Consider the following 115,343-nt stretch of genomic DNA (forward strand, 5'->3'; position numbering starts at 1 on the left):
ACAGCTGGGTCATGCGGTGCTCCAGCGACACCAGGCGGTCAAACTCGACCGGCGGCGGGGTAGAGTGCGCGCGGGCCGGTGTGCTGCGTCCGCCCTGCATGTCAACACCCGTCTCATCCCGGGGCGGCGCGCGTTGGGCGGTGGGCTCTGCGACATACATGCCGGATTTGTGCCGCGCCTGCACGGCGCCCAGCGCCTCCAGGTGCCGGTAGCATCGCACCACGGTGGCCACGCTCACGCCCTGCGCCGCGGCCAGCGCGCGTACCGACGGCAGGCGCTCGCCCGGCGCATAGCGTTGCTGGGCAATGTCGCGGCGCACCAGCTGTGCAAGTTGCAGGTAACTGTGCTGCGGTACAGATGAAGATTCAGCCATCTGTACAGCATAAACCGTGGGCGCACTGTACCCGCCCGCCGGGTGGTCTGCGGGCACCATGGCCTCATGACAACGCAGCACCACCCCACCCACCCATCGCCGGTATTGGCGACCGCCTCGACCCGCGTTGCTGGCACTGTGCCCGCCACCACGGGCCCAGTCCCCGTATTGCCCGCCCCGGCGATCCCCACCAACTGGATGGCCACGGCCCACGACCTGTTTCCCGCCGTGGTGGCGGGGCTGGTGGCCGTGCTGATCTCGTATGCCGGCCCCCTGCTGCTGGTGCTGCAGGCCGCGCAAGCCGGGCACCTGACGGCGGCGCAGGTCACCTCGTGGGTATGGGCCATCTCCATCGGCGCCGGGGCGTGCGGGCTGTGGATGAGCTGGCGCCAGCGCGTGCCCGTGGTCTGCGCGTGGAACACGCCCGGCGCGGCGCTGCTGGCGAGCGCGCTGGTGGCCCTGCCCTACAGCCAGGTGATTGGCGCTTATCTGGTGGCCGCGGCGGCATTGCTGCTGATCGGCTGGACCGGCGTCTTCGACCGGTTGATGGCGCGCATCCCGCGCAGCCTGTGCGCTGCCATGCTGGCGGGCATCCTGCTGCGTTTTGGCGTGGACGCCTTTGGCGCGGCCCGCAGCACCGTGGAGGGCGCGCCCTGGCTGGTGGCCGCCATGTTTGCGGGCTACCTGCTCTTCAAGCAGCGCTCAGCCCGCTATGCCATTGCCCTCACCTTGCTGCTCGGGGTGGCCCTGTGGCAATGGCTGGGCTGGGGGCAGGTGGCGGCACAGCCCGCCGCCAGCGCCCTGGGCACATCACCCTCCGCCTGGGGGCTGGCGTTGCCGGTGTGGACCACGCCCGAATTTTCATGGACCGCCATCCTGAGCACCGCCGTACCCCTGGCAGTGCTGTGCCTTACCGGCCAACAGGTGCCCGGCGTGGCCGTGCTGCGCGCCTCGGGTTACACCGCCCACAACAACCAGCTCATCGCGGGCACGGGCCTGGCCAGCCTGCTGCTGGCGCCGTTCGGTGCCCATGGCATCAACCTCGCGGCGATCACCGCCGCCATCTGCACCGGCGAAGAAGCCCACCCGCTGCCCGAAAAGCGCTGGGTGGCCGGCGTGGCCTGCGGTGCGTTCTATCTGCTGCTGGGCAGCTTTGCAGGCGCCATCACCTACGCCTTTGCACAGCTGCCCGCTGCGCTGGTGAGCACCGTGGCCGGCCTGGCACTGCTGGGCGCCATCCAGAAAGGGCTGATCGGTGCCCTGGCCGAGCCCAGCGAGCGCGAATCCGCACTCGTCACCTTTGTGGTCACCGCCTCCAACGTGAGCCTGCTGGGCCTGGGTTCCGCCTGCTGGGGGCTGGCGCTGGGGCTGCTGACCTGGTGGGTGCTCAAGCCCCGCGCCGCCGCCGTGCCCGCCAGGGCATAAGTGGCTGCCGCCCGTGCACTGCGGCGCGGGGGATGGAGCGACGGGCTCTCAACCATCTCCCTTTGCGCAGTTCAGCATCCACTGAACGCCAAACCGATCGGTCAATTTTCCGTAGTAGTCGCCCCAAGCCTGGATGCCCAAGGGGGTTGTGACGGTCCCGCCAACCCCCAGGGCCTGAAAGAGCTTGTTCGTGGCATCCCGGTTGTCCATTGCCAGCAAGTGCGCAGAGCCCCGCATGGGTTCGGCATCATCGTTGTCCGAGGCATAAAAGAGGAGTCCTGGGCCCTGGAACTTGGCGTGCATGACCTTGCCGCGCAGGGCCTCGTTCTTGACGGGCATGCCGTCGACACCGTAGCGCAGCACCTCCACAACGTGGCCAAGACCACATTGCGCATAGAAATCGAGCGCCTCGTCGCAGGTCGTGGTGAAGAACAGATAGTTTGAGAGTTGCATGGTCGTATCCCTGAAACGCGGAGCGAGGTTGCGACACTGTCGGCCCCGCTCCGCAAATTGGCTTGGCAGCCCAGGCGCTATCAGGCCGCGGCAACCCCTGCACCGAGCTGCGCGTTGGTCAGAGCCATCCCGGCAATGCCCCAGGCCCCATCCACGGCGTGCACCACGTTGACCCAGATGCGTTCCCTGGGATGCTGCGCGAGCGACAGCTCATGAATGATGTCCGTGGCCTCCTCGACGTAGCCGACTTGCACCTCGCGGCTGGCGAAGGCGAATGAAGGGACCTTCCATTCGACGAAAACCACGGAGGCCTCCTGGGACCCGGAATACGTGTGCTCCTTCGGCACAAGGTGGATCGACCCCACGATATTGCGTTTCATCGCTTCGTTGCCCGCCAGCCCATGCCACTTGAGCATGGCATCGGACAGTCGGCTGAAGGCGACTTTTTCCTGGCCTTCGGGCAGGACGCCTTTGGTGAGGGTGAGAGTGAGTGGCATGGGTGGTTCCAGGTCAAGACAACGGCGTTGAACTCATGCCCTGCCGTGTGCAGGACATTTCAAGTAACGATCGTTATCTCATAATACATAACGATCGTTCTTTGAACAACTACAATCGTCTGCATCACACGCCAGAGGAGTTCCACGTGGTTTCAAGGTCCGAGCAAAAGGTGCGGACGCGCCAACGCATCCTGGAAGCCGCGGGGCGCGGGTTTCGCAAGGGAGGATTCGGCGGGGTCGGGGTGGATGGCCTGGCGAAGGAAGCGGGACTGACTTCGGGCGCTTTCTATGTTCATTTCGACTCCAAAGCCCACGCGTTTCGCGAATCGGTGGCGCAAGGCATGGCCGAATTGAAAGGCGGCGTGCAGTACTACCAGGCGGAGCATGGGCGCGCCTGGTGGCCTGAATTCGTGCGCTTCTACCTTCGTGCCAAGCGCACCTGCGACCTGTCGGAAAGCTGCACGCTGCAAACCATGCCACCGGAAGTCGCGCGGGCGGATGAGGCCTCCCGCGCCAGCTTTGAAGTGGCCTTGCGCGATGTGGCGCAGGCAATCATCGATGGCCCCGCCTCACCCGGCGCGCCGCGGGAGCTGGGTGCCGCCTGCGCCGCCCTGTCTTCGCTGGTGGGCGCCGTCACGCTTGCGCGGGCGGTGGGGAGTGAAGCCTTCGCGGACCAGATCGCGGCGGGGGCGGAACAGGCATTGCTCGGCGCGGCGGCCGGCCACAAGGGCCCTGGCAAAGCCCGCTGAATCCGGGGCCGGGAGGTCCGTGGCGGCGGGGCCCGGCCCCGCCACAAGATCAGTCCAGGCTAGCGCCAGACTCCTTGACGACCTTGCCCCATTTCACCGACTCGGACTGGATAAAGGCGGCAAACTGCTCGGGCGTCTCGCTGTACGTCTCGGCGCCCTGTTCGTTGATCTTCTTCTTCACCTCGGCCTGGTTCAGCACCTTGACCAGCGCGGTGTTCAGCTTGGCCAGCACCGGTGCGGGCGTGCCGGTGGGCGCGAACATGCCGAACCAGGACGTGGCCTCGTAGCCCGGCACTCCGGCTTCGGCGATGGTGGGCACGTTGGGCAACTCTGGCGAGCGCTTGGCCGTGGTCACGGCAATGGGGACCAGCTTGCCGCTGCGCACGTGCTGGATGGCCGAGGGCATGTTGTCGAACATGATGCCGATCTGGTTGCCCAGCAGGTCGGTCACAGCCGGTGCGCTGCCCTTGTAGGGCACGTGCACCATGTCCACCTTGGCCAGGCTCTTGAACAGCTCGCCCGACAGGTGGATGGAGCTGCCATTGCCCGACGAGCCGAAGTTCACCTTGCCGGGGTTGGCCTTGGCGTAGGCGATCAACTCCTTCACGCTCTTGTACGGCTGGGCCGGGTTGGCCACCAGCAGGTTGGGCACGTTGGCCACGCGCGAGAGCGGTGCGAAGTCCTTGATGGGGTCGAACGGCATTTTCTTGTACAGGCTGGCGTTGATGGCGTGCGTGCCCACCGTGCCCATGAAGAGCGTGTAGCCATCGGCCGGGGCCTTGGCCGCCAGCGCGCCACCGATGTTGCCGCCGGCACCGGCGCGGTTGTCCACGATGACCGATTGGCCCAGCTCCGTGGTCAGCGCCTGGCCGATGATGCGCGCCAGGATGTCGGTGGTGCCGCCCGCGGCAAAGGGCACGACGATGGTGACAGGCTTGGTGGGATAGGCCTGGGCCATTGCTGCGCTGCTGCCCAGCAGGCCAGCACCGGCGATAGCGGCGATGCCAGCGCAGGCAGCGGCCGACAGCGCAAAGCGGCGGGTGGTGTGGATGGAATCGGTCATGGTTTGTCTCCTTCAAGAAGGTGGATGGATGAATGAATGGATCGCTGCCACCAGTGTCACAAGTGCTACTGGGACCGCGTCTGGCCGCGCCGTGGCCTCAACCGGGTGCAGAGGCTCCGGGCGAGAACGGGGGTGCGCCCCTTGCGGGGCGGCAGGGGAGATCAGTTCAGGTTGCTAAACAGGCGCCACTCCCAGCGTGGTGCCTCCGCAAACGTACAACACCTGCCCGGTCACGAAACCGTTGTCGGGCGAGAGGAAGAACAGCGCCGCACGCGCCACGTCGTCGGGCGTGCCCATGCGGCCCACGGCAATGCTGTTCAGGATGCGCTGCGTCTGCGGCGCACCGTCGGGGTTGCTCTGGCGGAACAGTTCGGTAGCGATGGGCCCGGGGCCGATGGCGTTGACGGTGATGCCGTCGCGACCCAGCTCCATGGCCAGCGTGCGCGTCATGCCGATCATTCCGGCCTTGGTGGCCGAATACACGATGCGGTCGGCCTTGCCCAAAGCGGCGCGCGAGGACATGTTCACGATGCGGCCCTGGCCGCTGGCGCGCAGGCTGGGCAAGAACGCCTGCACCAGCAGCATGGGCGCACGCAGGTGCAGGCCCACCACATCGTCCAGCTGCGCGGTGGTGGCGGTGTCGATGGTGCCGGGGCGCGTGGCGCCGGCGTTGTTCACCAGCGCCGTAACGTTGTGTTTGGCGGCGATCTCGGCCGCGCGTTCACGGGTCGATGCTTCGTCGGTCAGGTCGCCCTGGTAGGACGTGAGCAGCGGATGGCTCCAGGTGGGCAGCACGTAGTCCAGGTTGACCACGGCGCGGCCCTGGGCCAGCACGGCCTCGGCGATGGCGCGGCCGATGCCGTTGCTGGCGCCGGTAACGACCGTGACGGGAGTGCTTTTATCAATTGCGGTCACACGCGCTCCAGGATGATGGCAATGCCCTGCCCCACGCCGATGCACATGGTGCACAGCGCGTACTGGCCAGCGTGTTCGTGCAGGCGGTTCACAGCCGTGGTCACCAGGCGCGCGCCGCTGGCACCCAGCGGGTGGCCCAGCGCAATGGCGCCGCCCCAGGCGTTGACGCGGGCGTCATCGTCCTTGATGCCGAGGGCGCGCAGCACGGCCAGGCCTTGTGCGGCAAAGGCTTCGTTGAGCTCGATCACGTCCAGGTGGTCGATGGTCAGGCCCGTCTGCGCCAGCACCTTTTGCGTGGCAGGCGTGGGGCCGAAGCCCATGATGCGCGGTGCCACGCCGGCCACCGCCATGCCCACCACGCGGGCGCGGGGCTTGAGGCCGTATTTGGCGACATTGGCTTCGTCGGCCAGCAGCAGCGCGCAGGCGCCGTCGTTCACGCCCGATGCATTGCCCGCGGTCACCGTGCCATCAGGCCGCACCACGCCCTTGAGCTTGGCCAGCGCTTCCAGGCTGGTCTCGCGCGGGTGTTCGTCCTGGCTGACGATGATGGCGTCGCCTTTTTTCTGCGGGATGTGCACCGGCACGATCTCGCGCGCCAAGTGGCCGGCCTTGATCGCCGCCACGGCATTGAGCTGGCTGGCCAGGGCCATGCGGTCTTGTGCCTCGCGCTCGATGCCGAAGTCGGTGGCCACGTTCTCGGCGGTTTCGGGCATGGAGTCGACGCCGTACTTTTCCTTCATCAACTTGTTGATGAAGCGCCAGCCGATGGTCGTGTCGTACACCGCGTTGTTGCGGCTGAAGGCGCTTTCGGCTTTGGGCATGACGAAGGGCGCACGGCTCATGCTCTCCACGCCGCCCGCGATCATCAGGCCGGCCTCGCCCGCCTTGATGGCGCGCGCTGCGGTGCCCACGGCGTCCAGGCCCGAACCGCACAGGCGGTTGATGGTGGCGCCGGGCACGTCGATGGGCAGGCCCGCCAGCAGGCTGCTCATGTGGGCCACGTTGCGGTTGTCTTCACCGGCCTGGTTGGCGCAGCCGTAGAGCACGTCGGTCACCGCGGCCCAGTCCACGCCAGGGTTGCGCTCCATCAGCGCCTTGATGGGGATGGCGCCCAGGTCGTCGGTGCGCACGCTGGAGAGCGCGCCGCCGTAGCGGCCGAAGGGGGTGCGGATGGCGTCGCAGATGAAGGCTTGGCGTTGTGGGCTCATGGTTTTGTCTCCTCGTTTGTTGGGGGGTTGGGTTCAGGCGGCTGCACGGATGGGCAGACCCACCAGTTGTTCCAGCTCAGGCAACTGCAGGCCGGGCACGGTGTCGATGAGCTGCAGCCCCGTGGGCGTGCAGGCCAGTGTGCACAGATCGGTGTAGATGCGCTTCACGCAGGCGACACCGGTGAGCGGGTAGGTGCATTGCGTCACGATCTTGCTGGCACCCTGCTTGGTGAGCAGGTCCATCATCACCCAGGTCTGCTTGGCACCGATGGCCAGGTCCATGGCGCCGCCCACGGCGGGGATGGCGCCGGGCTCGCCGGTGCTCCAGTTGGCCAGGTCGCCCGTGGCGCTGACCTGGAAGGCGCCCAGCACGCAGATGTCGAGGTGCCCGCCGCGCATCATCGCGAAGCTGTCGGCGTGGTGAAAATACGCGCCGCCGGGCAGCAGCGTCACCGGCTGCTTGCCGGCGTTGATGAGGTCGTAGTCCTCCAGCCCCGCAGCGGGCGCCGGGCCCATGCCCAGGATGCCGTTCTCGCTTTGCAGGATGACCTCGCGGCCCGCGGGAATGTGGTTGGCCACCAGAGTGGGCTGGCCGATGCCCAGGTTGACGTAGGCGCCGTCGTGGATGTCTTGCGCCACGCGTTGTGCCAGTTCTTCTTTACTACGCTTTTGATAGCTGCTCACGCCTGTTCCTTGTGCGGTAGGGGCCGATTTTTCATGCCGATTTTTTGAAGCCGCCGGCCTGTGTGGCGGTACGGTCGATCTTCACGACATGGGTCACGTAGATGCCGGGCGTGACGATGGCTTCCGGGTCCAGCGCGCCCAGTTCCACCACCTCGTGCACCGTGGCGATCGTGGTCTTGGCGGCAGTGGCCATCACCGGGCCGAAGTTGCGGGCCGACATGCGGTAGGTCAGGTTGCCCCAGCGGTCGCCCTGCTCGGCCTTGATCAGCGCCACGTCGCCGTGGATGGGGTACTCCAGCACGTAGTGCTTGCCGTTGATCTCGCGCGTCTCCTTGCCAGCGGCCAGCTCGGTGCCGTGGGCCGTGGGGCAGAAGAAGGCGCCGATGCCCGCGCCCGCAGCGCGCAGGCGCTCGGCCAGGTTGCCCTGGGGCACGAGTTCGAGTTCGAGCTTGCCGCTGCGGTACAGGTCGTCGAACACGTAGCTGTCGACCTGGCGCGGAAAGCTGCAGATGATCTTGCGCACCTGGCCGGCCTTGAGCAGCGCGGCCAGGCCCTGGTCGGCATTGCCGGCGTTGTTGTTGACCACCGTGAGGTCGCGCGCGCCCTGGGCGATCAGGCCGTCGATCAGCTCGCCGGGAATGCCCGCCGTGCCAAACCCGCCTATCAACACCGTGGCACCATCCTTCACCCCTTGAAGGGCCTGGGCCACCGACTCCGCCAGCTTGTTGATCATCGAACCGCTTTCATGATGTGCTTAACTCAAGATAGAATTTGTTCGTCTATAGAACAAATGTTCGCATAAAGAATTATAGTTGGCATACGTATGAATTCCCAAACCCCTGAAGCCAAAGACCCCAAACCGAGCGACAGCTATGTGCAGTCGTTTGCCCGCGGGCTGGAGGTGATCCGCTCGTTCAGCGCCGCCCGCCCGCAGCAGACGCTGAGCGAAGTGGCCGCGCAGACCGGCCTGACCCGCGCGGGCGCGCGCCGCATCCTGCTCACGCTGCAGACGCTGGGCTATGTGGAGACGGACGGCAAGCTCTTTCGGCTGAGCCCGCGCATCCTGGACCTGGGTTTTGCGTACCTGTCGTCGCTGCCGATCTGGAACCTGGCCGAGCCGGTGATGGAAGACCTGGTGGAGGAGGTGCGCGAGTCATCGTCGGCCGCCGTGCTCGACGGGTTGGACATCGTCTACGTGCTGCGCGTGCCTACGCACAAGATCATGCGCACCACGCTGGGCGTGGGCTCGCGCCTGCCCGCGTGCTGGACCTCGATGGGCCGCATGCTGCTGGCGGGCCTGCCGGATGACGATTTGCAGGCCCGGCTGCGGGGCCACCCCATGGACCGTTTTACCGAGCACACCACCACGGATGGGGACGCTCTTCTCGCCCACATCCGCCTGGCGCGGCAGCAGGGTTGGTGCCTGGTGAATCAGGAGCTGGAAGAGGGTTTGATATCGATTGCCGCGCCGCTGACCAACCGCACGGGGCAGACGGTGGCGGCGCTCAACATCAGCGGGCAGGCCAACCGCACGAGTGCGGCGGTGATGCAGGAAAGCTTGTTGCCTGCGCTGCTGCGCGCGGCCAAAACCATCTCACGGATGATGGGCGCGCCAAGAGGTTGAGGGTGTAGGAAAGACCGCTACCGGCAGGAGCCAGTGGTCACCCACCGCCACGACCGGCCAGTGTTCACGCTCCGCCTCGCGTTTTGCGTGTTTGAGGGCCTGAGCGCCGACTTGAATAGAGCAAGAACCGGAGCGGCAACACCATCCACTTGCCACGATGGTTGCTCCAGATGGCGGACGAGGCGCCTGCCATCGGGCAGAAGGCAGGCGCGTTGCATCAATTTTTGCGAAACCCCAGCACCAGAATCACGCCGCCAAGCACCATGGCCCCGAGGCTCATCCACTGAGGGATGTTCACGGACTCTTTTTCCTTCACCGTCAGCTCCAACGGGCCCAGTTTGGCTTGGGTCGTGTCCTTGGTAAAACTGAAGCCACCGGTCAAAAACCCGGCCAAGCCCAGCACCAACAACAGCACACCCACGATTCGCATTGCATTCATGACAGTTCTCCCAAGGCCGGGTTTTGATGACTGTGGCAAAGCGGACCCGGCTCCATGTCTTTGCGCAAGGCCAATGTAGGGGCATCCGCATGGCGCCAACGTAGGACGCCGCCCCGGCCAGATGTAGCAAGCGGTCGCGATCCGCACCCCACCACCCTGTGCACTCTGGGCCCTTCACCCGCGTGCTACCCTCACGCCCCATGTTCAGCCCCTCCCAAGCCGACGTGCGCCGATTTCTGTGCGGTGTGCATGCCAAAACCCAGAGCGGCGCCCCCATGGAAGCCATCGAAACGCTGGCCAGCCTGTGGATTGCCGAGCACCCCGAATACCACGCCGACCTGTCCGACGCCGACGCTGCCGTGGCCCGCAACTACGATGAGACACCGGGGCAGACCAACCCGTTCCTGCACCTGTCCATGCACCTGTCGATCAGCGAACAGTGCAGCATTGACCAGCCCCGCGGCATCCGCCAGGCGGTGGAATTGCTGACGGCGCGGCTCGATTCGCTGCACGACGCCCACCATGCGGCCATGGACTGCCTGGGCGAAATGCTGTGGGAGAGCCAGCGCGCAGGCCGCCCGCCCGATGGCGACGCCTACATCGCCTGCGTGCAGCGGCGCGCCACGCGGGATTGACGCCGCCCCAACAGCTGGCGCGCACCCAAAGTAAAAAGCCCGCTTGCGCGGGCTTTTTACTTGGAGTCCTTGCGGACTCTGCAAAGACGAACGATCAACGGAAGCGCGATTGCGGCACCACGTGCAGATCGCCGTCAAGGCTGCTGATGTAGCCCGACAGAGCCTTCAACTCGGCATTGGTGAACTGCTTGGCCACGCCGCCCATGATGGCGTTGCCACGGCCCACGTTGGCGTTCTTCTCGACCTTGTAGGCCTTGAGGGCCACGAAGAGATAGTCGGCGTGCTGGCCGGCGATCTTGGGGTACGAAGGATCAATGGGCTTGGCAAAGTTGTCGCCGTGGCAAGACACGCAGGCGCCCTTCTTGAGCAACTCTGCCACCTGCACACTGGGTTCACGCGATGGCTTGACGGGCAGTTCGGCACCGGTCTTGCCATGCTGTTCGTAGTAGGCCGACACATCGGCGATGTCTTTTTCAGAGAGCGAGTCGGCGATGCCACGCATCGTGGGGTGCTTGCGCTCACCCTTCTGGTAGGCCACGAGCGCAGCGGAGATGTACTTGGCGCTCTGGCCCGAGATCATGGGCACCTTGTGGATCTCAGGAAAGCTGGCCTGGTAGCCAACAATGCCGTGGCAGCCAATGCACATGGCAATCTTTTGTTTGCCGGCTTCCACGTCGCCTTTGGCTTCCTGGGCATGGGACAAGGCGGTCACGGAAGCGACAGCCAGGGCAAATAGCGTGGTCAGCGTTTTGTTCATTTTGCGCGCACAATCTCGTGGAAGTTCAGCTCTGGGCTCTGATCAACCGCCGATTATAGCCAGCGCCTGTCAAGCCCCATTCATCAACGATCCGGTGATTTCCCTCATGAAATTCCAAGGTTCCCAGAACTACGTCGCCACCCAAGACCTGATGCTTGCCGTGAACGCGGCCATCACCCTGCAACGCCCGCTGCTCATCAAGGGAGAACCCGGCACCGGCAAGACCATGCTGGCCGAGGAAGTGGCGCAGGCGCTCGACATGCCGCTGCTGCAGTGGCACATCAAGTCCACCACCAAGGCGCAGCAGGGCCTGTATGAATATGACGCCGTGAGTCGCTTGCGGGACAGCCAGCTCAATGACGGCGACAGCGCCGGGCGTGTGAAGGACATCCGCAACTACATCATCCAGGGTGTGTTGTGGCAGGCCTTCACGGCCGACCGCCCGGTCGCCCTGCTGATCGACGAGATCGACAAGGCCGACATCGAATTCCCGAACGACCTGCTGCGAGAAATCGACCGCATGGAGTTCTACTGCTACGAAACGCGCGAACTCATCAAGGCCAAGCACCGCCCGCTGGTGTTCATCACGTCGAACAACGAAAAAGAGCTGCCCGACGCGTTCCTGCGCCGCTGCTTCTTTCACTTCATCAAGTTCCCCGAAGCCGACACGATGCGCCAGATCGTCAACGTGCACTTCCCCACGCTCAAGAGTGAGTTGCTGGGCGTGGCGATGAAGACGTTTTATGACGTGCGCAACCTGCCCGGGCTGAAGAAGAAGCCATCGACCAGCGAACTGCTCGACTGGCTCAAGCTGCTGGTGGCCGAGGACATTCCGCTGACCGCACTGCAAAGCGCCGACAACAAGGTGGCCGTGCCGCCGCTGGTGGGCGCACTGCTCAAGAACGAGCAAGACGTGAGCCTGTTTGAAAAGCTGGTGTTCATGAACCAGAGGAACCGCTGAGTGAGCGACGGCAACAACGATACCCGCCAGCTGCTGGTCAACGGCTTTGCGGATGCCGTGGGCTTTGTGGGTGGTGCGCTGCTGGGCTTCTGGCTGGGCACGTTGCTCGGGTTCGACGTCTTCGCGCCTGGCTACGGCACCAGCAGCCTGATCGGTATCGCCATGGTGGGCATCGGCGGTGGCCTGGGCCTGCACGCTGCGCGGCGCTGGCAGGCCAGCCGGCAGAGTAAACCCTCCAAGGATTGACGAAGAGAAAAGACCCATGGCCTTTGTAGAACCAGTCACCCTGCGCGACCGGGGCATCCGCCTGGAGCCCCTGGCGCTGTCCCATGAACACGGCTTGGCGGCCGCTGCGGCCGACGGCGAACTGTGGAAACTGCGCATCACCTCGGTGCCCGAACCCCAGGACACCCGTGCGTACATCGAGACAGCCCTCAAGATGCGCGAAGACGGTAACCGCTTCGCCTTCGCCGTGGTCGAGGACGCCACTGGCAAGGTACTGGGCTCCACAAGCTACCACGACATTCTGCCCGCCGTGAAACGCGTGGAGATTGGCTACACCTGGTACTGCACAAGCGTGCAGCGCACCCATGTGAACACCACCTGCAAGCTGATGATGATGGGCCACGCCTTCGATACGCTGGGCTGCCACGTGGTGGGCTGGCGCACCGACAACTACAATTTTGCATCGCAGAAGGCCATTGAGCGCCTGGGCGCCCGGAAGGACGGAGTGATCCGCGGCCACGCGCTGCGCCGCGACGGCACCATCCGCGACACAGTGATGTACAGCATGCGCTCGGGCGAATGGCCGGAGGCCAAGGCACAACTGCTATATCTTTTAGAGCGTCACGCGCTTACTGAATAAGCGCTGGAGGCCAAAAACATGCTCATCGACTTCTTCTACACCCTGCGCACGGCCAAGTTGCCCGTGTCCGTGAAGGAATACCTCACCCTGCTCGAAGCCCTGCAGGCGGGTGTGGTGGGCCCCAAGTCGGATGACGCGTGGAGCCTGGACGACTTCTACAACCTCTCGCGCCTTACGCTGGTCAAGGACGAGAAGCACTACGACAAGTTCGACCGGGCCTTCGGCGCCTACTTCAAGGGCGTGGAAATGGTGGCCGACTTCACCAAGGAGATTCCCGCCGACTGGCTGCGCAAGATCCTGGAGAACGAGCTCACGCCCGAGCAGAAAGCCGCCATCGAGAAGATGGGCTGGGACGAACTGATGGAGACGCTCAAGAAGCGCCTCGAAGAACAAAAGGAACGCCACGAGGGCGGCAGCAAGTGGATCGGCACGGGCGGCACCAGCCCGTTCGGCCACGGTGGCTACAACCCGCAGGGTGTGCGCATCGGCGGCGCCGGCAAGAACAAGAGCGCCGTGAAGGTGTGGGAACAGCGCGCCTACAAGGACTACGACGACCAGCAGGAGCTGGGCACGCGCAACATCAAGGTGGCGCTGCGCCGCCTGCGCAAGTTTGCGCGCGAAGGGCACGAGCTGGAGCTGGACCTGCCCGACACCATCCGCAGCACGGCGGCCAATGCGGGCTACCTCGACATCAAGATGGTGCCCGAGCGGCACAACAACGTGAAGGTGCTGCTGCTGATGGACGTGGGCGGCACCATGGACGAACACATCCAGCGCGTGGAGGAACTGTTCAGCGCCGTGAAGACGGAATTCAAGCACCTGGAGTTCTATTACTTCCACAACTGCGTGTACGACTTCATGTGGAAGAACAACCGCCGCCGCTTTGCCGAGAAGTTCCCCACCTGGGACATCATCCGCAAGTACAACAAGGACTACAAGCTGATCTTTGTGGGCGACGCGACCATGAGCCCGTATGAGATCCTGCAGCCCGGCGGCAGCGTGGAATACAACAACGAAGAGCCGGGCGCCGAGTGGATCCAGCGCCTCACGCATGCCTTCCCCAAGTTTGCGTGGATCAACCCCGAGCCCCAAGGCGTGTGGCAGTACCGCCAGAGCATCAGCATCATCCAGCAGCTGGTGGGCAACCGCATGTACCCGCTGTCGCTCAAGGGGCTGGAAGAAACCATGCGGCTGCTGTCGAAGTAGGCGGGATGGGCACCAGCGCTTGGTAGCCCATCGCGCGGAACTGTCTGACACGGCGGGGCTGATTTTCGGTGCATAGTGGTGGTGGGCTGGTTTTGCAGCCCGCCCCCACTTTCTAAAACCACCGTTTTCCTGCCGTGCCTTTTCGCGTCCTGCGCTCTACCTCCTCTTCCTCAACGCCGGCCCCATGGCCGGCGTTGCTGCTTTTCAGCGCGCTGTGCCTGCAGGGCTGCAGCCTGCTGCCGCGCGGTGAGGACGGAGATAGCGCCGCATCGGCCGCCGCCACCCCGGCCATTGCCGAATCCGGCGCGCCCTCCTTCGCCGTGCAGGTGAATGCCCCCGCCGGCGTGCGCGAGACACTGGAGCGCCACCTGGAGCTGCAGCGCTTTCGCCACCTGCCCGACCTGCACGCCAACGAGCTGCAGCGCCTGCTGGGCGCGGCCGACGCCAATGCCCGCGAACTGCTGGGCACGATGGGCTACTTCGCGCCCACCATCACGGTGGAGCTGACCGAAACGCCCGACAGCAAGGCCGGCCCGCGCACGGTGGTGGTCACGGTGCAGCCCGGCCCGCAGACCCGCATTGCCAGCGCGGACGTCGACTTCACTGGCAACACGGACGGTATCAACACGGCGCAATCGCCAGAAGAAACCGACTCCCAGAGCGCCAGCATCCGCCAGCAGCAGCGCGTGCAGCGCAACTGGTCCCTGCAGCCCGGCCAGCCGTTCACCCAGTCTGCCTGGGACTCGGCCAAGAACGACGGCCTGCGCCAGCTGCAAGCGCGCCGCCACCCCACCGCCCGCATCGCTACCAGCCGGGCCGAGATCGACGCCGACAAGCACGAGGCCAAACTCAGCGTGACCTACGAGCCCGGCCCGCCCTATCGCTTCGGGCCACTCAGGGTGGAGGGCAGCGAGCGCTACGACCCCGACGGCGCCCGGCGCCTGGCGCGCCTGCCCACGGGCGCGGTCTACGACGAGGCCGAACTGCTCGACGCCCAACTGCGGCTGGCCAGCAGCGGCTACTACGACGCGGTGTTCCTCACGCTCGACACCGAGGGCACCGACCCGCAGACCGCGCCCGTGGTGGCCCAGGTGCGCGAGGCCAAGGTGCAAAAGCTGGTGTTCGGGCCAGGGTTCTCGACCGACAGCGGCGCGCGCCTGTCGCTGGAGCACATCCATAACCAGTTGCCCGTGATCGGCTGGCGCGCCGTGAGCAAGCTGTCGCTGGACCGTGAAACCAACCTGGCCAGCACCGAATGGACCGACCTGCCCGACAACCGGGGCTGGCGCTGGTTTGCGGGGGGGCAACTGCAGCGCGAATCCACGGGCGACTACGACGTCAACAGCGGCCGACTGCGCGCAGGCCGCAGCAAAAGCACCAAGAACATCGACCGCAACTACTTCCTGCAGTACGACTACGCCAAGAGCCAGGGCCTTGCCGCCAATGTGCAGTCGCCCTCCGACACCAGCACGGCCCTCAGCGTGAACTACGGCTGGACAGGCCGCTACTTCAACAGCCCCACCGCCCCCACGCGCGGCCACGGCATCGCCGTGGAACTGGGGCTGGGCACCACGCTGCGGCCTGAGCGCGACCCGTTTGTGCGCACCCTGGTGCGCTGGCAGTCGTTCATCCCTGCGGGCCGCGTGCAGGACGCCGTCGGTGTGGGCCGCAGCGCCCGCGTGGCCTTGCGCGCAGAGGGCGGGGCCGTGCTGGCACGCGATGGCGCGCAGATCCCGGTCACCCAGCTTTTCCTGACCGGGGGTGACACCACCGTGCGTGGCTACGGCTACCGCAGCATCGGCGCCCGCACCGACAAGGGTCAGCTCTACGGCGGCCGCTACCTGGCCGTGGGCAGCGTCGAATGGCAGCGCCCCATCGTCTACCGGGGCGCCATGACCGACTGGGAGAGCACGCTGTTCGTGGATGCTGGTGCCGTGGCCGACCGCCTGGGCGACATGGACCCGCGCGTTGGCGTGGGGGCTGGCGTGCGCTGGCGCAGCCCTGTGGGCCCCCTGCAGGCCGACCTGGCCTACGGCGTGAAAACCAAGGAGGTGCGGCTGCACCTGCGGCTCGGGTTCAGCTTCTGATGGACGCTCAACCCATGCCCCCCCACTCCCCGACACCCCGCGCCCGCTCCTCTGACTTCAGCGCAGGGGCGTCGCCCAGCCACCAGGGTGGCCCGGGCCCTTCGCCGCACCGTGGCCGCCGTGTGCTGCGTGCACTGGGCTGGCTGTTGGTGGCAGTGATTGCGCTGCTGATTGCCGCAGCCGCTGCCGTGTGGTGGTGGGCTGGCAGCAACACATCGCTGGCCCTGGCGCTGGCGCGCGCGGCGCAGTACCTGCCCGCCAACCAGCAACTGGAGAGCCGCGAGGTCACTGGGTCGCTGCGCAGCGGCGGGCGCATTGGCTGGCTGCGCTGGCGCAGCCCCGGTCTGTCCGTCGAGGTGACCGACATCCGCCTGGGCTGGCAGCTGGCCCCCTTGCTGCAACGCCGCCTGGAGCTGGGCGAAGTGCATGCCGCGCGCGTGCAGATCACGCCGCTGGCCAGCCCGGCCGGCGCAGAGCCGCCCACGCCCCTGACCCAGCTGGTGCTGCCCTTGCACATCGGTGTGCCGTTCCGCGTGGACCAGTTGCAATGGGCAGGCGCCCCGGCCGTGGAAGCCCGGGGCCTGGCCGGCGACTACCGCTTTGACGGGCAGGAGCACCGCCTGAACATCGGCAGCCTGGAGCTGGCCCAAGGCCAATACACCGCGCGGCTGACGCTGCAGGCCCAGGCCCCCATGGCGCTGAACGCCACCGTGGACGGCACGGTGCGCGCCGCCGTGCCCGGTGGCACCACCGCCATGCGGGTGGGCGCACACGCCACGCTGCAGGGCACGCTGACCACCGCGGCGGCGCAACTGCAACTGCAGGCGCGCATCAGCCCCACCACGGCCCAGGCGGAGGCCCCGCCAACGCCCTCGCCCCCTGCCAAATCCCCCTCGACCAAATCTGCAGCACCACCACCGACACCCCCCGCCGCAGAACCTATGCAGGCCGACATGCAGGCCACGCTGGCCCCGTGGTCCGCGCAGCCCCTGCAGTCGGCCCAGGCCACGTTGCGTGCCGTCAACCTGGCGGCCCTGTGGCCCCAGGCCCCGGCCACCCGGCTGCATGGCACCGTGCACGCGGGGCCCACCGGGGGGGCCGCCCCAGTGGGCAACGGTTGGGCCCTGCAGGCACAGCTGCGCAACGAACTGGCAGGCCCGTGGGACCAGGCCCGCCTGCCCATCACCGCCCTGCAAGCCGACGCGAACTACGACGGCACACGCTGGGCGGTGCCCGGCGCGACTGTGAATGCAGGCACCGGCGCAGTCACCCTGCAAGGCAGCTACAACCCCGCCACCGGCGCGCTGGAGGGCCAGGCCGAACTGCGCAACCTGCGCCCGGACGCCCTGCACACCGCGTGGGCGGCCGCCCCGCTGGCGGGCCGCGTGGGTGCGCAGATGCAGGGCGATGTAGTGCGTTTTACAGCAGACATCCGGGCCACCGGCCCCGCCGCTTCCGCGCCTGTCAAAACCACTCCCAACCGCCCCGTACTGCTGCGCATCAACACGCTGACCGCACAAGGCAGCTGGCAGCCTGCTTCGCCCACCCAGACCGGCGGCACCTTGCAGCTGGATCGCCTGCTGCTGGACGCTTTGCAAGCCCACGTCGAAGCCACCCAGCTGCGCGTTGCACCCGGCGATTTGTCGGGCCAGGGCCAGATCACGCTGACCGCGCCTGGCGCCACAGCGCGCGCACAGGGCAGCATGGCACCCCAAGCGGGTGCAGGCGACCTGCAGGTGCAATGGACCGACGTGGACCAGACCCAGCGCTGGCTGGCAACCCTGCCGCTGGTGGGCACCCGCCTGCAAGAAGCCTTGCAGGGCGCCACCGCCAAGGGCGCCGTGCAGCTGACCGCCCGGTGGAAGGGCGGCTGGCAAACACTGGCCCGGCAACTGCAAGCCGCCACCGCTACAAACGCCCATGCCAACGCCAGCCGCGCGGGCAGCACACCGCCCTCGGACAAGGCCACCTTCGAGCTGCAAGCCGCCCTCTCCACCCCGCAACTGGACCTGTCACTGCCCCCCGGCAAAGGCGCAGGCGGCGGCGCCACCGCCGTGCAACTGCGCGCCGTGAAGGCCGAACTCTCCGGCACCCTGGCGCAGGCCACGCTGGCACTGGACGGCGAAGCCCGCCTGAACGCCTCCCAGCCCCAGCAGATGCAGCGGCTGGCCCTGCAAACCCGCGCCACGGGCGGGCTGACCACATCCACGCAAGGGGCGCAGGTGCAGATCAGCGAACTGCGGCTGGTGGCGCAAGACGCTGCACGCCCCGGCCCCTGGACGCTGCAACTGGCCGATCCCTTGTCCCTCACCGCGCGCGCCGCCCCCGGCCCCGGCGCGTCGTCGGCAGCGGGCTACACCGTGCAGGCCTCGGCAGGCCAGGCCCGCCTGACCGGCCCCCTGCCCGGCACCGCTACGCTGGGGTGGCAACCCCTGCGCGTGGCCACTGGCGCGAACCCGGTGCAACTGCAGACCCAGGGCACGCTGCAGGGCCTGCCCATGGCCTGGGTCGATGCACTGGGGCTGGGGGATACCCCGGCCGCCGCTGGCCGCCCTGCCCAGCCGCTGTTTGCCCGCATGGGGCTGGCCACCAGCATCGTGCTGGACGGGCAATGGAACGTGGACAACACCCAAGGCCCCCTGCGCGCCAGCGCCAGCCTGCGCCGGGCCAGCGGCGACCTGCGCATCCTGGCGGGCGACGCCACCGCCATCACCGCCGTGCAAAGCAGCGGCCAGGGCACGGGCGCGGGCGCCACGGCGGTGATCGCCACCGAGGCCTCGGCCAACCCATCGGCCCTAGGTGCGGCATCCGGTGCAGGGGCAGGCACCGCCGCCGGTGTGCGCCAGGCCGAAATCACCGTCGAGATCGAAGGCGAGGCCCTGCGCGCCCAACTGGCCTGGGCGAGCGACCGGGCCGGCGAGGTGCAGGCCAACGTCAGCACCCGCCTCACACCCGGAGCGCCCGGCGCCCCAGCCGCTGCGGGCGCCAGCCCCTCCTCGCCCGTCAATTCTTCGCCCGCCATGTCCTCACCCTTCACCTGGGCTCCGGATGCGCCACTGGCCGGCACCCTGCGCGCGCGCCTGCCCGACGTGGGCGTGTGGTCGGCCCTGGCCCCGCCCGGCTGGCGTGTGCGCGGCACACTGGACGCCAGCGCCACGTTGTCAGGCACCCGCAATGCGCCGCGCTGGGCCGGCACGCTGGGCGCCGACGACATGGCCGTGCGCTCCGTGGTCAATGGCGTAGACCTGCAGGGCGGCCGCCTGCGTGCCACGCTGCAAGGCAATCAGCTCAGCATCACCGAGTTCCGCCTGCAGGGCGGGCGCGGCAGCGGCGCGCGCATTGCAGGCTTCAGCGGCAACCGCACGGCTGCCCCGCAGGACGGCGGCACGCTCACCGCCACCGGCCGCGTGAACTGGGGCGACAGCGCTACCGCTACCAAGGGACTGTCAGGCATCACCATGTCACTGCAAGCCGAGGCCAAGGCCCTGCAAGTGCTGGTGCGCGCCGACCGGCAGATCAGCGTGTCGGGCCAACTGCAGGCGCAGCTGCAGCAAGGCCAGATCAGCCTGCGCGGCAAGCTCACCACCGACCGCGCCACCATCATCCTGCCCGACGAAACCGCGCCCAGCCTGGGCTCGGACGTGGTCGTGCGCTCTGCCGCCAAGGACCGCGAAGACCAAGCCAAGGCCCAGGCCGCCGCCAAGGCCAGCCAGGTGGCAGCGCAGGCCGAAACCGCCAAGCCGCCCGACATTGCCATCACCCTCAACCTGGGGCGCGACTTTGCGCTGCATGGCCATGGCATCACCACGCGGCTGACAGGCGAGGTGGACATCCGCAGCAGCGCCGTGCCCGGCGCCCCGCCCCGCGTGACCGGCGAGGTCCGCACCGACGAAGGCCGCTACCGCGCCTGGGGCCAGATGCTGGACGTGGAGACGGGCCTGATCCGCTTCAACGGCCCCTACAACAACCCCTCGCTCGACATCCTGGCCCTGCGCCCCAACATCAGCGTGCGCGCGGGGGTGCAGGTCACCGGCAGCGCCCAGGCGCCGCGCGTCAAGCTGTATTCCGACCCCGAGCTGCCCGATGCCGAAAAACTCTCGTGGGTGGTCCTGGGCCGCAACGCCTCCGCCGGCGGCGCCGAAGCCGCCGTGATGCAGCAAGCCGCCCTGGCCCTGCTGGGCCGCAAGGGCGGCGGCAACACCAGCGCCAACATCGCCAGCCGCATCGGCCTGGACGAGATCGGCTTTCGCAGCGCCACCGCGGGTGAAGACGCCAGCGCCACCGCCCTCACCTTCGGCAAGCGCCTATCCAAGGATTTGTACGTGACGTACGAGCGCAGCCTGTCGGGCACGCTGGGCACGCTGTACATCTTCTACGACCTCTCCCGCCGCCTCACGCTACGCGGGCAGACCGGCGAGAAGAGTGCGGTGGACATCATCTACACGGTGAAGTACGACTGAGGCCCTGCCTCCGGGAAGGCCCCCGCACGCCACTACAATGCGCGGCTGTCTTGCCTCCTCGTAGTTCAATGGATAGAACGAGTGCCTCCTAAGCGCTAGATACAGGTTCGATTCCTGTCGAGGGGACCAGATTTATGGTCAAAATTGCCCCTAGCGCTTATTGGATAAGCGCTAGTAGCTATCAAAATAGTAGTATTCAAAGAAGCAACCCCGTGGCAGGGTCTTCGCAGTGTGTGCGGCGGGCCTGCCCGCCGACTGCCATAAGCGCATCACACACCGCAGCCACATGCTCCAAGACATAAAGAAAACCCTGTGGGCCACCGCCGACAAGCTGCGCGCCAACATGGACGCCGCCGAATACAAGCACCTGGTGCTCGGCCTCATCTTCGTCAAATACATCTCTGACACCTTTGCCGCCCACCACGCCACGCTGGTGTTGCGCCTGGCAGACCCCGACGACGAATACTTCTACGGCGATGCCGACCCCGCCGACATTGCCGCCGAGCTGGAAGACCGCGACTACTACAAAGAAGCCAACGTCTTCTGGGTGCCCGAAGCCGCCCGGTGGGAGCAACTGCGCAGCAGCGCCAAGCAGCCCGACATTGGCAAACGCATCGATGACGCGCTCACGCTGATCGAGGCCGAGAACCCCACGCTCAAAGGCATCCTGGACAAACGCTATGCCCGCGCGCAATTGCCCGACGGCAAGCTGGGCGAGCTTGTCGATCTTGTCTCCACCATCGGCTTTGGCGACACCCCCGACGTGGCCCGCGACACCCTGGGCCAGGTGTACGAATACTTTCTGGGCATGTTCGCCAGCGCCGAAGGCAAGCGCGGCGGGCAGTTCTACACCCCCGCCAGCATCGTCAAAACCCTGGTGGCCGTGCTCAACCCGCACACCGGCAAGGTGTACGACCCGTGTTGTGGCAGCGGCGGCATGTTTGTGCAGAGCGAGAAGTTCATCGAAGCCCACGGCGGCAAAAAGGGCGATGTCTCCATCTACGGGCAAGAAAGCAACCCCACCACCTGGCGCCTGGCCGCCATGAACCTGGCCATTCGCGGCATCGACTTCAACTTGGGGACCGAACCCGCCGACACCTTTGTGCGCAACCAGCATCCCGACCTGCGCGCCGACTTCATCCTGGCCAACCCGCCCTTCAACATCAGCGACTGGTGGCACCCCAGCCTGGAGGGCGACGCCCGCTGGGTGTACGGCGACCCACCCCACGGCAACGCCAACACCGCCTGGCTGCAGCACATGCTGCACCACCTCAAAGCCACCGGCCGCGCGGGCATCGTGCTGGCCAACGGCAGCCTGAGCAGCAGCCAGAACAACGAAGGCCAGATCCGCGCCGCCATGGTCGATGCCGACGTGGTGGAAGTGATGATCGCCCTGCCCGGCCAGCTGTTTTTCAACACGCAAATCCCGGCGTGCCTGTGGTTTTTGGCCAAGAGCAAAAAGCGCAAGGGCGAAGTGCTGTTCATCGACGCCCGCAAGCTCGCCACCATGATCAGCCGCGTGCAAGGCGAGCTGACCGACGAAGTCATCGACCGCATCGCCGCCACCGTAGCCGCCTGGCGCGGCGAGCCCGCGCCCACCGCCGTTACGCCCACCGCGAATTCCGTTCAGGCTGAGCCCGTTGAAGCCCATCCCCACCGCCCCGCCCCCTATCAGGACATCCCCGGCTTCTGCCGCAGCGTGCCCCTGGCCGAGATCGCCCAGCACGGCCACGTACTCACCCCCGGCCGCTACGTGGGCGCCGAGGCGGTGGAGGACGACGACGAAGCCTTTGCCGACAAGATGGTGAAGCTGACGGAAAAGCTGGGCGAGCAGATGGCCAAGGGCGCGGAGCTGGATGCGGTGATTCGGCAGAAGCTGGGGGGGCTGGGGTATGAGTTCTGAGTGGGCCTCTCTCACAATCGGTGATTTGGTGCGCGACGGAGAGGCATCAGTTCAAACTGGCCCATTCGGCTCGCAACTGCACAGTCATGATTACGTGGTCTCAGGGACGGCCGTGATTCCGACTGAAGCGATTGGAAGAGGCCGGATTCTTGACATCCCAGTTCCCCGGGTTGATGCGGCAAAAGCATCTGAACTGTCCCGGCATCGGCTTCGACTTGGTGACATCTTGTTCGCGCGACGCGGCGCCCAGGCCACAGGTCTGTCTGCAATTGTGGATGAAAGATTTGAAGGAGCGCTCTGCGGTACCGGCGCTCTGCTACTCCGCGTGCAAAGCCCACGGGTTGACCCCCGATATCTTGCGATGTATTTGTCCAGTGAGACTGCATATGGCTGGCTAAGGACACATGCAGTCGGCGCTGTTATGCCGAATCTAAACACGGCCATCGTTCAGGCGCTTCCAATCTCATTCCCGGGAATTCAGGAGCAGCAACGAATTGCTAGATTTGTCGGCGTACTCGACGACCGCATCACCCTCCTGCGCGAAACCAACGTCACACTCGAAGCTATTGCCCAGGCGCTGTTTAAGTCGTGGTTTGTCGATTTCGACCCCGTGCGCGCCAAGATGGAAGGCCGCGCCCCCGAAGGCATGGACGAAGCCACCGCCGCGCTGTTTCCCGATGCGCTGGAGGAATCGGAGTTGGGGTGGGTGCCGAAGGGGTGGCTACCCATTCGACTGGACTCGTTTTTGGAGCTTGCTTACGGCAAGGCACTCAAGGCAGAAAACCGAATTCCCGGTCCAGTGCCTGTGTATGGGTCTGGCGGAATTACGGGGTGGCACGAGAAACCGCTGATTGATAGCCCGTCGATCATCGTTGGTCGTAAGGGCACAGTTGGAAGCCTCTACTGGGAGAGCCGCCCGTTCTACCCAATCGATACGGTCTTTTACGTGAAGGCCAAGCGTCCGCTGACGTATTGCCACCAGCTTTTGAAGACTTTGGGTTTGCATGACATGGATACCGATGCAGCGGTCCCTGGGTTGAACAGAGAGAACGTCTATCGCTTGCTCGTTCCAGATGCTCCTGCGAACGTTCTCGCAGTGTTCGATGCGTCGGCCAATGCATTAAGAAACAGCATCGACCATAGCGAAGCGCAAGCCCAAACCCTCTCCACCCTCCGCGACACCCTGCTCCCCCGCCTGATCTCCGGCCAGTTGCGCTTGTCCGACACAATGGCTGAAATGCCCATGGAGGCCGCGTGATGATGACCTTAGACACTTTGAACCGCTGGTTGGTGGAAGCGCCCGAGGATGAACACCTAGAGTTCAAAGAGGCCAAGCAGCAATACGACACCACCAAGCTGATGCGCTACTGCGTGGCGCTGGCCAATGAGGGCGGTGGCCATCTGGTGCTGGGTGTTTCAGACAAGCGGCCTAGGCAGGTGGTGGGCACCCAGGCTTTTCAGAACCGGGGCGACATCACGGCCCGCATTCTGGAGGCCCTGCGCCTGCGTGTAGATGTGCAGGAACTGCAGCACCCTGATGGCCGCGTGCTGGTGTTCAGCATTCCCCCTCGTCCGGCAGCCACACCCTTGCACCATGAGGGCGCGTATTTGATGCGTGCTGGCGAAGAGCTGGTGCCGATGTCGCCGGATCAGCTCAAACGCATCTTTGCGGAAGGTGGGCCAGACTGGTTTGGGCACCCCGCCCACACAGGGGCCAGTGCCGATGATGTGGTGGCCTTGCTGGATACCCAGTCTTTCTTTGACTTGATGAAGCTGCCCTACCCCACCAGCCGCGACGGGGTGCTGGAGCGCCTTTCGCAGGAGCGGCTGATTGAGCGGAAAGCTGATGGCTGGCACATCACCAATCTGGCCGCCATTCTTTTGGCCAAGCGGTTGGATGCTTTCTCGCCAGAGTTGGCGCGCAAGGCGCCACGGGTGGTGATTTACGAAGGGGTCAACAAGCTGGCCACGCGCTACGACGAACCCGAGCACCAAGGGTACGCGGTGGGCTTTGAGAAGCTGGTGGACTTTGTGCACTCCTCTGCGCCCCGCAACCACTTTGTGGAGCAGGCGCTGCGCGAAGAGGTCAAGATGTTTCCGCGCCAGGCCATTCGCGAGTTGATAGCCAACGCGCTGGTGCACCAGTCTTTCGAAGCCACCGGGCAGTCCGTCATGATTGAGATGTACGCGGATCGTCTGGAGGTGTCCAACCCGGGGCTACCCCCGATCAAGGTGGAGCGTTTCATCGATGAATTCCGCTCTTGCAACGAGCGCCTGGCAGAGCTGTTGCGTCGCATGCGGGTGTGCGAGGAAAAAGGCAGCGGCATCGACAAGGTTGTCCATCTGGCCGAAGTGTTCCAATTGCCTGCGCCAGACTTTCGCACCAGCGAAACACGCACGATGGCGATCCTGTTTGCGCACCGCGACTTTGCCGACATGAGCAAGCCTGACCGCATACGGGCCTGCTACCAGCATTGCTGTCTGAAGTACGTCAGCAACGAGCGGATGTCCAATCAAAGCTTGCGGGATCGCTTCAAACTCCCAGAATCCAAAGCGGTAACGGCTTCGCAGGTCATTGGGGCCACCAAAGATGCAGGCCTCATCAAGGCGGACGAGTCGGAGACCGCATCGACCCGATATGCCCGGTACCTGCCCTTTTGGGCGTAGAAGTGCTTAAACGCAAATCCGATTGGCTCTTAGAATTTGAAAAATATCAAATCGAATCAACAACTTAGCAATTTAATTGCAATTCCGATTGCAACTCCAATTGCAATTACCTTGCAACTCCTCGATGCATGCTGTGCCGCATCACATGACGTCTTGTGTCAGCGCTGAGAGGCGGACCCTATGGTGACGGCATCGACAGATCACCATAACGTGTCGATTTTTTGTGTTTTTTTAAGCATATCCTCCATACCTGTCGATGGCATCGACACATCCGCCACCTCTCAGCCCAGGGTCTGACCGCATGACCGAAGACCAGCTCGAACGCGAAACCCTGGCCTGGCTGCAGGACGTGGGCTACACCCCCATTGCAGGCCCCGACATCGCCCCCGACGGCCCCGCGCCCGAGCGCAGCGACTACCGCCAGGTGCTGCTGGCGGGCCGCCTGCGGGCGGCGCTGGTGCGGCTGAACCCTGCCGTGCCCGTGGTGGCCGTCGACGACGCGCTGGCGCAGGTGCAAGACCTGGGTGCGCCCGCGCTGCTAGCGGCCAACCGGCGGTTTCACCGGCTGCTGGTGGCGGGTGTGCCGGTGCAGTACCAGCGCGGCAACGAGACGGTGGGCGACTTTGTGCGCCTGGTGGACTGGGCCGTGCCCGAGCGCAATGAGTGGCTGGCGGTGAACCAATTCAGCGTGCGCGGGCCGCGCCACACGCGCCGGCCCGATGTGGTGCTGTTTGTGAACGGCTTGCCGCTGGTGCTGCTGGAGCTGAAGAACCCCGCAGACCAGGCCGCCAGCGTGTGGAAGGCGTACGACCAGATCCAGACATACAAAGAGCAGATCCCGGACCTGTTCCACACCAACGAGGTGCTGGTGATATCGGACGGCACCGAGGCGCTGCTGGGGTCGCTGAGCGCCAGCGCCGAGCGCTTCATGGCGTGGCGCACGATTGACGGCGCCACGCTGGACCCGCTGGGCCAGTTCAACGAGTTGCAGACCCTGGTGCGCGGCGTGCTGGCGCCGCAATATCTGCTGGACTACCTGCGCTACTTTGTGCTGTTTGAGGACGATGGCCAGCTGGTGAAAAAGATCGCGGGCTACCACCAGTTTCATGCGGTACGCGCCGCCATTGCGCAGGTGGTGGCTGCTGCCATGCCGGGTGGTGGCGTAGACCCAGGAAACCCGGCCATCAAAGGCAAGGGCGGCGTGGTGTGGCACACGCAGGGCAGCGGCAAGAGCATCACCATGACCTGCTTTGCCGCCCGCGTGATGCAAGAGCCCGCGCTGCAGAACCCCACCATCGTGGTGATCACCGACCGCAACGACCTGGACGGCCAGCTGCTGGGCGTGTTTGGCCTGGCGCAAGACCTGCTGCGCGAGCAGCCCGTGCAGGCCCGCACCCGGCAGGAGCTGCGCACGCTGCTGAGCAACCGGCCCTCGGGCGGCATTGTGTTTGCCACCATCCAGAAGTTCATGCCCGGCGAGGACGAAGACAGCTACCCCATGCTGTCGGACCGCCACAACATCGTGGTGATTGCCGATGAGGCGCATCGCACGCAGTACGGGTTTGAGGCCCGGCTGAAGGTGCGCAAGGCCGAAGGCAAGGAAAATTTCAAGCAAATTCAGGCTCTAGCGCTTGATACACAAGCGCAACCAGCTATTAATACAGTAGCAAACCCCATCACCACAGGCAGCGGCACCGCACCCGCACACCGCGCCGAGTTTGCGCCGCCCACCTACCGGGTTGGCACCGAGACGAACACGGTGGAGCCCACCCGGGAACACTACCAAGTGGGTTACGCCCAGCACCTGCGCGACGCACTGCCCAACGCCACCTTTGTCGCGTTTACCGGCACGCCCGTGAGCGGCACCGACCGCGACACACGGGCCGTGTTTGGCGACTACATCCATGTATATGACATGCAGCAGGCCAAGGAAGACGGCGCCACCGTGGCCATCTACTACGAAAGCCGCATGGTCAAGCTGGGCCTGAAGGCCGACGAGCTGCCCAGCATCGACGCCGAAGTGGACGAGCTGGCCGAAGACGAAGAAGAAAGCGTGCAGTCGCGCCTGAAAAGCCGCTGGGCCGCGCTGGAGCAGGTGGTGGGCGCCGAGCCCCGCGTGGCGCGTGTGGCGCAGGACCTGGTGGCGCATTTTGAAGAGCGCAACACCGCCCAGCGCGGCAAGGCCATGGTGGTGGCCATGAGCCGCGACATCTGCGCGCACCTGTACAACGAGATCGTGCGCCTGCGCCCCGACTGGCACCATGCCGACCCCGAGCTGGGCGCCATCAAGATCGTGATGACGGGCAGCGCCAGCGACAAGGCCCTGCTGCGCCCGCACATCTACAGCGCGCAGGTGAAAAAGCGGCTGGAAAAACGCTTCAAAGACCCGGCCGACCCGCTGCGCATCGTGATCGTGCGCGACATGTGGCTGACGGGTTTTGATGCGCCCTGCGTGCACACGCTGTATGTGGACAAACCCATGAAGGGCCACAACCTGATGCAGGCCATTGCCCGCGTGAACCGCGTGTTCAAGGACAAGCAGGGCGGCCTGGTGGTGGACTACATCGGCATTGGCAACGAGCTCAAAGCCGCCATGAAGGAGTACACCGCCGCGCAGGGCCGGGGGCGCCCCACAGTGGATGCGCACGAGGCCTTCAGCGTGGTGCTGGAAAAGCTCGATGTTCTGCGCGCCCTGCTGCACGGGCTTGACTACAGCGGCTTTTTGACGGGCGGGCACCGCGTGCTCGCGGGTGCGGCCAACCATGTGCTGGGCCTGCCGCGCCAGGCCGGGCAAGACGGCAAAAAGCGATTTGCCGACACGGCCCTGGCGATGAGCCAGGCCTTTACGCTGAGCTGCACGCTGGACGAGGCCAAGGCGGTGCGCGAGGAAGTGGCTTTCATGCAGGCGGTGAAGGTGATCCTGACCAAGCGCGACATCACCGCCAAACAACGCACCGACGAGCAGCGCGAGCTGGCGGTGCGCCAGATCATCAGCCAGGCCGTGGTGTCTGAAAGCGTGGTGGACATCTTTAACGCCGTGGGGCTGGAGAAGCCCAACATTGGCCTGCTGGACGAAGGCTTTCTGGCCCAGGTGCGGGCGCTGCCCGAACGCAACCTGGCAGTGGAGCTGCTGGAGCGCCTGCTGGAGGGCGAGATCAAAAGCCGCTTTGCCAGCAACGTGGTGCAGAGCAAAAAGTTCTCGGAGCTGCTGGGTGGGGTGATCGTGCGCTACCAGAACCGCAGCATTGAAACCGCCCAGGTGATGGAAGAACTGCTGGACATGGCCCGCAAGTTCCGCGAGGCACATGGCCTGGCCGACAAGCTGGGGCTGACCGAAGACGAGGTGCGCTTTTACACCGCGCTGGCCGAGAACGAGGCAGCGGTGCGCGAGCTGAGCGACGACACGCTGAAAAAAATCGCCCACGAACTGACCGACAACCTGCGCAAGAACCTGACGGTGGACTGGACCGAGCGCGAGAGTGTGCAAGCCAAGCTGCGCCTCATGGTGAAACGCATCTTGCGCAAATACAAATACCCGCCCGACCTGGAAGCTGCCGCCGTGGAGCTGGTGCTACAGCAAGCGCAGGCGCTGGGCGAAGCATGGAGCGAGCTGGCAACCGCCTGATTGAAACGTTCCGACGGACGTGCAGCCCCGAGCCGCATTGAATCCAAAAGGCTGCTTCCTCTACAGAGCAACACAGCTCAACAGCCCAATCAGGGCGTCTGATCGGCCCGGTTGCGTTTGTCTGCGCCTGGGTGCTCAGTGCTTATTGATGCGGGGTCAGCCGCCTCTCCAGCATCTTCGGTCTTGACCGCCGTACCAGCAGCCGCGCCGCCCAGCGCCCCGGCAATACCGCCCAAGGTGCCCCCAACGACCACGCCCACCGGGCCGGCGACCGCAACGCCCACCGCCGCGCCGGCAGCCGCGCCCGCCATCATGCCGCCGCCCACCAGCACGGAATGGGCCTCGCGATCGGCCTCCTCAGGCTCCAGGGCGGTCTGCGCCCCTGGCCGCGGGTCTTGCGACGGAATGCCGTAGCCGGGGCGGGCTTGTTCGGCCAGGTCCTCATCAGCAGGCAGGGAGCCTGGACTGGAAATAGTGGATGGATGCATGTGCGTCTCCTGAGAAGGTGGCCGACGAAACAAACAGGGTTTCATCTCCATCTCTTTTAGGGCCCGCTCCACGCGTTGGACGCCATCCTGCAGACCGTGAGGCTGTCGGACAATGCCCGGTGCCCCTACGGACGCGCAGATTCTCAAGCCCATCTGCCATTTACCCGCCTAAGATCAAGCCTATGTCGGCATCTCCTTCCCCCTCCACCGCCCCTCTTGCCCCCCAGCCATCCGCCAGCGCACTGGCGCAGGCGCTGGGGCTTCCCGTCTTTGCCCCGCACTGGCACATGCCGCAGTACCCCGACGGGGCCGTGGGGCCATGGCAGATGAAGCGCACCGGCGTGGGGCTGGACCGTGGATACCACAGCGGCCCGTGTGTCACATCGGGATCGACGGTGCTGATGCGGCAAAGCGCTGCGGGCGGGTGGGAAACCTGGATGTCGCTGTCGCCGATGGAGATCGAAAGCCAGGAACTGGCCTGCCACCACGCGCGGGGCCACACGGTGGTGATGGGCCTGGGCATGGGCTGGGTCGCGGCGAACATGGCACTGCAGCCCTCGGTGGAGCGCGTGACCGTGGTGGAGCGGGATGGAGACGTGCTGGAGCTGTTTCGCCGTTGCCGCGTGCTGGAGGGGCTCCCGGAGTCCGCAGCGCGCAAGGTAGCGCTGGTACAGGCCGACGCGCTGCAGTGGCAACCTCAAGGCGCGCCCGTGGATTTTTTGTATGCCGACATCTGGCTGAACCTGGCGGAGCCACACACCTTGGCCGAGGTGCAGCGCATGCAGGCCAACGTGCGCGCCGCACAGGTGTACTTCTGGGGGCAGGAGCTGGTGCTGGGCGCCATGGCCTGCGCCCAGGCAGAGCCCAATACACCCGACTGGGCCGACGCGGTAGACCGCGCTGTGCGCGAGACGGGTTTGCCCCTGCTGGCGCAGGCTGAGGAAGGCTATGCCAACCTCATTGCACGGGTGTTGCAGTTGCGCCAAGGCCGCCAACCCAACGCCGGCTGACTGGCTGACAGCCCGGCCAGGGGCGCCGGGTTGCTTGCGCTATTTGGTGAGCCACTTGCGCTGTGCGCGCGGCTGTATGGTGATGTCCACGCTCTGGTGCACGGCAGGCTGGCCGCTGGCGGTGTCGGTTTCCACCACATCTTCCAGATCGATGTCCTTGACCTCTGAATGGGTCGCTTCTTCCAGGTCTGCCAGGATGGCGCTGACTTTGCGTTCAGCCTCATCGACCTCGGATTGTGGCAACGGCGAAATGCGCATCATGGGCGGCTCCTATGAGATAGACCCATTCTGGCCATGGAGCATGCGCTGCGCGTGTCATCCTTTGCCCACGCCGGGGTGTCAGCGCGAAGGCCATCCTTGGCGGACCTTGATCTGCCCAGGCGGGCGCGATGGCACCGGCCGCCTTCAGGCTGGCTGCGGCGCCGCGCGGTCGGTGCCCTGGGGCCGGCCGGCGGTCATGGCACTGCCCATCGACGCCGCCACGATGCAGCCAATGGCCAGCCACTGGATGGCGCTCAGGTGCTCGCCCAGCAGCACCAGGGCCAGCACGGCGGCCACCGCAGGCTCCATGCTGATCATGATGCCGAAGGCCTCCTTGGGCAGGCGCTTCAAGGCCATCATTTCGAGCGAGATCGGGATGGCGCTGGAGACCGCCGCCACCGCCACGCCGATGAGCAGCACCGTGGGCGACAGCAGCGCAGCGCCCGCATGCGCCACACCCACCGGCACCACCACCAGCGCCGCCACCAGCAAGCCCAGCGACACCGAATGCCCCGCGTGCAGATGCCCAGCACGTTTGCCAAACACGATGTAGAGCGCCTAGAACACCGCTGCGCCCAGCGCGTACAAAACCCCCACCGGGTTCAGCGTGCTGCCGTTGAGCCCCAGCGGCAGCAGCATGCCCAGCCCGGCCATGGCCAGGGCCACCCACACAAAATCCACGGCGCGCCGGGATGACCAGATGGCCACCGCCAGCGGCCCCGAGAACTCGATGGCCACCGCCAGGCCAAACGGCAGGGTGCGCAGCGACATGTAGAACATGAGGTTCATGGCGCCGAGGGCCGCGCCATACAACACGACGGCACGCGCATCGGCCCGCGACAAATGCCAGCGCCAGGGCCGCCACAGCAGCAGCACCAACAAGGCCGAAAAGCCCACCCGCACAGCGGTGGTGCCCTGCGCGCCCACCACGGGAAACAGCCAGTGCTTGGCCCAGGAGGTGCCGATGCCCAACGCGGTGACGGAGCCCAGGACGGCAAGGAAAGGGAAAAAACGTTGAAAGAGAGAAGCGCTCATGCGTAAAAATATAGTTCGACCTGTGCGTGTTTTTGGCTCTGTTTGAAGGCCTTCCACGCAACTTTCACTCGCCGCCGCCCGCCCACCGGAGCCATGAATGACCGCCCCCGCAGCACTCGACCGCTTTGACCTCGCCATCCTGGACATCCTGCAGACCGACAACACCACGCCCCAGCGCGTGATTGCCCAGGCGGTCAACCTGTCGGCACCCGCTGTGCAGCGTCGCATCCAGCGGCTGAAGGACAGCGGCGTGATCCGCGCCAACGTCGCCGTGCTGGACCCGGTGAAGGTGGGCAAACCGCTGACCATCGTGCTGGAGGTGCACCTGGAAAACGAGCGCCCCGACCGCACCGCCCCGCTGCGCGCGCGCATTGCCGCCGAAGACGCTGTGCAGCAGTGCTACAGCGTGACGGGCGAGGCGGACTACCTGCTGGTGGTGACCGTGGCGTCGATGGAGGACTACGAAGCGCTGACGCGGCGCCTGTTCGAGGGGGATGACAACGTGCGGCGGTTCAGGACCTCGGTGGCACTGGGCTGCCTCAAGGCCGGGCTGCATGTGCCGCTGGACCGGGCGCTGCCAGCCGCCTGATCACAGCCCCAGCATCTTGCACATCTGCGCACCCGTGAGGCGCTGGCGCGGCCCGCCCAGCAGCTCGCACATGCGGGCGTTGAGCGGTGCCTGCGCCCCGTGCTGCACCGCCAGCCGCACTACCGCGCCGCTGAGCGCATCGATCTCGGTCACGCGCCCGGCCTCCAGGTCGTCCCACATCGACGAGCGGGCCGTGGCGTCGATCTGCAGCATGCGTTTGGCCAGCCGCGTGAACAGCCAGTTGGGCAGCCGCAGCACATGGGGCAGCAGCATGGGCGACACGGCGGTGACCTGGGCGGGTGTGATGCCCGCGCGGGCCATCACGCTCAGCGCCTCGGTCTGCAGGGCGGCGAAGACACGGCGGCAGTCGCGGTCGAGCAGCTCTTGCCGCAGGGGCAAGTCGGACAGCGCATTGACCGGGTTGTTCAGGTTGAGCAGCAACTTGCCCCACTGCACCGCACGGATGTCGGCGGGCAGCACCGTGGCCAGGCCTGCGGCGTTGAAAAGGGGCGCGATGCGCTCGGTGACAGCATCGTGCTGCAGCTGCAGGTGGCCTGCGGTGGCACGGTGCACCTGCGCGCCGCGCAGCACCACGTTGTAGGGCACCATGCCCGCCAGCACGTTCAGGCCAGGCGCCAGCGCCGCGACGCGGGCCACGTTGTCCACGCCGTTCTGCAGCGAGATCACCGGGGTGCCGGGGGCACAAGCCGCAGCCAGCTCGCGTGCGGCGGATTCGGTGGCGCCGCTTTTGACGCACAGCAGGATGATGCTGTCGGCGCTGGGCGCGGCGTCTGCCAGTGTGTGCGCCAGTTGCAGCGCGGACACGGGCACGGTGCGGTCAAATCCGTCCAGGTCGGACACCTTCAGGCCCTGCTGCGCGATGGGCTCCAGCGCATGCGGGCGGCCCACCAGGCACACCGGCAGGCCGTGCGCTGCCAGGCGCCCACCCACATAACAACCAATGGCGCCTGCGCCGAGAACGATGAAGTGCATGCGGTGGTGTCCTTTGACAGCGGGAGATAGGGCCCCGCGATGGATGCGGCGCCTGCGCATTGTGCGGCGAGGCGCTCACGGGGCCTGGCGCAGAGGCGACGGCGTCTGCAGGTATTTTTAGCTTCAACTTTTGAAGTTTTTTGGCCTCCAGCGCTTGTCTATCAAGCGTCAATAGCTATTAAATTTGAAGCATTGTCAACAGACAGTACCTGCGTCCAAGGCGCTTGCTACCAGCAGATCTCAGCCAAACCGCACGGTCACCAGCAGGCCCCCCAGGCGCGGCGAAGCGCCCAGTTGCACCGTGGCGCCATGGGCCTGTGCAATGGCCTGCACGATGGCCAGGCCCAGGCCGCTGCCGGGGGCGCCTTCCGAGGTTTCGCGCACAAAACGCAGCATCACGCGCTCGCGGTGCTCGGGGGCGATGCCGGGGCCGCTGTCTTCCACCGTGAGCACGGCGTGGCCGCCCTCCCTGCGCACCTGCAGGTCCACCTGGCCGCCGGGTGGGGTGTACTTGATCGCGTTGTCCAGCAGATTGCGCGCCAGCATGCGCAGGGCCTCGGCATTTCCGGATACGGTGGCGGCGTCGGAGTCGAGCAGGCCCACGTCCATGCTGCGCACCTGCGCCGCGGGGGCCACGTCGGCCAGGGCCAGCTGGGCCACAGCGCGCAGGTCCACGGGCTCGGAGGGGGCGGTTGCGGCCTCTTGCCGGGCGAGGGTAAGCAGCTGCTCCACCAAGCGCGTGGCGCGGTCGATGCCGGCCGACAGGCGTTCGATGGCGGCAGCACGCGCGGTGTCGTCGCCCGCGCGCTGCAGACCCTGCAGCTGCAGGCGCAGCGCGGCCAGGGGCGAGCGCAGCTCGTGCGCGGCGTCGGCCACAAAATGCTGCTGGGCATCGAACGCGCGCTGGACGCGCTCGAACAGCAGGTTGAGTTCACTCACCAGCGGCTGCACTTCGTCGGGCAGCTGCGCATCACTCACGGGCGAGAGGTCGTCGGCCTGGCGCTGGGCCAGCTGGCGGCGCACGCGTTCCACCGGGGCCAGCGACCGGCTCACGCCCCACCACACGGCCAGCACCAACAGCGGCGCCATGATGGCCAACGGCGCCAGCGTGCGCAGTGCCAGGCTGCGGGCCATGTCGCGCCGCGCGGCCATGTTCTGCGCCACCTGGATGACCTGCGAGCGCGTCTGCATCGAAAACACGCGGTAGGTGCCACCGCGCGCCTGCACATCGGTAAAACCCAGCACGGCGATCTGCGGCAGCTCCGCGCCCACGGCGGATTCGAAAATGCGCAGGCCCTCGTTGGTCCACACCTGCACGACGAATTCGTGGTTCTCGTCCTCGGGGTCCAGCCCCGGGCCCAGGCCCTGCGCGTCCACCGGCAGGCCCGAGCGCAGCGCCAGCGCGGTCTGCTGCATGTGGTAGTCGAACAGCGTGTCGGCCTCGGCCAGTGCGCCCCGGTAGGCCAGCGCGCCCTGCACCGCCCCGGCCAGCACGATGGCGGCGAGCAAAAACACCAGCAGTCGCATGCGCAGTGATCGGGGAAGCAGCCCGTGGAGGGCCGGGGTGAGCTTGTAGGTCATACCTTGGGTACTAAATAGCCGACGCCGCGCACGTTGAGCAGCACCTCGGCCCCCAGCTTCTTGCGCAGGCCGTGGATGTAGACCTCCACCGCGTTGCTACTCACCTCGTCGCCCCAGCCGTAGAGCTTGTCTTCGAGCTGCTGGCGCGACAGCACCATGCCAGGCCGGGCGATGAGCGGCTCCAGCACCGCCCATTCGCGCGCCGACAGCACGACAGGAACACCCTGCACCGTGGCCTCGCGCGTGGCGGGGTTGATGCACACGCCCTTGTGTTCGTACACCGGTTCGGCCCGGCCCGCGGCGCGGCGCAGCAGGGCGCGGATGCGGGCGAGCAACTCGTCCAGGTCGTAGGGCTTGAGCACGTAGTCGTCGGCCCCGGCGTCGAGCCCCTCGATGCGATGTGCCACGGCATCGCGGGCGGTCGCCACCAGCACGGGGGTGCGGTTCTTGCGGGCACGCAGGTCGCGCAGCACGGCCAGGCCGTCGCGTTTGGGCAGGCCCAGGTCGAGCAGCACCAGGTCGTAGGGCTGGGTGCGCAGGGCGGTATCAGCCGCATCGCCGTCACGCGCCCAGTCCACGGCGTAGTGCTCGGCACGCAGCAGGTCCAGCACGGCTTCGCCGATCATGGGGTCGTCTTCAACGAGCAGCAGGCGCATGGCAACGGGTCCAAAGGATCGGTGAAATGTAGTCCGCCAAGGATAGCGGCGGTGCCACGGCTTGCCGTGGACAGGGCCTCACGGGGGGGCGCACCGTTTGTCATGTCACATCACTGCCACAATCAACGGGCGCTGGGCGAACAACCCGACCCCTGTCTCGGGCCACAAAAACAGAACGTAAGGAGCAAGAGCGATGGCATTCCACAAAATCCGGTTCATTGCTGCGGCCGCCGCGCTGGCGGCCTTGTCGGCAGGCGCGCAGGCACAAGGCGTGGTCAATGCGCTGTGCAGCACCGACGCCCCTTGGTGCGAAGCCGCCGCCAAGGAGTTCACCAAAAAGACCGGCATCAAGGTCAACCAGGCGCACAAGGGTACGGGCGAAATCGCGGCGCAGCTGCGTGCCGAGGCCAACAACCCCAAGACCGACATCTGGTGGGGTGGCACGGGCGACCCGTTCCTTCAGGTGGCCGAGCAAGGTCTTCTGGCCGAATACCGCCCGGGCTATCTCCAGGATCTGCACGGCTGGAGCGTGCGCCAGTACGCGATGTCGGGGAACCAGGTGGGGGGCTTCTACAGTTCGGCCATCGGCTTTGGCTACAACACCGATACCCTCAAGAAGAAGAAACTGCCCGAGCCGCAATGCTGGGCCGATGTGATCAAGCCCGAGTACAAGGGCGAGGTGGAAATCTCGCACCCGGCCTCCAGCGGCACGGCCTACACCGTGATTGCAGGCCTGGTGCAGCTGATGGGCGAGGACAAGGCTTTCGATTACCTCAAGGCCTTGCACAAGAACACCACCACCTACACCCGCAGCGGCCAGGCGCAAGCGCCCAATGTGGCCAAGGGCGAAGTGGGGGTGGGCATCACCTTCATGTTCAACTTCGAGAAGTGGAAGGCCGACAAGTACCCGGTCAAGACCCAGGCCCCCTGCGAAGGCACCAGCTACGAGATCGGTGGCATTGCCCTGATCAAAGGTGCGCGCAACATGGAGAACGCCAAGAAGTATTACGACTGGCTGATGAGCGCCGAAGGCCAGGCCGTGGGCGCCCAGGTGGGCAGCTACCAGGTGCCGGCCAACAAGAGCTTCAAGATGGACCCGCGCATCCCGACGCTGGACAACGTCAGGCTCATCAAATACGACTTTGAAAAATACGGCAAGGCTGCCGAGCGCAGGCGCCTGATTGACCGCTGGACCAAGGAAGTGGAGGCGCTGCCGCGCTGACAGGAGCCGCCCGCCGCGAGGGCATTGCCGACGGCAGGCGCTCCTCACGGCTTACCCCAGGCGCACTGGCACAAAGATCTTGTTGCCATCGCGCTCTATCAGCAGCGCCACCGACTTGCCCGCCTTGGCCATGGCCGTGCGGACCTGGTCGATGTTCCTGGCGGGTGCGCCGTTGATGGCCAGCAACACATCGCCCGGCTGCACACCGGCCGCCGCAGCGGGGCCACGCGCCTGTTCGATCACCAAGCCCTCGCTCACACCCACCTCGCGGCGCTCCTCGGGGTCCAGCGGGCGCAGCGACAGGCCCAGCTGGCCCTTGCCCACGGCATCGTCATTGCGCGCCTGCTTGCTGGCCTTGTCGCTGGAATCACCCAGCGTAGCGGTCAGCTCCAGCGGCTTGCCCTGGCGCCACACCGACAGCCTGGCCTGCTGCCCCGGCTGCGCCTGGCCCACCCAGGCGGGCAGGTCGCCCGAGGCCACGATGGGCTGGCCGTCCACCTGGCGGATCACGTCACCAGCCTGCAGGCCCGCCTTGTCGGCCGGGCTGCCCTTGCTGACGCTGGCGACCAGCGCACCCTCGGGTTTGTCGAGCGCGAACGATTCGGCAAACGCCTGGTTCACCTCCTGCACGGCCACGCCCAATTGCGCGTGGCGCACCTTGCCGGTGGCGACGATCTGGTCCTTGATCTTGGCGGCCAGCTCGATGGGGATGGAGAACGACACGCCCTGGTAGCCGCCCGAGCGGCTGTAGATCTGCGAGTTGATGCCCACCACCTCGCCGCGCGCATTGAACAGCGGCCCACCCGAGTTGCCGGGGTTCACGGCCACGTCGGTCTGGATGAAGGGCACCAGGCTGTCGTCGGGCAGCGAGCGGCCCTTGGCACTGACCACACCCGCCGTCACGCTGTTCTCGAAGCCAAAGGGCGAGCCGATGGCCAGCACCCATTCGCCCACCTGCAAGTCCCGCGTGCTGCCCAGGCGCACGGTGGGCAGATCCTTGGCGTCAATCTTGAGCACGGCCACGTCGGTCTTGGGGTCGGCGCCCAACACCTTCGCGCGGAATTCGCGCCGGTCGGTGAGCTTGACGGTGACATCGCTCGCACCCTTTACCACGTGGGCATTGGTCAGCACCAGGCCGTCGGGGCTGACGATAAAGCCCGAGCCCTGGCCATGCGTGGGCACGTTGGGCTGGCCCTGCGCGCCCGCGCCGGGAAAGCCGAACTGGCGGAAGAACTCGTAGAACGGATCGTTCGGATCGATCTGCGGGCCCCGGCGCTGGCGCGCGGCGGGTTGCCCTTCATCGTCGTCTTCGTCGCTGGCCATCGCCGTCTTGGTGCTGCCCGTGACACTGATGTTGACGACGGCCGGGCCGTTCTGCGCGGTGATCTGGGCAAAGCTGGGCAGCGCGCCGCCGGGGGCGGCCGGGGTCTGCGCAACGATGGGCGCGGTGGGGGTCAAAGCGCGCGCCTGGTGCCCGGTGATGAGGCCCGCGCCCGTGGCGCCCACCGCCCCTGCGGCCACCAGGGCCAGGATGAGGTGGCGGGGGTTGGAGGTCAGCGTGGTCGTGTTCATGGTGTGGTGCCTTTCCAATCGGAGTTGCGATGGAGGGCAGTGTGGACACCAACACTTAGACGAAACTTAGAGGCACTCCGGGACGCTCCGGTGGCACGGGGCGGACGCCGTGGACGGCGGGGCTCCCTGAAAAAAAAGCCGCAGACTATGCGGCCCCGCGCCCCTTCTGGCTCTCGAAGTACACCACCTTGCGGGCGCGCATCACATCGCCCAGCGGGCGGTGCGCCGCCAGGGCCTGCCAGGGGTCGAACACGGCGGCCTCCACCTGCTCGGCCAGCGTGGGGTCGGCCGCGGGGTCTTGCCGGGGCAAGGTCAGCCGGGCCACGGTGGTGTAGGGCGTGGGCCAGTCCACGCTCGCGTCTTCGATGGGGGTGGTGGCCTCGTCCACGAAGGGCTGCAATTGCAAATCCCATTGCAGGTCCTGCTGGCGCAGACGGGCAGAAAACTCGGCGTTCCAATCGTCCTGCACCTGGGTGACCGGTGCGCCATTGGCGACATGGGGCACCAGCCGCACGCGCACCGCATAGGGCCCACACGCGATGGGCGCAGCACTGTGTACGGCATGGGCGGCAAAGCCGCCGAAGGGCCGGCCGAAGGTCTTGACCGTCTTGGCGATCTGCTTGGCGGCCCCCAGCAGCCCGTGGCGCTGCACCAGGAACTTGATCAACGCGCCGCCGCCATGCGAGGCCGCCACCACAAAGTCCACGAACTCGCCGCTTTGGGGAAAGGCGAACTTCTCCTGGTTGATGAGCGTGAAGTCCTGGCTTTTGGCGGGCCCATTGCCCAGGGCGGAATCGCCCTGCACGCCCAACACGCTGAACGAAAAGCCCCGGATGTCAGGCTTGCGGTCGGAGGTCTTGTCCATGCCGCCATTGCTCAGCCGCACCCGCACGTCGTACTGCCCGGGCTGGGCAAACAGCCCGTGGGACGCAAATGCAGGCAGATCGCCCAGCACCTGCAGCTGGCCCCGCGCGGCGGTGAGCTGCTTGCGGTGCAAGCCCCGGCCTGTGCCGTACTTGTGCGACTTGCGCGCCTGTAGTTCGGCGAACTGGCGCGCATATCCGGCAAAGCGCTGGGCCTCGTCGGGGGCCACCACTTCTTGCCAATCGGTACTGGGGGTGTAGCTTGTGTCCATGAACGACCTCGGTTGAAAGCCAGGGGGCATGGTAGCGCGGCATGCCGAAAAACGGGCACCTCGCTGACCACTGCGCTCAGAGGCTGCAAAACCGGTACACGATCGCCCCCCGCACCATCTCCCCGGGCGCCAACCAGCGCATGGGAAAGGCGGCGTGGTTGGGCGCATCAGGGTACTCCATGGGCTCCAGGCAGATGCCGTCGCCTGGCTGCCAGAGCCAGTCGCCCTGCAGCGCGCCACGGCCCAGGTCCCGCGCCGGGTCCGCCTTCAGGCCATGGCCTGCATAGACCTGCACACCGGGCGCTGTGCTCCAGACCTCCATCGCACGGCGGCTGCCGGGCTCGCTCAGCAGCGCGGCCAGCCGCAGGCCGGCTGGGGTGATGGATGACACAGGCGGCGCATGGGATGCATCCGATTCGTCCAGCACCAGGTAGTGGTCCAGCCCACCGGCCAGGGCCAGTTGCTCGCTGGGCGCTGCCACTGCGTCGCCCACGCGGCGGGCCTCGCGGAAGTCGAATGGCGTGCCCAACACGCCAGCCAGCGCGCCCGTGGGGCACACGTCGGCTGCCAGCGGCACATAGCGGCTGGCGGGCACCTGCAAGGTGTGGCCGTGGGTGCTGCCACGGCCCGCCAGGTTGAAGAACGCATGCCCGGTGAGGTTCAGCATGGTGGGAGCGTGCAGCGCCTCCGCCGTCCAGGCCATGTGGAGTGCGTTGTCGGCCGTGACCTGCAGGTGAAGCTGCACGCGCACATCGCCGGGTACGCCGTCGTCTTCGGTGCGAAAGGTGTGGCTCAGGGTGAGCGCATCGGCCTGCACGTCTTCGACCGCGAACACCTGAAAGCGGCTGCCCCGTGGCCCGCCATGGTGGTGGTGTGGGCCGCTGTTGGTGGGCAATTGCAGAAGCGAACCATCCGGCCGGGTGAGCTTGCCTGCGCGCAAACGCCCGGCCCAGCGCCCGATCAATGCGCCCATGGAGAGTTGCCCGTCCAGGTAGCCCTGCAGACTGTCGTAACCCAGTGCCACATCGGCCAGGCCGCCCTGCCCGTCGGGCACCGCCACCTGCACCAGGCGGGCGCCGTAGTTGCTCACGGCCACCTGCAGGCCGCCTGCGCCGCGCAGGGTGAAAAGATCGGTGCGCTGCCCGTGCAGGTCGCGCTGAAACGCTTCGCGTGATAGGGAATAGGCCATGGCCGCAAGTCTATTTGGCAACAGGTGGCTCGGGCGTATCGCGCGTGACCAGCCAGATGCCCGCGCACACCAGCACCAGGGCCAGCAGGTTCTTCCACTCCAGCAGCGCCTCGCCCAGGAACAGCGCCGACAGCGCCGCGCCGAAGATCGGCACCGTGAAGTTGAACACCGTGATCTGGCTCACGCGGTTGTGCTTGAGCAAGATGCTCCACAGCGAGAACGCGGCCGACGACAGCAGCGCCAGGTACACCAGCAGCGCGGCCGAGCCCCAGGTGAAGCCGGTGAGCGAGCCGCCCAGCGCCCCGCCGATGGCCAGCAGCGCGGCGCCACCCAACCCCAGCTGCCAGCCGGTCATGACCACCGAATCCATGCGCTGCGAGACCTGTTTGCCATAGATGCTGGCCGCAGCCAGCACCAACGCGGCGATCACCACAAAGCCCTCGCCCAGCAGCGTGAAATCCATGTCTAACGTGCCGCGCCCCAGGTTGACCACCATCACTCCGACAAAGCCCACCAGGCAGCCCCACAGCTTGGCGTGGCTCAGGCGGTCGTTGTGATAGACCCAGTGCGCCAGCAGCACGCTGAAGAAGGTGCCCGTGGCATTCATGATCGAACCCTTGACCCCTGTGGTGTACGCCAGCCCCACGTAGAAAAACACGTATTGCAGCGTGGTCTGCGCCAGCCCAAGCACTATCAGCTGCCGCCCTGCTGCAAAGCCCAGACCCCAGATGGCCTTGCGCGTGGCCACGGCCCAGGCCAGCAGGATCAGCCCCGCCCCCAGAAAGCGCCAGCCGGCGAATACCAGCTGCGAGGGAATGTCGCTCCTGGCAATGCCAAACCAGGCGTAGCCGGTCTTGATGGCAGGGTACGAGCTGCCCCACAGCAGGCAACACAGCAGCGCCAGCGCCACCACGACCTTGCGGTCGGAAAATCGGGTGTGACCCATGAGAAACGGTCTTTCAAGGACAACAGCCCTTGCAGGCAAGGGCTGTTGAAGAGGGAACACAAAGGGCCGGGGCCCGGCGGGGTTCAGGTGACGGGTGCGGGGTTGAACAGCACCAGCGCGTTGTGCAGCTTCCAGTGCTCGGCCCAGGTCTTCTTGCGGCCGCTGGCCACGTCGAGCAGCAGGCGGAACATCTCCCAGCCCAGGTCTTCGATGGTGGCTTCGCCGTCGGCGATCTTGCCGGCGTTGATGTCCATCAGGTCGTGCCAGCGGCGCGCCAGGTCACTGCGCGTGGCCACCTTGACCACGGGGCATTCGGCCAGGCCGTAGGGCGTGCCCCGGCCGGTGGTGAAGACGTGCAGGTTCATGCCGGCGGCCAGTTGCAGCGTGCCGCAGATGAAGTCGCTGGCGGGCGTGGCGGCATACACCAGGCCGCGCTGGTCGCGGCGCAGTTTTTCGCCCGGGGCCAGCACGTGCGAGATGGGCGCGGTGCCGCTCTTGATGATGGAGCCCATGGCCTTCTCGGCGATGTTGGACAAGCCACCCGCCTTGTTGCCCGGCGTGGTGTTGGCCGCGCGGTCCACGCGGCCGCGGTCCAGGTAGCGGTCGTACCAGCCCAGTTCGCGCACGATGGCTTCGGCCACCTCGGGCGTGGCTGCGCGGCTGGTGAGCTGCTCGACCGCGTCGCGCACCTCGGTGTTCTCGCTGAACATCACCGTGGCGCCGGCGCGCACCAGCAGGTCGGCGCAAAAGCCCACGGCCGGGTTCGCGGTGACGCCCGAGAACGCGTCGCTGCCGCCGCACTGCACGCCCAGCACCAGCTCGCTGGCCGGGATGGTCTCGCGGCGGCGGGCATTCAGGCGCGCGAGGTGGGGCCTGGCGCTTTGCAGGATGTCGTCGAGCATCGACATGAAGCCCACGTGGTGGTCGGCCTGCAGGCACACCGTCTCGGGGCCGAGTGCGGCGTCGCGCTCGTCGGTGATGGGGAAGCTGCCCGGGGGCAGCAGGCGATCGGGCTGCAGCTTCTCGCAGCCCAGGCTCACCACCATGATCTCGCCGCCGAAGTTGGGGTTCAGGCTGATGTGCTTGAGCGTGCGGATGGGGATGACCGCGTCGGGCGCGTCGATCGCCACGCCGCAGCCGTAGGTATGTTCCAGGCCGATCACGTCGTCGACGTTCGGAAACAACGGCAGCAGCTCGGTCTTGATGCGGTGCACGGCCTGCGCGACCACGCCGGCCACGCACTGCACGGTGGTGGTGATGGCCAGGATGTTGCGCGTGCCCACCGAGCCGTCCGCGTTGCGGTAGCCCTCGAAGGTGTAGCCGGTGAGGGGTTCGAGCACCGGAGGCTTCACCGTGGCCATGGGCAGGCCTTCCAGCGCGCGGGCTGCAGGCATTTGCAGTAGCCGCTCGTGCACCCAGCTGCCTGCGGGGATGTCCTTGAGCGCGTAGCCGATGGGCACGTTGTAGCGGCGCACCACTGCGCCTTCAGGGATGTCCGTCAGTGTCACCTTGTGGCCCTGGGGCACCTTGTCGCGCAGCGCAATGCCAGCGCCGGGCACGCCGGGCGGCAGCACGGTGCCGGCGGGCAGGCCACCGTCGTTGGCGACGATGGCGACGTTGTCTTCCGCATGCATGCGGATGGTGAGGGCTTCTCGCATCGGGTCTGTCACTTCTTTAACTTCTTGCTGGCGCTACACAGCTTGCACAAAAAATCGCGCCATGCCGCCGCCAGGGTCATCCCAGGCGCCGCGCACAGGGCACTGCCTTCACGTCGTCACACCCGGTGGACAAGCCAAGGCAGGGGGCCGGCTGGTTGCGGCCAGCCCCCCGCGCTTCACCCACCGCCCTTGAGCACAAGGTCCGGCAGCCACATCGAGAACTGCGGCACGTACGTCACCAGCATCAGCGCCACGATGAGCGCGCTGTAGAACGGCCAGATGGTTCTCATCACCTCACCCACGGAGATGCCTCCGATGGTGCAGCCAATGAACTGCGTGGTTCCCACCGGCGGCGTGTTCAGGCCCAGCGCGCAGTTGATCAGGATCACGATGCCGAACTGCTCCGTGCTCATGCCGAACTGCTGGCAGATGGGCAGGAAGATCGGCGTACAGATCAGGATGGTGGCCGCCATGTCCAGGAACGTGCCCAGGATGAACAGGATGATGTTCACGCACAGGAAGATGACCCACGGCGAAGTGCTCATGGACTTGAGTGCCTCGCCGGTCAGCTCGGCCACGCCGTACAGGCCGATGAGGTAGCCGAACATCGACGAGATGCCGATCAGCAGCAGCACGGTGCCCGTGGTCTTGACGGCCTTGGAGGCGGCCTTGAGAAACTGCTCGCGGGTGAGTTTCTTGTAGACGAACACCGACAGCAGCAACGCCCAGATCACCGCCACCGAGGCGGACTCCGTGGCCGTAAACGCCCCCGACAAGATGCCCGCGATGATGATGACCACCACGGCCAGCCCGGGGACCGACGCCCGGAACGAGATCCACACGATCTCCCAGCCGGGGAACGTGCCCGACGGGTAGCCGCGCTTGACGGCCACCAGGTAGGCTGCCAGCAGGTTGCACACGGTCAGCAGCAGCGCAGGCACGATGCCGGCCAGGATCAGCGCGGCAATGCTCACCTTGCCGCCGGCGGCCAGCGTGAAGATGATCAGGTTGTGCGACGTGGGCATGAGCGCGCCCACCAGCGATGCGTGGGTAGTCACGTTGACCGCGTAGTCGGCGTGGTAGCCCTCTTTCTTCATCTGCGGGATGAGCACGGCGCCCATGGCGGACACGTCGGCCACGGGCGAGCCCGAGACGCCGCCGAACAGCGTGCAGGCCAGCACGTTGCTCATGCCCAGCCCGCCGCGCACATGGCCGGCCACGCTCTTGGCGAACACCACGATGCGGTCGGCAATGCCTCCGTACATCATGATCTCGCCCGCGAAGATGAAGAACGGAATCGCCAGGAACGAGAACGGGTTCATGCCCGAAATCATCTGCTGGAAGCCCACCGCCAGCGGCAGGCCTTCATACAGGATGGTCGCCAGTGACGACAAACCGATGGAAAAGGCCACGGGCACGCCCAGCAGCAGCAGGAGCGTGAAGGTCACGCACAGAATGGTCAACGCCATGATGGTGGAATCTTTACAGGAACGTTAGGGTGCTGGGCGGTATGCGGGGATTGCTTCGATCGCCCCGGGGCGCTGCGCATGAGGCGGGCGTTACCCAGGCCAGGGCAGCCGAGCCAGGGCCGCCCCGCCGCGAGGGCTGCGTCTCCCTGCCCGCTTGGCGCAGCCATGCGAGAGCGGGGGGAAGCGCCGCAGGCGCTCAGGGGGGTGTCGTTCATCTCAATGCCAGGCGGGCTCGACCTCTGTGCCGCGGACCAGGGCGATGATGTGCTCCAGGGAGAACATCGCCACCAGCACGCCAGCGAGCGCGGGGGGAACGTACTTGAACGCTTCGGAGATGCCGAGCGTGGGAATCTTGTAGGGCGCCACGGACTCGGCCAGCACGCCGCAGTTCCAGGCCATGACCACGCCGAAGATCAGCACCAGCACGTGGATCACGATTTCCAGCTTGTGGCGCAGCCAGTCGGGCGCGAGCACCAGGAACGATTCGAGGCCGATGTGCCCGGCATCACGCACCCCCACGGCCATGCCCAGCATGGTCACGTACAGCACCAGCAGCACGGCGCTGCTCTCGGCCCAGGTGGGTGTGTTGTTGAAGATGTAGCGGCCGACGACCTGATAGAGCACGGCGCACACCAGCAGCACCAGCCCCCCGACACCCAGCTGAAGGCAGGTGCGCGCGATGAAAGCGCAGAGACGCGTATACATAAGAGACATTCAGAAGACGGAAGGGGTGACCGGCAGGGCCACCGAAGGCGCCCTGCCAGCCGGTCTGGTGGGTTTATTGCACCGCGTCGATGCGCTTGACCATGTCCTGAAGCTTGGGGTCCTTCAGGAACTTGTCGTACACCGGCTTCATGGCGGTCTTGAACGCAGCCTTGTCGATCTCGACGATCTGCGCGCCGCCGGCCTTCACCGTGGCCAGGGACTTTTCTTCACGCTCGTCCCAGATCTTGCGCATGAAACCCACCGATTCCTTGGCTGCCGCGCGGATGGCCTTTTGCTCATCGGCGCTCAGGGTGTCCCACACGCGCTTGCTGAACAACAGGATCTCCGGCGCCATCGAGTGCTCGGTCTTGTTGAAGTACTTGGCCACTTCGAAGTGGCGCGAGCTTTCGTAGCTGGGGTAGTTGTTCTCGGCAGCGTCCACCAGGCCGGTCTTGAGCGCGGTGTAGACCTCGCCGAACGGCATGGGGGTGGCGTTGGCGCCCATGGCTTCGAGCAGCGACACCCACAGATCGCTCTGCTGCACACGCACCTTCAGGCCCTTGACGTCGGCCAGGGTCTTGACCGGTTTCTTGACGGTGTAGATCGAGCGGGCGCCGGAGTCATAGAACGCGAGGCCGACGAAGCCTTGCGATTCGCAGTCCTTCAGGATCTCGTCGCCGATGGCTCCATCGAGCACCTTGCGCATGTGTTCCTTGTCGCGGAACAGGAAAGGCATGGTGGGCACCATGGTCGCAGGGCAGATGTTGTTCATCGGCGCGACGTTCACACGCGTCATGGCAATCGCACCCAGCTTGGTCTGCTCGATGGTGTCCTTCTCGATGCCCAGGGAGCCCTTGGCATACACCTTGATGCTGTGCTTGCCGCCCGTGGCCTTGGACAGCGTCTCGCCCATGTGGCGCACGGCCAGCACGGTGGGGTAGTCCTCTGGGTGGATATCCGACGAGCGGAACTCCGTGGCCTGCGCAGCCAGGCCGCCGAACAGGACGCTGGCAGCCAATGCGACGCGGCCAAACAGATGGGGGATTTTCATGGTTGTCTCCTGGGTTGAAGTGTTGTGAATTGGGGAGAGTTCCGGGGCCTGTTGTCCTCAGGCGCTCCGATAGGGTGTTTCCGGCAACCCCGCCACACCGGGCCGGGTGGCAAAGAGGGCGCCGCCGAGCGCCACGTCGTCGCCCTGCGGCTGTCCGGGGCGGATGGAGGTGATGAACAGCACATCCAGCCCCGGGCCGCCGAAGCTGCACATCGAGGGCTTGCTGGTGGGCACGGTGATGGAACGGTCCAGGCGGCCGTCGGGCGTGAAGCGGTGCACCACGCCTGCGTCGTTGCCGCAGATCCAGTAGCAGCCTTCGGCGTCCACCGCGCCGCCGTCGGGCCGGCCGGGCAGATCGCGCATGTCGACGAACAGCGAGCGCTCACCCAGAGACCCATCGTCGTGCAATGGCAGCTGCCAGATCTTCTGCACGCTCGGGTGGCTGTCGCTCAGGTACATGGTCTTGCCGTCGGGGCTGAAGCCCAGGCCGTTTTGCGTGACCAGGCCTTGCACCTGCGGTGCCGACAGGCCGCGCTGTGCGTCCATGCGGTACAGGCTGCCTGCAGGCTGCGCCAGCGACATGTCGCGCACCATCGTGCCCGCCCAGAAGCGGCCCTGGCGATCGCAGCGGCCGTCGTTGAAACGCATGCCGGACTGCGGGTGGTCCACACCCGCCAGCCGCGTGGCGGCCAGCGCGCCCGAGGCATCGGGCCGCAGGTGGAACACGCCCGTGTCCATGCCGGCGATCAAGCCGCCGGCCGAATGCAGCGCGATGCAGGCGGGCCGTTCGCTGGTCTCCCAGCTTTGCACTTGCTGGTCCGCGTAAGTCCAGCGGTGCAGCTTGCGGCCTTCGATGTCGACCCAATACAGTGCCTGCTCGGCAGGGCTCCATACGGGACTTTCGCCGACCTGGTCGCGGTGGTCGGGCAGCAGCAGGTCCACTTGTTGGGTCATCTGCGCGCTCATTCGAAAGGACCGGTGCGCACGAACGGGCCACCCTGGTAGATCACGGCGGGGTCGGTCAGGTCGGGGTGGGGGTCGGCGGCCTCGACCTTGGCGCGGAAGGGCTCGGAGCTATCCTGCGGGCGGTAGCCGATGTGGCGCGCCAGGGTATTGTCCCACCAGGTGGTGGTGTTGTCGCCCATGCCGTAGATGGTGCTGTGGCCCACGACCGGCGCGGTCAGGCTGGCGACCACCAGGCGCTCCAGGTCGTCATAGCTCATCCAGGTGGCCAGCATGCGGCGGTTGCGTGGCTCGGGGAACGAGGAGCCGATGCGCAGGCACACCGTCTCGATGCCGTAGCGATCGAAATAGAAACGCGAGAGGTCTTCGCCAAACGCCTTGGACAGGCCGTACAGGCCGTCGGGGCGGGCAGGGTCGTCCAGAGCAACCACTTCGTCCTGGCGATAAAAGCCGGTGACGTGGTTGGAGCTGGCGAACAGCACGCGCTTGACGCCCTGCTTGCGCGCGGCCTCGTACAGGTTGTATGCGCCGACGATGTTGGCCTGCAGGATCAGGTCCCAGGGCTGTTCGGTGGACACGCCGCCCAGGTGGATCACGGCGTCCACGCCTTCCAGCAGGCTGAGCACGGCGCCGGCATCTTCCAGCCGCGCGGGGCGCACTTCCTCGCCCTCCGCCTCAACACCCAGGTCTGCGATGTCCGACAGGCGCAGCGTGGTGCAGTAGGCCTTCAGGCGCGAGCGCAACTCCTGGCCCAACCCTCCGGCAGCCCCGGTCAATAACAGGCGTTGGAAACGGATGGGCGTCGGATGGCAAGGCATGGCAGTTACAAAGGCTGAGGTTCTTGGTACAGTGGCGACAGATTCTGTTGAACGTCATCAGTTGTCGTACAACGAAGAGCAATGTACCGCTTCTGCCCCCGGCGCCCCATAGGGATAACACCAAGAAATGACCACCGATACCCTGCTTCGCCGCAAGCCCCGCACCCTGGCCCTGGAGCTTGTCGAATCCCTGGGAGACCGCATCCGCGACGGCCGCCTGGCACTGGGCGACAAGCTGCCCACCGAGGCGGCCATCATGGCCGAGTTCAGCGTGAGCCGCACCGTGGTGCGCGAGGCGATTTCCAAGCTGCAGGCCTCTGGCCTGGTGGAAACGCGCCACGGCATCGGCACGTTTGTCCTGGGGCTGGGCCAGGCGCCCGGCTTCAAGATCACCCCCGACCAGTTCAGCACACTGCGCGACGTGATTGCCGTGCTGGAGCTGCGCATCGGCGTCGAAACCGAGGCGGCGGCACTGGCCTCCCAGCGCCGTACCGAAGCCAACCTGAAAGCCATGCGCGAGGCGCTGGACGCCGTGGCTGCCGCCGTGGATGCGGGCCGCGACGCTGTGGCGGCGGACTTCCAGTTCCACCTGGAAATCGCACGCGCCACGCAGAACAGCCATTTCGCCGAACTGATGGGCACGCTGGGCAGCATGATCATTCCGCGCGCTCGCCTGGCCGCCATGGATTCGGTCAACGACGAGCGGCGCCAGTACCTGCGCCGGGTCAACGGCGAGCATGAAAGCATCTATGACGCCATCGTGGGCCAGGACCCCGACGGCGCCCGGGCCGCCATGCGCACACACCTGGCCAACAGCCGCGAACGCCGGCGGCGTGCGCAGGCCGAAGCGAGCTGAATCGCCCTACACGCTCGCCGCTCCTTGATGAACTGGGTGAATCCGAAGGAAGGCGAGGTGCCCGGTTGTTCCATCAGTAGTTACCCGAAATCCAAGGGATCTCCTTATGTTGTACGATGACATACAACGCAATTTGGCACGGTGCACTCACGCGCTCGCGGGCTGCGGCACCTTACAAGGCACCAGGATGTGCCCGTAGCAAGGCATCGCAGCGCACATTGAAAGACTTTCTGGGTGCCAGAGCCTGCTTGCGCTGCGCAACATGCGCGCTCGGCATGCGACCGCCCTTTTTCTCAACCCCCTCCTCCTAACCACCACACCACCATGCATGCAAACCTGATTGGCGGCGCCTGGACCGACGGCGTCCGCACTTACCAAAACACCAACCCCTCCGACACGCGCGACGTGATCGGCGACTACGCCGTGGCCAGCCGCGAGCAAACCCTGGAAGCGGTGTCAGCGGCGCATGCGGCTTTCCCCGCGTGGAGCCTGTCCACGCCCCAGCAGCGTTTTGACATCCTGGATGCGGTGGGCAACGAGATCATTGCGCGCAAGGCCGAGCTGGGCGACCTGCTCGCCCGCGAAGAAGGCAAGACCCTGCCCGAGGCGATTGGCGAAGTGGGCCGCGCGGCCGCCATCTTCAAGTTCTTTGCGGGCGAGGCCCTGCGCCCCGGCGGCGAGCTGATCCCGTCGGTGCGCCCCGGCGTGGGCATCGAGATCACGCGCGAGCCACTGGGCGTGATCGGCATCATCACGCCGTGGAACTTCCCCATCGCCATCCCTGCGTGGAAGATCGCGCCCGCGCTTGCCTACGGCAACTGCGTGGTGTTCAAGCCCGCCGAAGTGGTGCCGGGCTCCGCCTGGGCGCTGGCCGACATCCTGCACCGCGCGGGCCTCCCAGCCGGCGTGTTCAACCTCGTGATGGGCCGCGGCGCTGAAGTGGGCCAGGTGTTGCTGGAAGACGAGCGCATTGCCGGCGTGAGCTTCACCGGATCGGTGGGCACGGGCCAGCGCGTGGCCGCGGCCTGCGTGCCACGCGGCGCCAAGGTGCAATTGGAGATGGGCGGCAAGAACCCCTTCGTGGTGCTCGATGACGCCGATCTGGCCGTGGCCGTGGGCGCTGCCGTCAACAGCGGCTTCTTCTCGACCGGCCAGCGCTGCACCGCCAGCAGCCGCGTGATCGTGACCGAAGGCATCCACGACCGCTTCGTGGCCGCCGTGATCGAGAAGATGAAAACCCTGAAGGTCGACGACGCCCGCAAGGCCGGCACCGACATCGGCCCCGTGGTGGACGACCGCCAGTTGGCGCAAGACCTGGATTACATCGGCATCGGCCAGCAGGAAGGCGCCAAGCTCGCCTTCGGCGGCGAAGCCCTGGAGAAGAACGCCGACGGCGCCCCCGGCTACTACATGCGCCCCGCCCTGTTCACCGAAACCACACCCGGCATGCGCATCAACCGCGAAGAAATCTTTGGCCCCGTGGTGAGCGTGCAGCGCGTGAAGAACTACGACGAAGCGCTGGCCCTGGCCAACGACACGCAGTTCGGCCTGGCCAGCGGCATCGCCACCACCAGCCTCAAGCACGCCACCCACTTCAAGCGCCACGCGCAAGCCGGCATGGTGATGGTGAACCTGCCCACGGCCGGCGTGGACTACCACGTGCCGTTTGGCGGCCGCAAGAGCAGCAGCTACGGCCCGCGCGAGCAAGGACGTTACGCCGCCGAGTTCTACACGACGGTGAAGACGGCGTACACGCAGGCATAAAGTCGGGCCGCAGGGTGCCCTGAGCCCTACTGCGCGAAGGGCGCGGTGAAACATGGCCAAATTGGCTGCTAGCGCTTATCTGATCGGCGCTAGCAGCTATTTTTTTGCTAGCTTTTGCAGTTGCTGGCACGAGCGACGAAGCGCGGCCCAGGAAAACCACTAACAACACCGTGCGCTCGGACTGCACGGTTTTGTATCAAATAGTTACACTGAAGGTGCCGTTCAGAAATTGCCGGCGCCAACCGCACCCTCTTGCATTTCCATCCCCCAGCCCACGAAGACCTGCGCCATGAAACTCTCGCTGATCCTGTCCACCATCGCCTTCGCTGTCACCAGCGTCGGCTCGGCCCATGCCGCTGACGACTACAACCGCCCTCCCGCCGGCAATGCGCAGTACAAGCAGTGCCTGTCCTATTCCGCCACGATTTATGAAGGTGGCAACGAAGCGAGCCCCATCAAGGGCCAGACCAAGGCCCAGGCCTGGTGCACATGCATGTGGAACGAAACGCCGGAAGACTTCAAGGGCAACTTGGTGAAATTTGCGGAAACCCGCAAGGGCAAGGAAACCAACAAGCTGTGCGAGAAGCACTCCAACTGGAGCGAGTGAGCACGCCGGGCCACTATCGACTAAGCCGCCTTCGGGCGGCTTTTTCAATGGCGAAACCCGCACGATATCAGCAGGGTCATGGCACTCGCGGTGACCGAAAACAAGCGGCCTCAGTTTCGACTGCGCAACGTCCGGCTCAACAAAATCACCGGCACCAGCCCCACCGCCACCAGCGCCAGTGACGGCAAGGCGGCTTCGCCCAGGCGCTCGTCGCGCGCCAACTGGTAGGCCACCACAGCCAGCGTATCGCTATTGAAGGGGCGCAGCACCATGGTGGCGGGCAGTTCCTTCATCACATCCACAAACACCAGCAGCGCAGCGGCGGCCGTGGAGCGCTTGAGCAGAGGCCAGTGGACGCGCGCCAACAGGCCGGGGCTACCGATGCCCAGCATGCGGGCGGAGTCATCCAGGCTGAGCGGAATGCGCGCGTAGCCGCTCTGCAGGGACTGCAAGGCCACGGCACAAAACCGCACCAGATAGGCCCAAACGATGCCAAACGCCGTGGCGGTGACCAGCGCACCCACGCCCCACTGCGGCATGGCCGCCTGCAGCCAGCCCACCGGCAGCAGCAGGCCCACCACGATGACGGCCCCCGGCACGGCGTAGCCCACGCTGGCCAGTTGCACCACGCCGCGCGTCACGGCGTCGGGCTGGCGGCGCACCGCAAACGCCAGGGCCAGCGCGATCACCACCGCCAGCGCGGCGGTGATGCCCCCCAGGCGCACGCTGTGCCAGGCCCATTCCATGAAACGCTCCCACGGCAGCACCGACCAGTCGGACGCCAGAGGGCGCAGCATGAAGGCCACGGGGGCCACAAAACCCATGACCACCGGCACGGTGCAGACCGCCCAGGCCGCCCAGCGGCGCGCACCGCGCAGCGCCAGCGGCTGCGCCTCGGCCGACCCTGCACGCCCGCCGCCCGTGGCAAAACGCATGCGTTTTTGCGCGCGGTGTTCCAGGTGCAGCAGCGCCATCACCACCACCAGCAACATGGTGGCCAGCTGCGCGGCGGCCAGCCGGTTGTCCATGGACAGCCAGGCCTTGTAGATGCCCGTGGTGAAGGTCTGGATGCCGAAGTAGCTGGCCACGCCAAAGTCGGCCAGCGTTTCCATCAGCACCAGGGCCACGCCCGCCGCCACTGCCGGGCGGGCCAGGGGCAGGGCCACGGCGCGGATGCGGCGCGGCAGTGGTGCGCCCAGCAGGCGCGCGGCCTCCATGAGGTGTGCCGCGCGCTCACCCAGCGCCGTGCGCGCCAACAGGTAGACATACGGGTAGAGCGAGAAGATGAACACCCACACCGCACCGCCCAGGCTGCGCACCTCGGGCAGCAGGCGGCCTTCCAGGCCGAAGGTGTTGCGCAGGCCCACCTGCAGCGGGCCGCTGAACTGCAAAAAGTCGGTGTACGCATACGCCGTGACATAGGCCGGCATGGCCAGCGGCAGCAGCAGCAGCCATTCAAAGGTGCGGCGGCCCGGAAAGTCGAACAGCGTGACGGCCGCCGCCGTGCCCGTGCCCACAATGGCCGCACCCAGGGCCACCAGCACGCTCAGCCACAGCGTGGTCCACACATAACCGGGCAACACGGTGGCCGCCATCTCCCGCAGGATGGCGCCCGCCTGCGCATCGCCCTGCCCGGCGGGCGAAAACGGCAGCCACGACGCCAGCACCGCCAGCACGGGCAGCGCCAGAAAACCTGCGAACAGGATCAGGGGAACGGTGCGAAGGGCAAAGGAAGGCGTGCGGCGCAAGGCAAGGGCTCGGCAGAAGGAAGAAGCGCACACCCGTGGCCGGGCTCAGGCCGGGCGACGTTCTGGAATGCAAATGCGAATTTTAAGCATTCGCCCCTGCCCACCTAGAATCACGGCATGTTTCTAGAGGTCTCCCAACTCCAAGTGCACTACACAGGCCGCCCCCATGCAGCGGTAGAAGGTGTCACGCTGGGCCTGCACGCAGGCGATATCGGTGTACTGATTGGTCCTTCGGGCTGCGGCAAGACCACCTTGCTGCGCGCCGTGGCAGGGCTGGAGCCCGTGACGGGCGGCGAGATCCGCCTGACCAAAAGTGTGGTCAGCAGCGCCACGCTGAGCGTGCCGCCCGAGCTGCGGCGCATTGGGATGGTGTTCCAGGACTACGCGCTGTTTCCGCACCTGTCCGTGGGCCGCAATGTGGCCTTTGGCATCCACCAGTTGCCCCGGGCCGAACAGGCCGCGCGCGTGACCGAAGTGCTGCAGCTGGTGGGGCTGGAAGGCAGCGAGAACCGCTTTCCGCACGAGCTTTCTGGCGGGCAGCAGCAGCGCGTGGCGCTGGCGCGGGCCCTGGCACCGCGCCCCCAGCTCATGCTTCTGGACGAACCTTTCTCCAACCTGGATGTGGACCTGCGCGAGCGCCTCGCGCACGAGGTGCGCGGCATTTTGAAAGCCGCAGGTGCCACGGCCCTGTTTGTGACGCACGACCAGTTCGAGGCGTTTGCCATTGGCGACGTGATTGGTGTGATGAACGAAGGCCACCTGCACCAGTGGGACGACGCGTACACGCTGTACCACCGCCCCGCCACACGTTTTGTGGCCGACTTCATTGGCCACGGCGTGTTCGCCCCCGCCACGCTGCTGCAGCGTGGCAACAACGTGGTGGCACAAACGCCGCTGGGCGAGCTGACCGACCTGGAAGAATGCCCCCTGCCCGGCAGCTACCCCGGTGGCGAATGTGATGTGCTGCTGCGCGCCGATGACATCGTGCACGACGACCATGCCCCCGTGCAGGCGCAGATCGTGCGCAAGTCGTTCCGGGGTTCGGAGTTTCTGTACACGCTGCGCTTGGCCAGTGGCCACACCGTGCTGGCCCACGTGCCCAGCCACCACGACCATGCCCTGGGCGAGTGGATCGGCATCCGCGCAGAGGTAGACCATGTGGTGACCTTCCCCCGGGGATGAGGGTTCGAGAATTCGAATAAAAATGGGCTCTAGCGCTTATCTACAAAGCGCAACAAGCTATCATTTTTGACAATCATCACCCCGTAGCCCATCGCAGCCACGCTGCCCTGGCACGCCATCAATCCAGGAAACGCGCCGCGGTCTCTGGCGACGGCACCATGCAGGTGTCTGACCGACCCCAGATCCGGTAGCGGTTGCGCGCCACCCAGCGGTACAGCGCGTCGCGCAGCGGTGCGGGCACCAGCCAGCCCACCCACGCAAGCCGCCAGGGCCAGCCCAGCGCGTGCAACACCCTCAGGATGGCGGCGGTGTGCTGCCAGCTGCGGTCGCCGTCAATGACCAGCAGGGTCTGCAAGCCATCCACCTTCAGCCCCGCCCGCGCCAGCAGTTGTTGCCCTACCGCGCTCTGGATGGATGCAAACCGGATGCGCTGCGCAGGGTCGTGCCGCAGCAGAAACTGCACCCAACCGTTGCAGAGCAGGCACTGCCCATCAAACACCACAATCATGCAGAAGCCCCCGCCTGTACAGCATCCGGTGGCACCATCAGGTGCCCCTGGTAGCGGACCACACGCCCCACCCCCGGCACGGTGGCCTGCACATGAAAGTGGAGCGCATCGCCCACCCCGGTCTCCTCCGCCACCACCTGGGGGCGCAGCCACGCCGGGCAGGGTATGCCGCAAAAATGCAGTTGCTGCAGTTGCATCACCAGGCGCCCTTCGGTCTCGTGCAGCACAAACGTCAACCGCGCTGCCCCCAGATGCTCCACCACCCGGCCTGCCGCCCCGCGCAAGGTGGACTGCATGGTCTGCGCGGGAAAGTGGCGGGTCCACACCTCAGCATCCGGGCGCGCATCCAGCTCGAAGGAGATCGGCCCTTGCGCAGCACGCTGGGGCGCGCCCAGTGCGAGGGCCAGGACACGCGCCAGCCAGTTGGCGGGGGCATCCACCAGCACATGGCCCGACAAACGCTGTGGTCCCGACAACGCGTGAAACCGCGCCAATGCCGGCGCCAGACGCAGGTATGCGGGGCCCATGGCGCGCTGGTACAAGGACAAAGGGTGCATGTGATGGGGGCTGGGGAAGATCGCCTCAATGCAGTCTATCGCCTGCCACGCCAGCCACCCGACCGCCTGCAAGAAAGAAAAAGGCCGACATCAGTCGGCCTGTCGGGTTGAACAGGGAGCCCCGCGCACTCAGAGGCTGAGAGTTTTTTGGCGTGCAGGGCGGGCATGGATAAAAGACTCTCAGCCTCTCAGGACTTGCCCTTGCGCTGCAAGCCTTCCAGGGCATTGAGGTCTACCTGCGACATGAAGCCCTGCAGCTCCTTGACGCCCATGTTGTCACCCTCGATGCTGACCACCAGGCCGTTCTTCAGGATGGTCTTGAACTCGGCATGGCTGCCATCCTTTTCGTAGCGCTGGTGCAGGGTGCGGCCGCCTTCCTGCCAGGTCTTCTCGGCGCTGGTCTTGTCTTCCTTTTCGCCCTGGGCCATGCCCATGGCCATCACCGCCACCTGCCCCAGGCCCCCGATGTCTACGATCTCCAGGCGCACCTGCCGGGTATCGTTGCCGTATTGCGCACTGGCCTGGCTGGTGGGCAGGCCCAGGGCCGCGCCGTCCTGCACATCAAAGCCCGTGCGCGGCAGGCCTGCCAGCTTTTCTGGCAGCGCTCCCTTGAGCGATTGCGCGGCAATGGCCTGGCCTCCACCGAACGCTCCTGCAGCCGCCTTGGCAGCATTGCCAGCGGCGGCGGCGATGGCGGCGGGGTCCTGGCTCTTTTGGGCTTCTTCCATCTTGCGGGCGGCCTCTTCCATCTTCTTGCCCGCGGCCTCCAGGCCGGCGGTGTCGATGGAGACCTTGCCGCCCGGCGTGTTCATGGTGATGGAAGGTGCATCGGCCCCGCCAAACATCGCGCCGCCACGGGGCAGGAAAAGCGCACTGACGGCACCGATGACCACCCCCATCACGATGGCCGCGATGATGACCACCACGGTGTAGACCACCGACTTCTCGGGGGTGTTCTTCATGAGCACCGGCAGGCCGGTGTAGAGCAGGTAGATGGAGTACAGCGCCGCCAGCAGGCCCAGCATGGCCAGCGCGGGCAGCAGGCTGAACACCCCACCCAGCATCGCGGCCGTGCTGGCGTACACCGCCACCTTCAGCGCCTGGATGGGACTCTTCTGGCCGCCAAACGTGGGGGCCAGCGCGTCGATGATGAGCCCGAGCACAAACACCCCCACCAGGCTCAGCACATACGACACCACCATGTTCACCAACCCGGCGACGAAGGGCGTGCGGATGGTGACGCCAAAGCCCCCAAAACCAATCAGCGACATGCCGATGAATCCACAGACCGCCGGAATGGCAGCCAGGACCATGGCGTAGCGGGTGAACAGGGTTGCGACATCGGTGCTTTCCGTGTCGATGGTGGCCCAGGTCTCCTTGGGTTGCAAAAGAATGCTCTTGGCGCGCTCAATCAGGTTCATGGTGCCCTCCCGGCAGTGTTGGCGGGCCTGCAAGCGCTTTTGCGTGCGCTGGCAGGCCGAAAGACGCGGACGATACGGGAAATTGCGTGGCATTGAGACCGGATGTGCAACCCACGCGGCTGCAAACGTGGAATATGCACGCTTTTGCCCACCAAAGCCACCTCGGCGGGCACCACCGGCCAACCCGGGATGCACCCAGCCGGCGACTCAGGCTTTCCGCAACCGATCGACGGTATCGTGCAGGTGCTGCGTCCAGGTGCGGCGGTCACGCTCGCCCGCGCGCTCGGGTGGGCCGTAGTGCACCACGGCCTCGATAGGGGGCGCGCACAGCGTGCGCCAGATCGAGCCCACCAGGGTTTCGTCGCCGATGTAGCTGGGTGCAAAACTGGTGGAGCCCGTCGCCTTGTCGGCAAAACGCAGGCCCACGGGCTGCACCGGCGCCTGTGCCACCACGGCGGCCTGCAGCAGGTTGGCATGGAAGGGCAGCATCTCGCGGCCGTCGCCCGTGGTGCCTTCGGGGAACACGGCCAGCACCTCGCCACGCTCCAACGCCTCCTGCATGGACCGCACCATGCGCAGTGCGTCGCGGCGCGAGCTGCGCTCGATATAGAGCGTGCCCGCAGCCGTGGCCAGGGTACCGATCAGCGGCCAGCCCTGCACGTCCGATTTGGACACAAAGCGGCAATGCCGCGCCGCGTGCATCACGGGGATGTCGAGCCACGAGATGTGGTTGGCCACCAGCATCACCGGCCCGGTGAGCGGCGGCTGGCCCTGAATGCGCAGGCTGATGCCGAGGTGCGCCAACAGCTGCAGCGACCACACCTGCACCCGGGCATGCTGCTGGTCCGGCGTGAGCGCCGGGAAACGCAGCGCCACGATGGCCAGACCCTTGGCAATGTGGCCCAGCAGGCGCAGCAGGCGCCAGCTGGCGCGCAAAGACTTCACCGCAGGGCCTCTTCGCGCGGCACGTGCTTAGGCGCGGTCAAAGGCCACTTGGCCGCCCACCAGCGTCATGCGCACGCGGCCGGGCAGTTCATAGCCTGAGAATGGCGTGTGTTTGCCCTGGCTGCACAGCGCGTCGTCCTGCACGGTCCAAGAGGCTTGTGGGTCGAGGATGCACAGGTCACCCACGCCGCCTTCCACGATCTGGCCCACGCTGGCCTGCAAGGTGCCCAGAGCGTTGCCCAGCACGCGCGCAGGTTCGGACGTAACCGTGGCCAGCGCGCGCTGCAGCGGCACACCGCTGTCTTGCGACCACTTGAGGGCCAGGCTCAGCAGCAGCTCCAGCCCCGTAGCACCGGGCTCGGCCTCGGCAAACGGCAGCGTCTTGGCGTCTTCATCAACAGGAGTGTGGTCGGACACCAGCGCATCGACGGTGCCATCCAGCAGCGCCGCGCTCAGGGCATCGCGGTCGCGCTGCTGGCGCAGTGGGGGCGTCAGGCGCGCGCGGCTGTCGAAGAAGCCAATGTCGTTTTCGGTCAGGTGCAGCGTGTTGATGCTGATGTCGCAGGTCACCTGGAGGCCCTCGGCCTTGGCCCGGCGCACCAGCTCGACACCGGCCGCGCTGCTGAGGCGGCACAGGTGCACACGCGCACCGGTGGTCTTGAGCAGCTCGAAGATGGTGTGCAGCGCAATGGTCTCGGCTGCCACGGGCACGCCCGACAGGCCCAGGCGCGTGGCCAGCGCACCGCTGGCCGCCACGCCTTTGCCCAGGTGCATCTCCTGCGGGCGCAGCCACACGGTGTAGCCAAAGGTGGCGGCGTACTGAAGCGCGCGCTGCAGCACCTGGGTGCTGGCCAGGGGCACCTCGGCCTGGCCGAAGCCCACGCAGCCCGATTCGGTCAACTCGGCCATCTCGGTCAGCACCTCGCCGGCGAGGCCACGCGTGAGTGCACCCAGCGGGAACAGGCGCGACTGGTGCAGCTTCTCGGCACGGAACTTGAGCATCTCCACCAAGCCCGGCTCGTCGAGCACGGGGTCGGTGTCGGGCGGGCACACCAGGCTGGTCACGCCCCCGGCCACTGCGGCGGCCATCTCGGATTCGAGCATGCCTTCGTGCTCATGGCCGGGCTCACGCAGGCGCGCGGCCAGGTCCACCAGCCCCGGCAGCACGATGCAGCCCGTGGCGTCTACCACGCGCTTGGGCGCAAAGTCGGGCGGCACGCGGTTGACGCCAACGATGCGGCCCGCCGCGATGGCGATGTCGCAGGTCTGGTCGAGGCCCGAAGCGGGGTCGATCACACGGCCGTTCTGGATCAGTATCTTCATGATTTCAAGCCAAATTGGCTGTTAGCGCTTATTGGATAAGCGCTAACAGCTATGAAAACAGGAGTATTCATTCCGGGCTTCATGCCTCATTGCCGGCAACGATGGACATGACGGCCATGCGCACGGCAATGCCAAATGTGACCTGCGGCAAGATCACGCTCTGCTTGCCATCGACCACAGCGGAGTCAATCTCGACCCCCCGGTTGATGGGGCCGGGGTGCATGACGATGGCGTCGGGCTTGGCCAGCTGCAGCTTTTCCTGCGTGAGGCCGAAGCTCTTGAAATACTCCTGGCTCGACGGCAGCAGCGCGCCGCTCATGCGCTCGTTCTGCAGGCGCAGCGTGATGATCACATCCGCGTCCTTGATGCCCTCTTCGAGCGTGTGGCACACGCGCACGCCCATCTGCGCCATGTCGGAAGGCACCAGCGTGCGCGGGCCCACCACGCGCACTTCGGCGCAGCCCAGCGTGGTCAGGCCATGGATGTCGGAGCGCGCCACGCGCGAGTGCAGCACGTCGCCCACGATGGCCACCGTGAGGTTGCTGAAGTCCTTCTTGTAGTGGCGGATGGTGTACATGTCCAGCAGCCCCTGCGTGGGGTGGGCATGGCGGCCATCGCCCGCGTTGATCACGTGCACATGGGGCGCCACATGCTGGGCGATGAGGTAGGGCGCGCCCGATTCGCTGTGCCGCACCACGAAGATGTCAGCCGCCATCGCGCTGAGGTTAGCGATGGTGTCGAGCAGGGATTCGCCCTTGCTGGCCGAGCTGCGCGCGATGTCGAGGTTGATCACGTCGGCCGACAGGCGCTTGGCGGCGATCTCGAACGTGGTGCGCGTGCGCGTGCTGTTCTCGAAGAACAGGTTGAACACGCTCTTGCCGCGCAGGAGCGGCACCTTCTTGACCTCGCGGTCGTTGACGCTGACGAAGTTGGCCGCCGTGTCGAGGATGTGCGTGACGATGTCGCGCGGCAGGCCCTCGATGGACAGCAGATGGATGAGTTCGCCGTTGCCGTTGAGTTGGGGGTTGCGCTTCTTCAGCACGGTCAGGCCTCTTTGACTTGGAAGTGGAAGGTACCGCTGTCGTCGCGCGCCAGCGCCAGCGACTGGGCGGCAGGCAAGGCCACACGCGCAGCCGCAAAGTCGGCCTGCACAGGCAGCTCGCGCCCCCCCCGGTCCACCAGCACGGCCAGGCGCACGCTGGCGGGGCGGCCATAGTCGAACAGCTCGTTGAGCACGGCACGGATGGTGCGACCGGTGTAGAGCACGTCGTCGAGCACCAGCACGTCGGCACCGTTCACGTCGAACGGTAGCGAGGTCTGCGCGCTGGCCGACAGGCCACGCTGGGCAAAGTCGTCGCGGTGCATCACTGACGACAGCACGCCTGCGGGCCCTTCCAGGCCCAGGTCCTTTTGCAAGCGCTCCGCCAGCCAGGCGCCGCCGGAGGCAATGCCTGCCAGGCGCGTGGTGGGGGTCAGCATGCTGCGCACGCCGCGCAGCAGTTCGCGACACAGCGCTTCGGCATCGAGCACGAGGCTGCCAGAAGCTGCAGGAGAGGGGTTACTCATGGAAGATTCCTCAAAAACTGTTCCAGGATGATGCAGGCCGACGCAGCGTCGGCATCCTTGGCACCACCCGCGATGGCCTCGGTGGTGCTATAGCGCTCGTCCACCTCGAACACCTGCAAACCAAACCGCCCACGCAACTGGCGGCCGAACTTGAGCGCGCGCTCGGTGTTCTCGTGGCTCGCGCCGTCCGGGTGGTAGGGCACGCCGATCACCAGTGCGTCGGGTTGCCATTCCTTGATGCGCTGCGCCACCTGCACAAAACGGGCATCGCCCTCGGCCTTGATGGTGGCCTGCGGCGTGGCGCTGCGCAGCATGCGGTTGCCCGTGGCCACGCCCGTGCGCTTGAGGCCAAAATCGAAAGCAAGAAAGGTCTGGAAATGCGCAGGAACGGCTGGCTGAGCGGGCAAGCCGGTCATGCGTGCCCCGCCTCGGGCGACAGCATCCAGGCCTTGAGGCCCAGCAGCGCCAGGGCGCGGTCGTAGCGCTCGGGCACAGGGGTGTCGAAGATCACCGAGAGGTCGGCCGCCACGGTCAGCCAGGCGTTTTCGGCCAGTTCGGATTCGAGCTGCCCCTCGCCCCACGACGAATAGCCCAGCGTGATGAGCACGCGGCGGGGGCCTGCGCCCGTGGACAGCGCTTCGAGTACGTCCTTGGAAGTGGTCATCTCCAGCCCGCCGGGGATGGTCATGGTGGAGGCATAGACCGATTCATCGGTTTCGACCCTGTCAACGAGCATGGGCTCGTGCAGCACAAAGCCGCGCTCGGTCTGCACCGGGCCGCCTTGGAACACGGGCTCCTTGGTGAGGTCTTCACGCCGCAAGGACAGGTCCACCTTGTCAAAAAGGCCTTTGAGGGTGATGTCCGAAGGCTTGTTGATGATGAGGCCGAGTGCACCGCGTTCGCTGTGCTCGCACAGGTAAACGACGCTGCGCGAGAAAGACTCATCTTCCAGACCGGGCATCGCGATCAGGAAGTGATGCGTCAGGTTGATGGGCGCAGAATCGAAAGACATCCGGCAATTTTAACGGTGAACATGGACCCCTCCTCCGAGCCCTCTTACCCCAACGGTCTTGTCTGGTTCCGCCGCGACCTGCGCGCGAACGATCAGGCCGCCCTGTACCGCGCACTCACGCAGTGCCAGCAGGTGCATTGCGCCTTTGTTTTTGACCGCGAGATCCTGAATGCCCTGCCCCGGACTGACCGGCGGGTGGAGTTCATCCGCGAGTCGCTGGTGGAACTGGATGAAACGCTGCGCATGCTTTCTGGGCATGCACAGGGTGGCCTTATCGTGCTGCACGCGGTGGCCAGCGATGCGATTCCGGCACTGGCCAACGCCCTGGGCGTGCAAGCTGTATTTGCCAACCACGATGACGAGCCCCAAGCCCTGGAACGCGACAGCCAGGTGCGCGCGCAGCTGGCCACTGCCGGAAGGGCCTTTCACACCTTCAAGGACCACACCATTCTGGAACGCAGCGAGGTGCTCACGCAAACCGGCAACCCGTACAGCGTGTTCACCCCTTACAAGAACGCCTGGCTCAAGAAGGTGGATGCCTTTCAGCTCACAAGCTACCCTGTGGAACGCCATGCACACCGCCTGGCCCCCCGCCCGCAGGAGCACTGCCAAGCGGTGCCGACCCTGGCGTCGCTGGGTTTCGAGGCCACGGCCCTGTCGCAGCTCAAGCTGCCGACCGGTGCCAGCGGCGCACAGCAGTTGTTCGATGATTTTCTCGGCCGCATTGAGCGGTACGAGGACACGCGCAACTTTCCGGCGGTCAAAGGGCCGAGCTACCTCAGCGTGCACCTGCGTTTTGGCACCATCTCGCCGCGCCTGCTCGCGCGCACCGCGCACGGGCTGATGCTGCAAGGCAACCCGGGCGCTACGACCTGGCTCAGCGAACTGATCTGGCGGGACTTCTACTTTCAGATCCTGCACCACCACCCCCATGTGGTGGGCCACAGTTTCAAGCCCGCATATGACGCGATCCAGTGGGAGTCCGGCCCCGAGGCCGACGCCCTGTTTGCCGCCTGGTGCGAGGGGCGCACGGGTTATCCGCTGGTAGATGCCGCCATGGCGCAGATCAACCAGACGGGCTATATGCACAACCGCCTGCGCATGGTGGTGGCGAGCTTTCTGGTCAAAGACTTGGGTATTGACTGGCGCTGGGGCGAGGCTTACTTTGCCACGCACCTCAATGACTTCGACCTGGCCGCCAACAACGGTGGCTGGCAATGGGCCAGCTCCAGCGGGTGCGATGCACAGCCTTATTTCCGCATCTTCAATCCGGTCAGCCAGAGCGAGAAGTTTGACCCGGAGGGCAAGTTCATCCGCCGCTACCTGCCGCAGCTGGCCGGGCTACCCACCAAGGCATTGCACGCGCCCTGGCTGGCACGCCCCATGGAACTACAAGGTGCGGGAGTGCGGCTGGGGGATACCTACCCGCTACCGGTGGTGGAGCACGACACGGCGCGGCACCGCACCCTGGAACGGTATGCAGTGGTGAAGTCAGCCGCAGCCTGAGCCCCACACTCAGCGGCGCGCGGTAGGCGGTGGAACGCTATCTGGCCCGGCAGGCTCGTCGGGACTCATCTGCATGCCCTCGCTCCCCAGCGAAGCACCGGCCGCCAGCCGAAGTCGTAACCGCACATCGGTGCGGTTGTCGGCGTTGGCAATCGCTTCTTCGGGAGATATGGCGCCGGACTCGACCATGGCCAGCAAGGATTGGTCGAAGCTCCACATACCCTGCTCGCCGCTGCGGGTGATAGCAGTCTTGAGCTCATCAATCTGGCCCTTCTGGATCAGCTCCGCCACGTAGGGCGTGAGCAACATGATCTCGGTGGCAGGCACGAGGCCGCCCGCCCGCCCCGCCACCAGGCGCTGCGCCACGACTGCGCGCAGGTTGAGGGAGAGGTCCATTAGCAGCTGGCGGTGGGCCTCTTCAGGAAAGAAGTTCAGGATGCGCTGCACCGCCTGGTTCGCATTGTTGGCATGCAACGTGGAGACGCACAGATGGCCGGACTCGGCATAGTGCAGCGCGTGCTGCATGGTGGCCCGGTCGCGGATCTCGCCGATCATGATGACGTTCGGTGCCTCGCGCATCGCGCGGCGCAGGGCCTCGTCGTAGGACAGCGTATCAAGCCCCACCTCGCGTTGCGTCACGAGTGACTTCTTGTGGGTGTGCAGGTACTCAATAGGGTCTTCCACCGTCAGGATATGCCCGCCAGTGTGTGCATTGCGGTGGTCCAGCAACGCCGCCAATGTGGTGGTCTTGCCCGAGCCTGCCGACCCCACCGTGAGCACCAGCCCCCCTTTGAGAAATGCCAGTTGCTGGAGTACGGGCGGAAGACCAAGCGCCTCCAGGCTAGGGATGTGGGCAATGACATGACGGATCACCATGCCCACTTGGCCACGCTGCCGGTGCACATTCACACGAAACCGCTCACCCTCCGGGGTCTGCAGGGAGAGGTCGCACTCCATGGTGGCATCGAACTCCTGCCGCTGCGTTTCGCGGAGGATGGAGTGCGCCATCTGCCTGACATCGTCTGCCGACAGCAGTTGCTGCCCCAGTGCCACGAACACCCCTTGGCGCTTGAGCGTTGGCGGCGCGCCCGCCATGATGAAAAGATCAGAGGCCTTTTCCCGCACCACCACGGCCAGACAAGCCAGGAGACGGGGGTCGGGAGAGGAAGCAGTTGCCGGCGATTCCATCAGGACAACCTCTGGAACGGAACTGACAAAGCAGCTGCCGGAATCGATGCGTGCATTTGCTGGCCACAAGCCCGCCGGTTCAAGGCAGGCCTGTGGTGCATCTGCATGCTGGCTAGGCCTCTGCGGTCGCCGCGATGCGGGCGTAGTGCTGAATGAGGCTCAGCAGTTCTTCGTCGGAGTACGGTTTGCCCAGGTAATGGTTGACGCCCAGCTCCATGGCATGCTCGCGGTGCTTTTCAGCAATGCGCGAGGTGATCATGATGATGGGCAGGTCGCGCAAGGCACCGTCTGCACGAATATTCCGCGCCAGGTCGAACCCATCCATGCGGGGCATTTCGATGTCGGACAACACGACGGTCGGACGCTCTTCCTGTAGGCGCTCCAGCGCTTGCAAGCCATCGGCCGCGAGCGCAACACGGTAGCCTTCGCGCTGCAGCAACCGCTGCGTGACCCGGCGCACCGTGATTGAATCGTCCACCACCAAAACCAATGGCACCTGGCTGGGGCCAGCAAGCTGGGGAGAAACGACCGACTTGCCAGCACCTGATGAGCCATCAGCCTCCAGGACCGAAGGCAGACCTGCGCTGGCGGCACGCACCTGATCTCCGTACACCGTGGCCAACGCCACAGGGTTGTAGATCAGAACCACGGCACCCGACGCCAACACAGACATGCCGGCCAAGCCGGGCAAACGGGACAACTGAGGGCCCAGGTTCTTCACCACGACTTCCTGGTTGCCCAGAACTTCGTCCACATGCATGGCGATGCGCTGCGATGCGCTGCGGAAAATCACCACAGGTCGCGTCTTGCCAGCCGGCTCGTTGCTGCGCGCAGAAGCCTGCAGCAGCGCCCCGGACCAGAAGAACTGCAGCTGCTCCGTGCCATCGTCGAAATGGCCGGTGCGGTATGCAACTTCAAGGTCTGCCGCCGAGGTGCGCCGCACGATCTCGACCACGTTGGCGGGCACACCGATCGCCAGATCACCGGCACGCAGCATCACCACCTGCGTCACCGCCGTGGTCAAGGGCAGCACCATGCGGAAGGCGGCTCCCCTGCCAGCTTCTGTCGATGTTTCGATCCGACCGCCCAAAGCGTTGATTTCGGCACGCACCACGTCCATGCCAATGCCCCGCCCTGCCAAGCCGGTCACCTCGGAGGCCGTGGAGAACCCGGGCATGAAAATGAGGTTGGCAGCCTCGGTATCGCTCAGCTCGGTATCAGGCGCCACGATGCCTTGCGCCAGCGCCTTTTCACGGATGCGGGGCAGATTCAGCCCGGCCCCGTCGTCCCGGAACTCCACCGACACGTCGTTGCCTTCATGGTGCAACTCCACGGTGATCGTGCCCGAAGCAGGCTTGCCCGCTGCCGTGCGCACCTGGGGATCTTCGATACCGTGTGCCACGCAGTTACGCAACAAATGCTCGAACGCGGGGGTCATACGATCCAGCACGCCACGGTCCATTTCGATGGAGCCGCCGGTAATATCAAGCTTGATCTGCTTGCCGGTTTCCTTGGAGGCCTGCCGCACCACGGCATACAGGCGCTCTGCGATGCCTTCGAACTCCACCATGCGGGTGCGCAACAAGTCGCGCTGCAGTTCCCGCGCCTGGCGGCCCTGGGCAATCAGGTCATCTTCCGCACCTTCCATGGCGCGCTGCAGGTTGCGCTGCACGGTGGCCACGTCGTTCACCGACTCGGCCATCATGCGCGTGAGTTCCTGGACGCGGGTGAAGCGGTCAAACTCCAGCGGATCGAAGCCGGCAGCGGAATCCTTCGACAGGGCCAGGCGCGACTGCATCTGCGATTCAGCTTGCAATTCGATGTCCCGCAACTGCTGGCGCAGGCGGTCCAAGTTCCCCGACAAATCGGTCAGCGAACTGCGGAACTGCCCCAATCGCACGTCCAGGCGCGAACGGCTGATCATCACTTCACCCGCCTGATTGACCAGGCGGTCCAGCAACTGGGCGCGCACGCGCACCGACTGATTGGCGGCCACGCGCAAAGGCGCAAGCTGCGACGGACCAGGCAGGCGTACCGCTGGGGCGGCAGGCGTCACCGATGCGTGGACAGCGGCAGATGCTGGAGCCGCCTGTGCCTCGGAGGCTTCGGGACGGGTGCGCGGTGTTTCCACCGGCAAAGAGACCACCGTATCAGCAGGCCCCTGGCCAATGGCGCGCAGTGCGTCGAAGTTCGCCTGAAGACCGTCAAAACTCCCTTGCAAAGGCTCGATCTGGTCCGCTGTCACCGTTTCAGCGTCTAGCTGCTCGATAGCGGACTCCAGCCGGTGGGCCATTTCACCCAGGCGCATGGCACCGGCCAAGCGCGAACTGCCTTTGAGGGTGTGGAGCGCACGCAGCACTTCACTGCGGGCACCCAGGTTGTCGGGGCGCGAGGCCCATTGGCGCAGCGCACCACCAAGCTGTGGCAACAGCTCAGCAGCCTCTTCCTCAAAGATCGGGAACAGATCCGGGTCGATAACGTCAATCGCATCGATATCGTCATCCACATCTGAGCCGAGCGCCACAGCATGGGCGATCGCGTCATCAATATGCTGATCGTGGTCGTGGATGACGGCAGACAAAGCGGGAGCCACGTGTCCCCTGGGCACCACGACCGGTGCGGGCTCTGGCATGGCTGCCACGTCGGGTTCAGGTTCTACTGGGGGCAACGGCTGCGCTGCTTCTGCCTCCACTGGAGTGATCGGCTCTTGCTCCAACAGGTACTCGCCTGCAGCCTCTTCTTCGGGTGGAGACAAGGTGTTGTCCACCTCGGTTTGCAAGATCTGACGCAGTTGCTCCAGCACCTCCTGGCTGGGTTCCTTGAGGAAACCCGCAGCGAACTGGTGCAGCAAACGCCGGATATCCTCGGCTGCCGCCATGAAGGCCTCGGCCTGCTCCTGTGTGCCGCCAGACTGCAACTGCACGTGCTGCAGCGCATGTTCAAGCACCCTGGCCATCTCCGACAGGGCATTGAACCCCACCGTGGCCGAACTGCCCGCCAGCGAGTGCGCGAGCGCCACCGCCATATCCGGCAGAGGTTCATGCAGTTCCAGCGACCATTCCTGCAGGCAGGTCACCAGTCGGCGCGACCACTCATCGGCTTCGTTCAAATAAACGTTGTAGAGCGGGATGCCAATGCGCAGCGTGTCAATGACCTTGACCGCTTCATCACCTGCACTGTCCTCCAGTTCCTGCGCCAGCGCATCGACTACCTGTGGTTCTTCAGGAGCCGCTCCCGCAGCCACATCTTCTGCGACTTCTGCAGGCACTTCCTCCTGGGCCACAGATTCCAGCTCATCAGTGCTTGGCAGCATCGGCTCGGGCTCTGCCAGGTTCTGCACCTCCAGCGGCTCGGCTGCGTCCATCAATTCGACAGGCAGCGCAAAAGCACCATCCGCCACCGGCTCATCAGGCAACACGGTGACCTGCGGCGGAGCGCCCACATCAGCACCCGCTGTGGCTGGCTCCAAGTCCGGCAGTTCGAGATCCAGTACGAAATCGATGCTGGAGGGATCGAGAACCCCAGGGACGGCAGGCGCTTCGTTGAGCGCGGCAGCAAACACGGAGAAATCGATCTCCTCGGCTACTTCGGGGGCCGAAGTCGCCAGGTCTGCCGGCGGTTCTGGCGCATGGTCGAAAATCTCGGTAGCTTCAAAGTCTGGTACCACCAGCTCTTCTTCCACAGCCAGGGGCACCTCTGCAATCGCCTCTTCAGGCGCCTCAAGGGGCAGATCCTCCAGCGCTGCGACCTCGGGCTCAGGCGCAATGACGGCCAGAACAGGGCTCTCTGCCCCGGCGGAGGGCACCACAAGCGGCAACAGGGTTCCGTCCAGGCGCATGGCATCCGCCGACTGGCGGAATGCGTCCTGCTGCCAGCCAGAGGCACGGCCCGCTGCGATGTCGTCAGCCCAACGGCTAAAGGCACGCAACGCATCGGAAGACAGATCCAACAAACTTGGTTGCATCGGTTTTTGCTCGGCCAACCAGGCGTTGAGCAATTGCTCCATCGACCAAGCGGCCTCGCCAAAATCGTTCAGCCCCACCATCCGCGAACTGCCCTTGAGGGTATGGAAGGCACGGCGCAGCGTGGTCTGTTCGCTGAGATTGCCCGGCTCATCCCTGAGAACGTCGATCGCGGCCAAGCCATTGACCACCACCTCACGGGCTTCTTCCAGGAAAACCTCGAGCAATTCATCTTCGATTTCAGGCACCGATACAGGCGCAGGCGTTGCCGCAGCCTGCGGCAGCGGTGCCTCGCCACTTTCTGCCACGGCGGGCAGATCGAACGAAATATCGGGGGCGAGTGAATCAGGATCGACCGAAGCAAGGGGCGCGTTGGCTGCAACGCCGGGAATGTCCGGCAAGGAAGGCAACGAACCAAAATCGGTGGGCTCGCTGAGGGGTTCCTGCACAGGAAAACGCGGCACCACATCGGGCATGGGAATGGCCGACCGCTCCTCCAGCTTGGCAGGGGCCTCTTCCACGGCGTCTGAAGCGCGCGGCCGGGTTTTGCCCATGAGGATGCGCAATTCGCCCAGTTCTTCGTCATACACGAACAGCTTGCGCGCCATCGTGCGCTGGTAGCTCAGCATGTCGATCAGGAACCCCAAGGCGCCCAGGCTGTTGCCCAGCTTCTCGAACACTCCTTGACGATCTGCCTCTGGGACTTCGTTGATAAGCAAGCGCTCCACCATGTCGCGCATGCGGACCACTGCGAGCGAAGCCTGATCAAGGCCCAGCACCGACAACACACCGCGCATTTGAGCGAGGTGTCCCGGAACAGTTGCCAGGACAGCGGTGTCCTGAGGACTGCGGAAGAACTGGTCAAGCGCCTTCTCCGCTTCGCCGAGCGTAGAGCGCAGTTCGTCGACCACACTGCCCATGGTCTGGTTGTCGCTGACCCTGCGGTACAGCTCTTCCATCCATTGTTCAAGGGGCTCTGGCTCCGCGCCAGCGCCCACCGCATCCAGACGCTCTGCCAGCCGAGCGGCGCGGATTTCCATCTGATCGTCGTCCGCATCCAACTCTTCAAAAGCTGCTTGCAGATACAGGACTGAGGTTGCCACCTCCATGGCCAACGCGGCCGAAGGAGGTTCACCGGAACGCGTGGTGGACTCCAGCACGCGGGTCAGCGCCTGGGCGAGGCTTTCACTGCCAGGATGCAACTTGCGCAGCGAGTCGCAGACCAGGCTGAATTGATCTGCAGCGGGCTTGAGCTTGTTACGATCCCCCCCCGCCAGCGCGGACCAAGTTTCCGTGGCAGCGGCAATCCGCTTGCGTGCCTGGGCCAGCATGGCAGGGTCAAACCGGCCAAAACGCGCAGCCTCGTAGTCCACGGGCTTGAACCGGTCCAGCGCAAAAGCCTGACGCACCGCCTGCAGAGACGGCGCTGCGATACCCGCCGAATCGGCTGGCTTGGCCTGTGAGCAGAAAAACAGCAGATCCTGAACCAGGCGGTCTGCGATCGTCGTATCACCCTTGGCGAGCGTGGCGTACTGCATCAGCACGCGGGATGCCACGCGTTTGACATAGACGTCAGCAGGCAAAAGGCCTGAACCGAAGGCTTCAAAAAAGCCTGCACATATTTTCCAGAATGCGCGGGACTGGCGGTCATGCTGTGCCGCCACGAATCCCAGGCAGGTATCCCGCAGACTCAATGAGGCACGGAGATCCCCGGATTTCACGATTCTCAGAACCGCAGCATCCAGCCGGGCACGCGCTTCGGGCCCATAGGGCAGCGGCGTGACAGAAACAGCACCCTCGGGCTCGCGAAACCGGCGCTCCACCGGCCACAGATCGGCAGGATGGACACGGTCCGCGCCCGCCAATGCCTGGGCATCGCGGTACTGAGGGAACAGCGCAACGGGCGAAGCCGCCTTGCCAGCCAGAACGGTTTCCAGGTACTCAATCAGCGCAAAGCTCGCACGCTCGATCACCGCTGCAGCATCGTCGCTGCAGGTTTCCGGACGTTGCACGAACTTCTGGACCGCCGACTCCATGGCTCGCAGGACCAGCGCCGGAGGGCCCATGCCCACCATTTCCAGCGCGCCACACGCTTGGTGCAGCTGCTGGCGAGCGATGCGCAGTGGGCCTGCGTCCAATGCCGCAAGATCTGATTCGCGGGCAGCTTCTGCATCGCGTACAAAACGCCGCATCGCCTTGACAGCTCCATCAAGGGATTTGCGCAGTTCGTCAAGCACCCAAGCCAAAGGACCCAGGTCCTGATCCCCCTGGGTCCCATCCGCGGCCGGTGCATTGTTGACATCAATAGATGACATGGATTCGTCCCCGGCTGCTATGAGCCAGCTGGTTGATGACTAAGCGTCAGGCGATCTTGAACCGTGCCACCGATTGGCGCAGTTCCTCAGCCATGTGCGAGAGCTCGCGCACCTGCTGCGCTGTGGTGCGGGTGCCCTCACCCGTCTGCTCGGTCACCGCAAAAATGTGCTGGATGTTGTCGGCCACTTCGTTGGCCAGAACAGCTTCCCGCGATGTTGACGACGAAATCTGCTCAATCAGCTCGGCAAGGCGACGCGACACACGGTCAATCTCGGTCAGTGCAGTACCTGCGCTGTCAGACAGACGAGCCCCTTCCACCACACCCTGCGTGGAGCGTTCCATAGCGGCCACGGCATCCTGGGTATCGGTCTGAATCGCCTTCACCAGCGCAGAGATCTGGCGCGTTGCATCTGCAGAACGTTCAGCCAGTCGCTGCACTTCTTCGGCCACCACTGAGAAGCCTCGGCCGGCCTCACCGGCGGACGCAGCCTGAATGGCGGCATTCAGGGCCAGCACGTTCGTCTGTTCGGTAATGTCGGAAATCAGCTCGGTGATTTCACCGATCTCCTGCGACGATTCGCCCAGGCGCTTGATCCGCTTGGAGGTGTCCTGGATCTGGTCGCGGATGGAGTTCATACCGCCGATGGCGTTCTGCACGGCCTGGAGACCCGAGTCAGCAGCTTGCAGCGACTGGCGGGCCACTGTGGCCGACTCTTGGGCCTGTGTAGACACTTCATTGATTCGGGTCGCCATGTCCAGAACGGAGCGGCCGGTTTCGCGAATTTCGCGCAGTTGCTCGGTCGAAGCGGCCAGCAGTTCCGTGGATGTGTTGTCCACCTGGGCGGTCGTCTGGGCCACGCGGGTGGCCGTGTTCTGCACGCTGCCCACCAGTTGGCGCAACTCTTCCACCGTGTAGTTCACCGAGTCGGCGATGGCGCCCGTGATGTCTTCCGTCACGGTGGCTTCCTGGGTCAAGTCACCTTCAGCGACCGATTGCAGTTCGTTCATCAAACGCAAAATGGCGGCCTGGTTGGCGTCATTGACACGCTTGGCTTCCTGCTCCTGGCGCTTGGCGTCTTTTTGCTGCATTTCAGCTGCAGCCTGGCGTCCCCGGCTGTCCAGCAGTTGGACGCGGGAAATTCCCACACCGCAAAAGATCACAAACAAACCGGCGAGCGCGAGAGCTGCCAGCTGACCACCACCCACACCCGTCTGGGCCGACAGCTTGGTTTGCAGGCCTTCGAGCTGGCGACGCAGCGGCTCACTGTCGGCAATGATGGCGGATTGTGCTTCCCGGGCAGACACCAAGCCTTGCAGATTGCCCAGAATGGCACTGGCTTGGGTGCGGGTCTGCTCATAGAGCTTCACCAAGGCTTCCAGCTGTTCGCGGGTCTGGGCATCCTTCGTCGCAGCCAAGCGCAGTTCAGGGCTTCCATCCAGCAGGCCCTGGGCGATTTCCTTGAACGAGTTCAAGTCCTTGCCCAGCAGGAACACGGCCTCAGGGCTCACGCCTTCCATGGTCTGGAATTCATTGGCGGATTTGCCGATACGCTGGGTCAACATCACGAGCTGACCAGCGGCGGAAATCTCAGCAGCAGGAGCGTTCTGCTGCAGCTTCAGGGACGACACGGTTTCTGCGATTTCAAGCAGATCCGAGGACTGGCGATTGATGGTGCGCAGAGCATCGCCCACCTGCGTCAGGATCTTCTGCTGGCCCATCACGACACTGGCATTGCGTTCGGCACGCTCCATGAGCGGATTCACAGCGTCCAGGTCAGGCTTATAGGGCTCACCCAGGGATTCGACGCCCAGCTCTCCATCGCCCGCATTGAGGGCGCGCACATTGCGCGCCAACACGCCGGAGCTTTCCACCACGTCCGGGAAGGCCTGCGGGCTGCCCACCAGTGCCTGCGATACCGACTTGGCCAGCCGCTGCGACTGCATCAGGGATTGACCGGTAGCTGCAAGTTGCTGCGCAGAGCGGTCGGCTTGGCGCAACACCCAGGCGGCGATCAACGCCAGGACGATCACACCAATAGCCAAAAGCCCGAGCAGTCGCCGCTGGTGGGCCGCAGCCGTGGAACGGCCAAGCAGCGGCAGAGCAATGAGATCCTCCTCCGCATCGGGTGCCGTCAATTCCGGCACATAACCATCCGGATCGCCTTGAACGCTGTTCATCGCTTCAGCCTGGTAGGTGTCGCGCAGCTGCCCGCCGTCCAGCGAGCCCGCAGCAAGGAGATCCTGCCCGTCATCGGCGGTGCCGGCAGTCGCGCCGGTATCCGGCGTGGCAGGTTTCCGGTTGAACAGTTTTCCAAATTGATTGACGACGGACATGGTGCAGCCTTACAGAAAAACTCAAGCACTGATGCTCAGGAAAGCGGGATGTTGGGACAGGATCTGCAAGTTCAGCTCCTGCCAGCGTGTGCCGCTGGAATCGATATAGGTGGTGCCAAAGAACGCGGGCGAATCTTCGGCGGGGGGCTCGGACGACACAAATGCATCGGTTCCACGCAGTCCCGCAAGGCGATCCACCAACAGCGCGGCGTTCACCTCCAGGGCAGCGTTGAAGGCCAGCAGGCTGGTTTCCGACAGTGCTTGCTCTGTGCGGGGCGCTGCAGAACCCAAAAGGCCGGCCAAATCCACCACACCAACCAAGCCACCGCGCAGGTTGGCAACCCCCAGAAACCAGTTCTGGGTATAGGGCACCGCCTGAATCGAGACCCAGGGAAAGATTTCCCCCGACTGTCCCAGTGGCAGCAAGTAAAAACTCCCAGCGGACTCGACAGCCAGCCAGGATGAAACAGAGGCCCCTTCAGTTCTTGCAGCCTGAAGGCGGCTGGCAAGTCGGGTCTGGAGCTCTCGCAGGGCTTCGCGGTTGGCCATGAACGCGCCGCTGCCTTAGTTCAGAGCGTCGATTTTGGCCTGCAGTTCAGCGGGATCCACGGGCTTGGTGATGTAGCCCCGTGCACCCTGCCGCATCCCCCAGACGCGATCCGTTTCCTGGTTCTTGCTCGTGCACATGATGATGGGCACATCGGCATACAGCGGGTCGCGGGTGATGGCACGTGTAAGCTGGAAGCCGTTCTGCCCGGGCATCACGACGTCCATGAGGATCAGGTCGGGCTTTTCTTCCGCCAGACGGCGGAAAGCCTCGTCGGCATTTTCTGCGGTGCGGACCTGCATGCCTTTTTTCTGAAGCAGGTCCGTCAAAAACATCAACTCGGTCTTCGAGTCGTCGACGACCAATACTTTCTGGATGGGCATTACATCGCTCCTTGTTGGGAATTGCCAAACTGCTGCACTGCCTGCAACAGCTGGTCTTTGGTAAACGGTTTGGTGAGATATTCCTGGCAGCCGACCATGCGCCCGCGCGCTTTGTCGAATACGCCATCCTTGGAGGACAGCATCACCACCGGAGTATCTGCAAAACGGGCATTGCGCTTGATGATGGCGCAGGTCTGGTACCCGTCGAGCTTGGGCATGAGGATGTCGCAGAAAATCAGCTGAGGCTGGTAATCATTGACTTTGGCCAAAGCATCAAAGCCGTCGTCGGCCAACAAGACTTCGTGCCCCCCCTGCTTGAGAAAAATCTCGGCGCTTCGACGGATGGTGTTGCTGTCATCCACCACGAGCACTTTGAAAGATGCGCCTGTTGTAGTCAATTGTTACTGCTCCTGATGGAGAAAAAAACAACGCAGCAGCACATGATGCTGGTGCGCCTCAAATCTGAACCATCTCGAAGTCTTCCTTGCGGGCCCCACACTCGGGGCAGGTCCAGTTCATCGGAACCTGATCCCAGGGTGTATTGGGTGCAATGCCGTGCTCAGGTGAACCCTCTGCTTCGTCATAAATCCAACCGCAAATCAAACACATCCAAGTTTTAGAGTCGATCACAGCTTAAAGGGCCTTCACATAGAATGCAACGATTGTATCTAGTCATCTCCGTGGGCTGCGGCTTCGGTGCCACCCCTCAAGCAGGATCTGGTCCATGACCACCAAAGCATCCCCTCCCCCCCCCGAAAGCATAGACATTGAAGATGACGGTTCTGAGGACGCAAGCCCTGCGTGTGTCCTCGTCTTCAATGCCAGCGACCCCAGCGGTGCCGGTGGGCTGACAGCCGACATCACCACCATTGCCTCCGTGGGCGGGCATCCGATTGCCGTGGTCACAGGCGCCTATGCCCGCGACACCGCAGAGATTTTTGACCACTTCAGCTTTGACGACGAGGCTGTGGCCGAGCAGGCCCGGGCCGTGCTGGAGGACCTGCCGGTACAGGCCATCAAGGTCGGTTTCGTGGGCAGCCCGGAGAACATCAGCACCATTGCCGAGATCACGACCGACTACGACGAAGTCCCCGTGATCGCCTACATGCCCAACCTGTCCTGGTGGCGCGACGAGCTGATCGACGAGTACCTGGATGCCTTCCGCGAATTGTTGTTACCGCAGACCTCGGTGTTGGTTGGAAACCACAGCACCTTGTGGCGTTGGCTGCTGCCCGACTGGACCAGCGACCGCAGTCCCACTGCCCGCGACATTGCCCGGGCCGCCTCCGAGATGGGCGTGCCTTACACCCTGGTCACCGGCATTCCGCTGCCCGAGCAGTTTGTCGAGAACGTGCTCGCATCCCCCCAGACCGTGCTGGGCAGTGGCAAGTTCGAACTGTTCGACGCCACCTTCTCCGGCGCGGGCGACACCTTGTCCGCCGCCCTCACGGCCCTGGTGGCCAGCGGCAACGACCTGGGCGAAGCCACCAGTGAAGCCCTGGGCTACCTCGACCGCTGCCTGGACGCCGGCTTTCGCCCCGGAATGGGGCACATCGTGCCCGATCGCATGTTCTGGGCCCAGCCCGACGATGACGAGGCCGACGGCGACGAAGAAGAACCCCTGATTGACGAAGCGCAAGCCCTCGAAGGCTTTGTGATGCCCCCCCATGACACCAAGCACTGATCTCAACATCCCCCTGTTCGAACGCGCCAAGGCGCTGATCCCCGGCGGCGTGAACTCGCCCGTGCGGGCCTTCAAGGCCGTCGGCGGCACGCCCCGTTTCGTGAAACGTGCCAAGGGCGCCTACTTTTGGGACGCCAACGACCAGCGTTTCATCGACTACATCGGCTCCTGGGGCCCGATGATCCTGGGCCACGGCCACCCCGCCGTGCTCGAAGCTGTGCAGAGCGCCGCGCTTGAAGGCTTCAGCTTTGGTGCGCCGACCGAGCGCGAGGTGGAGCTGGCCGAGGAAATCCTGAGCCTCGTCCCCTCGATGGAGATGATCCGCCTGGTCAGCTCGGGCACCGAAGCCGGCATGAGCGCTATCCGCCTGGCGCGCGGTGCCACGGGCCGCAGCAAATTCATCAAGTTTGAGGGCTGCTACCACGGCCATGCCGATTCGCTGCTGGTCAAGGCCGGCTCGGGCCTGGCCACGTTTGGCAATGCCACCAGCGCGGGCGTACCGCCCGAAGTGGTGCAGCACACTCTGGTGCTGGAATACAACAACGTCGCCCAGCTCGAAGAAGCCTTCGCCCTGCATGGCAAGGAACTGGCCTGCGTGATGATCGAGCCCATCGCGGGCAACATGAACCTGGTGCGCGCCAGCGTGCCGTTCATGAAGCGCTGCCGCGAGCTGTGCACCGAGTACGGCGCACTGCTGGTGCTCGACGAGGTGATGACCGGCTTTCGCGTGGCGCTGGGCAGCGCGCAGAGTGTGTACGCGAAGTCGATCCCCGGCTTCAAGCCCGACATCACGGTGCTGGGCAAGGTGATTGGCGGCGGCATGCCGCTGGCGGCCTTCGGCGGGCCGCGCGCCATCATGGAGCACCTGGCCCCGCTGGGTGCCGTGTACCAGGCGGGCACGCTGTCGGGCAACCCGGTGGCCACCGCCTGCGGCTTGGCCACGCTGCGCGAGATCAAGAAGCCCGGCTTCTTCGACGCGCTCTCGGCCACCACACGCTCGCTGGTCGATGGGCTGGCCGCTGCGGCGGCGGCCGAGGGCGTTCCCTTCAGCACCGACAGCGAAGGCGGCATGTTCGGCTTCTTCCTGATGCCCGAGCTGCCCCAGAACTACGCCCAGGTGCTCAAGACCGACAACGTACGCTTCAACACGCTGTTCCACGGTTTGCTGGACCGCGGTGTCTACATTGCGCCGGCGCTGTACGAGGCGGGTTTTGTGAGCTCCGCCCACACGGCGGACGACATTGCGGCCACCATCGCCGCCGCAAGCGAAGTTTTTAAGACGCTATCGAAATAATAGCTATCAGCGCTTATTTAGCAAGCGCTAGCAGCCATTTTCATCCATATTTCGGCTGCCAAACCATCAGAGCAGGCCGCGCAACTCCCGTGCAGCCTCCTGCAGCAACGGCAGCAGGTCGCGCTGCAGGCTGCCCTCGTCCACCTGTTTGGGCGACGCCACCACGTTCAGCGCCGCCACCGTGCGGCCCTGCAGGTTGCGCAGCGGCACGGCCAGCGCGTGTACGCCCAACTCGTGCTCCTCCACGGCCAGGCAACAGTCGTCCCGCCGCGCTTTGGCAATCACCTGCCGCAGCGGCCCGACCTGGGTGATGGTGTGCGGCGTGAGGCGCTGCAGCGTGTTGCCCTTGAGCCAGGCCGTCAGCTCTGCCGCGGGCAGCGCCGCCAGCAGCACCCGCCCGGTGGAGGTGGGGTGCGCCGGCAGCCGCGCGCCCAGGTGCAGGCCATAGGCCAGCACACGCGACGGCGCGCCGTACACACCGCTGCGCGCCACGATCACGACCTCGTTGCCATCGAGCACCACCGCTGAAAACGACTGCTGCGTCTGCGCCGCCAGCCGGTTGAGCGTGGGCTGCAGCACCCGCGGCAGCCGGGCCGACGCGAGGTAGCTGCCCGAAAAGCGCAGCACCTTGGGCGCCAGCCAGAAGTAGCTGCCGTCCGTCTCCAGGTACCCCAGGTGCGCCAGCGTCAGCAGGTGCCGCCGCGCCGCCGCGCGCGTGAGGCCGGTGCGCTGCGCGGCCAGCGTGGCATTCAGCCGCTGGCGCTCGGTGTCGAAGCTCTCCAGCACCGCCATGCCCTTGGCCATGCCTTCGATGAAGTCTGCTTTGGCGATGGGAACGGTGGTCATTCGGGTTCCAGAGTGGGTGGGTCAGTCGGCCGATGGGTGGCCTGAGACGCGATGCGGCTCAACGGGCGAACCATCGGTTGGCGTGCCGAGGTCCCTTGGCGCGGAAGATTGCGCGATGATCGCACATTGCATCTATCTATCGCCCGCTAGCGCCGTGGCCGGACCCCAGATTGACCTGGATCAACCTACGCTTGACCCTGTTCATCTACCGCTCTCCAACGCCTTTGTGAGGTTGTCCACCATGCGTACCCAAGTTGCCATCATCGGCGCAGGCCCCGCCGGCCTGCTGCTCGGCCAGTTGCTCTACACGTCCGGTATCGACGCCGTCATCATCGAACAGCGCAGCCCCGACTACGTGCTGGGCCGCATCCGCGCCGGCGTGCTGGAGCAGGTCAGCATGGACCTGCTGGACCAGGCCGGCGTCGGCGCACGCGCCCATGCCGAGGGCCTGCCGCACGACGGCATCGAGCTTCTGTTCAAAGGTGCGCGTCACCGCATTGATCTGCACGCGCTGACCGGCGGCAGCCGGGTGACGGTGTACGGCCAGACCGAAGTGACCCGCGACCTGATGGACGCCCGCGCCGCCGAAGGCCTGACCACCGTGTACGACGCCCAGAACGTGAGCGTGCACGACTTCGACGGCCAGCAGCCGCGCGTGACCTACGAGAAGGACGGCCAGACGCACGAGGTGCTGTGCGACTTTATCGCAGGCTGCGACGGCTACCACGGCGTGTGCCGTGCCAGCGTGCCCGAGGGCGCGCTGCGCACCTACGAGCGCGTCTACCCCTTCGGCTGGCTGGGCGTGCTGGCCGACGTGAAGCCCGTCTCGCACGAGCTGATCTACGCCAACACCGAGCGCGGCTTTGCGCTGTGCAGCATGCGCAGCAACACGCGCAGCCGCTACTACCTGCAAGTGCCATCGACCGACAAGGTGGAGCAGTGGAGCATCGAGCAGTTCTGGGCCGAACTGGGCAACCGCCTGGACCCCGAGGCGCGCGAGAACCTGGTCACCGGCCCGGCGCTGGAGATGAGCATCGCCCCGCTGCGCAGCTTCGTGGCTGAGCCCATGCGCTTTGGCCGCCTGTTCCTGGCGGGCGACGCCGCCCACATCGTGCCGCCCACCGGCGCCAAGGGGCTGAACCTGGCAGCGAGCGACGTGGGGTACCTGTGGAATGCGCTGTCGGACTACTACCGCGACAAGTCCAGCGCGGGCATCGACACGTATTCCGACCGCTGCCTGCGCCGCGTCTGGCGCGCCGAGCGCTTCTCGTGGTGGTTCACCTCGCTGATGCACTGCTTCCCGGAAACGGGCGAGTTCGGCCAGAAAATGCAGGAGGCGGAGCTGGACTACCTGGTCAACTCCCGCGCGGCCTCCACCGCGCTGGCCGAGAACTATGTGGGCCTGCCGCTGGACTTTGCGGTGCAGACACGGTTCGAAACGGCAGCGTGACGATATTGATCGCAGCCAGCGCTTGCTTGGCAAGCGCTGTCAGGTCAAAACACCTAAATTTTGAGCATCGGTCAATGGTCTTTTGGTATCTCGCCTTCGACACTGACATTCGGCTCTCGCGTTCTGCGAAGAAAGTCCTCAAGGATGAGGACACGGCATTCAGCGACGGTTTGCCCATCGCGTTGGGCATAGAGACGTGCGGCGTGCTCGTACAGATCGGCCAACAGCTCCCCGAAATCTTCCGCCCCACCTTGCAAGCCACTGTTGATCATCACGTGCAATTGGCCACCACCAGCCCACAGTCGCATGATTTCAAAGGCGCCTGGGTCGTTCAGAGCTTCCTGTGGAATTGGTAGTTCAGGCGAGTCGTCTTCCAGCGTCATCGCTTCTCCTGCGTAAGTCTCACAGTTGGGCTGCTCGCTGAGGGTCAGTGGCGGAAGTGGCGCACGCCGCTGAACACCATCGCCACGCCGCGCTCGTTGGCAGCGTCGATGACTTCGTTGTCGCGCATCGAGCCTCCCGGCTGGATCACGCAGGTGGCGCCTGCATCCACCACCACATCCAGGCCGTCGCGGAAGGGGAAGAACGCGTCGCTGGCCACCACGGTGCCCTGCAGCGACAGGTTGGCGTGGCCGGCTTTGATGCTGGCGATGCGGGCGGAATCGAGGCGGCTCATCTGGCCGGCGCCCACGCCCATGGTCATGCCGCCCTTGCAGAACACGATGGCGTTGCTCTTGACGTACTTGGCCACCTTCCAGGCGAACAACAGGTCTTCCAGTTGCTCCAGCGTGGGCTGCTTCTGGGTCACGACCTTGAGGTCGATCAGCGACAGCTCGTGGTTGTCGGCGGTCTGCAGCAGCAGGCCCGAGCCGATGCGCTTGGCGTCCATGGCGTTGCGGCCACGCTGCCAGTCGGTCAGCTGGTCGGTCTTGGAGGCGTGCGGTGGCAGTGCGATCTTAAGCAGGCGGACGTTGGCCTTGGCCTTGAAGACTTCCAGCGCCTCGGCGGTGAAGTCGGGGGCCATCAGCACTTCGACGAACTGCTTGCTGATCTGCGCTGCGGCCGCGCCGTCGAGCGTGCGGTTGACGGCGATGATGCCGCCGAAGGCGCTGGTGGGATCGGTCTGGAAGGCCTTGCTGTACGCATCGAGGGCATCGAGGCCCACGGCCACGCCGCAGGGGTTGGCGTGCTTGACGATGACGCAGGCAGGCGCCTCGAAGCTCTTGACGCATTCCCACGCCGCATCGGCGTCGGCGATGTTGTTGTACGACAGCTCCTTGCCTTGCACCTGCTCGGCCGTCACCAGCGAGCCGGGTGCGGGGTGCAGGTCGCGGTACAGCGCGGCCTGCTGGTGCGAGTTTTCGCCGTAGCGCAGGTCCTGCACCTTGGTGAAGATGCCGTTGCTCTGGCCGGCGAACTGCGCGCGCGTGGGCACGTAGGTTTCCGACAGCTTGTCTTCTTCGAACGTGACGGACGAGAGGTAATCGCTGATGGCGCCGTCGTACTGGGCGATGCGGTTGAACGCGGCCACCGACAGCGCAAAGCGCAGCTTGTTGGAGAGCTTGCCGCCGGCTTTCAGTTCGGCCAGCACAGCGTCGTACTGGTCGGCAGAGGTGATCACGCCCACGTCGTTCCAGTTCTTGGCGGCGCTGCGCACCATGGCGGGGCCGCCGATGTCGATGTTCTCGATGGCGTCGGCCAGCGTGCAGCCGGCCTTGGCCACGGTGGCTTCAAAGGGGTAGAGGTTGACCACCAGCAGGTCGATGGTGTCGATGCCGTGTTCCTTCAACGCTGCCATGTGTTCGGGCAGCTCGCGGCGCGCCAGCAGGCCGCCGTGCACCTTGGGGTGCAGCGTCTTCACGCGGCCATCCAGCATCTCGGGGAACTGGGTGACCTCGGCCACCTCGGTCACGGGCAGGCCCTTGTCGGCGAGCAGCTTGGCGGTGCCGCCGGTGGACAGCAGCTTGATGCCCAGGGCATGCAGGGCTTGCGCGAATTCGACGATGCCGGTCTTGTCGGAGACGGAGAGGAGTGCGTTCATGGTGTGGGTGGGGAGGGTTTGAATAAAAACAGGCTCTAGCGCTTATCCATCAAGCGCTAGCAGCTATAAATTGAATAGCAAATGACACAATGGCGTCAGAGCAGCTTGTGCTCGACGAGCTTTTTGCGCAGCGTGTTGCGGTTCAGGCCCAGCCATTCGGCCGCGCGGGACTGGTTGTTGTCGGCGTGTGTCATCACCACTTCCAGCAGCGGCTTTTCGACCACACGCACCAGCATCTCGTACATGCCATCGGGTGTCTCACCGCCCAGGTCGCGAAAGTAGCCCTGCAGGCTCTCGCGCACGCATTCTTCTATGTGTTTCTTGCTCATGCAGCCAATCCCTCTTGTTCTTCTGGTTCTGCATCCACGCCACTGGCGGCGGGTAGCCGGTCCATCTGTTGCGCGAGGGCATCCAGGTGGTCGGCCACGGCCTGCCACTGCGTGGTGCAGTCTTCGATCGTGTTGATGTGTTGCCTGAAGGCCTCGCCGCCCGGCAGCGCGCGCAGGTACCACGCAATGTGCTTGCGTGCACTGCGCACCCCGGTCAGCTCGCCGTACAGGCTGTAGTGGTCTTGCAGGTGATCCAGCAGCAGGCGCCGCACCTCGGCCACCAGCGGTGGCGCCAGGTGTTCGCCCGTGGCCAGGAAGTGGCTGATCTCGCGGAAGATCCACGGGCGGCCCTGGGCGGCGCGGCCAATCATGATCGCGTCAGCGCCGGTGGCAGCCAGCACATCACGCGCCTTCTCGGGCGAGGTGATGTCGCCATTGGCCACCACGGGCACCTTCACTGCCGCCTTGACGGCAGCGATGGTGTCGTACTCCGCATGGCCCTTGTAACCCTGCTCGCGCGTACGGCCGTGCACGGTGAGCATCTGGATACCCACGGCCTCGAACTGCCGCGCGAGTTGCACCGCGTTCTTGTGCTCCTGGCACCAGCCGGTGCGCATCTTCAGCGTGACGGGCACGTTGAAGGGCGCGCAGGCCTGCACCACGGCCTCGGCAATTTCCACCGCCAGGGCTTCGTTTTGCATCAGCGCGGAGCCCGCCCACTTGTTACACACCTTCTTGGCCGGGCAACCCATGTTGATATCGATGATCTGCGCGCCACGCTCCACGTTGTAGACCGCGGCCTCGGCCATCATCGGCGTATCGGTGCCGGCGATCTGCACGGCAATGGGCCCCGGTTCCCCTTCATGATTGGCCCGGCGCGAGGTCTTGAGGCTGTTCCACAAGTCCTTGCGCGAGGTCACCATCTCGCTCACCGCATACCCAGCCCCCAGAGCCTTGCACAACTGGCGAAACGGCCGGTCGGTGACGCCCGCCATCGGGGCGACGAACAACCGGTTCGCCAAAGGAATGTGGCCGATGTGCATGGACGGGGGGTGAGATAGAGGCAGCAGCAGATGCTGAAAAAGGAGGCAGGATTGTACCTGCTGAAAATTTCAGCAAATGAAATGTTTTGCCCCCTGAAAAATTGGACGGGAGCGCCTCCGTGGGACCCCGCGTCCATCAAGCTGTCCCGGCTGGGCAAGCTCATCGTGCAGCGAGGTCGGCGTCTGCGGTGCGCACAGGTGCAGTGCCGCGCTGCGCAAAGCGCCACCAGGCATCCGGGGTGTTTTCGAACTGATGGCGGGCCATCATCGCGCGCAGCCAATCACGGTTGTGCCGCACATCGGGCGAAAAGCCCTGCGCAGCCGCTGCCGCGCCTGCCAGCTCCACACCTGCGGGCGTGCCCATGTCCACGTCATGCCCATCTGCCAGCGGCCCACGCACCACCTTGCTGGCCTTCATTCCGTCCACCACACGCACCTTCACCACCCAGCCACCGCCAGCCGCCGGGCAGGTGGCTTGCAGCACCATGCCTTGCGCCTGCAGCTCCTGGCCAGCACGCTGCAAGGCCGCGCGCGCCGACGGTGTTTCGGTGCAGGTGGTGATGGCGGCGGTCGGCACCTCGGCGGCGGACAGTTCGGGCACCGCAGCCCGTGGGCTGTGTGCACATGCGGCCAGCAGCAGTGCCAAGACCAACGGTGCCCAGCGCGGACCTACCGGCAGGCCCGTCTGGGCCGGACTGCCAGTAACGACATGGGGTTGAAAACTGTGCATGGGGCCTCCTCCGTGTGGATTTTTTGAGGGACGGTGTGGGTATCACGATACGAAAGACGCCATCTACAGGCCATGCGCAGATGGCGCGCACCGGCGTAGGACGGCGCCCCCTGGCAAGAAAGCACCGGCTGCACCGCCCTACACTTGCCGCTTATGGAAATCTGGATGCACCAGCTGCTGGAATGGCTTGCGCTGCCGCAGTTCGGCCTGAGCACGGTTTTTGTGGTGGCGTTCATTTCTGCCACGCTGCTGCCGCTGGGCTCGGAGCCTGCAGTGTTCGGCCTGATCAAGATCAACCCCGAACTCTTCTGGCCCGCCATCCTGGTGGCTACGGTCGGCAACACGCTGGGCGGTGGTGTGAGCTGGTGGATGGGCCTGGGCGCCCACAAGGCGGTGGACAAGGCCCGTGGCAACGCCACCGACGTGCGCGCCCTCCACTGGCTCCAGCGTTTTGGCGCGCGCGCTTGCCTGATGAGCTGGCTGCCCGTGGTGGGCGACCCGCTGTGCGCTGTGGCGGGGTGGTTGAAGCTACCGTTCTGGCCCTGCCTGGCGTACATGGCAGTGGGCAAGTTTTTCCGTTATTTGGTGATGACCAGCGTGCTGCTGTACTTCATGCCTGGGCACATCGTGCCGTGACAGTGCCGGCGATGTGTGCAGGCGCAGGCCGCCGCATCAGGCGATGTAGCCCAGCTCCCTGAGCAAGTCATGCGCAACCGCGTCAAATTCGAGGATCTCATCCGCTGACAAGATGCTGCGCCAGGCATCCAGCAATTGCGGGTCTGGTGCCTGCAGGGTTCTGGCCTGCTGCGCTCGCCGCCGCTCTTCGGACACGATGACCGCACCATCTGCGGTGACACGACCTTTGTGCTCCTGGAGCCGCTCTCCGCTTCGGGTGTGGTAATCCAGCATGGCGGTATCAAAATCGAGCCGGATGAAATCGCACACCCTTCGCAGTTCTGCTTCGGTATTGGCAATGAGGTTTTCGTAGCGGAGTTCCAGGTAGTTCTGGCACTGCGCGCCGTTGCTTCTTGTGGTGGTGACGTTGTCCCGCCAGTGCCGCGCCTGGACAGCCATGGATCTCCCGGGTGAAAACCACTGATCCCGCAGCGAGGCAGCGCATGCCCGCCCATCGCGAACGATGTGGATGAAATGCGCTTCCGGCAGCAGTTGCTGCAGATAGGGCATGTGCAGGCCATACAGCGGCGTCTTGTCGCCCCACCGCGTCTTGTGGAACCTGGCGGCATACATCCGATAGAACACCCGGAAACCGTCGGGGAGGCTGAAGGGATCGACGCATTCCAGAGCCTGTGAAAAAGCAGCCCGGTCGATGCCAAAGTCCGCCCATCCCGGCGCGTGGGGAGGAAAACCCGTGACGGCGTTGCAAAACCAGGTGCGCTGATCGGGTGTGCCAAAACCGTCCAGGGGCATGGCGAGAAACCCTGTCTCTGGCGGAATGGCGAGCGCGGGGTGTGCATCCAGCATCAGCCGCAAAAGGGTGGTCCCCGATCGGGGTGAGCCGACGATGATCGGCATGGGGGGAAGGGCTGGCAAGGGTGCTTGCACCGCTCGGCCTTTGCAAAGCCGCTGCCAGTAGTGCTGGAGGCCCATCGCGTATCATTTCCTTTACTGGCAAGCGCCCGCTACAGCTTCGCCTTCAGACATCCCAGAGTTCAAAGGTCCCCTGTGCAAATCCTTATTGCAGTGTGCGGCATGCAATATCGCAGCGGTGCAGAGCTTTTTGTTCGCGATCTTGCACTCGCCCTGCACCAGCGTGGCCATTCCATCGTGGTGTATGCCCCCATCATGGGTGATCTGGCGGACGAACTGCGCTCGCGCTGTATTGCTTGTATTGCCGAGTTGTCTTGTATGTCCGAACCGCCGGACATCATTATCGGAAATATGCGCGACGATACAGTGGCCTGCATGGCGCATTTTTTGTCCACCCCGGCCATATTCATTTGCCACGACCGCACAGCTTTGCACGGAAAACCGCCGCGCTTGACCCGCATTCGGCAACATGTGGCGGTAGATGAGAATTGTGCGGAACGCCTGTATCTCGAAAATGGCATTCCGCGATCGTCTTTAGAAATCATTTCCAATGGCGTCGACCTGGAAAGATTTCGCCCTCGCCCACCGTTGCCCGCCAAACCGCTGCGCGCGGCGATATTCAGCAATTACTCCACAGAGAGCGAAGAAACCGCAGCCATCCGATCAGCCTGCGCGGCGCTTGGCATATCGCTGGAGGTCATTGGAAAAGGCGTCGGGCGGCAGGAGGCTTCTCCAGAAAAAGTCCTGGCGCAGTTTGACCTGGTGTTTGCAAAGGCCCGCTGTGCCATGGAGGCGATGGCGGTGGGCTGTGCTGTCATCCTGCTCAACGAAGGCACGGGCCTGGCAGGCATGGTCACGCCAGGCAACGTCAAGGAATGGCATCGCTGGAACTTTGGACGCCGGCTGATGCAACAGCGCATTCACCGCGATGCCATCGAGCAGGAGATACAACGCTACTGTGCGCCAGATGCGCAGGCCGTGAGCGCCTACGTACGCGAGCATGTATCACTGGCCGCCACTGCGGACGCCGTGGAGCGCCTGGCACAACGCATCGTCCATGCCGAAGCCACCCGCCGCCCGGTCAGCCCTCAGGAAGAACTCCGCGAGTTCGCCCAGCATGTTGCAGACAATCTCATGCCGTTTGGCGTTGCACAGGTGGCGGTGCAAACCGGCATCCTGCTCGAACGGGTCGAATCGCTGAAGGCACGGCACAGCCCGACCTCGCCCATCGCCGACCCGCCAGCGCCCGCCCCCCATCCCCACCTCGATCCACAGGCGCTGGAACTGGCTGCCACGAAGGCCCTTGCGGCCGATCTGGAGGGGCAAATTGGCGCATTGCGCGCCAGCTGGTCCTGGCGACTGACCGCGCCCTTGCGCTGGCTCGGGGCGCACCGAAGCACTTAAACCCCAACGACCATGAAGCCTCTTCTTTTGGTAGCCCACCCGGGCCACGAACTGCGCATTTTTGAGTGGGTGCGCCGAGTGAAGCCCCAAGTGGTGATCCTGACGAACGGTGACGGCTCCATCGGGCAGGCACGCCTGAGCGACACTCAGGATCTGCTGGCCGACATCGGCGTTCGCGTGCGCCGCGACTGGCTGGAGCCGGTGTCAGACGCTGCGGTGTACCAAGCCTTGCTCGGCACCGCACCATCCCCGTTTGCCGGTTGGCTGACCCAGCTCACCCAGGCCGCCCTGCAAGAGGGCATCGATGTGCTGGTGTCCGACCAGGCAGAGGGCTACAACCCAACGCACGACCTGTGCCGGGTACTGGCAAATTGTCTGGTGCAGCAGATGGGGCAGGCCGGACGGCAGGTCCGCAACCTGGAGATTCCACTGGTCGGCCACCCCTGTGATCCCGCCCACGAGGAACAGGCCGAGGTCAAGATCACACTGTCTGCGCCAGAGTTGGCCCAGAAACTCGCCAAGATGCAGGACTACGCCCGGCGTTGCAGTCCAGTGCTCGAGCAAGAGCTCAAGACCATGCTGGATAGCTATGGGCAGCAAGCGTTCGCCACAGAGTGCCTGTACACAGCGCGCCGCACCCCCTATGAGGACGGCAAGATCCCCGACGCGATGCCCAGTTTCGAGCGCATTGGCGAAGAGCGACGTCTGGCAGGTATTTACAAGCACGTCATCCAGGCCCAGCACCTGAGGCAATTGGTGCAGTCCTTCGCACCCCAGCGCTGAAGTGGACCCCATGGCGAACCGCACCCGCATCGCAGTGATTGGCTATGGCCGCTTTGGGCGCGTGCATGCCCTGCGTGCCCAGGCACACCCTGCGTTCGAAGTGCTGTGTGTGGTCGACCCCCAACCCGGTGCCCGCAATGCAGCGCAAGCCGACGGCTTCAACGCCATCGCGTCCCTGAATGACCTCCCCCGTGACGTGGAGGCTGCCTCGGTGGTGACCCCCGCAGATACCCACGCCGAGATTGCGATCGCGTTGATGCACCGGGGGATCGATGTGCTGGTAGAGAAACCCATGGCGAGCTCAGAGGCGGAGATCGACACCATGCTCGATGCGGCCCAGGCGACCCGTCGCCGGCTCTTCACGGGACATATCGAGCGCTTCAATCAGGCGCTGATGTCCGCTCCGTGGGACACAACGCCGGGGAGCATCGTGTTTTCACGGCAGTCGCGCCTTCCAGGGTGCAGCCATTCGGTGGTGTTGGACCTGATGGTCCACGACCTGGATCTGGCCGCCCACCTGCTGCGCTGCCACACACCGGACTCGTTTCACATCCTTTCCGTCCAGGAGCACGGCGACGGCGTCTCCGCACAGGTGGCGATGGGGTCGACCGTCGTGAATTTCCACGCACTCCATGGCGCGGACTCTTCCAGTGCGACCATCCGCTGGCACAAAGCCACGGCCGTCTGCGAACTGCCCCTGTCGCACCGCGCAGAGCCGACCCAACCGGACGCACTCACACGCCAATACACGGCCTTTCACAGCATGCTCAAAGGACAGCCTTCGCATTTGGCCAGCGCGATGGAGGGCGCAACCGCTGCCCGCCGCGCCCTCGCGATCGCGGCAAGGCTATGACGGTGCCCTTTTTTCGCAGCCCCTGGCAGGTGCCTGCGAATGCAACTGGCCTCGGTGCTGCGTTTGCAGAAATTCTGGAAAGTGGCCAGTACATCCTGGGGCAGCATGTGCGCGGCTTTGAACAAGCCCTCTCCGCCAGACTGGAAACCCCAGTGGTTGCATTGAATTCGGGAACCGATGCCCTGGTGCTCGCGCTCCGGTTGCTCAACCTGGAACCTGGTGATGAAGTCGTTCTCCCCTCCTACACATTCTTTGCCTGCTTTGAAGCAGTGGTCCGCACAGGGGCCGTGCCGGTGCTGTGCGACTCCCAGGCCCACGACTTCGTCTGTGGCGAACCGGAAGTGATTGCCTGCATCACACCTCGCACCCGCGCAGTGATGGCGGTTCCGTTGTTTGGCGATGCCAGTGCGATTCCAGCCATCGCACAGAGTTGCCGCGCGATGGGGGTGCCGCTGATAGAGGATGCCGCGCAGGCGCTGGGTGCCCAGGTGCATGTTGAAGGTCAGGGGTTGCTGCAGGCCGGCACCCTGGGCGACGTTGGAACGCTCAGTTTCTACCCCACAAAAACCCTGGGCGCGCCGGGCGACGCCGGTGCGCTGACCAGCCGCCATGCACATTTCGTTGACCGTGCGATGTCGCTGCGCAATCACGGGCTGCACGCAGGATGCCATTCCGAGGTTGGCTACAACAGCCGCATGGATGAATTTCAGGCTGCGGCGCTGGCGCAAGGCCTGAGCCAGCTAGACACCTGGCTGAGCCAACGGAAAAGCATCGCGCGGCGTTACCTGGCGGGCATGGGCAGGCTTCCCGGCATTGCACTGCCTCACCATCACGATGGACACGCCTGGAACTACTTTGTCCTGCGGTGCGCACAGCGCGACAGGCTGCGCGCAATGCTGGCACAAGAAGGTGTGCAAACCCGGATCTACTACAGCGATCCGATCCACAGGCAACCGGCGTATCTGAAGTGCTTTCCCGAGGTGCACCTCCCCCATGCCGAGGCCCACGCGCAGCAGGCGCTTGCACTTCCCATCTTTCCAGGCATGACTGATGGGGAGGTTGGCCGCGTCATCGAGGCGGTCGTGCTCGCGGCGGGTCGACCTTGACGAATGCATCCCCAGGGAACGCACGGTTTATATGACCACTATTGCGAAAGCATCGACTGATCCGCGCGGAAACCTGGCTGCGCAAGCATGGGTCAATTCGCTTTGAGATGTACCCTCAGGAGTAGCCCTGCACCTCATAGAAAAGAGTGGGCGCTGGATGCGGGCAGCAACGAATGCCCCCTGGCAACCGGCTCTTCGACCACCACCTGGTTGCGCCCGCCTTCCTTGGCCATGTACATGGCGGTATCGGCGCGTGAGAAGAACTCCAGCACCGACTCGCCCAAAATATACTGCGTGACGCCAATGGAAACCGTCACCCGGCCCTTGAGCAAACCGCTCCAGGCATGGGTTTCGACCTGGGCACGAATGCGCTCGCAGGTATTGAGCGCAGGCAGCAACGACGTGCCAGGGAAGATGAGCAGAAACTCTTCACCCCCATAGCGGCCAAACACATCGCCTCCGCGAACGCCCTGCTGTGCAATGCGGGCAAAGGTGCGCAACACCTCGTCGCCCCCCAAATGTCCCAGCTCGTCGTTGATGCGCTTGAAATGGTCAATATCCAGCACGGCCAGGCACAGCGGGATGCCACTTTCGTCAGCCAACTGCTTTTGTTCTTCCAGCGCGGCCAACACATAGCGCCGGTTGAAGCATCCCACCAGCGGGTCGCGCTGGGCGTCTTCCTGGATATTCTTGATCTTGCGGCTGGCGTGGTACAGGCTGCGGTACAGGCGCTGTACCCGGCCCATGAGCGCAATGAAGGCAGGCAAAGAAACCGCCAACGCCAGCCAATGCAACGCCTCCAGGCGCAGCAGCGCTTCGTTTTGCTGCTCCAGGTAGTGCAGCCCCATCACCACGGCATACAGGCACAACATACAAGCAGACAGGGCGAGCAGGGTGGATCGCGGAACGGTGAAAATGCCATAAGCCACAGCCACAAAAGTGAACGGCGCCAGCAGGATCTGCGTGACCGGGGCCAGATAAAACAGCCCGAGCATGCACATCAGCGCTGTGGCCACCATGGCCAACTTCAGGTGGCGATGGCGAATCTTCTGGTAGAGGCCCGAGCGAAAAATACCCCAAAAGGCCGTACAAACCACAGCGACCAGCACACCGAACACGGCGAGCACCAGCAGGTCCACCACGCCCAGTGTGCAAAACGCCGCCACCGCCAGCCCGTACAGGCCCATCAGCCCCAACGCCATCAGCCATTTCTCACCCGCGCTGCGTCCGTTTCGCGGCCCCACGCCATCCAGCGCGCGGCGTGCAGGGCGCACCGAGGCCGAAGACGAGTCATCGAACTCCATGACAGCGTCGGACAGGGGGAAGGCGTCCGTCGTCGAAAACGGATTCTTGCGACCAAAAAACATGTGGAGGCAGGCCTGGGCCCAGGTTCGTTCGGGTGACAGCTCACCGAAATGCGCTAGCTGCAGGAACCGACACCCGGCAGGCAGGCCCGCGCATCTTACGCAGAACTGACACGGTCGCGCTCCGTGTTTTCCAGTAGCTCAGGCCGTGCAGACAAGCCCGCACAAAGGTGATTTTCACCGTGGGTCAAGCTTCCCGATCTTCACTCGCGCGCCTGGAGACCGACGCCGTCAGGCCGCGATAACCTGGCGACGCGTCCACCAGCCCTCCAGGGTGTAGACCAGTAGCGCAGCCCAGATCAAGACAAAACCTACCAAGCGCGTAGGCTGGAACGGTTCATGGAAAAGCCACACGCCCAGCGCGAACTGCAGGCTGGGCGAGATGTACTGCAGAATGCCCAAGGTGGACATCGGAATAAGGCGGGCGCCCGCCGCAAACAGCAGCAACGGAACCGCTGTCATGGGGCCTGCGAGAAACAGCCATCCGATGGTGGTGGGAGGGCCCTGCACCAGCGCACCTTCTCCCTGCCACACCCACCAGCCCAGCACGATGGCGGCCACCGGCGCAAGCACCAGGGTTTCGAGCGCCAGACCTTCCAGAGCACCCAGCACGGCGACCTTGCGCAACAAGCCATAGAAGCCAAAACTCAGGGCCAGCACCAGTGCAATCCAGGGCAAGCGCCCAGCCTGCACGGCTAACCACAGGACCCCGGCAGCGGCCACTGCCACTGCAAGCCACTGGCCTGGGCGAGGCCGCTCGTGCAGGAAGACAAAGCCCAGCGCAACATTCACCAACGGAAGAATGAAATAGCCCAGGCTGGCGTCCACCACATGCTCGTTCTGCACCGCCCACACATAGGTAAGCCAGTTACCCGACAGCAGCATCGCTGACAAGGCAAATGCCGCCAGCACTTTGGGCTGGCGCAGCACAGTCCCCATCCAGGACCATTGCCTGCGCACCATCAACACGCCAAAAACAAACACCAGCGACCACAGCGTGCGGTGCATCACCACCTCCAGCGAGGGCACATCTGCCACCTGTTTGAAATACAGGGGAAAGAGGCCCCAGGCGGTGTAGGCCAGGGCGGCGTAGAGGATTCCAGTGTTCATAGAAAACGGCAATGCGTGCTGGCGATGGCCACCACCTCATCAATGGTCGTAAAAAAACCCTGCACGCCAGGGGCCTTGCAGGGATGCGGGGCCATCGGGCCTGTGGCCCGATGCAGCTTTCAGCGTTAGACGTTGAACAGGAAGTTCAGCACGTCGCCGTCCTTGACCACGTATTCCTTGCCTTCAGCACGCATCTTGCCTGCATCCTTGGCACCCTGCTCACCCTTGAGCGCGATGAAGTCCTCAAAGGCGATGGTCTGTGCGCGGATGAAGCCACGCTCGAAGTCGCCGTGGATCACCCCGGCCGCCTGGGGCGCCGTATCGCCGATGTGGATGGTCCAGGCACGCACTTCCTTCACGCCTGCCGTGAAGTAGGTCTGCAGACCGAGGAGCTTGAAAGCGCCGCGGATCAGGCGGGCCAGGCCGGGCTCGGTCTGGCCCATTTCGGCGAGAAACATGTCGCGGTCTTCGTCGCTCATTTCCGCCATCTCGGCTTCCATCTTGGCGCAGATGGCCACCACAGGGGCGTTCTGGCTGGCGGCGTATTCCTTGAGGCGGTCAAGGAATGGGTTGTTCTCAAAGCCGTCTTCGCTCACGTTGCCCACAAACATGGCAGGCTTGGCCGTGATCAGGCACAGGGACTTGAGCAGGGGCTGCTCTTCTTTGGTGATCTCGACCGAGCGCGCAGGTTTGCCTTCGTTGAGTGCGGCCTGGATGCGCGTGAGCAGCGCCACCAGCTTGGCTGCGTCCTTGTCGTTGCCCGACTTGGCAGCCTTGGTGTAGCGGTTGAGCGCCTTTTCCACAGTGCCCATGTCGGCCAGGCACAGTTCCGTCTGGATGACTTCGATGTCAGAGATCGGGTCCACACGGCCGGCCACGTGGATCACGTTGTCGTCTTCAAAACAACGCACCACGTTCACGATGGCATCGGTTTCACGGATATGGGCCAAGAACTGGTTGCCCAGGCCTTCGCCCTGGCTGGCACCTGCCACCAGGCCGGCGATGTCCACGAACTCGACGATGGCCGGAACAATGCGTTCCGGTGAAATGATCTCGGCGAGTTGCTGCAGACGGGGGTCTGGCACTTCCACCACGCCCACATTGGGCTCAATGGTGCAGAAGGGGTAGTTTTCGGCGGCGATGCCGGCCTTGGTCAGCGCGTTGAAAAGGGTGGACTTGCCGACGTTGGGCAGGCCCACGATGCCGCATTGGAGGCTCATGGCAGGGCTTTCTGGAATTCGGAGACAAACCGCCGATTTTACGGGCCCGCCAGCAATCGCATTTCCACGGCCTGTTCACACCCTCAATCAAAGCGCAGATTGGCCGCCACCCGCTGCCCCACACGCAGCACTTGGCCCGCCCCCCGGCCCACTATGGCGTTCATTCCGAACGTAATGGCGCCATCGAGACGCTTGTCCTGCCGGTAGGTCCGCAGCATGTCACCCACCACAGGGGTACTTTGGGCCGTAGTGGGGTCAATGTCGGGAATAGGGCAACGCGAGCAAGGCTTCACGGGCTGCAGGTGGATTTCACCCTCCGCAGCGTCCACCCGCACCAGGTCCACCCGGTCTTCGTCGTGTGCATCCACCCCGGCCAGCACCACATTCGGACGAAACCGCTCGATGCCCACGGCTGCATGGCCTGCAGCCTGGAGGCGCACATTCAGTTCATCCATGGACGCTTCGCTGGCCACCAGCATAGGGAAGCCATCGGCGAACTGATTCGGAGCCTCGACACCGTCCGTCCACTCCATGCTGGACAAGCGCCGGTATTCGGGGTCAAAACGGACAAGACGACAGGGCTGACCCAGGAAATCAGTGAACCACTGTGCCGCCACGGCGCCCATGTCCCAGGCGGGCACCGTGTCTCGCCATACGGTCACCGTGGCGGGCCCCTCAACGGCATCGATTGCCACATGCAAGGCCAGCATACCGGGGGCGCGCAGCACCATCTCGTCGCTCTTGAGCTGCGGCCGGATCAAGGCCATGCGCGGCAGCGCGCGCTGGGTCAGGAACATGCCTTCAGCATCCACCACCATCCATGCACGGTCCAGATCCAGCCCCGTTTCAGTGAGCTGCGCCTCCTGCACCTCGATGCCCGCGCACGACTTGACGGGATAAACGAAGAGGCGCGCGATGGTGCCGGACAGGTCGGAATCAGGGTAGAAACTCACGCGGAAGTGCTCCTCAAAAAAAGACCAGGGGAATGGGAGCCCGATTTTGCACCGTACCCGGTGGCACAAGCCCCCTCCTACAATGCCGCCATGGCCCAAACCTTTGATATCTGTATTCGCGGCACCGGCATTGTGGGCAAGACTCTGGCGCTGCTGCTGGCCCGCGAACGGCTGAAAGTGGCCTTGTTACCCGCCCCCGGCACCGGAGTCTCCGCAGCGGCCGATGTGCGGGCCTACGCGCTGAACACGGTCTCGCGCCACCTGCTCGAATCGCTTCGTAGCTGGCCCGATGCGGAGCACGCTACGGCGGTCAGGTCTATGCGGGTAAAGGGCGACCAGGATGGCGCCGTGCATTTTGATGCAGCCGCCCAGGGGGTTGAGGCCCTGGCCTGGATCGTGGACGTGCCCGCCCTGGAGGCGCGCCTTGCCGAAGCCGTGCGCTACCAGCCCCAGGTGGAAATGGTCGATTCTCCAGTGCCGGCGGCACTGACAGTGGTTTGCGAGGGCCGTGCCAGCCGTACGCGCGAAGAGTTTGGTGTGGATTTTCGGGTGACGCCGTATGGGCAGCACGCCATCGCCACCCGATTGCAATGCGAACGGGGCCATGAACAGGTGGCGCGACAATGGTTCTTGCCCGACGGCATCCTGGCTTTTTTGCCTTTGGGGGGTTCGCTGGGGAACTCCGTGGCGGTTGTATGGTCCGTCTTGCAGGAGCAGGTAGCGCCGCTGATGACATTGTCCCCCGAAGAATTCGCACAGAAGCTCCAGGTGGTCAGCCAGGAAACCTTGGGTACGCTGGCGCTGAGTGCGGACCGCGCAACCTGGCCCTTGCAGCTTGCAACGGCAGACCGTTGGTGTGGCACTGTGCCCACCAATGACAAGAGCCCGCGAAGCTGGGTGTTGGCAGGTGACGCAGCGCACAACGTGCATCCGCTCGCAGGCCAGGGGCTGAACCTGGGCTTGGCGGATGCCCAGACCCTCGCAGACATTCTGCACGGGCGCGACTATTGGCGCAGCGTGGCTGATCTGCGGCTGCTGCGGAGTTATGAGCGCAAGCGCAAGGCAGCCCTGCTGCCAATGGGATTGGCGACAGACGGCCTGCAGCAGCTTTTCTCTCGTCAGGAGGGGCCACTGCAAGCGCTGCGCAATTGGGGAATGAAGGGCTTTGAACTGAGCGGCCCCTTGAAGAACTTCGTGGCCCGCCAGGCCATGGGAAACTATTGACCAAACCGGTAGCAGCCATCGGCAGACCGCCAGATCGTTTGAACGAGAACACCATGAAACTGATTCCCACCTTGCTCGCAGCCGCTGCGCTGGCCTCAAGTCTCGCTGCTACCGCGCAGGAAGCGGACATCCGCAAGGCACTCGCCGAACGCATTCCCCAAATGGACAAGATCGACGAAGTGCGCTCCACGCCCATGAAGGGCCTCTACGAGGTACGCATCGGGACGGACCTGTTCTACACCGACGCCAAGGGCAACTACGTGATCCAGGGCGAATTGATCGATACGAAGGTGCGCAGGAATCTGACAGAAGACCGCATTGCCAAGCTCACGGCCGTCGAGTTTTCTGCCTTGCCAATCAAAGACGCCTTCACCATCGTGCGGGGAGACGGGAAACGCAAGGTGGCGGTGTTTGAAGACCCCAATTGCGGCTACTGCAAACGTTTTGAGCGCGACCTTCAGAACGTGGATAACGTCACGGTATATCTGTTCCTATACCCCATCCTCAGCCCAGACTCCGCCGAAAAGTCGCGCAATATCTGGTGCGCCAAGGACCAAGTGACGGCCTGGCAGGATCTCATGGTGCGGGACAAACCCGCGCCAGCAGCAAGCTGCGATACCAGCGCTCTGCAGCGCAACCTGGCGTTTGGCCGCAAGCACAAGATCACTGGGACACCTACACTGATTTTTGCCAACGGTGCCCGCGTGCCAGGCGCCATCGGTGCCAAAGAGGTGGAAAAACGCTTGGCCGAAGCCAGCAGCGAAACGCCCTCAGCCAACTGACACGCGTTTCGCATTCGCGCAGCCCCTTGCCCTCATGGATTGCGCCACCCCTCCGCGAAGTCCGAACACCAGCAGCTGCCCATGCCCTCACCCCCCAAGCCGGAACCCGCCGCCATCCACTACCGTATTGAGCCGTGGGACCTGCACGCTCATCTATTTCGCATAGCACTGACGATCACCCATCCAAAGGCGCTGCAAGAGGTCTCGCTGCCAACCTGGATTCCAGGGAGCTATCTGGTGCGGGAGTTCTCCAAAAACCTGCAAGAACTGAAAGCCCGCCAGGGCAAGCAGGAGGTGAAGCTCACGCAACTGGACAAGCACCGGTGGCAAGCAGACTGCAGCGCGCGCAAGCCACTGGTCCTGACATATGTCGTCTGCGCCTACGACACCTCGGTGCGTACAGCCTGGCTTGACGCATCGCGCGGTTTTTTCAATGGCACCAGTCTGTGCCTGCGCGTGCACGGGCAGGAGAAGCAACGCCACACGCTCGATATTGCAAGCACATCTGCCACAGCCGCCTGGTCGGCGGCCACCGGACTCTCTCCCCTCAAGATAGACAAGAAGGGTTTTGGCCTCTACGTGGCGACAAACTACGACGAGCTGGTCGATTGCCCGGTAGAGATGGGCCTGTTCTGGACCGGCCGTTTCACAGCCTGCGGTGTTCCGCACCGCTTTGTGGTGGCCGGAGCGGCTCCCTCTTTTGACGGCAAGCGCCTGCTGGGAGACACCCAGAAGATCTGTGAGACCGCGATCCGCTTCTGGCATGGCGAGGGCAAGGCTCCTTTCAAGAGCTACCTGTTCATGCTCAACGCCGTGGGCGACGGCTACGGGGGGTTGGAGCACCGCAACTCCACCGCACTTATCTGCGGCCGGCGCGACCTGCCACGGATGGATGAGACCCGAACTGGCGATGGATACACCACCCTGTTGGGACTGATCAGCCATGAGTACTTCCACTCCTGGAACGTCAAGCGGCTGCGCCCCGCTGAGTTTGCCGAATACGACTACGCGCGGGAAAACTACACAGAACTGCTGTGGTTCTTCGAGGGCTTCACCAGCTACTACGACGACCTGCTGCTGCGCCGCGCCGGATTGATCGATGATGCGGTCTATCTGAAGCTCGCCACCAAGACCATCAACCAGGTACTGCAGACCCCGGGTCGGACCGTACAGACCGTGGCGCAGTCCAGCTTTGACGCTTGGGTCAAGTACTACCGCCAGGACGAAAACACCCCCAACGCGACGGTCAGTTACTACACCAAGGGCTCACTGGTGGCCCTGTGCCTGGACCTCGCCCTCCGCCGTGAGGGAAAGACGAACCTGGACGAGGTCATGCGCACGCTGTGGACGCAGTGCCAGGGTGGCCCGATGACCCAGGAAGATGTGCTTGCTGTGTTGAAAGAACTGTCTGGCCGATCTTTCGGTACGGAGCTGGCGCAGTGGGTGCACAGCACCACGGAACTCCCTCTGGTAGAGCTTCTGGAAGCCAACGGTGTGTCACTCAAGGCTGAGACACCCCAATGGGCGCAGCGGCTGGGACTGCGGGTGGGGGAAAACCACAGCATCCATATCAAGACCGTGCTACGAGGCGGCCCTGCCGAAAAGGCAGGCATGGCGCCAGGTGACGAGTGGCTGGGCATCGACGTGAACGGTCAGGGTTGGCGCATTAGCAAACTGGAAGACGTAGCGTTCTACGCTGGCACCGAGACATCGCTGACCGCTCTGGTGGCACGGGACGGGCGTCTGCTGCGCCTGCAACTCGATCTCCCAGCCCGCAGCCCGACCGCTCTGTCAAAGAAGGCCTCCCGCAGCACCACGCCGACCACGACGGTGCCAGACACAGTTAGCCTGTCGATTGCCAACACCGCCGCCGTAGGGCGCTGGCTGAACTGAACAGGGGACATGCGTCTGGCGCGATACGGTGTTTTACCTACCAGCGCGCGGTTCGGGCCTGCTTGGGTATATTCGTCCGTGCAGTCATAACCACCTATAAACCCTGGAGATTTCATGTCCTACGAAACCATCGAGGTCCGCGTCGAAGCGGACAAGGTCGGCATCATCACGCTCAACCGGCCCAAGCAGCTCAATGCGCTGAATGACCAACTCATGAACGAGCTGGGCACGGCGCTGAAAGCTTTCGATGCGGACGAAAAAATTGGCTGCATTGTCGTCACTGGCAGCGAAAAGGCGTTTGCGGCGGGTGCTGACATTGGTGCCATGGCGAAATACAGCTTTGCCGACACCTACAAGGGGGACTACATCACCCGCAACTGGGAGGCCATCCGATCCATCCGCAAGCCCGTCATTGCCGCTGTCAGCGGCTTTGCCCTGGGGGGAGGCTGCGAGCTGGCCATGATGTGCGATTTCATCGTCGCCGCTGAAAACGCCAAGTTTGGCCAGCCAGAAATCAAGCTGGGCGTGATCCCCGGCGCGGGCGGGACGCAGCGCCTGCCGCGTGCAGTGGGCAAATCCAAGGCGATGGACATGGCCTTGACAGGACGCATGATGGACGCGGTGGAAGCCGAGCGCGCCGGTCTGGTCAGCCGCGTGGTACCCAATGACAAGCTCATGGACGAAGCGCTGGGAGCCGCCATCATCATTGCAGGCTTCTCACAAATCGCCGTGATGGCAGCCAAGGAATCGGTCAACCGTGCCTTTGAAGGCAGCCTGTCGGACGGCGTGATGTTCGAGCGCCGGCTCTTCCACGCCCTGTTCTCCACCCAGGACCAAAAGGAAGGTATGGACGCTTTCATGAACAAACGCGCCGCGAACTTCACACACCAATAATTTTTGTTCTATAATTTGGGGCTTCGGTCGTATAGCTCAGTTGGTTAGAGCGCAGCATTCATAATGCTGATGTCGGTGGTTCAAGTCCACCTACGACCACCAAATCAAACCCACAGTGCGGCAACCCACTGTGGGTTTTTCATTGGTGCCGTGCTGCTGGCGCATGTGCCGGGCATCACTGCATGCCCGCGCAGGCGTGCGTCACCGGCCTCGGATGGCCTGCGGGTTCAAGAGCCCCCTCAAACGGCAGGCACGCCCTAAAATTCTTCTTTCAGCCCCTGGATGTAAACCATGAATCGCTGCACAACCTCCCACGCCTCTCCCATGCGGAATCTCAGTCGGCACCTAGTCGCTGGGCTTGCCAGTGCTTTGCTGTATGCCGCGCTGCCTGCTGCTGCCCAGGTCCAGCCGGGGCTCGGAGGCATGCGCAACTTTCCCGATGCGGCTCTGCGCGGCACCTTGACCCTCAACACGGTGTCGGAGGCCACGCTCAATGGCCGCACCATCCGCATGGCGCCCGGCATGCGGCTGCTGAGCCCACAGAACACGCTGGTCATGGCCCACACTGTGCTAGGCCAGAGCTACAAGGTGAACTACGTCATCGAAACCAGCACAGGCATGCTGATCACCGCGTGGATCTTGACCCAGGGTGAAGCCGAACAACCCCGCAAGGGCAGTGACACGGTCGAGCGCAACTACCGCGCCGAATCCGACCCCATCAAGAAGTAACACAGCGACTGCGCCCTACGCCACGGCGCAGTCGATTCAATGCTTGCGGTGCGCAGTGGCGCTCCGCCCTGCCCTTTTTCCGATAGCGAGCCCTCCATGGCCAAAAAAGTCTTTATCAAAACCTTCGGCTGCCAGATGAACGAGTACGACTCGGACAAGATGGCCGACGTGCTCAACGCCGCCCAGGGCTATGAGCCCACGCAAAATGTGGACGAAGCCGACCTCATTCTGTTCAACACCTGCTCGGTACGCGAGAAGGCGCAAGAGAAGGTATTCAGTGACCTGGGCCGCATCAAGCACCTGAAAGCGCGCGGTGTGAAAATCGGCGTGGGCGGCTGCGTTGCCAGCCAGGAAGGCGCCGAGATCATCAAGCGCGCGCCCTATGTGGACGTGGTGTTCGGCCCCCAGACCCTGCACCGCCTGCCTGAGCTGCTGAACCAGCGCGATCGCCTGGACAAGCCCCAGGTGGACATCAGCTTCCCCGAGATCGAGAAGTTCGACCACCTGCCACCGGCGCGGGTCGAAGGTGCGAGCGCCTTTGTCTCCATCATGGAAGGCTGCAGCAAATACTGCAGCTACTGTGTGGTGCCCTATACGCGCGGCGAAGAGGTGAGTCGCCCGTTCGACGATGTACTCGTGGAGGTGGCGGGCCTGGCCGACCAGGGCGTCAAGGAGATCACGCTGCTGGGCCAGAACGTGAACGCCTACCTGGGAAAGATGGGCGGCACGGCAGAGATCGCCGACTTCGCGCTGCTGCTCGAATACGTGTCTGACATCCCAGGCATCGAACGCATCCGCTACACCACCAGCCATCCCAACGAATTCACGCCCCGGCTGATCGAGGCGTACGCCAAACTGCCCAAGCTTGCCAGCCACCTGCACCTGCCCGTGCAGCACGGCAGCGACCGCATCCTGATGGCCATGAAGCGCGGCTACACCGCCATGGAGTACAAGAGCACCGTGCGCAAGCTTCGCGCCATCCGCCCCGACCTGGCCATGAGCAGCGACTTCATCGTCGGCTTCCCGGGCGAGACGGAAGACGACTTCAACAAGATGATGAAGCTGATCGACGACATCCACTTCGACAACAGCTTCAGCTTCATCTTCAGCCCGCGCCCCGGCACGCCTGCCGCCGGCCTGCACGACGACACGCCGCACGACGTGAAGCTGCGCCGCCTGCAGCACCTGCAGTCGGTGATTAACGCCAACATCAAGTCCATCAGCGAAAGCCGCGTGGGATCGGTGCAGCGCATCCTGGTGGAAGGCGCCTCCAAGCGCGACGCCACCGAACTGATGGGGCGCACCGAATGCAACCGCGTGGTCAATTTTGTGGGCCAGCCCCGCCTGGTGGGCCAGATGGTGGATGTGACGATCACCGAAGCAAAGGCCTACACGCTGCGCGGAGAAGTGTGCATCAGCGAGGCGGCGTTCGCTGCCTGACGCGCACCCGGCACCCGTGGCAAAACCTGCAGACAACCTGGCGCACGCAGATCTGCACAAGGCCGACGGCCCGCTGCGCGGCCTCTCGTTCCAACAGCTGCTGCTGCTGGCGTTTCTGCTGATAGCAGGATTGCTGGGGGTGAGCTCATTGCGCGCGCTCTACACGCTGGAACAGCTCATGGTTCAAAGCCGCCATGGTGCCGCCGAGGCCATCGCCCTCAGCACAGCTGCCCAGGCGCTGAACCAGCGCGGGCAAGCGCTGGAACGCGCGGCCCGCCAGTCCCTGGTGCTGCGGGATGCGCCGCTGCGCCGCAGCTTCAACGAAATGTCCGTGGAAGCGCAGGCCATTCTCGACCAGTTGCACCAGGGCGGCCTTCCCGAAGACCAGACCAGCCAATGGCGCGCGCACCTCGACGCCGTCAAGGCGCTTCTGGATGCCCCGCCGGAGCGGGCGCTGGAGAACGAGCAACTGGTCGCGGAAAAATTTGTGGCACTGGAGGCACTGCACACTGACATCGTGCAATCGATCCAGGACATCAATGCCCAACGCAACCGTGCACTGCAGGACCAGGTGGAGGCGAGCCGCAGCAACGTGACGCACCAGGTGGTGGGAGTGATCGTCCTGGCGCTGGTACTGGCCTTGGCGCTGGGCATCTGGCTCGCCCGTCCTTTCAAGCGACTGGAAGGCACGATCCGGCGGTTGGGCGAAAACCAGCTCGAAGCGCCCGTCGTGATCTCCGGCCCCGACGACGTGCGCCGCGTGGGGCAACAGCTGGAATGGCTGCGGCTCAGACTGCTGGAACTGGATTCCGACAAGGCCCGCTTCCTGCGCCATGTCTCGCACGAACTGAAGACACCCTTGGCCGCGCTGCGCGAGGGTGTGGCACTTTTGCAGGACGGAGTGACCGGTGAACTCAATGCCGGTCAGCGCGAAGTGACACAGATCCTTCACCACAATACGCTGGTCTTGCAGGGGGAGATCGAAGCCTTGCTGCGCTTCAATGCAGCGGCCTTTGAGGCGCGCCAGCTGCAGCGGCGCGATACCGACCTGCTCGCGCTGCTGGAAGCGCAAGTGGAGGCCCAGCGCCTGCAGTGGCAAGCCCGGGGCCTGAGGTTACTCGTGGAAGGCCCCGCCGTCTCGTTGCAGATCGATGCCGACAAAATCGCCTCGGCAGTCAGCAACCTGTTGTCCAATGCCATTCGTTTCTCACCCAAGGGTGGAACGGTGCGGCTTGCTCTTTCCCGCCATGCGGACTGCGTGCGCGTGGATGTCTCGGACCAGGGACCCGGCGTGGCCAAAGCCGACCGCGACCGCGTGTTTGAGCCCTTTTACCGGGGCATACGCCAGCCCGACGACGCCGTGCGAGGCACCGGAATCGGGCTGTCGATCGTCCAAGAGTACGTCGTCGCCCACGGCGGCAGCGTGCGGCTGGTGGAAGATGGCGTCCACTCCTTTTTTCGCATGGAACTACCGCATGCTGCCTAGCAGTCTTTCCGCACACCCGCTCCACCCACGCCCTCTGAACCTTCCGGCGTGGGTCTTGTTGCTGGTGGCGGCACTCACGATGGCAGGCTGCAATGCAACCGCCCCCCAGGCAGTGGCCGCGCCTGCACAGCCCACGGCCATTGCGCCCTCCCCCTCCGTGGCGGCGGAATCTCCCAACGCCCGCCAGATCTCCGCCACGGAGGCCCCCCAGGATGCCGCCCCGGTGTTGCAGGTGCTGGCGCAAACGGACCGTACCCTGCGCATGGCCCCCGCAGAACTGGCCAAAGAGATTGCCCGCCTGGGCGAGGCGGAAGATGCATCGGTAGAGACCTCGCTTCTTCTGGCCACAGCGCTGGCGCAAACGCGCCAACCCGTCGATACGGCCCGCGCCCTGGGCCTGGTGCAGCGCGTGATGGGCAACACCGCGGCTGCGGCGCAAGTCCTGCACCCCTTGGCGCGACTGATGGAATCGCGGCTTCTGCAGCAACGCCGACTGGAAGACCAATTGGAGCGGCAAACCCAACAACTGCGCGAAGCGCAGCGCCGCAATGATCAACTCAATGAGCGGCTGGAGGCGGTGCGCGCTATCGAACGCAGCCTGACCACACGCCCTGCCCCGCTTCCCGCGGCACCGGCCTCTCTTCCGGGCAGCAGCCCCCAACGCCCAGCGCCCTGACCTTCTCCAGAAGGTGCGAAAGAACCCGCCATGGCAGCTACCTCCACCCCATCCCGCGCAACGCCACGCGCCCGTGTCCTCGTGGTGGACGACGATGCCGACATGCTGCGACTGCTGTCGCTGCGCCTGCAGGCCGCAGGATATGAGGTGGTCGCCGTGGGCTCGGCCGAGGCGGCGCTGGCCCAGCTGGACATGGCGCGCCCGCAGCTCGTGCTGAGCGATGTGCGCCTGCCTGGGCGCGATGGTCTCGCGCTGTTCGACGAAGTGCGTGCGCGGCACCCTTCGCTGCCGGTCATCCTGCTCACTGCACACGGCACCATTCCCGATGCCGTGGAAGCCACGTCACGCGGGGTGTTCACCTACCTCACCAAACCCTACGACGGCAAAGAACTGCTGGAAAAAATTGCCCAGGCCTTGGCCCTCAGCGCCCCTGCGGTCACGCACGCCCATGCCAACGAAGCCTGGCGCGCCGAGATCGTGAGCCGCTCCAACCGCATGACCGACTTGCTGGCCGAGGCCTACATGGTGGCCCAGTCGGACGCCAGCGTGCTGCTGCTGGGCGATAGCGGCTCGGGCAAAGAGCTGCTGGCCCAGGCCATCCACCGCGCCAGTCCGCGGGCACGCCACCCCTTTGTTGCCGTCAACTGCGGCGCCATCCCCGAAGCCCTGCTCGAATCCGAACTGTTTGGCCACGTCAAAGGTGCCTTTACCGATGCGGTCAGCAACCACAAGGGGCTGTTCCAGGCTGCGGAAGGCGGCACCTTGCTGCTGGACGAGATTGGCGACATGCCGCCCGCCCTGCAGGTCAAGCTGCTGCGGGTGCTGCAAGAGCGTGCGGTACGCCCCGTGGGGGCCAGCCAGTCGATTCCCATCGACGTGCGCATCATCTCGGCCACACACCGCGATCTGGAGGCCGCCATGGCCACGACCCAGTTCCGCGAAGACCTGTACTACCGGCTCAATGTGGTCACACTGGCGCTGCCCACCCTCGCAGACCGTCGCGAGGACATCGCGTTGCTGGCCAACCACTTTCTCGACAAGCTGGCGCGCAAGTACGACAAGCGCCTGTCGGGCTTCGCGCCCGAGGCGCTCAAGGCCCTGACCCTGGCCGCTTGGCCCGGCAATGTGCGCCAGCTCTACAACGTCGTCGAACAGGTGTGCGCCCTGTCCACCACGCCACTGGTGCCCCTGACGCTGGTACAGCGCGCATTGCGCACGCCGTCCACGCAGGTGCTGAGCTTTGCCGAGGCCCGCCAGCGCTTTGAGCGCGAGTACCTGGTGGGTCTGCTCAAGATGACGGATGGCAATGTGGCCGACGCCGCGCGCCTGGCACAGCGCAACCGCACGGAGTTCTACCGGCTGCTGCAAAAACATGCACTGACCCCCGGGCACTTCAAGAACGACGCAGCAGACAATGAAGACGTCGCTGATGAGCGACACGACTAAGCCTTTGATTTTCCTCAGTTTTTCTCAAGCGCTTCGCCTCGCTGTCGCCACATGGCGACAGAAACTCTGTATTTGCACGCCGATCCACGGACTGCACAACTGCTTACATGCGGTTAGCTACATAAGCCATTGATTTAAAACATTTTTTCCAAGCTGGCACAGGGTTTGCCCTAGTTCCAGCATGCAAGCTGTTTTTTCTCACCGTTCACGCTTCACCGGTCGGCTCCCCCAGGCCGCAATGGCGCTGGCCACCGCCCTGTTGGCAGGCGCAGCACAGGCACAGAGCTTCGATTTCGACAGCGTCACCCGCATGGCCCGGGAACGGTCGGAGAAGCCGTATCGCACATCCAGCGACAAGCTCCCCGCCGACCTCGCCAAACTCAACTACGACCAGGTGCGCGACATCCGCTGGCGCCCCGACCGTGCCCTGTGGCGCGCCGAAAAGTTGCCGTTCGAGGCCATGTTCTTCCACCTGGGCCTGTACCAGAAGGAGCCGGTGCTGATCAATGAAGTGACGCCCCAAGGCGCGCGCCACATCGGCTACAGCCGTGCGGACTTCGACTACGGCAAGAACCAGGTGCGGCCCGAGGCCTGGGGCGACCTGGGCTTTGCGGGCTTTCGCCTGCACAACCACCTCAACTCCAGCGCCTACAAGGATGAACTGGTGGTCTTCCAGGGCGCCAGCTACTTCCGCGCACTGGGCAAGGGCCAGCAGTACGGCCTGTCTGCGCGCGGACTGGCCATCGACACCGTGGGTGGCAGTGGCGAAGAGTTCCCGCGCTTCACGGAGTTCTGGCTGGTGCGGCCCGATCCCTTGTCCACGCAAGTCACGGTGTATGCGCTGCTGGATTCGCCGCGCGCCACTGGCGCCTACCGCTTCGACATCCAGCCGGGCACGCAGACCACCACTACCGTGCGCAGCCGCATCTTTGTGCGGCCCGGCGCCGGCAACAAGCCGATCGCCACGCTGGGCATTGCGCCGTTGACCAGCATGTTCTTCTTCGGCGAGAACCAGCCCCGCAAGGACGACTTCCGGCCCGAGGTACACGACTCCGACGGCCTGATGATCGCCACCGGCGAGGGCGAGTGGCTGTGGCGCCCGCTGCAGAACCCCAAGCAGACCCTGGTCACGTCGTTCGCCACAAAGAACCCCAAGGGTTTTGGCCTGATGCAGCGTGACCGCCAATGGGCGAACTATGAGGACGTGGAAGCCCGGTATGAGCGCCGCCCCAGCGCCTGGGTGCGCCCCCTGCACGACTGGGGCGCAGGCCGCGTGGAACTGGTGCAGCTCAACACCCCCGATGAGACGCACGACAACATCGTGGCGTATTGGGTGCCTGCCCAGATGCCCGCACCCGGCCAGCCCCTGGAATTTGCCTACGAGCTGAGCTGGCAAGGCGATGGGCAGCAGCGGCCGCCCGGCGCCTGGGCCACGCAATCGCGACGCGGCATGGGCTACACCAAAGAGACCGCAGCCGCCTTGCGCCAGCAGGCGCAGTTTGTCGTCGACTTCGACGGCCCCGCACTCAAGGCCCTGCCGGCCGAAGCTGTCGTCAAGGCGGTGGTGAGCGCCGACGCCAACGGCAAGGTGCTGGAAAACATCGTCTACCGCAATCCCGCCACCGACCAGTGGCGCATGACTGTTCGCGTACAGCGCCAAAAAGCCGATCGTCCGATCGAGCTGCGCGCTTTTCTTCAACACGACAACAACGCTGTGAGTGAAACATGGACGCACATCATTCTTCCCGAGTAAGCCCCACGGTGCACCACCACCCCCAGCGCAGTGCACTGCGCGAGGAACGGCACCCGAATGCCGTCACCGCACCGCCGGTCCACCGAGGCTCCATGGCGCCCGTCCCCTGGCGCGGCTTCTGGAACAGCGTGGGCACAGCCCTGCTTCTCAAGCTGACCGGTCGCGCCAAGGTCAGCCATCCCACATCACCCGAAAACCGGCCAACCCAGGCATGGGAAGGCGCCGCGCAGCGCCGCCGTTGGACCTTTGCCGTGCTGACCGTGCTGACCACGGCCCTGGCAAGTTTTCTGTTTGTGGGGGTGCAACCCGAGTATGAGAACCCCTGGTTGGGCTACGGCCAGATCGCACTGTTCGCGCTGCTGTCTGCCTGGGTGGTCACAGGCTTCCTCACGGGGCTGATGGGTTTTTGGGTGATGCTGCGCGGCGACAAACATGCGCTGTCCGTACGCAGCGTTGTGGAGCACGTGCTGGCGCCTGACGCGCGCACGGCCATCATCATGCCAATCTGCAACGAGGACGTGGCCACGGTGTTTGCAGGGCTGCGGGCAACGTGCGAGTCGGTGGCATCCACCGGCCACGGGGCCACCTTCGACGTGTATGTGCTGTCCGACAGCTATGACCCCGCCATCGCCCGGGCCGAGCGCGCCGCATGGGAAGAACTGCGCAGCGCCCTGGCACAGCACAGCCAGCAACCGCAAGTGCAGGTGTACTACCGCCTGCGCGCCCGCCGCACGCACCGCAAGGCCGGCAACGTGGCCGACTTCTGCCGCCGCTGGGGCCAGGACTACCGCTACATGGTGGTGCTGGACGCCGACAGCGTGATGAGCGGTGACTGCATCGTCTCGATGGCCAAGCTCATGGAAGCCAACCCCACGGCCGGCATCATCCAGACCGCGACGCAGGCCATTGGCCACGTCACGCTGCACGCCCGCGCGCAGCAGTTCGCATCGCGTGTCACGGGCCGTCTGTTCACGCTGGGCATGCAGTACTGGCAGCTGGGCGAATCCCACTATTGGGGCCACAACGCAATCATCCGCGTGGCTCCCTTCATGGAACACTGTGCACTGGCCCCCATCAAGGGCAAAGGCGGCCTGGCGGGCGGCATCATGTCGCACGACTTTGTCGAAGCTGCGCTGATGCGCCGCGCCGGCTACCACGTGTGGCTGGTATCGGACTTGATCGGCAGCTATGAACAGCAGCCCCCCGACCTGCTGGCCGAGCTGCAGCGCGACCGCCGCTGGTGCCAGGGCAATCTGCAGAACGCACGCCTGATGGCCGAACCTGGCATCCACGCCGTGCACCGCTCGATGTTCATCACAGGGGCCATGGCCTACCTGTCGGCACCGTTGTGGCTGGCCTTCCTCACGCTGGGCACGGCCCTGTGGCTTTCGGGCGCCAAGCTCGTGGCCGACTGGCACATTCTGCCGGCCGAACTGCTCTCGCTGTGGGCATGGACGCTGTGTATGCTGTTCCTGCCCCGCATCCTGGGCGTGGCCGCCGTGTTCATGCGCCGCGAGCAAAAGGAGTACGGCGGCACCGTCAGCCTGCTCAAGAGCGCTGCGCTGGAGAGCGTGTTGGCCATCCTGCAGGCCCCTATCCGCATGTTGGCGCATTCGCTGTTTGTACTGATTGCACTCACAGGCCTGAAGCTGGAATGGAAGTCGCCCCCGCGCGAAGCCCACGCCGTGCCGTGGCGCCATGCCGCACGCCAGCTGGCTCCGATGAGCCTGGTGATTGGTCTTCTGGCCGTGGGCGTGGCATTGATCGACAGCAGCGCCTTGTTGTGGCTCATGCCCGTCGGACTGCCGCTGGCCTTGGCGATTCCGCTGGCTGTATTGACGAGCCAGATCGCTCTGGGCAAGGCCATGCGCGCGCAACGCCTTCTGCTCATCCCCGAGGAATCCTGGTCGCCCCCCGTGCTGCGCCGTGCATGGTTGCACGCAAGCCGACTGGCACGACCAGCGCCGCTGGCAACGCTGTGAAAGTGTGAGAAATTTCACACAAACCACAAGCCGGTGCATGCACCGGCTTTTTTGATATCGCTACCATATCAATAGCAATAAAATGTTTACCATCAAGCGCTAGGACCTAAAAATAGCATAAACATGGAGCATCAATACGCTCTGAACCTCGGTCTTGCGCCCGTTACGATGCGTATCCTTTCCACCCAGCCCCTATGCCTAAAACCGCTTATTGCGGTTTTAGGCAGTGCGCGGCCCCGCTATCAATGCCCTCGCCTCTGTTTTCACCTGTCGCCCGCTGGCGGCTGTTCCGCGCAAGCACACTCACCCTGGCTGTAGCACTCACAGGCTGCGCCATGCCCCCCGCGCAAGCGCCTGTCACAGCATCTGCCCCGGTCGCCGCACCAGCACCCCCTCCTCCTCCCCCCGAGCCCCCAGGGCGCGTCATCTTTGCGGGATTTGCGATGCATTCGCAGTCCAAAGCCTTTCGCAACGACGTGCTGCTCGCCGAAAAGCTGGTCAAAGCCATCGATCCAAACGCGCTGATGCTCAAGCTGGCCAATCCAGCACGCGACCAGCCCACCGATTGGCCACAGGCCACCCCAGAGAATTTTTCGCTGGTGATGTCAAAAATGGCTGAAGTGGCGCGCCCGCAAGACCGCGTTTTGCTGCTCATATCGACCCACAGCAACCCCGGCCTGCTAAATATCAGCGTGGGCGGCAAACACGTACCGCCCATCACCACCAAAGCCCTCAGCGATGCGCTGGCGCCGCTGAACAAGGTGCCCACGCTGGTGGTGCTTTCCGCCTGCTACAGCGGTGCGTTCGTCGAGCCCCTGAAGGCTCCGAACCGGGTGGTGCTCGCGGCCACGGACGTGGGCCGCACCACCTTCAATTGCCAATACAACGGCAACAACACGCCATTTGCCGAAGCGCTGTTTAGCCAGTCAGGTGCAGAAAACCGTTCGATGGCCGATTGGATGGGAGAAGCGCAAAAGGCAATCGCAGCACAGGAAAAGCGCCGCAAGGTCTCAGCATCCCAGCCACGCATCTTTGTCGGAGACAAGGCCAAGGCCTGGGCAGACCAACCCCTCAAGAACTGGCTGCAAGAGCCGTAGGCACGGCCGCTTCCAAGCATGCAAAAACCCTGAAGAAGCAGCGCCTCTTCAGGGTTTTTTCATGCCAGTGCCCGCGGTGCTCAGAAAGGCATCTTGGGCATGCCGCCCCCGCCCATGCCCTTCATGCCGCCCATCTTCTTCATCATCTTCATCAGGCCGCCGCCCTTCATCTTTTTCATCATGCCCTGCATCTGCTCAAACTCCTTGAGCAGGCGGTTGACTTCCTGCACATGCACGCCCGCGCCACCCGCGATGCGCTTCTTGCGTGTGGCCTTGATGAGGTCGGGCTTGCGGCGCTCCAGCGGCGTCATGCTCTGGATGATGCCTTCCTTGCGCTTTATGTCCTTCTCGGCCTTGTCCATGTCCACGGCACCGGCCTTGGCGGTGAGGTGCGACGGCAGCTTGTCCATCAGGCTGGAAAGCCCACCCATCTGTTTCATCTGCTGAATCTGGGAGAGGAAGTCGTTCAGATCGAATCCGTCACCGCTCTTGACCTTGGCCGCCAGCTTTTGCGCCGCCTCCATGTCCACACCGGCGGTGACCTGCTCCACCAGCGCCACGATGTCGCCCATGCCCAGAATGCGGCCCGCGTGGCGCTCGGCATCGAACACTTCCAGGCCATCGAGCTTTTCGGACACCCCGGCGAACTTAATGGGGGCCCCCGTGATCTGTCGCACCGAAAGCGCGGCACCACCACGCGAATCGCCATCGAGCTTGGTCAACACGATCCCGGTGAGCGGCAACGCCTCCTTGAAGGCCTTCGCGGTGTTGATCGCATCCTGCCCCTGCATGGCATCGACCACGAACAGCGTTTCCACCGGGTTCAGCGCTGAGTGCAGGTCTTTGATTTCCTTCATCAGGACTTCGTCGATAGCCAGGCGACCAGCGGTGTCGACCAGCAGCACGTCGAAGTAATGCTTCTTGGCATAGTCGAGCGCGGCAAGGCCGATATCGAGCGGCTTCTGGTCAGGCGTGCTCGGGAACCACTCCGCACCGGCCTGTTTGGTGACCGTCTTGAGCTGCTCGATGGCCGCAGGGCGGTACACGTCGCCCGAGACGGTGAGCACCTTCTTCTTGCGCTTTTCGATCAGATGCTTGGCCAGCTTGGCCGTGGTGGTGGTCTTGCCCGCGCCCTGCAGGCCGGCCATCAGGATCACGGCCGGTGGCTGGGCGGCCAGATTGATATCGGCCACCCCTTCACCCATGGTGGCGGCGAGTTCCCGGTTGACGATACTGACCAGTGTCTGCCCAGGCTTGAGTGAACCCAACACTTCCTGACCCAGGGCCTTGTCCTTGACCCGGGCAATGAAGTCGCGCACCACCGGCAAGGCTACGTCGGCCTCCAGCAGCGCCATGCGCACTTCGCGCAGCATGTCCTGCACGTTGGATTCGGTGATGCGGGCCTGGCCACGCATCTCCTTGACGAGGCGTGTGAGTTTGTCGGTAAGGGCGGAGGCCATAGGGAAGATGTCCGGTATTGCCTGCGCGTCAGGGTGCTGGCGGTGGGGCGAAAGGCTAAACTGCGATCCATGATTTTACCCAGTGCTTCCCCCGCCAGCTGGCTGCTGGCCCTGGCCGCTGCCGTGGCATACGCCGTGCCCGCCGCCGCGTCCTCACGGCTGGGGGCCACAGCGGCACGCAATGCGCTGCTGGTGGCCTGGGTACTGCACGGCGCGGTACTGGTATGGGGCTTGTGGGGCGACGCCCCCCGATTTGGTTTTGCGCCCGCCTTGTCGATGACCGCCTGGTTGGTGTTGACGGTGTATGCGGTGGAGCGACAGCTCTTTCCGCAGATGCAGTCGCGCTGGGTTCTGGCAGCGCTGGGCGCCGTGGCCATCGTGCTGGCAGTGCTCTTTCCTGGCCAGCCGCTGCACGTGGCGGCTTCCGCCTGGCTGCCGCTGCACCTGGCATTGGGCATTGCATGTTACGGTTTGTTTGCCGCCGCCGTGGTGCACGCCTGGCTCATGACACGCGCAGAGCAGCGCATCCGCCAGGCCGAAGACCCCCACAGCGGCATCCCCTTGCTCACACTGGAGCGCCTGACCTTCCGCTTTGTGACGGCAGGCTTCATCCTGCTGACCGCCACCCTGCTGGCGGGCTGGCTGTTTGGCGACACGCTGTACGGCAGGGCTTGGCGATGGGACCACAAGGCTGTGTTCTCACTGCTGTCCTGGCTCACGTTTGCAACCCTGCTTGTGGGACGAGCCCGCTTCGGATGGAGGGGCCGCAACGCCGTGCGCGTGCTTTATGCAGGCGCGGCACTGCTTTTGCTGGCCTATGTGGGCTCCCGCTTTGTCATGGAAGTCGTTCTGGGCCGCAGCGTATGAAATACCTGGTCTTGCTGGTGGTCCTGGCCGTCGCCATCGGTATCTGGCGCAGCCGCCGCGTGCCGGATGCAACCCCTTCCAAACCGCCTGCGCCACCACTGGCGCTCCCTCAGAACATGCTGGCCTGCGCCCACTGCGGCATCCACATTCCGCAGGCCGAAGCCTTGATGGTCGGCAGCAACGCCTACTGCTGCGCAGAACACCGGCACCTGGGCCCCGCCTGATTCCGACCATGCGCACGCTGCCCCCTGGCTCCTTGACATCCGTCATCGATGCGCCGTTTGTGCGCCTGTGGCGCGGCTTTCTGACGGGCCGTGTCATGGTGGCGCTGGCCCTGTTGGTGCTGCAAGGGGCTGGGCAGGTTATCAACCAGGCCACCGAGCCGGCCGTGCTGGCGGTGTGCGCGGCCTATCTGGTGGCCGCCATCATGCTGCGTGTGCTGGCAAGGCACAAACCACCCTCGCCCAGGGTTGGCCCCCAGTGGCTGCCATCCATCGGGCTGGACCTTGCCGCAATTACCGCTCTGCAACTGCTGAATGCGGGCACCATGAACTACACCCCCCTGTTCGGCCTGCCCATCCTGATGGCGGCCGTGCTCGGGACGCTGACCCTGGCACTTGGCACCACGGCAGGCGTCACGCTGCTGCTGCTGGGCTGGGCCTGGTGGCTGGGTTCGGGCACCGCAGGCGACGACGCGCCACGCTACCTGCAAAGCGCGCTGACCGGAACAGGCTATTTCATCGTGAGCTACCTGGTGCACCAGCTCGCGACACGCCTAGCGCGCGAACAGGAGGTGGCGCAGCAGAGCCAGGTTACCGCCCGGGTGCAGACACAGGTCAGCGCACTCGTCATCCAGAACCTGACCGACGGGGTACTGGTGGTGGACGAAAGTGATGTCGTGCGCATCGCAAACCCCGCAGGACTCCAGTTGCTTGGTGGGGCGTCCCTGCCCGAACTGCCATTCATCCTGGCATCCGAAGCGCCCTGGAATCCGCTCGTTATCCTGGCGCGGCGCACCTTCCGCCAGGAGCAGTCCCAGACCGCGGACGTGGATCTGCTGCATCCGGGGCAAAGTCCCACCGGACTGCATGTACGCACCTGGTTGACTTCGACGCGCGAGGCCGCGCGCCAGACACAGACCGAGCGGCTGTGCGTGATGTTCCTGCACGACCTGCGCGAGATGGAAGCCCGCCTGCGCACGGAAAAACTCGCCGCCATGGGTCGCATGTCGGCCGCTGTGGCCCATGAAATCCGCAACCCGCTGGCCGCGATCGTGCAGGCCAACGCCTTGCTCGAAGAAGATCTGCACGACCCGGCACAAAAGCGCCTGGCCCACATGGTGCAGCAGAATGCCGACCGCCTTGCGCGCATTGCCGAGGAAGTGCTGGACATTGCCCGTGTGCAGCACCAGATCAGCCACGCACCAGCGTCCACGTTGCCGCTGGACGAAACGGTATCGCAGGTATGGAATGACTGGCAGGCACAGGACCCCGTGCAGCGCCGGGCGGTGGTGATGCTGGAAGCTGGCAATACGCAGGTGGAATTCGACACCGAGCACCTGCGCCGCGTGCTCGTGAACCTGCTGGACAATGCACTGCGCTACGTGGGCCAGGAGCCGGACTCCCTCACGGTGACCACCCGCACCTTGCCCTCTGGCCAGACCAGCCTGCAAGTCTGGAGCGACGGTGCTCCCATGGACAAATCCGTAGAGCGCCATCTGTTCGAACCATTTTTTTCGTCCGAAAGCCGCTCCAGCGGTCTGGGCCTTTATATTTGCCGCGAGCTGTGCCAGCGCCATGGGGCGTCCATCAGCTACCAGCGGCTTACCCGCACCACCCTGCGGGGCGAGGTGGGAGGCAACGCCTTCACCATCGGCTTTCGCCGCACCACACGCCCTGCCGAAGCCGCCACGCTGTTTGACACCATCGTGGTCTGAAACGCCTTGCCATGAACGCCCCTACTGCTTCCATCCTCGTCGTGGACGACGAACCTGACCTGCGCACCTTGTACGAGCTGACCTTGCTGCGCGAAGGCTACCGTGTGGAAACCGCATCCAGCGTCCAGGAGGCTCGCGATCAGCTCAAAGCCCACCGTTTCGATGCCGTCATCACCGACATGCGCCTGCCTGACGGCTTCGGCATGGAACTGCTGCAGGACCTGCGCGACCAGCAGCGCCGTGAGCGCTGCGTGGTCATGACGGCGTATGGGTCGGCCGAGAACGCCGTGGAAGCCCTGCGCTCCGGTGCGTTTGACTACCTGACCAAGCCCGTGGACCTGAAGCAGTTCCGTTCGGTGGTCGCATCGGCCGTGCAGGGTACGGGGGGCGTCCCTGCGCCCCGGGCAGCACGTACGGGGGGCGTACAAGGTCGGCAGGGCACTTTCAGCGCAGATCCCTTAGCGGCGGGCTCCGCGCTGGACCGGATGGTGGGGGCCTCCGAGGCCATCCGCAACGTCAAGCAGCGGGTGGCCAAGGTGGCGCGCGGCATGGCGCCCGTGCTGATTCATGGTGAATCCGGCACGGGCAAGGAATTGGTGGCGCAGGCGCTGCATGCCAGCAGCCAGCGTGCAGATGGGCCGCTGGTGGCCGTGAACTGTGGCGCCATCCCCGAGAACCTGCTGGAGGCGGAATTTTTTGGAGCCCGAAAAGGTTCCTACACCGGCGCCAACCAGGACCGGGATGGCTACTTTCAGGCCGCCCGTGGCGGCACACTTTTTCTGGACGAAATCGGTGACCTGCCCCTGGCCATGCAGTCCAAATTGCTGCGCGCCATCCAGGAGCGGAGCGTGCGGCCGCTGGGTTCCACCCAGGAAGAGACGGTGGATGTGCGCATCGTCAGTGCCACGCACCGCGACCTGGCCGCAGACGTGCAATCGGGCCGCTTCCGGCAGGATCTCTACTACCGGCTCAATGTGATCGAGATCGTGATCCCCCCGTTGCGCGAACGGCGCGAAGATCTGCCTGTGCTGTGCTCCGCGCTGCTGGCGCGCATTGCCCAGGAGTCCGGCATGCCGGTGCCCTCCCTTACAGAGCATGCGCTCCAGGCCATTGCGGCGCACCCCCTGACCGGCAACGTCCGGGAACTGGAAAACCTGCTGCACCGGGCCGTGGCGCTCAGTGACGGGGACGAACTGAATGTGGATTGGCCCTCCGGCACCCCAGACCCGCTGAAGGCGCGCCCGATTACAGCGCCCGCCCTTCCCAACCACGCCGAGGCGCAGGTCCCCTACTCACCACCAGCGCCCGCCACCAATGTGGGCGGCTTGGTGCCTCTGCCCAATGACCTTCAGGCCTGGCTGGACCAGCAGGAGCGGGACATCCTGATCCGCGCCCTGCGCGAGGCGGGCTTCAACCGGACCGCAACTGCAGCCCGGCTGGGCATCAGCCTGCGCCAAATACGCTACCGCATCGCCCGGCTGAACATCGCCGTTCCCAATGACCAGGACCCGCATGACGAAATCGGCTGAAGCGGAGCCAGACGGACTCCCGCCTTGGGATGGGGGGTGGCACCGCGCAGCCACAAGACTGGAATCCCCCAACCACGGCTTGCGTCCCACCGCAGCAGCGTCCTTCATCGACCTGATCGTGGTGCACTCCATCAGCTTGCCGCCAGGCGAATACGGAGGGAACGCAGTGCAACAGCTGTTCACCAACACGCTGGACTGGGACGCTCATCCGTACTACCAGAGCATCCGAGGCTTGGCGGTGTCGTCGCATTTCTTCATTGACCGCGCTGGCGCCCTTTGGCAGTTTGTGGACTGCGACCGCCGGGCTTGGCACGCTGGCCAGTCGGCCTATCGCGGGCGCGGCCAGTGCAATGACGATTCGATCGGCATTGAACTGGAGGGCCTTGAGGGGCTGGCGTTCGAGTCCGCGCAGTACCAGACACTGGCCATGCTCTGCCGGGACATTGAGCAGCGCTACCCCATCGAACACATCGCCGGGCATGAACACATCGCACCCGGACGCAAGCAGGACCCGGGGCCGGGGTTCGACTGGGTGCGGGTGCAAAAAGCACTGCACTGGCCACTGCTGCGCTTTCCACCGCCCACCCGACCCGCCATACAAGCCGCCAGCTGAATGCATGGTGGCAGCGCCACGTCAAGCGACTTTTTTCTTTGTGCAACTGCACATAAGTGCATACCCAGACACCGTGCGGCTTCGGGGAGAAAACCCGCTCGAAACGCTTGTTTTTG

Annotated in this window: 101 protein-coding genes, 2 tRNA genes and 1 pseudogene (1 of these 104 cut by a window edge); 49 read left to right on the forward strand and 55 right to left on the reverse strand. The window is 64.9% G+C overall.

What is annotated here, in order from left to right:
- Positions 1–373, reverse strand: the 5' portion of a protein-coding gene (locus tag ASE39_RS03290; protein WP_057270159.1) for a PLP-dependent aminotransferase family protein. 1,130 nt of this gene lie to the left of the window's left edge; only the first 373 of its 1,503 coding nucleotides appear in the window; it begins with the start codon at positions 371–373; the stop codon falls past the left edge of the window.
- Positions 374–439: 66 nt separating this feature from the next.
- Here ASE39_RS03290 and ASE39_RS03295 point away from each other — a divergent pair, with 66 nt between their 5' ends.
- Positions 440–1,798, forward strand: coding sequence for a benzoate/H(+) symporter BenE family transporter (locus tag ASE39_RS03295; protein WP_082615306.1), 1,359 nt, complete (start codon positions 440–442; stop codon positions 1,796–1,798).
- 48 nt (positions 1,799–1,846) lie between these two features.
- Here the strand turns inward: ASE39_RS03295 and ASE39_RS03300 are convergent, their stop codons facing one another.
- Together ASE39_RS03300 and ASE39_RS03305 are read right to left on the reverse strand one after the other, a co-directional pair.
- Positions 1,847–2,251, reverse strand: coding sequence for a VOC family protein (locus ASE39_RS03300; RefSeq protein WP_057226311.1), 405 nt, complete (start codon positions 2,249–2,251; stop codon positions 1,847–1,849).
- Between the two features lie 80 nt (positions 2,252–2,331).
- Positions 2,332–2,748, reverse strand: a complete 417-nt coding sequence (locus ASE39_RS03305) for a hypothetical protein (protein ID WP_010459374.1) — start codon at positions 2,746–2,748, stop codon at positions 2,332–2,334.
- A 101-nt stretch (positions 2,749–2,849) separates the two neighbouring features.
- On the opposite strand from ASE39_RS03305, the gene ASE39_RS03310 reads away from it, so the two are divergent.
- Entirely contained in the window at positions 2,850–3,497 is a 648-nt protein-coding gene (locus ASE39_RS03310; protein ID WP_242421351.1) for a TetR/AcrR family transcriptional regulator, read from the forward strand.
- A 49-nt stretch (positions 3,498–3,546) separates the two neighbouring features.
- Here ASE39_RS03310 and ASE39_RS03315 read toward each other — a convergent pair whose 3' ends face one another.
- The 5 genes from ASE39_RS03315 to ASE39_RS03335 all read right to left on the reverse strand — a co-directional run bounded on the left by ASE39_RS03315 (position 3,547) and on the right by ASE39_RS03335 (position 8,100).
- Complete coding sequence (locus ASE39_RS03315) at positions 3,547–4,560, reverse strand: tripartite tricarboxylate transporter substrate binding protein (protein WP_057270161.1); 1,014 nt, start codon at positions 4,558–4,560, stop codon at positions 3,547–3,549.
- 174 nt (positions 4,561–4,734) lie between these two features.
- Positions 4,735–5,475, reverse strand: coding sequence for an SDR family oxidoreductase (locus tag ASE39_RS03320; protein ID WP_057270162.1), 741 nt, complete (start codon positions 5,473–5,475; stop codon positions 4,735–4,737).
- Positions 5,472–6,683: a 3-oxoadipyl-CoA thiolase gene (pcaF, locus tag ASE39_RS03325; RefSeq protein ID WP_057270163.1), complete on the reverse strand. Its 1,212-nt coding sequence runs from the start codon at positions 6,681–6,683 to the stop codon at positions 5,472–5,474. Before pcaF ends, ASE39_RS03320 begins: the two co-directional genes overlap by 4 nt.
- A 33-nt stretch (positions 6,684–6,716) precedes the next feature.
- Positions 6,717–7,367, reverse strand: coding sequence for a 3-oxoacid CoA-transferase subunit B (locus tag ASE39_RS03330; RefSeq protein WP_057270164.1), 651 nt, complete (start codon positions 7,365–7,367; stop codon positions 6,717–6,719).
- Between the two features lie 31 nt (positions 7,368–7,398).
- Positions 7,399–8,100, reverse strand: a complete 702-nt coding sequence (locus ASE39_RS03335) for a 3-oxoacid CoA-transferase subunit A (protein ID WP_057270165.1) — start codon at positions 8,098–8,100, stop codon at positions 7,399–7,401.
- Between the two features lie 90 nt (positions 8,101–8,190).
- Between ASE39_RS03335 and ASE39_RS03340 the strand changes: the two genes are divergently transcribed.
- On the forward strand, positions 8,191–8,991 hold the full coding sequence (locus ASE39_RS03340) for an IclR family transcriptional regulator C-terminal domain-containing protein (RefSeq protein WP_057270166.1): 801 nt from the start codon (positions 8,191–8,193) through the stop codon (positions 8,989–8,991).
- Between the two features lie 217 nt (positions 8,992–9,208).
- Here the strand turns inward: ASE39_RS03340 and ASE39_RS03345 are convergent, their stop codons facing one another.
- Positions 9,209–9,430, reverse strand: coding sequence for a hypothetical protein (locus ASE39_RS03345; protein WP_199864230.1), 222 nt, complete (start codon positions 9,428–9,430; stop codon positions 9,209–9,211).
- Between the two features lie 200 nt (positions 9,431–9,630).
- Between ASE39_RS03345 and ASE39_RS03350 the strand changes: the two genes are divergently transcribed.
- On the forward strand, positions 9,631–10,065 hold the full coding sequence (locus ASE39_RS03350) for a DUF1841 family protein (protein WP_010459392.1): 435 nt from the start codon (positions 9,631–9,633) through the stop codon (positions 10,063–10,065).
- Positions 10,066–10,159: 94 nt separating this feature from the next.
- Here the strand turns inward: ASE39_RS03350 and ASE39_RS03355 are convergent, their stop codons facing one another.
- Complete coding sequence (locus ASE39_RS03355; RefSeq protein WP_057270167.1) at positions 10,160–10,822, reverse strand: c-type cytochrome; 663 nt, start codon at positions 10,820–10,822, stop codon at positions 10,160–10,162.
- Positions 10,823–10,928: 106 nt separating this feature from the next.
- Between ASE39_RS03355 and ASE39_RS03360 the strand changes: the two genes are divergently transcribed.
- From ASE39_RS03360 to ASE39_RS03410, 11 genes are all read left to right on the forward strand, one after another.
- A complete protein-coding gene (locus ASE39_RS03360; protein ID WP_010459395.1) occupies positions 10,929–11,783 on the forward strand; it encodes a MoxR family ATPase in 855 nt (284 codons plus the stop codon).
- Positions 11,784–12,029 carry a hypothetical protein gene (locus tag ASE39_RS03365; protein ID WP_057270168.1) on the forward strand — a complete coding sequence of 82 codons (246 nt, stop codon included), beginning with the start codon at positions 11,784–11,786 and terminating at the stop codon, positions 12,027–12,029. It abuts the gene before it with no gap.
- A gap of 16 nt (positions 12,030–12,045) precedes the next feature.
- Positions 12,046–12,648 carry a GNAT family protein gene (locus ASE39_RS03370; RefSeq protein WP_057226292.1) on the forward strand — a complete coding sequence of 201 codons (603 nt, stop codon included), beginning with the start codon at positions 12,046–12,048 and terminating at the stop codon, positions 12,646–12,648.
- An 18-nt stretch (positions 12,649–12,666) separates the two neighbouring features.
- A complete protein-coding gene (locus ASE39_RS03375) occupies positions 12,667–13,854 on the forward strand; it encodes a VWA domain-containing protein (protein ID WP_010459402.1) in 1,188 nt (395 codons plus the stop codon).
- 134 nt (positions 13,855–13,988) lie between these two features.
- A complete protein-coding gene (locus tag ASE39_RS03380; RefSeq protein ID WP_199864231.1) occupies positions 13,989–15,941 on the forward strand; it encodes a BamA/TamA family outer membrane protein in 1,953 nt (650 codons plus the stop codon).
- A 14-nt stretch (positions 15,942–15,955) separates the two neighbouring features.
- Positions 15,956–20,401: a translocation/assembly module TamB domain-containing protein gene (locus ASE39_RS03385; RefSeq protein WP_057270169.1), complete on the forward strand. Its 4,446-nt coding sequence runs from the start codon at positions 15,956–15,958 to the stop codon at positions 20,399–20,401.
- 54 nt (positions 20,402–20,455) lie between these two features.
- Positions 20,456–20,530 (forward strand) — tRNA-Arg (locus ASE39_RS03390).
- Positions 20,531–20,687: 157 nt separating this feature from the next.
- Positions 20,688–22,304, forward strand: a complete 1,617-nt coding sequence (locus ASE39_RS03395; protein ID WP_010459407.1) for a class I SAM-dependent DNA methyltransferase — start codon at positions 20,688–20,690, stop codon at positions 22,302–22,304.
- Positions 22,294–23,562 carry a restriction endonuclease subunit S gene (locus ASE39_RS03400; protein WP_081474563.1) on the forward strand — a complete coding sequence of 423 codons (1,269 nt, stop codon included), beginning with the start codon at positions 22,294–22,296 and terminating at the stop codon, positions 23,560–23,562. The genes ASE39_RS03395 and ASE39_RS03400 overlap by 11 nt, the downstream gene beginning before the upstream one ends.
- On the forward strand, positions 23,562–24,971 hold the full coding sequence (locus tag ASE39_RS03405) for an ATP-binding protein (protein WP_010459410.1): 1,410 nt from the start codon (positions 23,562–23,564) through the stop codon (positions 24,969–24,971). Before ASE39_RS03400 ends, ASE39_RS03405 begins: the two co-directional genes overlap by 1 nt.
- Positions 24,972–25,272: 301 nt before the next feature.
- A complete protein-coding gene (locus tag ASE39_RS03410) occupies positions 25,273–28,596 on the forward strand; it encodes a type I restriction endonuclease subunit R (protein ID WP_010459413.1) in 3,324 nt (1,107 codons plus the stop codon).
- 89 nt (positions 28,597–28,685) lie between these two features.
- Here the strand turns inward: ASE39_RS03410 and ASE39_RS03415 are convergent, their stop codons facing one another.
- On the reverse strand, positions 28,686–29,084 hold the full coding sequence (locus tag ASE39_RS03415; protein ID WP_010459416.1) for a hypothetical protein: 399 nt from the start codon (positions 29,082–29,084) through the stop codon (positions 28,686–28,688).
- Positions 29,085–29,266: 182 nt separating this feature from the next.
- Here ASE39_RS03415 and ASE39_RS03420 point away from each other — a divergent pair, with 182 nt between their 5' ends.
- A complete protein-coding gene (locus tag ASE39_RS03420; protein ID WP_057270170.1) occupies positions 29,267–30,094 on the forward strand; it encodes a hypothetical protein in 828 nt (275 codons plus the stop codon).
- A 39-nt stretch (positions 30,095–30,133) separates the two neighbouring features.
- On the opposite strand, the gene ASE39_RS03425 is transcribed toward ASE39_RS03420, so the two are convergent.
- Both ASE39_RS03425 and ASE39_RS03430 read right to left on the reverse strand, forming a co-directional pair.
- On the reverse strand, positions 30,134–30,355 hold the full coding sequence (locus ASE39_RS03425) for a hypothetical protein (protein WP_010459420.1): 222 nt from the start codon (positions 30,353–30,355) through the stop codon (positions 30,134–30,136).
- Positions 30,356–30,499: 144 nt separating this feature from the next.
- A pseudogene (locus tag ASE39_RS03430) lies at positions 30,500–31,390 on the reverse strand (EamA family transporter).
- 97 nt (positions 31,391–31,487) lie between these two features.
- Here ASE39_RS03430 and ASE39_RS03435 point away from each other — a divergent pair.
- Complete coding sequence (locus ASE39_RS03435) at positions 31,488–31,979, forward strand: Lrp/AsnC family transcriptional regulator (RefSeq protein ID WP_010459424.1); 492 nt, start codon at positions 31,488–31,490, stop codon at positions 31,977–31,979.
- Here ASE39_RS03435 and ASE39_RS03440 read toward each other — a convergent pair whose 3' ends face one another.
- From ASE39_RS03440 to ASE39_RS03450, 3 genes are all read right to left on the reverse strand, one after another.
- Positions 31,980–32,972, reverse strand: coding sequence for a 2-dehydropantoate 2-reductase (locus tag ASE39_RS03440; protein ID WP_057270171.1), 993 nt, complete (start codon positions 32,970–32,972; stop codon positions 31,980–31,982). It lies immediately after the preceding gene.
- 240 nt (positions 32,973–33,212) lie between these two features.
- A complete protein-coding gene (locus ASE39_RS03445) occupies positions 33,213–34,553 on the reverse strand; it encodes an ATP-binding protein (protein ID WP_057270172.1) in 1,341 nt (446 codons plus the stop codon).
- Entirely contained in the window at positions 34,550–35,209 is a 660-nt protein-coding gene (locus tag ASE39_RS03450) for a response regulator transcription factor (RefSeq protein ID WP_057226278.1), read from the reverse strand. The genes ASE39_RS03445 and ASE39_RS03450 overlap by 4 nt, the downstream gene beginning before the upstream one ends.
- 193 nt (positions 35,210–35,402) lie before the next feature.
- Between ASE39_RS03450 and ASE39_RS03455 the strand changes: the two genes are divergently transcribed.
- Positions 35,403–36,431 carry an ABC transporter substrate-binding protein gene (locus ASE39_RS03455; RefSeq protein ID WP_057270173.1) on the forward strand — a complete coding sequence of 343 codons (1,029 nt, stop codon included), beginning with the start codon at positions 35,403–35,405 and terminating at the stop codon, positions 36,429–36,431.
- A 51-nt stretch (positions 36,432–36,482) separates the two neighbouring features.
- Here the strand turns inward: ASE39_RS03455 and ASE39_RS03460 are convergent, their stop codons facing one another.
- The 10 genes from ASE39_RS03460 to ASE39_RS03505 all read right to left on the reverse strand — a co-directional run bounded on the left by ASE39_RS03460 (position 36,483) and on the right by ASE39_RS03505 (position 47,937).
- Positions 36,483–38,003 carry a DegQ family serine endoprotease gene (locus tag ASE39_RS03460; RefSeq protein WP_010459432.1) on the reverse strand — a complete coding sequence of 507 codons (1,521 nt, stop codon included), beginning with the start codon at positions 38,001–38,003 and terminating at the stop codon, positions 36,483–36,485.
- Positions 38,004–38,148: 145 nt separating this feature from the next.
- A complete protein-coding gene (locus ASE39_RS03465) occupies positions 38,149–39,138 on the reverse strand; it encodes a hypothetical protein (RefSeq protein ID WP_057226275.1) in 990 nt (329 codons plus the stop codon).
- Between the two features lie 76 nt (positions 39,139–39,214).
- Entirely contained in the window at positions 39,215–40,327 is a 1,113-nt protein-coding gene (locus tag ASE39_RS03470; RefSeq protein WP_057270174.1) for an aldose epimerase family protein, read from the reverse strand.
- Between the two features lie 10 nt (positions 40,328–40,337).
- Positions 40,338–41,273, reverse strand: coding sequence for a DMT family transporter (locus ASE39_RS03475; RefSeq protein WP_057270175.1), 936 nt, complete (start codon positions 41,271–41,273; stop codon positions 40,338–40,340).
- An 83-nt stretch (positions 41,274–41,356) separates the two neighbouring features.
- On the reverse strand, positions 41,357–42,943 hold the full coding sequence (gene garD / locus ASE39_RS03480; protein WP_057270176.1) for a galactarate dehydratase: 1,587 nt from the start codon (positions 42,941–42,943) through the stop codon (positions 41,357–41,359).
- 164 nt (positions 42,944–43,107) lie between these two features.
- Positions 43,108–44,400 carry a TRAP transporter large permease gene (locus ASE39_RS03485; protein WP_010459442.1) on the reverse strand — a complete coding sequence of 431 codons (1,293 nt, stop codon included), beginning with the start codon at positions 44,398–44,400 and terminating at the stop codon, positions 43,108–43,110.
- A gap of 216 nt (positions 44,401–44,616) precedes the next feature.
- Positions 44,617–45,105, reverse strand: coding sequence for a TRAP transporter small permease (locus ASE39_RS03490; RefSeq protein WP_010459444.1), 489 nt, complete (start codon positions 45,103–45,105; stop codon positions 44,617–44,619).
- A gap of 73 nt (positions 45,106–45,178) precedes the next feature.
- Positions 45,179–46,156: a TRAP transporter substrate-binding protein gene (locus ASE39_RS03495; RefSeq protein ID WP_010459446.1), complete on the reverse strand. Its 978-nt coding sequence runs from the start codon at positions 46,154–46,156 to the stop codon at positions 45,179–45,181.
- Positions 46,157–46,213: 57 nt separating this feature from the next.
- On the reverse strand, positions 46,214–47,110 hold the full coding sequence (locus ASE39_RS03500; RefSeq protein WP_140426669.1) for an SMP-30/gluconolactonase/LRE family protein: 897 nt from the start codon (positions 47,108–47,110) through the stop codon (positions 46,214–46,216).
- Positions 47,111–47,118: 8 nt separating this feature from the next.
- Positions 47,119–47,937 (reverse strand): NAD(P)-dependent oxidoreductase, encoded by an 819-nt coding sequence (locus tag ASE39_RS03505; protein ID WP_057270177.1) that lies wholly within the window; start codon positions 47,935–47,937, stop codon positions 47,119–47,121.
- Between the two features lie 127 nt (positions 47,938–48,064).
- Here ASE39_RS03505 and ASE39_RS03510 point away from each other — a divergent pair, with 127 nt between their 5' ends.
- The 3 genes from ASE39_RS03510 (at position 48,065) to ASE39_RS03520 (ending at position 51,164) form a co-directional block, all read left to right on the forward strand.
- On the forward strand, positions 48,065–48,793 hold the full coding sequence (locus tag ASE39_RS03510; protein WP_010459451.1) for a FadR/GntR family transcriptional regulator: 729 nt from the start codon (positions 48,065–48,067) through the stop codon (positions 48,791–48,793).
- A gap of 324 nt (positions 48,794–49,117) precedes the next feature.
- Positions 49,118–50,557: an aldehyde dehydrogenase family protein gene (locus ASE39_RS03515; protein WP_057270178.1), complete on the forward strand. Its 1,440-nt coding sequence runs from the start codon at positions 49,118–49,120 to the stop codon at positions 50,555–50,557.
- Positions 50,558–50,846: 289 nt separating this feature from the next.
- A complete protein-coding gene (locus ASE39_RS03520; RefSeq protein ID WP_057270179.1) occupies positions 50,847–51,164 on the forward strand; it encodes a hypothetical protein in 318 nt (105 codons plus the stop codon).
- 110 nt (positions 51,165–51,274) lie between these two features.
- On the opposite strand, the gene ASE39_RS03525 is transcribed toward ASE39_RS03520, so the two are convergent.
- Positions 51,275–52,912 carry an iron ABC transporter permease gene (locus ASE39_RS03525; RefSeq protein ID WP_057270180.1) on the reverse strand — a complete coding sequence of 546 codons (1,638 nt, stop codon included), beginning with the start codon at positions 52,910–52,912 and terminating at the stop codon, positions 51,275–51,277.
- 117 nt (positions 52,913–53,029) lie between these two features.
- On the opposite strand from ASE39_RS03525, the gene ASE39_RS03530 reads away from it, so the two are divergent.
- Positions 53,030–54,094 carry an ABC transporter ATP-binding protein gene (locus ASE39_RS03530; RefSeq protein ID WP_057270181.1) on the forward strand — a complete coding sequence of 355 codons (1,065 nt, stop codon included), beginning with the start codon at positions 53,030–53,032 and terminating at the stop codon, positions 54,092–54,094.
- A 118-nt stretch (positions 54,095–54,212) separates the two neighbouring features.
- On the opposite strand, the gene ASE39_RS03535 is transcribed toward ASE39_RS03530, so the two are convergent.
- From ASE39_RS03535 to ASE39_RS03575, 9 genes are all read right to left on the reverse strand, one after another.
- Positions 54,213–54,602, reverse strand: coding sequence for a thiol-disulfide oxidoreductase DCC family protein (locus tag ASE39_RS03535; RefSeq protein WP_057270182.1), 390 nt, complete (start codon positions 54,600–54,602; stop codon positions 54,213–54,215).
- Positions 54,599–55,159 carry a DUF4166 domain-containing protein gene (locus ASE39_RS03540; RefSeq protein WP_057270183.1) on the reverse strand — a complete coding sequence of 187 codons (561 nt, stop codon included), beginning with the start codon at positions 55,157–55,159 and terminating at the stop codon, positions 54,599–54,601. Before ASE39_RS03540 ends, ASE39_RS03535 begins: the two co-directional genes overlap by 4 nt.
- Before the next feature lie 188 nt (positions 55,160–55,347).
- On the reverse strand, positions 55,348–56,580 hold the full coding sequence (locus ASE39_RS03545) for a Yip1 family protein (protein WP_057270184.1): 1,233 nt from the start codon (positions 56,578–56,580) through the stop codon (positions 55,348–55,350).
- A gap of 207 nt (positions 56,581–56,787) precedes the next feature.
- The gene (locus ASE39_RS03550) at positions 56,788–57,525 is read right to left on the reverse strand and encodes a lysophospholipid acyltransferase family protein (RefSeq protein ID WP_057270185.1); all 738 of its coding nucleotides are present in this window, start codon (positions 57,523–57,525) and stop codon (positions 56,788–56,790) included.
- 27 nt (positions 57,526–57,552) lie between these two features.
- Positions 57,553–58,848 (reverse strand): dihydroorotase, encoded by a 1,296-nt coding sequence (locus tag ASE39_RS03555; protein WP_057226249.1) that lies wholly within the window; start codon positions 58,846–58,848, stop codon positions 57,553–57,555.
- 79 nt (positions 58,849–58,927) lie between these two features.
- Positions 58,928–59,890 carry an aspartate carbamoyltransferase catalytic subunit gene (locus tag ASE39_RS03560; protein ID WP_010459504.1) on the reverse strand — a complete coding sequence of 321 codons (963 nt, stop codon included), beginning with the start codon at positions 59,888–59,890 and terminating at the stop codon, positions 58,928–58,930.
- A 2-nt stretch (positions 59,891–59,892) separates the two neighbouring features.
- The gene (gene pyrR, locus ASE39_RS03565) at positions 59,893–60,414 is read right to left on the reverse strand and encodes a bifunctional pyr operon transcriptional regulator/uracil phosphoribosyltransferase PyrR (protein WP_057270186.1); all 522 of its coding nucleotides are present in this window, start codon (positions 60,412–60,414) and stop codon (positions 59,893–59,895) included.
- On the reverse strand, positions 60,411–60,830 hold the full coding sequence (gene ruvX, locus ASE39_RS03570; protein WP_010459507.1) for a Holliday junction resolvase RuvX: 420 nt from the start codon (positions 60,828–60,830) through the stop codon (positions 60,411–60,413). Before ruvX ends, pyrR begins: the two co-directional genes overlap by 4 nt.
- Positions 60,827–61,426, reverse strand: a complete 600-nt coding sequence (locus ASE39_RS03575) for a YqgE/AlgH family protein (protein ID WP_057270187.1) — start codon at positions 61,424–61,426, stop codon at positions 60,827–60,829. The genes ruvX and ASE39_RS03575 overlap by 4 nt, the downstream gene beginning before the upstream one ends.
- 21 nt (positions 61,427–61,447) lie before the next feature.
- Between ASE39_RS03575 and ASE39_RS03580 the strand changes: the two genes are divergently transcribed.
- On the forward strand, positions 61,448–62,932 hold the full coding sequence (locus tag ASE39_RS03580; protein ID WP_057270188.1) for a deoxyribodipyrimidine photo-lyase: 1,485 nt from the start codon (positions 61,448–61,450) through the stop codon (positions 62,930–62,932).
- A 9-nt stretch (positions 62,933–62,941) separates the two neighbouring features.
- Here ASE39_RS03580 and ASE39_RS03585 read toward each other — a convergent pair whose 3' ends face one another.
- The 7 genes from ASE39_RS03585 to ASE39_RS25615 all read right to left on the reverse strand — a co-directional run bounded on the left by ASE39_RS03585 (position 62,942) and on the right by ASE39_RS25615 (position 74,292).
- Positions 62,942–64,120: a PilT/PilU family type 4a pilus ATPase gene (locus tag ASE39_RS03585; protein ID WP_057226239.1), complete on the reverse strand. Its 1,179-nt coding sequence runs from the start codon at positions 64,118–64,120 to the stop codon at positions 62,942–62,944.
- A gap of 112 nt (positions 64,121–64,232) precedes the next feature.
- Positions 64,233–70,397, reverse strand: a complete 6,165-nt coding sequence (locus ASE39_RS03590; protein ID WP_057270189.1) for an Hpt domain-containing protein — start codon at positions 70,395–70,397, stop codon at positions 64,233–64,235.
- 46 nt (positions 70,398–70,443) lie between these two features.
- The gene (locus ASE39_RS03595) at positions 70,444–72,732 is read right to left on the reverse strand and encodes a methyl-accepting chemotaxis protein (protein WP_010459516.1); all 2,289 of its coding nucleotides are present in this window, start codon (positions 72,730–72,732) and stop codon (positions 70,444–70,446) included.
- Positions 72,733–72,753: 21 nt separating this feature from the next.
- Positions 72,754–73,281, reverse strand: a complete 528-nt coding sequence (locus tag ASE39_RS03600; protein ID WP_029413284.1) for a chemotaxis protein CheW — start codon at positions 73,279–73,281, stop codon at positions 72,754–72,756.
- Positions 73,282–73,296: 15 nt separating this feature from the next.
- The gene (locus ASE39_RS03605) at positions 73,297–73,662 is read right to left on the reverse strand and encodes a response regulator (RefSeq protein WP_010459520.1); all 366 of its coding nucleotides are present in this window, start codon (positions 73,660–73,662) and stop codon (positions 73,297–73,299) included.
- A complete protein-coding gene (locus tag ASE39_RS03610) occupies positions 73,662–74,060 on the reverse strand; it encodes a response regulator (RefSeq protein ID WP_005796099.1) in 399 nt (132 codons plus the stop codon). The genes ASE39_RS03605 and ASE39_RS03610 overlap by 1 nt, the downstream gene beginning before the upstream one ends.
- Before the next feature lie 58 nt (positions 74,061–74,118).
- Positions 74,119–74,292, reverse strand: coding sequence for a rubredoxin (locus tag ASE39_RS25615; RefSeq protein WP_008903269.1), 174 nt, complete (start codon positions 74,290–74,292; stop codon positions 74,119–74,121).
- Positions 74,293–74,386: 94 nt separating this feature from the next.
- Here ASE39_RS25615 and ASE39_RS03615 point away from each other — a divergent pair, with 94 nt between their 5' ends.
- Together ASE39_RS03615 and hemL are read left to right on the forward strand one after the other, a co-directional pair.
- Entirely contained in the window at positions 74,387–75,346 is a 960-nt protein-coding gene (locus tag ASE39_RS03615) for a bifunctional hydroxymethylpyrimidine kinase/phosphomethylpyrimidine kinase (protein ID WP_057226235.1), read from the forward strand.
- Positions 75,330–76,640, forward strand: a complete 1,311-nt coding sequence (gene hemL, locus ASE39_RS03620) for a glutamate-1-semialdehyde 2,1-aminomutase (RefSeq protein WP_057270190.1) — start codon at positions 75,330–75,332, stop codon at positions 76,638–76,640. Before ASE39_RS03615 ends, hemL begins: the two co-directional genes overlap by 17 nt.
- Before the next feature lie 66 nt (positions 76,641–76,706).
- On the opposite strand, the gene ASE39_RS03625 is transcribed toward hemL, so the two are convergent.
- The gene (locus ASE39_RS03625) at positions 76,707–77,486 is read right to left on the reverse strand and encodes an IclR family transcriptional regulator C-terminal domain-containing protein (RefSeq protein WP_057270191.1); all 780 of its coding nucleotides are present in this window, start codon (positions 77,484–77,486) and stop codon (positions 76,707–76,709) included.
- A gap of 241 nt (positions 77,487–77,727) precedes the next feature.
- On the opposite strand from ASE39_RS03625, the gene pobA reads away from it, so the two are divergent.
- Complete coding sequence (gene pobA, locus ASE39_RS03630; RefSeq protein ID WP_057270192.1) at positions 77,728–78,936, forward strand: 4-hydroxybenzoate 3-monooxygenase; 1,209 nt, start codon at positions 77,728–77,730, stop codon at positions 78,934–78,936.
- A gap of 71 nt (positions 78,937–79,007) precedes the next feature.
- Here pobA and ASE39_RS25620 read toward each other — a convergent pair whose 3' ends face one another.
- The 5 genes from ASE39_RS25620 to ASE39_RS03655 all read right to left on the reverse strand — a co-directional run bounded on the left by ASE39_RS25620 (position 79,008) and on the right by ASE39_RS03655 (position 83,079).
- Positions 79,008–79,319, reverse strand: a complete 312-nt coding sequence (locus tag ASE39_RS25620; protein WP_199864232.1) for a DUF5076 domain-containing protein — start codon at positions 79,317–79,319, stop codon at positions 79,008–79,010.
- Between the two features lie 44 nt (positions 79,320–79,363).
- Entirely contained in the window at positions 79,364–80,977 is a 1,614-nt protein-coding gene (gene purH, locus ASE39_RS03640) for a bifunctional phosphoribosylaminoimidazolecarboxamide formyltransferase/IMP cyclohydrolase (protein WP_057270194.1), read from the reverse strand.
- Positions 80,978–81,072: 95 nt separating this feature from the next.
- Entirely contained in the window at positions 81,073–81,306 is a 234-nt protein-coding gene (locus ASE39_RS03645; RefSeq protein ID WP_010459546.1) for a Fis family transcriptional regulator, read from the reverse strand.
- Complete coding sequence (gene dusB, locus ASE39_RS03650) at positions 81,303–82,349, reverse strand: tRNA dihydrouridine synthase DusB (protein ID WP_057270195.1); 1,047 nt, start codon at positions 82,347–82,349, stop codon at positions 81,303–81,305. The genes ASE39_RS03645 and dusB overlap by 4 nt, the downstream gene beginning before the upstream one ends.
- A 160-nt stretch (positions 82,350–82,509) precedes the next feature.
- Entirely contained in the window at positions 82,510–83,079 is a 570-nt protein-coding gene (locus ASE39_RS03655) for a D-Ala-D-Ala dipeptidase (protein WP_057270196.1), read from the reverse strand.
- 165 nt (positions 83,080–83,244) lie between these two features.
- Between ASE39_RS03655 and ASE39_RS03660 the strand changes: the two genes are divergently transcribed.
- Positions 83,245–83,715: a YqaA family protein gene (locus tag ASE39_RS03660; RefSeq protein WP_199864233.1), complete on the forward strand. Its 471-nt coding sequence runs from the start codon at positions 83,245–83,247 to the stop codon at positions 83,713–83,715.
- A 36-nt stretch (positions 83,716–83,751) separates the two neighbouring features.
- Here ASE39_RS03660 and ASE39_RS03665 read toward each other — a convergent pair whose 3' ends face one another.
- A complete protein-coding gene (locus tag ASE39_RS03665) occupies positions 83,752–84,612 on the reverse strand; it encodes a sulfotransferase (RefSeq protein WP_158004232.1) in 861 nt (286 codons plus the stop codon).
- A 177-nt stretch (positions 84,613–84,789) separates the two neighbouring features.
- Between ASE39_RS03665 and ASE39_RS03670 the strand changes: the two genes are divergently transcribed.
- From ASE39_RS03670 to ASE39_RS03685, 4 genes are read left to right on the forward strand one after another with little or no spacing between them, the layout of a single operon-like run.
- The gene (locus tag ASE39_RS03670) at positions 84,790–86,031 is read left to right on the forward strand and encodes a glycosyltransferase (protein WP_057270199.1); all 1,242 of its coding nucleotides are present in this window, start codon (positions 84,790–84,792) and stop codon (positions 86,029–86,031) included.
- A gap of 12 nt (positions 86,032–86,043) precedes the next feature.
- Positions 86,044–86,814: a hypothetical protein gene (locus ASE39_RS03675; RefSeq protein ID WP_140426670.1), complete on the forward strand. Its 771-nt coding sequence runs from the start codon at positions 86,044–86,046 to the stop codon at positions 86,812–86,814.
- 10 nt (positions 86,815–86,824) lie between these two features.
- Positions 86,825–87,667 carry a Gfo/Idh/MocA family oxidoreductase gene (locus ASE39_RS03680; RefSeq protein ID WP_140426671.1) on the forward strand — a complete coding sequence of 281 codons (843 nt, stop codon included), beginning with the start codon at positions 86,825–86,827 and terminating at the stop codon, positions 87,665–87,667.
- On the forward strand, positions 87,664–88,773 hold the full coding sequence (locus ASE39_RS03685; protein ID WP_057270202.1) for a DegT/DnrJ/EryC1/StrS family aminotransferase: 1,110 nt from the start codon (positions 87,664–87,666) through the stop codon (positions 88,771–88,773). Before ASE39_RS03680 ends, ASE39_RS03685 begins: the two co-directional genes overlap by 4 nt.
- 134 nt (positions 88,774–88,907) lie before the next feature.
- Here ASE39_RS03685 and ASE39_RS03690 read toward each other — a convergent pair whose 3' ends face one another.
- From ASE39_RS03690 to ASE39_RS03705, 4 genes are all read right to left on the reverse strand, one after another.
- Positions 88,908–90,140: a GGDEF domain-containing protein gene (locus ASE39_RS03690; RefSeq protein ID WP_057270203.1), complete on the reverse strand. Its 1,233-nt coding sequence runs from the start codon at positions 90,138–90,140 to the stop codon at positions 88,908–88,910.
- 228 nt (positions 90,141–90,368) lie between these two features.
- Positions 90,369–91,247 (reverse strand): EamA family transporter RarD, encoded by an 879-nt coding sequence (gene rarD, locus ASE39_RS03695; RefSeq protein WP_057270204.1) that lies wholly within the window; start codon positions 91,245–91,247, stop codon positions 90,369–90,371.
- 125 nt (positions 91,248–91,372) lie between these two features.
- The gene (ychF, locus tag ASE39_RS03700) at positions 91,373–92,467 is read right to left on the reverse strand and encodes a redox-regulated ATPase YchF (RefSeq protein WP_010459569.1); all 1,095 of its coding nucleotides are present in this window, start codon (positions 92,465–92,467) and stop codon (positions 91,373–91,375) included.
- 83 nt (positions 92,468–92,550) lie between these two features.
- The gene (locus ASE39_RS03705) at positions 92,551–93,420 is read right to left on the reverse strand and encodes an MOSC N-terminal beta barrel domain-containing protein (RefSeq protein ID WP_010459570.1); all 870 of its coding nucleotides are present in this window, start codon (positions 93,418–93,420) and stop codon (positions 92,551–92,553) included.
- Positions 93,421–93,510: 90 nt separating this feature from the next.
- Between ASE39_RS03705 and ASE39_RS03710 the strand changes: the two genes are divergently transcribed.
- The 13 genes from ASE39_RS03710 to ASE39_RS03770 all read left to right on the forward strand — a co-directional run bounded on the left by ASE39_RS03710 (position 93,511) and on the right by ASE39_RS03770 (position 108,822).
- Positions 93,511–94,644 carry an FAD-dependent monooxygenase gene (locus ASE39_RS03710; RefSeq protein WP_057270327.1) on the forward strand — a complete coding sequence of 378 codons (1,134 nt, stop codon included), beginning with the start codon at positions 93,511–93,513 and terminating at the stop codon, positions 94,642–94,644.
- A gap of 53 nt (positions 94,645–94,697) precedes the next feature.
- Complete coding sequence (locus tag ASE39_RS03715; protein ID WP_010459574.1) at positions 94,698–95,426, forward strand: DsbC family protein; 729 nt, start codon at positions 94,698–94,700, stop codon at positions 95,424–95,426.
- 81 nt (positions 95,427–95,507) lie between these two features.
- Positions 95,508–97,319 carry a M61 family metallopeptidase gene (locus tag ASE39_RS03720; RefSeq protein WP_057270328.1) on the forward strand — a complete coding sequence of 604 codons (1,812 nt, stop codon included), beginning with the start codon at positions 95,508–95,510 and terminating at the stop codon, positions 97,317–97,319.
- A gap of 114 nt (positions 97,320–97,433) precedes the next feature.
- Positions 97,434–98,213 carry an enoyl-CoA hydratase gene (locus tag ASE39_RS03725; protein WP_057270205.1) on the forward strand — a complete coding sequence of 260 codons (780 nt, stop codon included), beginning with the start codon at positions 97,434–97,436 and terminating at the stop codon, positions 98,211–98,213.
- Positions 98,214–98,238: 25 nt separating this feature from the next.
- Positions 98,239–98,315: transfer RNA gene (locus ASE39_RS03730), tRNA-Met, on the forward strand.
- A gap of 222 nt (positions 98,316–98,537) precedes the next feature.
- Positions 98,538–98,942, forward strand: a complete 405-nt coding sequence (locus tag ASE39_RS03735) for a hypothetical protein (RefSeq protein WP_085940302.1) — start codon at positions 98,538–98,540, stop codon at positions 98,940–98,942.
- Between the two features lie 96 nt (positions 98,943–99,038).
- Entirely contained in the window at positions 99,039–100,382 is a 1,344-nt protein-coding gene (gene miaB / locus ASE39_RS03740; RefSeq protein ID WP_057270206.1) for a tRNA (N6-isopentenyl adenosine(37)-C2)-methylthiotransferase MiaB, read from the forward strand.
- Positions 100,383–100,434: 52 nt separating this feature from the next.
- Positions 100,435–101,868 carry an ATP-binding protein gene (locus ASE39_RS03745; RefSeq protein WP_057270329.1) on the forward strand — a complete coding sequence of 478 codons (1,434 nt, stop codon included), beginning with the start codon at positions 100,435–100,437 and terminating at the stop codon, positions 101,866–101,868.
- Complete coding sequence (locus ASE39_RS03750; RefSeq protein WP_348981568.1) at positions 101,858–102,544, forward strand: hypothetical protein; 687 nt, start codon at positions 101,858–101,860, stop codon at positions 102,542–102,544. The genes ASE39_RS03745 and ASE39_RS03750 overlap by 11 nt, the downstream gene beginning before the upstream one ends.
- 30 nt (positions 102,545–102,574) lie before the next feature.
- Positions 102,575–103,990, forward strand: coding sequence for a sigma 54-interacting transcriptional regulator (locus tag ASE39_RS03755; RefSeq protein WP_057270208.1), 1,416 nt, complete (start codon positions 102,575–102,577; stop codon positions 103,988–103,990).
- Positions 103,991–104,228: 238 nt separating this feature from the next.
- Complete coding sequence (locus ASE39_RS03760) at positions 104,229–105,743, forward strand: glucan biosynthesis protein G (RefSeq protein ID WP_057270209.1); 1,515 nt, start codon at positions 104,229–104,231, stop codon at positions 105,741–105,743.
- The gene (mdoH, locus tag ASE39_RS03765) at positions 105,716–107,725 is read left to right on the forward strand and encodes a glucans biosynthesis glucosyltransferase MdoH (RefSeq protein ID WP_057270210.1); all 2,010 of its coding nucleotides are present in this window, start codon (positions 105,716–105,718) and stop codon (positions 107,723–107,725) included. The genes ASE39_RS03760 and mdoH overlap by 28 nt, the downstream gene beginning before the upstream one ends.
- Positions 107,726–108,168: 443 nt before the next feature.
- Positions 108,169–108,822, forward strand: a complete 654-nt coding sequence (locus tag ASE39_RS03770; protein ID WP_057270211.1) for a C13 family peptidase — start codon at positions 108,169–108,171, stop codon at positions 108,820–108,822.
- 80 nt (positions 108,823–108,902) lie between these two features.
- On the opposite strand, the gene ffh is transcribed toward ASE39_RS03770, so the two are convergent.
- Positions 108,903–110,282, reverse strand: coding sequence for a signal recognition particle protein (gene ffh / locus ASE39_RS03775; protein ID WP_057270212.1), 1,380 nt, complete (start codon positions 110,280–110,282; stop codon positions 108,903–108,905).
- Between the two features lie 69 nt (positions 110,283–110,351).
- Here ffh and ccsA point away from each other — a divergent pair, with 69 nt between their 5' ends.
- The 5 genes from ccsA to ampD are packed head-to-tail and all read left to right on the forward strand — an operon-like array spanning position 110,352 to position 115,227.
- Positions 110,352–111,149: a cytochrome c biogenesis protein CcsA gene (gene ccsA / locus ASE39_RS03780; protein WP_057270213.1), complete on the forward strand. Its 798-nt coding sequence runs from the start codon at positions 110,352–110,354 to the stop codon at positions 111,147–111,149.
- On the forward strand, positions 111,146–111,373 hold the full coding sequence (locus ASE39_RS03785; protein ID WP_010459599.1) for a PP0621 family protein: 228 nt from the start codon (positions 111,146–111,148) through the stop codon (positions 111,371–111,373). The genes ccsA and ASE39_RS03785 overlap by 4 nt, the downstream gene beginning before the upstream one ends.
- 8 nt (positions 111,374–111,381) lie before the next feature.
- Positions 111,382–113,085, forward strand: a complete 1,704-nt coding sequence (locus tag ASE39_RS03790) for a HAMP domain-containing sensor histidine kinase (protein ID WP_057270214.1) — start codon at positions 111,382–111,384, stop codon at positions 113,083–113,085.
- 11 nt (positions 113,086–113,096) lie between these two features.
- On the forward strand, positions 113,097–114,614 hold the full coding sequence (locus ASE39_RS03795; protein ID WP_057270215.1) for a sigma-54 dependent transcriptional regulator: 1,518 nt from the start codon (positions 113,097–113,099) through the stop codon (positions 114,612–114,614).
- The gene (ampD, locus tag ASE39_RS03800) at positions 114,598–115,227 is read left to right on the forward strand and encodes a 1,6-anhydro-N-acetylmuramyl-L-alanine amidase AmpD (protein ID WP_057226197.1); all 630 of its coding nucleotides are present in this window, start codon (positions 114,598–114,600) and stop codon (positions 115,225–115,227) included. The genes ASE39_RS03795 and ampD overlap by 17 nt, the downstream gene beginning before the upstream one ends.
- Positions 115,228–115,343 lie beyond the last annotated feature (116 nt).

It is taken from the genome of Acidovorax sp. Root267 (assembly GCF_001429215.1).
GTDB classification, from domain to species: Bacteria; Pseudomonadota; Gammaproteobacteria; order Burkholderiales; family Burkholderiaceae_C; genus Acidovorax; species Acidovorax radicis.

Coding starts and splice junctions, on each gene's coding strand:
- ASE39_RS03595 (WP_010459516.1), bottom strand. CDS start 72,732: ATGTCCGTCGTCAATCAATTTGGAAAACTGTTCAACCGGAAACCTGCC.
- ASE39_RS03395 (WP_010459407.1), top strand. CDS start 20,688: ATGCTCCAAGACATAAAGAAAACCCTGTGGGCCACCGCCGACAAGCTG.
- ASE39_RS03720 (WP_057270328.1), top strand. CDS start 95,508: ATGCCCTCACCCCCCAAGCCGGAACCCGCCGCCATCCACTACCGTATT.
- hemL (WP_057270190.1), top strand. CDS start 75,330: ATGACACCAAGCACTGATCTCAACATCCCCCTGTTCGAACGCGCCAAG.
- ASE39_RS03420 (WP_057270170.1), top strand. CDS start 29,267: ATGTCGGCATCTCCTTCCCCCTCCACCGCCCCTCTTGCCCCCCAGCCA.
- ASE39_RS03375 (WP_010459402.1), top strand. CDS start 12,667: ATGCTCATCGACTTCTTCTACACCCTGCGCACGGCCAAGTTGCCCGTG.
- ccsA (WP_057270213.1), top strand. CDS start 110,352: ATGATTTTACCCAGTGCTTCCCCCGCCAGCTGGCTGCTGGCCCTGGCC.
- ASE39_RS03590 (WP_057270189.1), bottom strand. CDS start 70,397: ATGTCATCTATTGATGTCAACAATGCACCGGCCGCGGATGGGACCCAG.
- ASE39_RS03415 (WP_010459416.1), bottom strand. CDS start 29,084: ATGCATCCATCCACTATTTCCAGTCCAGGCTCCCTGCCTGCTGATGAG.
- ASE39_RS03575 (WP_057270187.1), bottom strand. CDS start 61,426: ATGTCTTTCGATTCTGCGCCCATCAACCTGACGCATCACTTCCTGATC.
- ASE39_RS03335 (WP_057270165.1), bottom strand. CDS start 8,100: ATGATCAACAAGCTGGCGGAGTCGGTGGCCCAGGCCCTTCAAGGGGTG.
- ASE39_RS03465 (WP_057226275.1), bottom strand. CDS start 39,138: ATGGACACAAGCTACACCCCCAGTACCGATTGGCAAGAAGTGGTGGCC.
- ASE39_RS03535 (WP_057270182.1), bottom strand. CDS start 54,602: ATGATTGTGGTGTTTGATGGGCAGTGCCTGCTCTGCAACGGTTGGGTG.
- ASE39_RS03495 (WP_010459446.1), bottom strand. CDS start 46,156: ATGAAAATCCCCCATCTGTTTGGCCGCGTCGCATTGGCTGCCAGCGTC.
- ASE39_RS03680 (WP_140426671.1), top strand. CDS start 86,825: ATGGCGAACCGCACCCGCATCGCAGTGATTGGCTATGGCCGCTTTGGG.
- ASE39_RS03660 (WP_199864233.1), top strand. CDS start 83,245: ATGCACCAGCTGCTGGAATGGCTTGCGCTGCCGCAGTTCGGCCTGAGC.
- ASE39_RS03345 (WP_199864230.1), bottom strand. CDS start 9,430: ATGAATGCAATGCGAATCGTGGGTGTGCTGTTGTTGGTGCTGGGCTTG.
- ASE39_RS03555 (WP_057226249.1), bottom strand. CDS start 58,848: ATGAAGATACTGATCCAGAACGGCCGTGTGATCGACCCCGCTTCGGGC.
- ASE39_RS03450 (WP_057226278.1), bottom strand. CDS start 35,209: ATGCGCCTGCTGCTCGTTGAAGACGACCCCATGATCGGCGAAGCCGTG.
- ASE39_RS03735 (WP_085940302.1), top strand. CDS start 98,538: ATGCGGAATCTCAGTCGGCACCTAGTCGCTGGGCTTGCCAGTGCTTTG.
- ampD (WP_057226197.1), top strand. CDS start 114,598: ATGACGAAATCGGCTGAAGCGGAGCCAGACGGACTCCCGCCTTGGGAT.
- ASE39_RS03750 (WP_348981568.1), top strand. CDS start 101,858: ATGCTGCCTAGCAGTCTTTCCGCACACCCGCTCCACCCACGCCCTCTG.
- ASE39_RS03510 (WP_010459451.1), top strand. CDS start 48,065: ATGACCACCGATACCCTGCTTCGCCGCAAGCCCCGCACCCTGGCCCTG.
- pyrR (WP_057270186.1), bottom strand. CDS start 60,414: ATGAGTAACCCCTCTCCTGCAGCTTCTGGCAGCCTCGTGCTCGATGCC.
- purH (WP_057270194.1), bottom strand. CDS start 80,977: ATGAACGCACTCCTCTCCGTCTCCGACAAGACCGGCATCGTCGAATTC.
- ASE39_RS03600 (WP_029413284.1), bottom strand. CDS start 73,281: ATGGCCAACCGCGAAGCCCTGCGAGAGCTCCAGACCCGACTTGCCAGC.
- ASE39_RS03645 (WP_010459546.1), bottom strand. CDS start 81,306: ATGAGCAAGAAACACATAGAAGAATGCGTGCGCGAGAGCCTGCAGGGC.
- miaB (WP_057270206.1), top strand. CDS start 99,039: ATGGCCAAAAAAGTCTTTATCAAAACCTTCGGCTGCCAGATGAACGAG.
- ASE39_RS25620 (WP_199864232.1), bottom strand. CDS start 79,319: ATGACGCTGGAAGACGACTCGCCTGAACTACCAATTCCACAGGAAGCT.
- ASE39_RS03455 (WP_057270173.1), top strand. CDS start 35,403: ATGGCATTCCACAAAATCCGGTTCATTGCTGCGGCCGCCGCGCTGGCG.
- ASE39_RS03785 (WP_010459599.1), top strand. CDS start 111,146: ATGAAATACCTGGTCTTGCTGGTGGTCCTGGCCGTCGCCATCGGTATC.
- ASE39_RS03690 (WP_057270203.1), bottom strand. CDS start 90,140: ATGTTTTTTGGTCGCAAGAATCCGTTTTCGACGACGGACGCCTTCCCC.
- pcaF (WP_057270163.1), bottom strand. CDS start 6,683: ATGAGCCCACAACGCCAAGCCTTCATCTGCGACGCCATCCGCACCCCC.
- ASE39_RS03710 (WP_057270327.1), top strand. CDS start 93,511: ATGGCCCAAACCTTTGATATCTGTATTCGCGGCACCGGCATTGTGGGC.
- ASE39_RS03300 (WP_057226311.1), bottom strand. CDS start 2,251: ATGCAACTCTCAAACTATCTGTTCTTCACCACGACCTGCGACGAGGCG.
- ASE39_RS03655 (WP_057270196.1), bottom strand. CDS start 83,079: ATGCACAGTTTTCAACCCCATGTCGTTACTGGCAGTCCGGCCCAGACG.
- ASE39_RS03755 (WP_057270208.1), top strand. CDS start 102,575: ATGGCAGCTACCTCCACCCCATCCCGCGCAACGCCACGCGCCCGTGTC.
- ASE39_RS03355 (WP_057270167.1), bottom strand. CDS start 10,822: ATGAACAAAACGCTGACCACGCTATTTGCCCTGGCTGTCGCTTCCGTG.
- ASE39_RS03440 (WP_057270171.1), bottom strand. CDS start 32,972: ATGCACTTCATCGTTCTCGGCGCAGGCGCCATTGGTTGTTATGTGGGT.
- ASE39_RS03360 (WP_010459395.1), top strand. CDS start 10,929: ATGAAATTCCAAGGTTCCCAGAACTACGTCGCCACCCAAGACCTGATG.
- ASE39_RS03475 (WP_057270175.1), bottom strand. CDS start 41,273: ATGGGTCACACCCGATTTTCCGACCGCAAGGTCGTGGTGGCGCTGGCG.
- ASE39_RS03435 (WP_010459424.1), top strand. CDS start 31,488: ATGACCGCCCCCGCAGCACTCGACCGCTTTGACCTCGCCATCCTGGAC.
- ASE39_RS03625 (WP_057270191.1), bottom strand. CDS start 77,486: ATGACCACCGTTCCCATCGCCAAAGCAGACTTCATCGAAGGCATGGCC.
- ASE39_RS03605 (WP_010459520.1), bottom strand. CDS start 73,662: ATGCCCATCCAGAAAGTATTGGTCGTCGACGACTCGAAGACCGAGTTG.
- ruvX (WP_010459507.1), bottom strand. CDS start 60,830: ATGACCGGCTTGCCCGCTCAGCCAGCCGTTCCTGCGCATTTCCAGACC.
- ASE39_RS03670 (WP_057270199.1), top strand. CDS start 84,790: ATGCAATATCGCAGCGGTGCAGAGCTTTTTGTTCGCGATCTTGCACTC.
- ASE39_RS03760 (WP_057270209.1), top strand. CDS start 104,229: ATGGCGCTGGCCACCGCCCTGTTGGCAGGCGCAGCACAGGCACAGAGC.
- ASE39_RS03520 (WP_057270179.1), top strand. CDS start 50,847: ATGAAACTCTCGCTGATCCTGTCCACCATCGCCTTCGCTGTCACCAGC.
- mdoH (WP_057270210.1), top strand. CDS start 105,716: ATGGACGCACATCATTCTTCCCGAGTAAGCCCCACGGTGCACCACCAC.
- ffh (WP_057270212.1), bottom strand. CDS start 110,282: ATGGCCTCCGCCCTTACCGACAAACTCACACGCCTCGTCAAGGAGATG.
- ASE39_RS03675 (WP_140426670.1), top strand. CDS start 86,044: ATGAAGCCTCTTCTTTTGGTAGCCCACCCGGGCCACGAACTGCGCATT.
- ASE39_RS03500 (WP_140426669.1), bottom strand. CDS start 47,110: ATGACCCAACAAGTGGACCTGCTGCTGCCCGACCACCGCGACCAGGTC.
- ASE39_RS03580 (WP_057270188.1), top strand. CDS start 61,448: ATGGACCCCTCCTCCGAGCCCTCTTACCCCAACGGTCTTGTCTGGTTC.
- ASE39_RS03305 (WP_010459374.1), bottom strand. CDS start 2,748: ATGCCACTCACTCTCACCCTCACCAAAGGCGTCCTGCCCGAAGGCCAG.
- ASE39_RS03400 (WP_081474563.1), top strand. CDS start 22,294: ATGAGTTCTGAGTGGGCCTCTCTCACAATCGGTGATTTGGTGCGCGAC.
- ASE39_RS03295 (WP_082615306.1), top strand. CDS start 440: ATGACAACGCAGCACCACCCCACCCACCCATCGCCGGTATTGGCGACC.
- rarD (WP_057270204.1), bottom strand. CDS start 91,247: ATGAACACTGGAATCCTCTACGCCGCCCTGGCCTACACCGCCTGGGGC.
- ASE39_RS03445 (WP_057270172.1), bottom strand. CDS start 34,553: ATGACCTACAAGCTCACCCCGGCCCTCCACGGGCTGCTTCCCCGATCA.
- ASE39_RS03485 (WP_010459442.1), bottom strand. CDS start 44,400: ATGGCGTTGACCATTCTGTGCGTGACCTTCACGCTCCTGCTGCTGCTG.
- ASE39_RS03425 (WP_010459420.1), bottom strand. CDS start 30,355: ATGATGCGCATTTCGCCGTTGCCACAATCCGAGGTCGATGAGGCTGAA.
- ASE39_RS03540 (WP_057270183.1), bottom strand. CDS start 55,159: ATGCACCCTTTGTCCTTGTACCAGCGCGCCATGGGCCCCGCATACCTG.
- ASE39_RS03795 (WP_057270215.1), top strand. CDS start 113,097: ATGAACGCCCCTACTGCTTCCATCCTCGTCGTGGACGACGAACCTGAC.
- ASE39_RS03370 (WP_057226292.1), top strand. CDS start 12,046: ATGGCCTTTGTAGAACCAGTCACCCTGCGCGACCGGGGCATCCGCCTG.
- ASE39_RS03715 (WP_010459574.1), top strand. CDS start 94,698: ATGAAACTGATTCCCACCTTGCTCGCAGCCGCTGCGCTGGCCTCAAGT.
- ASE39_RS03545 (WP_057270184.1), bottom strand. CDS start 56,580: ATGAACCTGATTGAGCGCGCCAAGAGCATTCTTTTGCAACCCAAGGAG.
- dusB (WP_057270195.1), bottom strand. CDS start 82,349: ATGCACATCGGCCACATTCCTTTGGCGAACCGGTTGTTCGTCGCCCCG.
- pobA (WP_057270192.1), top strand. CDS start 77,728: ATGCGTACCCAAGTTGCCATCATCGGCGCAGGCCCCGCCGGCCTGCTG.
- ASE39_RS03505 (WP_057270177.1), bottom strand. CDS start 47,937: ATGCCTTGCCATCCGACGCCCATCCGTTTCCAACGCCTGTTATTGACC.
- ASE39_RS03410 (WP_010459413.1), top strand. CDS start 25,273: ATGACCGAAGACCAGCTCGAACGCGAAACCCTGGCCTGGCTGCAGGAC.
- ASE39_RS03665 (WP_158004232.1), bottom strand. CDS start 84,612: ATGCCGATCATCGTCGGCTCACCCCGATCGGGGACCACCCTTTTGCGG.
- ASE39_RS03460 (WP_010459432.1), bottom strand. CDS start 38,003: ATGAACACGACCACGCTGACCTCCAACCCCCGCCACCTCATCCTGGCC.
- ASE39_RS03530 (WP_057270181.1), top strand. CDS start 53,030: ATGTTTCTAGAGGTCTCCCAACTCCAAGTGCACTACACAGGCCGCCCC.
- ASE39_RS03490 (WP_010459444.1), bottom strand. CDS start 45,105: ATGTATACGCGTCTCTGCGCTTTCATCGCGCGCACCTGCCTTCAGCTG.
- ASE39_RS03685 (WP_057270202.1), top strand. CDS start 87,664: ATGACGGTGCCCTTTTTTCGCAGCCCCTGGCAGGTGCCTGCGAATGCA.
- ASE39_RS03790 (WP_057270214.1), top strand. CDS start 111,382: ATGCGCACGCTGCCCCCTGGCTCCTTGACATCCGTCATCGATGCGCCG.
- ychF (WP_010459569.1), bottom strand. CDS start 92,467: ATGAGCCTCCAATGCGGCATCGTGGGCCTGCCCAACGTCGGCAAGTCC.
- ASE39_RS03315 (WP_057270161.1), bottom strand. CDS start 4,560: ATGACCGATTCCATCCACACCACCCGCCGCTTTGCGCTGTCGGCCGCT.
- ASE39_RS03615 (WP_057226235.1), top strand. CDS start 74,387: ATGACCACCAAAGCATCCCCTCCCCCCCCCGAAAGCATAGACATTGAA.
- ASE39_RS03405 (WP_010459410.1), top strand. CDS start 23,562: ATGATGACCTTAGACACTTTGAACCGCTGGTTGGTGGAAGCGCCCGAG.
- ASE39_RS03515 (WP_057270178.1), top strand. CDS start 49,118: ATGCATGCAAACCTGATTGGCGGCGCCTGGACCGACGGCGTCCGCACT.
- ASE39_RS03340 (WP_057270166.1), top strand. CDS start 8,191: ATGAATTCCCAAACCCCTGAAGCCAAAGACCCCAAACCGAGCGACAGC.
- ASE39_RS03725 (WP_057270205.1), top strand. CDS start 97,434: ATGTCCTACGAAACCATCGAGGTCCGCGTCGAAGCGGACAAGGTCGGC.
- ASE39_RS03470 (WP_057270174.1), bottom strand. CDS start 40,327: ATGGCCTATTCCCTATCACGCGAAGCGTTTCAGCGCGACCTGCACGGG.
- ASE39_RS03350 (WP_010459392.1), top strand. CDS start 9,631: ATGTTCAGCCCCTCCCAAGCCGACGTGCGCCGATTTCTGTGCGGTGTG.
- ASE39_RS03385 (WP_057270169.1), top strand. CDS start 15,956: ATGCCCCCCCACTCCCCGACACCCCGCGCCCGCTCCTCTGACTTCAGC.
- ASE39_RS03585 (WP_057226239.1), bottom strand. CDS start 64,120: ATGGAATCGCCGGCAACTGCTTCCTCTCCCGACCCCCGTCTCCTGGCT.
- ASE39_RS03770 (WP_057270211.1), top strand. CDS start 108,169: ATGCATTCGCAGTCCAAAGCCTTTCGCAACGACGTGCTGCTCGCCGAA.